The sequence below is a fragment of the Streptomyces sp. NPDC026589 genome, from assembly GCF_040638385.1.
In the GTDB taxonomy this organism is placed as follows: Bacteria; Actinomycetota; Actinomycetes; order Streptomycetales; family Streptomycetaceae; genus Streptomyces.
Map to the genome: position 1 here is coordinate 111,866 of NZ_JBEZYG010000012.1, position 114,857 is coordinate 226,722.

General features: G+C 70.4%; 98 protein-coding genes (2 of these 98 running past the window's edge). 47 read left to right on the plus strand and 51 right to left on the minus strand.

The genetic code is table 11. The features are described 5' to 3' along the window. Together AB0F29_RS21610 and AB0F29_RS21615 are read right to left on the minus strand one after the other, a co-directional pair. Positions 1-108, minus strand: the beginning of a protein-coding gene (locus AB0F29_RS21610; RefSeq protein WP_361874297.1) for a hypothetical protein. It extends 177 nt beyond the left edge of the window; the window shows 108 of its 285 coding nt (coding positions 1-108); the start codon lies at positions 106-108; its stop codon lies off the left edge, out of view. After that, complete coding sequence (locus AB0F29_RS21615; RefSeq protein ID WP_361874299.1) at positions 105-1,076, minus strand: SPFH domain-containing protein; 972 nt, start codon at positions 1,074-1,076, stop codon at positions 105-107. The genes AB0F29_RS21610 and AB0F29_RS21615 overlap by 4 nt, the downstream gene beginning before the upstream one ends. 239 nt (positions 1,077-1,315) lie before the next feature. Here AB0F29_RS21615 and AB0F29_RS21620 point away from each other — a divergent pair, with 239 nt between their 5' ends. Then, a complete protein-coding gene (locus AB0F29_RS21620) occupies positions 1,316-3,550 on the plus strand; it encodes a transglycosylase domain-containing protein (RefSeq protein WP_361874301.1) in 2,235 nt (744 codons plus the stop codon). An 88-nt stretch (positions 3,551-3,638) separates the two neighbouring features. Here the strand turns inward: AB0F29_RS21620 and AB0F29_RS21625 are convergent, their stop codons facing one another. The 3 genes from AB0F29_RS21625 to AB0F29_RS21635 form a co-directional block, all read right to left on the minus strand. Beyond that, complete coding sequence (locus AB0F29_RS21625; RefSeq protein ID WP_361874303.1) at positions 3,639-5,546, minus strand: ATP-binding SpoIIE family protein phosphatase; 1,908 nt, start codon at positions 5,544-5,546, stop codon at positions 3,639-3,641. Between the two features lie 384 nt (positions 5,547-5,930). After that, positions 5,931-6,617, minus strand: coding sequence for a DUF402 domain-containing protein (locus tag AB0F29_RS21630; RefSeq protein WP_361874305.1), 687 nt, complete (start codon positions 6,615-6,617; stop codon positions 5,931-5,933). Positions 6,618-6,761: 144 nt separating this feature from the next. Further along, complete coding sequence (locus AB0F29_RS21635; protein WP_361874307.1) at positions 6,762-8,177, minus strand: class II fumarate hydratase; 1,416 nt, start codon at positions 8,175-8,177, stop codon at positions 6,762-6,764. A gap of 105 nt (positions 8,178-8,282) precedes the next feature. Here AB0F29_RS21635 and AB0F29_RS21640 point away from each other — a divergent pair, with 105 nt between their 5' ends. Then, entirely contained in the window at positions 8,283-9,836 is a 1,554-nt protein-coding gene (locus AB0F29_RS21640) for a ricin-type beta-trefoil lectin domain protein (protein WP_361874309.1), read from the plus strand. A gap of 125 nt (positions 9,837-9,961) precedes the next feature. On the opposite strand, the gene AB0F29_RS21645 is transcribed toward AB0F29_RS21640, so the two are convergent. The 7 genes from AB0F29_RS21645 to AB0F29_RS21675 form a co-directional block, all read right to left on the minus strand. After that, positions 9,962-12,568: an amino acid adenylation domain-containing protein gene (locus tag AB0F29_RS21645; protein ID WP_361874311.1), complete on the minus strand. Its 2,607-nt coding sequence runs from the start codon at positions 12,566-12,568 to the stop codon at positions 9,962-9,964. A 57-nt stretch (positions 12,569-12,625) separates the two neighbouring features. Next, positions 12,626-13,492 (minus strand): SDR family oxidoreductase, encoded by an 867-nt coding sequence (locus tag AB0F29_RS21650; RefSeq protein WP_361874313.1) that lies wholly within the window; start codon positions 13,490-13,492, stop codon positions 12,626-12,628. Between the two features lie 119 nt (positions 13,493-13,611). After that, positions 13,612-14,355, minus strand: coding sequence for an alpha/beta fold hydrolase (locus tag AB0F29_RS21655; protein WP_361874315.1), 744 nt, complete (start codon positions 14,353-14,355; stop codon positions 13,612-13,614). Between the two features lie 82 nt (positions 14,356-14,437). Then, entirely contained in the window at positions 14,438-15,739 is a 1,302-nt protein-coding gene (locus AB0F29_RS21660; RefSeq protein WP_361874317.1) for a M18 family aminopeptidase, read from the minus strand. After that, entirely contained in the window at positions 15,736-21,654 is a 5,919-nt protein-coding gene (locus AB0F29_RS21665) for a MupA/Atu3671 family FMN-dependent luciferase-like monooxygenase (RefSeq protein WP_361874319.1), read from the minus strand. Before AB0F29_RS21665 ends, AB0F29_RS21660 begins: the two co-directional genes overlap by 4 nt. Beyond that, entirely contained in the window at positions 21,651-25,004 is a 3,354-nt protein-coding gene (locus AB0F29_RS21670) for a beta-ketoacyl synthase N-terminal-like domain-containing protein (RefSeq protein ID WP_361874321.1), read from the minus strand. The genes AB0F29_RS21665 and AB0F29_RS21670 overlap by 4 nt, the downstream gene beginning before the upstream one ends. Further along, on the minus strand, positions 24,949-26,406 hold the full coding sequence (locus AB0F29_RS21675; RefSeq protein WP_361874539.1) for an MFS transporter: 1,458 nt from the start codon (positions 26,404-26,406) through the stop codon (positions 24,949-24,951). The genes AB0F29_RS21670 and AB0F29_RS21675 overlap by 56 nt, the downstream gene beginning before the upstream one ends. Positions 26,407-26,488: 82 nt before the next feature. Here AB0F29_RS21675 and AB0F29_RS21680 point away from each other — a divergent pair, with 82 nt between their 5' ends. Beyond that, complete coding sequence (locus AB0F29_RS21680) at positions 26,489-27,493, plus strand: LuxR C-terminal-related transcriptional regulator (protein ID WP_361874323.1); 1,005 nt, start codon at positions 26,489-26,491, stop codon at positions 27,491-27,493. 58 nt (positions 27,494-27,551) lie between these two features. Here the strand turns inward: AB0F29_RS21680 and AB0F29_RS21685 are convergent, their stop codons facing one another. Continuing rightward, the gene (locus AB0F29_RS21685; protein ID WP_069755272.1) at positions 27,552-29,222 is read right to left on the minus strand and encodes a fumarate hydratase; all 1,671 of its coding nucleotides are present in this window, start codon (positions 29,220-29,222) and stop codon (positions 27,552-27,554) included. Between the two features lie 194 nt (positions 29,223-29,416). Here AB0F29_RS21685 and AB0F29_RS21690 point away from each other — a divergent pair, with 194 nt between their 5' ends. Continuing rightward, positions 29,417-30,109 carry a DUF1707 domain-containing protein gene (locus AB0F29_RS21690; RefSeq protein WP_361874325.1) on the plus strand — a complete coding sequence of 231 codons (693 nt, stop codon included), beginning with the start codon at positions 29,417-29,419 and terminating at the stop codon, positions 30,107-30,109. 184 nt (positions 30,110-30,293) lie between these two features. Beyond that, positions 30,294-30,668: a WhiB family transcriptional regulator gene (locus AB0F29_RS21695; protein ID WP_361874327.1), complete on the plus strand. Its 375-nt coding sequence runs from the start codon at positions 30,294-30,296 to the stop codon at positions 30,666-30,668. Between the two features lie 139 nt (positions 30,669-30,807). Here the strand turns inward: AB0F29_RS21695 and glpX are convergent, their stop codons facing one another. Beyond that, positions 30,808-31,839, minus strand: a complete 1,032-nt coding sequence (glpX, locus tag AB0F29_RS21700) for a class II fructose-bisphosphatase (RefSeq protein WP_361874329.1) — start codon at positions 31,837-31,839, stop codon at positions 30,808-30,810. Positions 31,840-31,997: 158 nt separating this feature from the next. Here glpX and AB0F29_RS21705 point away from each other — a divergent pair, with 158 nt between their 5' ends. After that, positions 31,998-32,546 (plus strand): DUF4245 domain-containing protein, encoded by a 549-nt coding sequence (locus tag AB0F29_RS21705; RefSeq protein WP_361874331.1) that lies wholly within the window; start codon positions 31,998-32,000, stop codon positions 32,544-32,546. Positions 32,547-32,652: 106 nt separating this feature from the next. On the opposite strand, the gene AB0F29_RS21710 is transcribed toward AB0F29_RS21705, so the two are convergent. The 4 genes from AB0F29_RS21710 to AB0F29_RS21725 all read right to left on the minus strand — a co-directional run bounded on the left by AB0F29_RS21710 (position 32,653) and on the right by AB0F29_RS21725 (position 36,783). Beyond that, positions 32,653-33,243: a malonic semialdehyde reductase gene (locus AB0F29_RS21710; RefSeq protein WP_361874333.1), complete on the minus strand. Its 591-nt coding sequence runs from the start codon at positions 33,241-33,243 to the stop codon at positions 32,653-32,655. A 242-nt stretch (positions 33,244-33,485) separates the two neighbouring features. Beyond that, positions 33,486-33,731, minus strand: a complete 246-nt coding sequence (locus AB0F29_RS21715) for an exodeoxyribonuclease VII small subunit (RefSeq protein ID WP_361874335.1) — start codon at positions 33,729-33,731, stop codon at positions 33,486-33,488. A 221-nt stretch (positions 33,732-33,952) separates the two neighbouring features. Next, entirely contained in the window at positions 33,953-35,164 is a 1,212-nt protein-coding gene (gene xseA / locus AB0F29_RS21720) for an exodeoxyribonuclease VII large subunit (RefSeq protein ID WP_018956181.1), read from the minus strand. A gap of 155 nt (positions 35,165-35,319) precedes the next feature. Next, positions 35,320-36,783: an APC family permease gene (locus AB0F29_RS21725; RefSeq protein ID WP_361874337.1), complete on the minus strand. Its 1,464-nt coding sequence runs from the start codon at positions 36,781-36,783 to the stop codon at positions 35,320-35,322. A gap of 93 nt (positions 36,784-36,876) precedes the next feature. Here AB0F29_RS21725 and AB0F29_RS21730 point away from each other — a divergent pair, with 93 nt between their 5' ends. After that, positions 36,877-37,866 carry a 4-hydroxy-3-methylbut-2-enyl diphosphate reductase gene (locus AB0F29_RS21730; RefSeq protein WP_199787771.1) on the plus strand — a complete coding sequence of 330 codons (990 nt, stop codon included), beginning with the start codon at positions 36,877-36,879 and terminating at the stop codon, positions 37,864-37,866. Between the two features lie 38 nt (positions 37,867-37,904). Beyond that, on the plus strand, positions 37,905-38,657 hold the full coding sequence (ppgK, locus tag AB0F29_RS21735) for a polyphosphate--glucose phosphotransferase (RefSeq protein ID WP_361874339.1): 753 nt from the start codon (positions 37,905-37,907) through the stop codon (positions 38,655-38,657). A gap of 73 nt (positions 38,658-38,730) precedes the next feature. Here ppgK and AB0F29_RS21740 read toward each other — a convergent pair whose 3' ends face one another. Beyond that, positions 38,731-39,291 carry a DUF6542 domain-containing protein gene (locus AB0F29_RS21740; RefSeq protein WP_361874541.1) on the minus strand — a complete coding sequence of 187 codons (561 nt, stop codon included), beginning with the start codon at positions 39,289-39,291 and terminating at the stop codon, positions 38,731-38,733. Positions 39,292-39,751: 460 nt separating this feature from the next. Here AB0F29_RS21740 and ychF point away from each other — a divergent pair, with 460 nt between their 5' ends. The 5 genes from ychF (at position 39,752) to AB0F29_RS21765 (ending at position 42,990) form a co-directional block, all read left to right on the plus strand. Then, on the plus strand, positions 39,752-40,840 hold the full coding sequence (gene ychF, locus AB0F29_RS21745) for a redox-regulated ATPase YchF (protein WP_010063336.1): 1,089 nt from the start codon (positions 39,752-39,754) through the stop codon (positions 40,838-40,840). A gap of 331 nt (positions 40,841-41,171) precedes the next feature. Continuing rightward, positions 41,172-41,363, plus strand: coding sequence for a hypothetical protein (locus AB0F29_RS21750; protein WP_361333796.1), 192 nt, complete (start codon positions 41,172-41,174; stop codon positions 41,361-41,363). Next, positions 41,347-41,889 carry a DUF6879 family protein gene (locus AB0F29_RS21755; protein ID WP_361874342.1) on the plus strand — a complete coding sequence of 181 codons (543 nt, stop codon included), beginning with the start codon at positions 41,347-41,349 and terminating at the stop codon, positions 41,887-41,889. The genes AB0F29_RS21750 and AB0F29_RS21755 overlap by 17 nt, the downstream gene beginning before the upstream one ends. After that, positions 41,886-42,716, plus strand: coding sequence for a helix-turn-helix transcriptional regulator (locus tag AB0F29_RS21760; protein WP_361874344.1), 831 nt, complete (start codon positions 41,886-41,888; stop codon positions 42,714-42,716). The genes AB0F29_RS21755 and AB0F29_RS21760 overlap by 4 nt, the downstream gene beginning before the upstream one ends. A gap of 61 nt (positions 42,717-42,777) precedes the next feature. Continuing rightward, complete coding sequence (locus AB0F29_RS21765) at positions 42,778-42,990, plus strand: hypothetical protein (protein ID WP_361874346.1); 213 nt, start codon at positions 42,778-42,780, stop codon at positions 42,988-42,990. A 627-nt stretch (positions 42,991-43,617) separates the two neighbouring features. On the opposite strand, the gene AB0F29_RS21770 is transcribed toward AB0F29_RS21765, so the two are convergent. Both AB0F29_RS21770 and AB0F29_RS21775 read right to left on the minus strand, forming a co-directional pair. Continuing rightward, positions 43,618-43,887 (minus strand): hypothetical protein, encoded by a 270-nt coding sequence (locus tag AB0F29_RS21770; protein WP_361874348.1) that lies wholly within the window; start codon positions 43,885-43,887, stop codon positions 43,618-43,620. A 242-nt stretch (positions 43,888-44,129) separates the two neighbouring features. Then, complete coding sequence (locus tag AB0F29_RS21775) at positions 44,130-44,612, minus strand: hypothetical protein (protein WP_361874350.1); 483 nt, start codon at positions 44,610-44,612, stop codon at positions 44,130-44,132. A gap of 337 nt (positions 44,613-44,949) precedes the next feature. On the opposite strand from AB0F29_RS21775, the gene AB0F29_RS21780 reads away from it, so the two are divergent. From AB0F29_RS21780 to AB0F29_RS21800, 5 genes are all read left to right on the plus strand, one after another. After that, positions 44,950-47,385 carry a type I restriction-modification system subunit M gene (locus tag AB0F29_RS21780; RefSeq protein ID WP_361874352.1) on the plus strand — a complete coding sequence of 812 codons (2,436 nt, stop codon included), beginning with the start codon at positions 44,950-44,952 and terminating at the stop codon, positions 47,383-47,385. 53 nt (positions 47,386-47,438) lie between these two features. Further along, a complete protein-coding gene (locus AB0F29_RS21785) occupies positions 47,439-48,536 on the plus strand; it encodes a restriction endonuclease subunit S (protein WP_361874354.1) in 1,098 nt (365 codons plus the stop codon). Then, entirely contained in the window at positions 48,533-51,637 is a 3,105-nt protein-coding gene (locus tag AB0F29_RS21790) for an HsdR family type I site-specific deoxyribonuclease (RefSeq protein WP_361874356.1), read from the plus strand. The genes AB0F29_RS21785 and AB0F29_RS21790 overlap by 4 nt, the downstream gene beginning before the upstream one ends. Further along, a complete protein-coding gene (locus AB0F29_RS21795; RefSeq protein WP_361874358.1) occupies positions 51,624-52,346 on the plus strand; it encodes a SprT family zinc-dependent metalloprotease in 723 nt (240 codons plus the stop codon). The genes AB0F29_RS21790 and AB0F29_RS21795 overlap by 14 nt, the downstream gene beginning before the upstream one ends. A 175-nt stretch (positions 52,347-52,521) precedes the next feature. Next, the gene (locus tag AB0F29_RS21800; protein ID WP_361874359.1) at positions 52,522-54,516 is read left to right on the plus strand and encodes an ATP-binding protein; all 1,995 of its coding nucleotides are present in this window, start codon (positions 52,522-52,524) and stop codon (positions 54,514-54,516) included. A gap of 600 nt (positions 54,517-55,116) precedes the next feature. Here AB0F29_RS21800 and AB0F29_RS21805 read toward each other — a convergent pair. Together AB0F29_RS21805 and AB0F29_RS21810 are read right to left on the minus strand one after the other, a co-directional pair. Then, complete coding sequence (locus tag AB0F29_RS21805) at positions 55,117-56,076, minus strand: AAA family ATPase (protein WP_361874361.1); 960 nt, start codon at positions 56,074-56,076, stop codon at positions 55,117-55,119. A gap of 109 nt (positions 56,077-56,185) precedes the next feature. Further along, positions 56,186-56,350 carry a helix-turn-helix domain-containing protein gene (locus AB0F29_RS21810; RefSeq protein ID WP_361874363.1) on the minus strand — a complete coding sequence of 55 codons (165 nt, stop codon included), beginning with the start codon at positions 56,348-56,350 and terminating at the stop codon, positions 56,186-56,188. Between the two features lie 187 nt (positions 56,351-56,537). On the opposite strand from AB0F29_RS21810, the gene AB0F29_RS21815 reads away from it, so the two are divergent. Together AB0F29_RS21815 and AB0F29_RS21820 are read left to right on the plus strand one after the other, a co-directional pair. After that, positions 56,538-57,056: a MarR family winged helix-turn-helix transcriptional regulator gene (locus AB0F29_RS21815; protein WP_361874365.1), complete on the plus strand. Its 519-nt coding sequence runs from the start codon at positions 56,538-56,540 to the stop codon at positions 57,054-57,056. After that, on the plus strand, positions 57,031-58,224 hold the full coding sequence (locus tag AB0F29_RS21820; protein WP_361874367.1) for a site-specific integrase: 1,194 nt from the start codon (positions 57,031-57,033) through the stop codon (positions 58,222-58,224). Before AB0F29_RS21815 ends, AB0F29_RS21820 begins: the two co-directional genes overlap by 26 nt. Positions 58,225-58,476: 252 nt before the next feature. On the opposite strand, the gene AB0F29_RS21825 is transcribed toward AB0F29_RS21820, so the two are convergent. Together AB0F29_RS21825 and AB0F29_RS21830 are read right to left on the minus strand one after the other, a co-directional pair. Then, positions 58,477-58,869: a hypothetical protein gene (locus AB0F29_RS21825; RefSeq protein ID WP_053930387.1), complete on the minus strand. Its 393-nt coding sequence runs from the start codon at positions 58,867-58,869 to the stop codon at positions 58,477-58,479. Continuing rightward, entirely contained in the window at positions 58,869-59,120 is a 252-nt protein-coding gene (locus AB0F29_RS21830; RefSeq protein ID WP_361874369.1) for a hypothetical protein, read from the minus strand. Before AB0F29_RS21830 ends, AB0F29_RS21825 begins: the two co-directional genes overlap by 1 nt. 684 nt (positions 59,121-59,804) lie before the next feature. Between AB0F29_RS21830 and AB0F29_RS21835 the strand changes: the two genes are divergently transcribed. The 3 genes from AB0F29_RS21835 (at position 59,805) to AB0F29_RS21845 (ending at position 61,481) form a co-directional block, all read left to right on the plus strand. After that, a complete protein-coding gene (locus AB0F29_RS21835; RefSeq protein ID WP_361874543.1) occupies positions 59,805-60,056 on the plus strand; it encodes a type II toxin-antitoxin system VapB family antitoxin in 252 nt (83 codons plus the stop codon). Next, entirely contained in the window at positions 60,053-60,469 is a 417-nt protein-coding gene (locus AB0F29_RS21840) for a PIN domain nuclease (protein WP_361874371.1), read from the plus strand. Before AB0F29_RS21835 ends, AB0F29_RS21840 begins: the two co-directional genes overlap by 4 nt. Positions 60,470-60,605: 136 nt before the next feature. After that, positions 60,606-61,481: a hypothetical protein gene (locus tag AB0F29_RS21845; RefSeq protein ID WP_361874373.1), complete on the plus strand. Its 876-nt coding sequence runs from the start codon at positions 60,606-60,608 to the stop codon at positions 61,479-61,481. A 261-nt stretch (positions 61,482-61,742) separates the two neighbouring features. On the opposite strand, the gene AB0F29_RS21850 is transcribed toward AB0F29_RS21845, so the two are convergent. The 5 genes from AB0F29_RS21850 to AB0F29_RS21870 form a co-directional block, all read right to left on the minus strand. Next, on the minus strand, positions 61,743-63,092 hold the full coding sequence (locus tag AB0F29_RS21850; protein ID WP_361874375.1) for a hypothetical protein: 1,350 nt from the start codon (positions 63,090-63,092) through the stop codon (positions 61,743-61,745). Continuing rightward, on the minus strand, positions 63,089-65,065 hold the full coding sequence (locus AB0F29_RS21855) for a hypothetical protein (protein ID WP_361874377.1): 1,977 nt from the start codon (positions 65,063-65,065) through the stop codon (positions 63,089-63,091). Before AB0F29_RS21855 ends, AB0F29_RS21850 begins: the two co-directional genes overlap by 4 nt. Further along, positions 65,062-65,856 carry a toll/interleukin-1 receptor domain-containing protein gene (locus AB0F29_RS21860; RefSeq protein WP_361874379.1) on the minus strand — a complete coding sequence of 265 codons (795 nt, stop codon included), beginning with the start codon at positions 65,854-65,856 and terminating at the stop codon, positions 65,062-65,064. Before AB0F29_RS21860 ends, AB0F29_RS21855 begins: the two co-directional genes overlap by 4 nt. A gap of 286 nt (positions 65,857-66,142) precedes the next feature. Then, the gene (locus tag AB0F29_RS21865; protein WP_361874380.1) at positions 66,143-67,387 is read right to left on the minus strand and encodes a helix-turn-helix transcriptional regulator; all 1,245 of its coding nucleotides are present in this window, start codon (positions 67,385-67,387) and stop codon (positions 66,143-66,145) included. A 294-nt stretch (positions 67,388-67,681) separates the two neighbouring features. Further along, the gene (locus AB0F29_RS21870) at positions 67,682-68,698 is read right to left on the minus strand and encodes a hypothetical protein (RefSeq protein ID WP_361874382.1); all 1,017 of its coding nucleotides are present in this window, start codon (positions 68,696-68,698) and stop codon (positions 67,682-67,684) included. Between the two features lie 189 nt (positions 68,699-68,887). Between AB0F29_RS21870 and AB0F29_RS21875 the strand changes: the two genes are divergently transcribed. Together AB0F29_RS21875 and AB0F29_RS21880 are read left to right on the plus strand one after the other, a co-directional pair. Next, positions 68,888-69,325, plus strand: coding sequence for an NfeD family protein (locus AB0F29_RS21875; protein ID WP_018956193.1), 438 nt, complete (start codon positions 68,888-68,890; stop codon positions 69,323-69,325). 70 nt (positions 69,326-69,395) lie between these two features. Beyond that, the gene (locus AB0F29_RS21880) at positions 69,396-70,505 is read left to right on the plus strand and encodes an SPFH domain-containing protein (protein ID WP_361874384.1); all 1,110 of its coding nucleotides are present in this window, start codon (positions 69,396-69,398) and stop codon (positions 70,503-70,505) included. Between the two features lie 67 nt (positions 70,506-70,572). Here AB0F29_RS21880 and AB0F29_RS21885 read toward each other — a convergent pair whose 3' ends face one another. The 7 genes from AB0F29_RS21885 to AB0F29_RS21915 all read right to left on the minus strand — a co-directional run bounded on the left by AB0F29_RS21885 (position 70,573) and on the right by AB0F29_RS21915 (position 78,028). Beyond that, entirely contained in the window at positions 70,573-71,016 is a 444-nt protein-coding gene (locus AB0F29_RS21885; RefSeq protein WP_361874386.1) for a hypothetical protein, read from the minus strand. Positions 71,017-71,070: 54 nt separating this feature from the next. After that, entirely contained in the window at positions 71,071-71,358 is a 288-nt protein-coding gene (locus AB0F29_RS21890; protein ID WP_361874388.1) for a hypothetical protein, read from the minus strand. A 102-nt stretch (positions 71,359-71,460) separates the two neighbouring features. Then, a complete protein-coding gene (locus AB0F29_RS21895; RefSeq protein ID WP_361874390.1) occupies positions 71,461-73,065 on the minus strand; it encodes a peptidase C14 caspase catalytic subunit p20 in 1,605 nt (534 codons plus the stop codon). Further along, a complete protein-coding gene (locus AB0F29_RS21900; RefSeq protein WP_361874392.1) occupies positions 73,043-73,444 on the minus strand; it encodes a hypothetical protein in 402 nt (133 codons plus the stop codon). The genes AB0F29_RS21895 and AB0F29_RS21900 overlap by 23 nt, the downstream gene beginning before the upstream one ends. 125 nt (positions 73,445-73,569) lie before the next feature. Next, positions 73,570-73,785: a hypothetical protein gene (locus tag AB0F29_RS21905; protein ID WP_361874394.1), complete on the minus strand. Its 216-nt coding sequence runs from the start codon at positions 73,783-73,785 to the stop codon at positions 73,570-73,572. A gap of 120 nt (positions 73,786-73,905) precedes the next feature. Continuing rightward, a complete protein-coding gene (locus AB0F29_RS21910; RefSeq protein ID WP_361874396.1) occupies positions 73,906-76,614 on the minus strand; it encodes a glycosyl hydrolase family 65 protein in 2,709 nt (902 codons plus the stop codon). Positions 76,615-76,918: 304 nt separating this feature from the next. Next, positions 76,919-78,028: a threonine synthase gene (locus AB0F29_RS21915; RefSeq protein ID WP_361874398.1), complete on the minus strand. Its 1,110-nt coding sequence runs from the start codon at positions 78,026-78,028 to the stop codon at positions 76,919-76,921. A 240-nt stretch (positions 78,029-78,268) separates the two neighbouring features. Here AB0F29_RS21915 and AB0F29_RS21920 point away from each other — a divergent pair, with 240 nt between their 5' ends. After that, positions 78,269-79,852 carry a S8 family serine peptidase gene (locus AB0F29_RS21920; RefSeq protein WP_361874399.1) on the plus strand — a complete coding sequence of 528 codons (1,584 nt, stop codon included), beginning with the start codon at positions 78,269-78,271 and terminating at the stop codon, positions 79,850-79,852. A gap of 142 nt (positions 79,853-79,994) precedes the next feature. Here the strand turns inward: AB0F29_RS21920 and AB0F29_RS21925 are convergent, their stop codons facing one another. Beyond that, the gene (locus AB0F29_RS21925; RefSeq protein ID WP_361874401.1) at positions 79,995-81,413 is read right to left on the minus strand and encodes a glycoside hydrolase family 18 protein; all 1,419 of its coding nucleotides are present in this window, start codon (positions 81,411-81,413) and stop codon (positions 79,995-79,997) included. Positions 81,414-81,803: 390 nt separating this feature from the next. On the opposite strand from AB0F29_RS21925, the gene AB0F29_RS21930 reads away from it, so the two are divergent. The 5 genes from AB0F29_RS21930 (at position 81,804) to AB0F29_RS21950 (ending at position 87,049) form a co-directional block, all read left to right on the plus strand. Next, complete coding sequence (locus AB0F29_RS21930) at positions 81,804-82,556, plus strand: GntR family transcriptional regulator (RefSeq protein WP_018956203.1); 753 nt, start codon at positions 81,804-81,806, stop codon at positions 82,554-82,556. A gap of 225 nt (positions 82,557-82,781) precedes the next feature. After that, positions 82,782-82,982, plus strand: coding sequence for an SPOR domain-containing protein (locus AB0F29_RS21935; RefSeq protein ID WP_361874403.1), 201 nt, complete (start codon positions 82,782-82,784; stop codon positions 82,980-82,982). A 271-nt stretch (positions 82,983-83,253) separates the two neighbouring features. Continuing rightward, positions 83,254-83,655 carry an NUDIX domain-containing protein gene (locus AB0F29_RS21940; protein WP_361874405.1) on the plus strand — a complete coding sequence of 134 codons (402 nt, stop codon included), beginning with the start codon at positions 83,254-83,256 and terminating at the stop codon, positions 83,653-83,655. Between the two features lie 159 nt (positions 83,656-83,814). After that, a complete protein-coding gene (locus tag AB0F29_RS21945) occupies positions 83,815-84,258 on the plus strand; it encodes an ATP-binding protein (RefSeq protein ID WP_361874407.1) in 444 nt (147 codons plus the stop codon). Between the two features lie 223 nt (positions 84,259-84,481). Continuing rightward, on the plus strand, positions 84,482-87,049 hold the full coding sequence (locus AB0F29_RS21950; protein WP_361874545.1) for a SpoIIE family protein phosphatase: 2,568 nt from the start codon (positions 84,482-84,484) through the stop codon (positions 87,047-87,049). Positions 87,050-87,105: 56 nt separating this feature from the next. Here AB0F29_RS21950 and AB0F29_RS21955 read toward each other — a convergent pair whose 3' ends face one another. Then, positions 87,106-87,819, minus strand: coding sequence for a PspA/IM30 family protein (locus AB0F29_RS21955; protein ID WP_361874409.1), 714 nt, complete (start codon positions 87,817-87,819; stop codon positions 87,106-87,108). A 100-nt stretch (positions 87,820-87,919) separates the two neighbouring features. Further along, positions 87,920-89,953 (minus strand): TPM domain-containing protein, encoded by a 2,034-nt coding sequence (locus AB0F29_RS21960; protein ID WP_361874547.1) that lies wholly within the window; start codon positions 89,951-89,953, stop codon positions 87,920-87,922. A gap of 478 nt (positions 89,954-90,431) precedes the next feature. On the opposite strand from AB0F29_RS21960, the gene AB0F29_RS21965 reads away from it, so the two are divergent. Then, positions 90,432-92,003, plus strand: coding sequence for a glycosyltransferase (locus tag AB0F29_RS21965; protein WP_361874411.1), 1,572 nt, complete (start codon positions 90,432-90,434; stop codon positions 92,001-92,003). Between the two features lie 8 nt (positions 92,004-92,011). After that, entirely contained in the window at positions 92,012-93,523 is a 1,512-nt protein-coding gene (locus AB0F29_RS21970) for a DUF6056 family protein (RefSeq protein WP_361874413.1), read from the plus strand. Positions 93,524-93,552: 29 nt separating this feature from the next. On the opposite strand, the gene AB0F29_RS21975 is transcribed toward AB0F29_RS21970, so the two are convergent. After that, entirely contained in the window at positions 93,553-94,233 is a 681-nt protein-coding gene (locus AB0F29_RS21975) for a GntR family transcriptional regulator (protein WP_361874415.1), read from the minus strand. 145 nt (positions 94,234-94,378) lie between these two features. Here AB0F29_RS21975 and AB0F29_RS21980 point away from each other — a divergent pair, with 145 nt between their 5' ends. From AB0F29_RS21980 to AB0F29_RS22015, 8 genes are all read left to right on the plus strand, one after another. Then, positions 94,379-95,395 carry a phosphoglycerate dehydrogenase gene (locus AB0F29_RS21980; protein ID WP_361874417.1) on the plus strand — a complete coding sequence of 339 codons (1,017 nt, stop codon included), beginning with the start codon at positions 94,379-94,381 and terminating at the stop codon, positions 95,393-95,395. Next, the gene (locus AB0F29_RS21985) at positions 95,395-96,222 is read left to right on the plus strand and encodes a TIM barrel protein (protein WP_361874419.1); all 828 of its coding nucleotides are present in this window, start codon (positions 95,395-95,397) and stop codon (positions 96,220-96,222) included. Before AB0F29_RS21980 ends, AB0F29_RS21985 begins: the two co-directional genes overlap by 1 nt. After that, positions 96,219-96,917, plus strand: a complete 699-nt coding sequence (locus tag AB0F29_RS21990; RefSeq protein ID WP_361874421.1) for a hypothetical protein — start codon at positions 96,219-96,221, stop codon at positions 96,915-96,917. Before AB0F29_RS21985 ends, AB0F29_RS21990 begins: the two co-directional genes overlap by 4 nt. Continuing rightward, positions 96,914-98,374 (plus strand): 3-oxo-tetronate kinase, encoded by a 1,461-nt coding sequence (gene otnK / locus AB0F29_RS21995; protein ID WP_361874423.1) that lies wholly within the window; start codon positions 96,914-96,916, stop codon positions 98,372-98,374. Before AB0F29_RS21990 ends, otnK begins: the two co-directional genes overlap by 4 nt. Further along, on the plus strand, positions 98,371-99,009 hold the full coding sequence (locus AB0F29_RS22000) for an aldolase (RefSeq protein WP_361874425.1): 639 nt from the start codon (positions 98,371-98,373) through the stop codon (positions 99,007-99,009). The genes otnK and AB0F29_RS22000 overlap by 4 nt, the downstream gene beginning before the upstream one ends. 90 nt (positions 99,010-99,099) lie before the next feature. Further along, positions 99,100-99,807 carry a substrate-binding domain-containing protein gene (locus AB0F29_RS22005; RefSeq protein WP_361874427.1) on the plus strand — a complete coding sequence of 236 codons (708 nt, stop codon included), beginning with the start codon at positions 99,100-99,102 and terminating at the stop codon, positions 99,805-99,807. A 60-nt stretch (positions 99,808-99,867) separates the two neighbouring features. Further along, entirely contained in the window at positions 99,868-101,217 is a 1,350-nt protein-coding gene (locus AB0F29_RS22010) for a TRAP transporter large permease subunit (protein WP_361874429.1), read from the plus strand. Positions 101,218-101,228: 11 nt separating this feature from the next. Beyond that, positions 101,229-101,468, plus strand: coding sequence for a hypothetical protein (locus AB0F29_RS22015; protein ID WP_361874431.1), 240 nt, complete (start codon positions 101,229-101,231; stop codon positions 101,466-101,468). Between the two features lie 174 nt (positions 101,469-101,642). Here AB0F29_RS22015 and AB0F29_RS22020 read toward each other — a convergent pair whose 3' ends face one another. Together AB0F29_RS22020 and AB0F29_RS22025 are read right to left on the minus strand one after the other, a co-directional pair. After that, entirely contained in the window at positions 101,643-102,467 is an 825-nt protein-coding gene (locus AB0F29_RS22020) for a tyrosinase family protein (protein WP_361874432.1), read from the minus strand. 16 nt (positions 102,468-102,483) lie between these two features. Beyond that, complete coding sequence (locus AB0F29_RS22025; protein ID WP_361874433.1) at positions 102,484-102,921, minus strand: tyrosinase family oxidase copper chaperone; 438 nt, start codon at positions 102,919-102,921, stop codon at positions 102,484-102,486. A gap of 719 nt (positions 102,922-103,640) precedes the next feature. Between AB0F29_RS22025 and AB0F29_RS22030 the strand changes: the two genes are divergently transcribed. Beyond that, positions 103,641-104,324, plus strand: a complete 684-nt coding sequence (locus AB0F29_RS22030; RefSeq protein ID WP_361874435.1) for a DUF4232 domain-containing protein — start codon at positions 103,641-103,643, stop codon at positions 104,322-104,324. Positions 104,325-104,417: 93 nt separating this feature from the next. Here AB0F29_RS22030 and AB0F29_RS22035 read toward each other — a convergent pair whose 3' ends face one another. Next, a complete protein-coding gene (locus AB0F29_RS22035) occupies positions 104,418-105,428 on the minus strand; it encodes a hypothetical protein (protein WP_361874437.1) in 1,011 nt (336 codons plus the stop codon). A 107-nt stretch (positions 105,429-105,535) separates the two neighbouring features. Between AB0F29_RS22035 and AB0F29_RS22040 the strand changes: the two genes are divergently transcribed. After that, complete coding sequence (locus AB0F29_RS22040) at positions 105,536-105,985, plus strand: PaaI family thioesterase (RefSeq protein ID WP_361874439.1); 450 nt, start codon at positions 105,536-105,538, stop codon at positions 105,983-105,985. A 40-nt stretch (positions 105,986-106,025) separates the two neighbouring features. On the opposite strand, the gene AB0F29_RS22045 is transcribed toward AB0F29_RS22040, so the two are convergent. Next, positions 106,026-106,541, minus strand: a complete 516-nt coding sequence (locus tag AB0F29_RS22045) for a TetR family transcriptional regulator C-terminal domain-containing protein (RefSeq protein WP_361874548.1) — start codon at positions 106,539-106,541, stop codon at positions 106,026-106,028. Positions 106,542-106,688: 147 nt separating this feature from the next. On the opposite strand from AB0F29_RS22045, the gene AB0F29_RS22050 reads away from it, so the two are divergent. Beyond that, the gene (locus AB0F29_RS22050; protein WP_361874441.1) at positions 106,689-107,552 is read left to right on the plus strand and encodes an alpha/beta hydrolase; all 864 of its coding nucleotides are present in this window, start codon (positions 106,689-106,691) and stop codon (positions 107,550-107,552) included. Positions 107,553-107,686: 134 nt separating this feature from the next. Here AB0F29_RS22050 and AB0F29_RS22055 read toward each other — a convergent pair whose 3' ends face one another. Beyond that, entirely contained in the window at positions 107,687-108,469 is a 783-nt protein-coding gene (locus AB0F29_RS22055) for a D-Ala-D-Ala carboxypeptidase family metallohydrolase (RefSeq protein ID WP_018956223.1), read from the minus strand. A 478-nt stretch (positions 108,470-108,947) separates the two neighbouring features. Between AB0F29_RS22055 and AB0F29_RS22060 the strand changes: the two genes are divergently transcribed. Beyond that, the gene (locus AB0F29_RS22060; RefSeq protein WP_361874444.1) at positions 108,948-109,463 is read left to right on the plus strand and encodes a cupin domain-containing protein; all 516 of its coding nucleotides are present in this window, start codon (positions 108,948-108,950) and stop codon (positions 109,461-109,463) included. A 48-nt stretch (positions 109,464-109,511) separates the two neighbouring features. Here the strand turns inward: AB0F29_RS22060 and fabG are convergent, their stop codons facing one another. Further along, on the minus strand, positions 109,512-110,303 hold the full coding sequence (fabG, locus tag AB0F29_RS22065; RefSeq protein WP_361874446.1) for a 3-oxoacyl-ACP reductase FabG: 792 nt from the start codon (positions 110,301-110,303) through the stop codon (positions 109,512-109,514). A gap of 294 nt (positions 110,304-110,597) precedes the next feature. On the opposite strand from fabG, the gene AB0F29_RS22070 reads away from it, so the two are divergent. Continuing rightward, on the plus strand, positions 110,598-111,506 hold the full coding sequence (locus AB0F29_RS22070; RefSeq protein ID WP_361874448.1) for a MerR family transcriptional regulator: 909 nt from the start codon (positions 110,598-110,600) through the stop codon (positions 111,504-111,506). A 411-nt stretch (positions 111,507-111,917) separates the two neighbouring features. On the opposite strand, the gene AB0F29_RS22075 is transcribed toward AB0F29_RS22070, so the two are convergent. From AB0F29_RS22075 to AB0F29_RS22090, 4 genes are all read right to left on the minus strand, one after another. Next, positions 111,918-112,451 (minus strand): GNAT family N-acetyltransferase, encoded by a 534-nt coding sequence (locus AB0F29_RS22075; RefSeq protein WP_361874449.1) that lies wholly within the window; start codon positions 112,449-112,451, stop codon positions 111,918-111,920. A gap of 305 nt (positions 112,452-112,756) precedes the next feature. Then, positions 112,757-113,497, minus strand: a complete 741-nt coding sequence (locus AB0F29_RS22080; protein WP_361874451.1) for a class I SAM-dependent methyltransferase — start codon at positions 113,495-113,497, stop codon at positions 112,757-112,759. Between the two features lie 112 nt (positions 113,498-113,609). Beyond that, a complete protein-coding gene (locus AB0F29_RS22085; RefSeq protein WP_361874453.1) occupies positions 113,610-113,825 on the minus strand; it encodes a DUF397 domain-containing protein in 216 nt (71 codons plus the stop codon). After that, on the minus strand, positions 113,822-114,661 hold the full coding sequence (locus tag AB0F29_RS22090; RefSeq protein WP_361874455.1) for a DUF5753 domain-containing protein: 840 nt from the start codon (positions 114,659-114,661) through the stop codon (positions 113,822-113,824). The genes AB0F29_RS22085 and AB0F29_RS22090 overlap by 4 nt, the downstream gene beginning before the upstream one ends. Before the next feature lie 93 nt (positions 114,662-114,754). On the opposite strand from AB0F29_RS22090, the gene AB0F29_RS22095 reads away from it, so the two are divergent. Continuing rightward, positions 114,755-114,857, plus strand: the beginning of a protein-coding gene (locus tag AB0F29_RS22095; RefSeq protein ID WP_361874550.1) for a hypothetical protein. Its footprint extends 158 nt past the window's final position; only the first 103 of its 261 coding nucleotides appear in the window; it begins with the start codon at positions 114,755-114,757; its stop codon lies off the right edge, out of view.

The window sequence follows — 114,857 nt, forward strand, 5'->3', positions numbered from 1 at the left end:
CCAGCGGGCGAGTGCGTCGTGCACCGCGGGGTCCAGCCGCAGCAGCATCTGCTTGCGCTGCCGCGACCGGGACGCCGGTGTCCGCCGGGGAGGCGTCTGGTCGGTCACTGGTAGAGGGAGCCCGTGTTGAGGACCGGCTGGGCCGCGCGGTCACCGCACAGCACCACCATCAGATTGCTGACCATGGCGGCCTTCCGCTCGGAGTCCAGCTCCACGATGTCCTGCTCGGCGATCCGGGCCAGGGCCATCTCGACCATGCCCACCGCGCCCTCGACGATCTGCTGGCGGGCCGCGACGACCGCGCCGGCCTGCTGCCGCTGGAGCATGGCGGAGGCGATCTCGGGGGCGTACGCGAGGTGGCTGAAGCGCGACTCGATGATCAGGACGCCCGCGGCCTTCACCCGGGCGGTCAGCTCGACGGCCAGCTTCTCGGTGATCTCCTCCGCGTTGCCCCGCAGCGAGAGGCCGTCCTCCTCGTGGGCGTCGTACGGGTACTCGATGGCGATGTGCCGCACCGCCGCCTCGGTCTGGGTGGCGACGAACTCCAGGAAGTCGTCGACCTCGAAGAGCGCCTGGGCGGTGTCCTCGACCTTCCACACGACGATCGCGGCCAGCTCGATCGGGTTGCCGTAGGCGTCGTTGACCTTGAGGACGGCGGTCTCGTGGTTGCGGACGCGGGTGGAGATCTTGCGGCTGGAGGTCAGCGGGTTGATCCAGCGGAGCCCGTCGGCGCGGATGGTGCCGACGTACCGGCCGAAGAGCTGGATCACCCGGGCCTCGCCCGGAGCGACCATCTTCACACCGCTCATGCAGAAGAACGAGGCGATCACCAGGAGCACCCCGAAGATGAAGAGCGGGACGCCGACCGCGTTGTTCCCGCCGGCCCCGATCACCCCGCCGACGATGGCGAGGCCGACTCCCGCGAACACCCCGACGACGGTCAGGAGCAGACCGACGCCGCCCGGGATGGAGTGTGCGGTGACCTCCCTGACCTGGGGTGCGGGCATGTCGGGGGCGTCGATCGCGAGGTCGTCGGCCGGTGCGCCCGGGTGCTGCTTGTCGTGCTGTGCCGTCATGGGATCCCCCGTCCGGCGCGGTCTCGTGCCGCGCTATCAATGTGATTACACATTAATGGTTCTCGCAACCTTGTCCACCTCTGGGGAGTCGGTTCCTAGGGAACGGGTGCTGATTCTCACGTCCGTAAAAGACCGGATCGCTTGTCTTTTGTCCCCGTCGGCGGTGTTAGCTGGCAGGTCTGAGTGAACTGAGGAAACCGAGCGAGCCGGTCGAGCAGAGAAGCGGGAGCAACACACCAATGGGTCGAGCGGATGCGCGACGAGCCCAGGCGCGGGAGTCGCGCCGGGCCCCGAAGAGCGGCGGCATACGCAGACTCTTCACGTGGAAGAAGCTGCTGGGCGCGTTCTTCGGGATCGTCCTGCTGGGCATGGGAGCCTTCGGGGCGCTCTACGTGTACGTCGACATCCCCGCGGCCAACGCCATGGCGGAGCGGCAGAGCAACGTCTACAAGTACAGCGACGGCACGGTCCTCGCCCGGACCGGCAAGGGCGTCAACCGCCAGATCGTCGACCTGGACCAGGTGCCCAAGAAGGTCCAGCACGCCTTCGTCGCCGCCGAGAACAAGACGTTCTACGACGACGAGGGCGTCGACCTCAAGGGCACCACCCGCGCCCTCCTCAACACCGTCAGCGGCAAGGGCAAGCAGGGTGGCTCGACCATCACCCAGCAGTACGTCAAGAACTTCTACCTGACGCAGGACCCCACCGTGAGCCGCAAGCTCAAGGAACTGGTGATCTCGCTCAAGATCGACCAGGAGAAGTCCAAGGACGAGATCCTCGCCGGGTACATCAACACCGCCTACTACGGACGCGGTGCCAGCGGCATCCAGGCCGCCGCCCAGGCGTACTACGGCATCGACGCCAAGGACCTGGACGCCTCCCAGGGCGCCTACCTCGCCTCCGTCCTCCAGGCCCCCAGCCAGTACGACTGGAACTCCGCCACCGACACCGGCAAGAAGCTGGTCAAGGAGCGCTGGGCCTACACCCTGCGCAACATGGTCGAGATGAAGTGGCTGACCGAGTCCGAGAGGGCCGGCCTGGAGTTCCCCGTCCCTCAGAAGCCCAAGCCCGCCCAGGGCATGGAAGGACAGGCCGGCTACCTCGTCGAGGCCGCCAACAAGGAGCTGGAGAAGCAGGGCGTCTCCGCCGCGGACCGCGACGCCGGCGGCTGGACCTTCACCCTCACCGTCGACAAGAAGCGCCAGAAGGCCCTGGAGAAGGCGGTGGACGACCAACTGGAGTCCAAGCTCGACCGCGAGGGCAACAAGGTCGACGCCACCGTCCAGGCCGGCGCCACCTCCGTCGACCCGAAGACCGGCAAGGTCGTCGCCCTGTACGGCGGCGAGGACTACATCAAGCACTACATCAGCAACGCCACCCGCCAGGACTACCAGCCCGCCTCCACCTTCAAGCCGCTGGTGCTCGCCTCCGCCCTGGAGAACGAGTCGAAGACGCAGGACGGCAGCCTGATCGGGCTCAACACGATGTACGACGGCACCAGCAAGCGGCCCGTCGTCGGCAGCGACACCCCGTTCGCCCCGCAGAACCAGGACGACCGCAGTTACGGTCCGGTCTCCGTCCAGAAGGCCTTGAACAGCTCGGTCAACTCCGTCTTCGCGCAGATGATCGTCGACGTGACGCCCGCCGCCGTGAAGGAGACCGCGCTCGCCCTCGGCGTACCGGACAAGAACTTCCCCGAGCGCCCCGCCGTCACCCTCGGCACCATGAACGCCTCCACCTGGGACATGGCCGGCGTGTACGCCACGCTCGACAACCACGGCCGGAAGGTCACCCCGCACATCCTCCAGTCCGCCGAGCACCGCGACCGCACGGTGAACGCCGAGAAGCCCAAGCGGGAGCAGGCCATCAGCCGCGCCTCGGCCGACACCGTGACCAAGGGGCTCGCCGGGGTCGTCGACGCCGGTTCCGGGGGAGCGGCCAACAGCCCCGCCTACGACGCGGCGGCCAAGACCGGCACCTCCGAGGACAACAAGTCGGCCTGGTTCGCCGGGTACACCCCGGAGCTGAGCACGGTCGTGGCCCTCTTCGGCGAGGGTGACGGCGGCCGCAAGCAGGTCTCCCTGACCGGTACGGCCAACTCCGGCCGCGCCAGCGGCAGCGGCTTCCCGGCCAGGATCTGGGCCGACTACACCCTCGGCGCCCTCGGCGGCGGGTCCGGCAAGACGTTCGACCTCCAGGACGTGGAGCGCGGCGAGGTGCCCGCCCCGCCGACGCCGTCCGACACCCCCTCCGAGGACCCCACCCCGTCCGAGGACCCGACCCCGTCGGACACGCCCTCCGAGGAGACGCCCAGCGGGACGCCCAGCGACACCCCGTCGTCGACGCCGCCGCCCCCGCCCAGCACCACGCCCAGCACCACGCCCCCCACGACCCCGGAGATCCCGCCCCAGCCCGGCGAGGACGACGGACAGCCGGGCGAACGGCCGGGCGGCAACGGACTGCTCGGAGAGTGAGCCACTGACGGTATGACGTCATGCGTGTGGGGCGGGCCTCCGGGCCCGCCCCACACGCATATCGTCGGCCGACTCGCGGCGGAGGCGGCTATGGGGCCCGGGTCGCCATCTCGAACCAGACGACCTTGCCCGTCGAGAGACGCGTCGCCCCCCACCGCCGGGCCAGCCGGTTGACCAGGAACAGCCCGCGTCCGCCCTCGTCCGTCTCCCGCGCCCGGCGCTGCCGGGGCAGCTGCGGCGAGTCGTCGCCGACCTCGCAGCGCAGGACATCGGTCCGCAGCAGCCGCAGCGTCACCGGACGCTCCGCATAGCGCACCGCGTTGGTGACGACCTCGCTGACCAGCAGCTCCACCTCGTCGGCCAGGTCGTCAAGACCCCAGCGACTCAGCGCCCGCCGGGCCAGCCTGCGGGCCCGGCCCGGAGCCGCGTCCTCCGGCTCCAGGTACCAGTACGCCACGTCGCTCGGCGCGATCCCGTCGAAGCGGGCGGCGAGCAGCGCGATGTCGTCGTCCCGGTCACCCGGGCCGAGCATGTCCAGCACATCGTCGCAGAGGGCCTCCAGCGGCGGCGAGTGGTCCGCCCCGGTGAGCTGCGCGGTCGCCGCGAGGCGCTCCCGCAGCTGCTCGATGCCCGTCCACACGTCCCGCAGCCGCGACTCCACCAGACCGTCGGTGTAGAGGAGCAGCGTAGCGCCGGCCGGGGCGTCCAGCTCGACGGCCTCGAAGTCGACGCCGCCCACCCCGATCGGGGCGCCCGGCGGCACCACCAGCACCTCGGCCCGCCCGCCCAGGTGCAGCAGCACGGGCGGCGGGTGTCCGGCGTTGGCGATGGTGATCCGGTGCGCGACCGGATCGTAGACCGCGTACAGGCAGGTCGCCATCCGGTCGCTGCCCAGGCGCTGCGCCTGCTCGTCCAGGTGGTGCAGGACCTCCTGCGGCGGCAGGTCGAGCTGCGCCAGGGTCTGCGCCGTCGTCCGGAGCTGGCCCATGATCGCCGCCGACGTCATGGAGTGGCCCATCACATCGCCGACGACCAGCGCGACCCGGCTGCCGGGCAGCGGGATCGCGTCGTACCAGTCGCCGCCGACCCGGGCCGTCTCGGCCGCCGGGAGGTAGCGCGAGGCGAGCCGGACGCCGGTGGGCTGGGGGAGCGAGTCGGGCAGCATCGTGCGCTGCAGCTCGTCGGCGATGTAGGCCTCGCGCCCGTACAGCACGGCCTTGTCGATGCCGAGCGCGGTGTGCGTCGCCAACTGCGCCGCGACCAGCAGATCGCTGGCCTCGAACGGGGTGCGCTCGGTGCCGCGCACGAACACCGCGGCCCCGATGACCCGGCGCCGGCCGCGCAGCGGGGCGAGGATCGCCCGGTGCCCGGTGGGGACGGACCGGCCGGGGCCGAGCAGCTCCGGCAGGGCGGCCCGGGCCGCCGCGGAGTCGCCGAAGACCGGCCGCACCCCGCGCAGCACCTCGGCCAGCGCACCGCCCGCCCGCACCTCGCACAGCTCGGCGGCGGGCATCAGGTCGGCCTGCGGGTCGAGGATCAGCGGTCGCAGCCGCTCGGTCTCGGAGCCGGACGTCTCGCCGCCCTCCTCACCGCTGACGCGCAGCCGGTCGCTGCGGCGCAGCCGCAGGACGAACGGGCTCACCGGGCGCTCGTCGCCCACCGGGAGCGGGTCGCGCAGATAGACGAGGATCGCGTCGGAGAACGTCGGCACGCTGGCCCGGCACAGCCCGAGGACGATCTCGTCCAGATCTATGCCCCGGGCGATCCGCCGGGTCGCCGCGCCGACGAAGCGCAGCCGGTCGCCCTCGCGGCGGGTGGCCGCCTGCGCCTCGGAGACGGCGGCCGCTCCTGGACCCGGGTTCGGCGCGGCGGCCGGAGCCGGGACCGCCGCGGCGGCGGCCGCGGCCGCGGCGTCCTGCTGCCGGGGCCGGGTGCGCTCCTGCTGCCGGGCCGCCAGAGGCTGCCGGCCTTCGTGGGAGGTGGGGTGCTCCGTCACGCGTGGGATTCCGTCCGTCCGGGCCGGTTGTATGAGGCAGTCACCTCGTGGGGCGCTACTGTGCCCCGGCAAGCGCGGGAAGAACAACGGCTGTCACCGGATGCCCCCGATGAAGGGGCCGAAACCGAGCGCCCCGGAGATGGCCGACGGGCGACCCCTCCGGCGGCGGACGCGGCGAGAGGGCAGCGGACAGCGTGCACGTCTCCACCCCCTCGTAGTGGCTCCCGCGACCGAGCGGAACGTCCGGGTCCGTGGCCCGTCCCTCCGCACGACCGGTGTGGTGACTTGTGGTCAGTTCCGGTGTGGCGCCCGCTGGTTGCGGCGATCAGCCCTCCGTGCGCCCGGACCTGCCGACCGGACCGCCCGAAGGGTCTCTCCAGGGTCTCACGACGGCATACGGGCAGGGGTGCGGTCCCAGTCATCCGGCAGCGGCGGCACCTGCCACCGCGGATCGGGCCGCCAGTGCTCCCAGCCGTCCCGGAATGGAGCCCCCCACCCGGTGATCACCTCGACCGCCGCGCGGCCCGCCTCCCGGACCCGGGCCGCGGTCTCCGGGTCCATCAGACCGACGCGCTGAGCCTGGGCGAACTCGTCCTCGTCGAGCCATTTCCAGCTCCGGTCGGGGTTCACGGAGATGTCGAGAAAGTGATCCTCGGAATCCACCCCTCCGGACCACCGGGTCCGGGGCTCCTCCAGGTTCACGTACCAGTTGCGGAACATCCAGCCCCGGTCCCAGAACAGCCACACCGACCACGGGTCCCCGGGCCTGGCCAGCTTCAGCACCCCGGAGCCGAACCAGGTCGAGCGGGCCGTGGTGCGCGGCGCGGTGTAGCGGGTGGCCAGCGGCTCGGCGTGCACCTGGGTGCCGTCGGCCAGCACCGGCCGCACGCATTCGGTGCCGGGCGCCATCCAGACGGCGAGCAGCTCGTCGGTGTCCTGGACGACGGTCACCGGACGGCAGATGTGCACGGGCGGGACGCCGGCCGCCCGGTGGGCCCGGCCGTTGTCGCGGTAGCGCCAGAGGATCTGGTCCCCCGGCGCCCAGCGTGCGCACTCTCCCGTACCTGTCATGGATAGATCTTACGGAGCGCTCCCACCGGCCCGCTGCGACTCAGATCACCCGGCCCCCGATCCGCCGGACGCCCTCGGGCCTCACGTGGCGCTCCCGGACGGCACCGGGACCCCCTCGGGTGTCACCGGGCGTCCCGCCCCCGCTCACGGACGCGTCATCCGCAGCACGTCCAGCGCCTCGTCGAGCTGCTCCATCGTCAGGTCGCCGCGCTCGACGTAGCCCGAGGCCAGGACCGTCTCGCGGATCGTCGTCCCGTCCTTCAGGGACTTCTTGGCGACCTTCGCCGCCTCCTCGTAGCCGATGTACTTGTTGAGCGGGGTCACCACGGACGGTGAGGACTCGGCATAGGCGCGGGCCCGCTCCACGTCGGCGGTGATGCCGTCGACCGTACGGTCCGCGAGCAGCCGGGAAGCGCCTGCCAGCAGCCGTACGGACTCCAGCAGGTTCTTCGCGATGACCGGGAGCATCACGTTCAGCTCGAAGTTGCCCGCCGCGCCGGCGGTGGCGACCGTCGCGTCGTTGCCCGTGACCTGGGCGGCGACCATCAGGACCGCCTCCGGGATCACCGGGTTGACCTTGCCCGGCATGATGGAGGAGCCCGGCTGGAGGTCGGGCAGCGCGATCTCGGCGAGGCCGGTGCGCGGACCCGACGCCATCCACCGCAGATCGTTGCAGATCTTGGTCAGGGACACGGCGATGGTCCGCAGCTGGCCGGAGGTCTCCACGAGCCCGTCCCGCGCGCCCTGCGCCTCGAAGTGGTCGCGGGCCTCGGTGAGCGGCAACCCCGTGGCGTCCGCGACCTCCGCGATCACGGCGGCGGAGAAGCCGGGCGGGGTGTTGATGCCGGTGCCCACCGCCGTACCGCCCAGGGGGAGTTCGGCGAGCCGGGGGAGGGAGGCGCGCAGCCGCTCCACGCCGTAGCGGATCTGGGCCGCGTAGCCGCCGAACTCCTGGCCGAGGGTGACCGGGGTGGCGTCCATCAGATGCGTACGGCCGGACTTCACGACCTCCGCGAATTCGGCCGATTTCCGCCCCAGGGATTCCGCCAGGTGGTCCAGGGCGGGGATCAGGTCGGCGGTGACGGCGGCGGTGGCGGCGATGTGGATGGAGGACGGGAAGACGTCGTTGGACGACTGGGAGGCGTTCACATGGTCGTTGGGGTGGACCCCGCGGCCGAGGCGCTCGGTGGCGAGGGTGGCGATCACCTCGTTGGTGTTCATGTTCGACGAGGTGCCCGAACCCGTCTGGAACACGTCGACCGGGAAGTGCTCGTCCCAGCGGCCCGAAGCGACCTCGGCGGCGGCCTCCTGGATCGCGGCGGCGATGTCCGGATCCAGTACCTTCAGCTCGGCGTTGACCTTGGCCGCCGCCCCCTTGATCCGGGCCAGCGCCTCGATGTGCGCCCGCTCCAGACGCTGCCCGGAGATGGGGAAGTTCTCCACCGCCCGCTGGGTCTGGGCGCGCCACTTGGCGCCCGCGGGGACCTTCACCTCACCCATCGAGTCGTGCTCGATCCGGAACCCGCTGCCCTCGGGCATGTCACCTGACGTGTCGACCATGGTGTTTAAACCTCCTGAAAAAGATGAGCACTTCTCTTGTTCCATGTATTCCCAAGTCGCCTACCGACCAGTAAATACCGGGGGTAACCACTACCGGGAGGCGCAATGAGGCGCACCAGCACCAGACTTCGAGGGCTCGGAAGCCTTCGCCGGCTCCGCTGTACGGTCGCGGCCGCCGTCGCTCTCGCGGCCGCCGTCGGCGGTATGGCCGCCGCCGGACCCGCGGGCGCGACGGAGTCGGGTACCAGCTCTATCGCATCCACTCCTCTCCCGCCCGCGCTGGAAGCCGTCCGGGCCGCCGAGGCCACCCAGCTGTACGGGAGCCCCGCCGAGCGGCCGCTCGGCGACCGCAGGACCGGGCTGATCTCGCTCGGCGACAGCGAGATCTCCGGCGAGGGTGTCGGCACCTACGACCCCGGCACCAACGGGCCGGACAACTGGTGCCACCGCTCACCGGACGCCGCCATCCACCGCACGGGCATCGCGGCGGACGTCACGTACAACGTCTCGTGTTCCGGCGCCTATACCGGAAACATCAGAATCGGCGGAAACAAGCAGTACGCCGACGAGCTCGTGCAGAGCGACAGCCTTGCGATCAAGGCCCGCAACACCCGGATCAAGATGATCGTCCTGGTCGCCGGGGCCAACGACGACCTCCAGTTCGGCCCGGTCATGACCGACTGCGTGGTCCGCTACATCAGCCTCCAGGGGCCCTGCGAGCCGAAGTACGCGGGCGGCTGGCAGGCCCGCGTCGACGCCCTGGTCCCCAAGGTCGAGCAGACCGTCCGCGACCTGCGCACCGTCATGACGGACGCCGGATACGGAGACAACGACTACAAGCTCGTCCTGATGGGCTACCCCAGCCCGATCGGCCCGGACTTCCGCGACAACCCGAAGTTCCCCGGCAAGCTCGTCTGCGGAGGACTCGGCTACGACTCCGACACCGCCTGGGGCCGCGACACCGCCGTGCCCGCCTTCCAGGTCGGCATGCGCAAGGCCGCCACCGCCACCGGAGCCACCTATCTCGACAACTCGCGGCTCTTCCACGGCCACGAGGTCTGCACCGAGAACACCTGGGCGCGCGGGCTGTTCATCGACGTGAGCAAGCCGGGACTGCCCGACGAGAACTCCGTCCGGCAGTCCTTCCACCCCAACGCGGCCGGCCACCGGGCCTTCGCCTCCTGCCTCACCCAGCTGTACGACTCCGGGCTGCGCGAGGCGAGCTGCGCCGACCCGGCGAGCACGGGGAACCCGGTCCTGACGGGAGCGGCCTTCGACGACCTGTTCGCCCCGCTGAGGAACGAGGCGACCGGGGCCTGTGTGGACGTGCCCGCCTCGGTCACCCGTAACGGCACGGCGATCGGCGGCTGGGACTGCCACGGCGGGCGCAACCAGAGCTGGTGGTACGACGCCGGCACGCAGACGGCTCGCACCGCGCTCAGCCACGACCGCTGCCTGGACGTGCCCGGCGCCAGGTACGACACCGGCGCCACGCTCGTCGTGTGGGACTGCTCGGGCGCGGCCAACCAGAAGTTCGTCCGGCAGGCGGGCACCGTCCGCCCGGCCGCCGCGACCGGTCTGTGTCTGACGCTGGCGGGGGCCAAGGACCCGCTCAAGCTCCAGACGTGCGACGGCGGCGCGAACCAGCGTTTCGTGTAGCCACTGTGCGCGAGGGGGCGACCGGCGCGGTGCGGTCGCCCCCTCGCCCTGCCTCCATCGTCGTGCCTCCCTCACCCCGCCTCCCTCGTCGTGCCCCCCAGTCATGCCCTTCGTCATGTCCCCTCTCACGCCTCCCGGGCCAGCGCTTCGGACAGCGCTCCCAGCGTCGGCGTCAGATACAGCTGCCGCAGCGGGATGCCGGGCAGCCCGCGTTCCCGGGCGAGGGTGCCGATCCGGATCGCGTACAGCGAATTGCCGCCCAGGTCCCAGAAGTCGTCGTCCGGGCCGATCTCCTCGACGCCGAGGACATCCCGCCAGATACCGGCGAGGACGCCGGCGGGGGTGGGCGCGGTCTCGCGGGGCGGTGCGGCAGGGGGCCGGCGCGCTCCGGGCGGGGGCAGCCGGGCCGGGTCCAGCTTGCCGTTCGCGGTGAGGGGGAGGGCCGGCAGCACGGTCACCGTCGTGGGCACCATGTGCGGGGGGAGGAGCCGGGCCGCCCGTTCCCGTACGGGCCCGGCGTCCTCGTCCGCTCCCGTGGCCGGGACCACGTACGCGTCGATCCGCACGGCCGCCGCGTCCCCGCCCCCGCCGCCCGTCACGGTGACCGCGGCCGCCGACACCGCCGGGTCCTCCAGCAGGACGTGCCGGATCTCGCCCGGCTCGATCCGGAAGCCCCGCACCTTCACCTGGTCGTCGATCCGGCCCAGGTGCTCCAGCGTGCCGTCGGGCAGCAGCCGCCCCAGGTCGCCGCTGCGGTAGAGCCGCCCGGCCGGGTCCAGGGGGTCCGGGACGAAGCGTTCGGCGGTCAGGGCGGGCCGGCCCAGATAGCCCAGGGCCACGCCCGCCCCGCCCACATGGATCTCGCCGGGCGCACCCGGCGGCACCGGCCGCCCGTACGCGTCCAGGACCCGGACCGTCCAGCCCGGCAGGGGCCGTCCCACCGACCGGGAACCGGCGAGCGCCTCGCGGCGGGTCACCGTGGCCGCCGTGACATGGACGGTGGTCTCGGTGATCCCGTACATGTTGACCAGCCGGCAGCGGTCCTCCGGGTGCCGGTCGAACCAGCCCAGCAGCGGGCGGGTGTCCAGCGGCTCGCCGCCCAGCACCACCAGCCGCAGGGCGGACAGGTCACCGCCCGTCCGTTCGGCAGCCGCGAGCTGGGTGAACGCCGACGGGGTCTGGCTCAGCACGCTCACCCGTTCCCGGACGAGCAGCGCGTGGAAGTCCTCCGGCGAGCGCGAGGTCCAGTGGTCCACGAGGACCAGCCGGCCGCCCGTCAGCAGCGCCCCCCAGACCTCCCACACCGAGAAGTCGAACGCCGCCGAGTGGAAGCACGTCCAGGTGTCGTCGGGGGAGAGGCCGAAGTCGTCGCGGACGGCGTCGACCAGGGCCGTGACGTTGGCGTGCGGGACGAGGACCCCCTTGGGGCGGCCGGTCGAGCCCGAGGTGTGGATGACGTAGGCGGGGGCGCCGCCCTCCCGCCGTTCCGCGGCGGGGCGGGGCGGGTGGCCGGTCAGGGCGGCCGGGTCCTCGACGGTCAGCCGGACCCCCGCGTCCTTCGCGGTGCGCTCCCGCCGGTCCGCCGGATGCTCCGGATCCAGCGGTACGTAGACCGCGTCCGCCTTCAGGACGCCGAGCATCACCGCCACCAGGTCGGCTCCGCGGGGGAGGCAGAGCCCCACGAGATCGCCCGGGCGGACACCGTGGGCGTACAGGCCGTCGGCGAACTCCTCGGCCCGGGAGTCCAGTTCGGCGTACGAGAGGGTGGCAGGCCCGGCGGTGAGCGCGGGGGCGTCCGGGCGGGCGGTCGCCTGGGCGGCGAAGGCCTCGTCGATGCGGAGGGCGGCGGGGGCCTCGTCGACGCGGAGGGCGGCGGGGGCCTCGTCGACGCGGAGGGCGGCGGGGGCCCTTCGTGGTGAGCCTGCGGTCAGTTGTGCCACCGACTCCGCCCTGCTCAGCGGATCCAGGAACCGGAGCGGGGTGTTGGGCGCACCGCTCGTCAACTGCTGCCTTACGCGCTCCACTTGACTCGCCGGTACGGAGGGTGCGTCCGGACCGGTCGGCAGCGTGGCGGGTCCGTCCCCGTCGCCCGCCACCAGCATCAGCGCGGGGGGACTGTCGCCCTCGGCCGGGGAGGCCGGCTCCGTGGCGAGCAGGTCCGCGACCGTGCGCCCCGGGGACAGGTCCGCCGTGAACACCGCGTACCCGTCGAGCGCCCCCAGCGCGTAGGGGGGCCGGTCCCGGGCCGGTGCGGGGACGGCGACGCGCACCGAGGCCGCGCCCGTGTACCGCCCGGCGGTGAGCGCGAGCGCGGCGGCGAGGCTCCGGGTCTCCCCGTCCATGCGCGGGTCCGGGGGGAGCGGCCCGTCGTGCGGCGTCACCGCGTCCAGCGGCACCTCGCCCAGCAGCACCCGCGCGACGATCCGCAACGACCGGGTGTCCAGCGCGGCTCCGTCGGCGGTCAGGACGAGGTCGGCGGGGTGCTCGCCCGCGTACCGCAGCAGCACCGCGCGCAGCCGGTGTCCGGGCGCGACCGGGCGGCGGGCCTCGGCCGCGCGCCGCCGGGCGGCGGCGTCGGAGCCGGCCGGGGCGGGCACGGTCTCCGTCCACAGCCGGGGGCGGCGCTCCCCGGGCCACCACAGTTCCGCCGCCGTGGCGAGGCCGGCGGCGAGCGCGGTGTCGGTGACGGTCGGCGGCAGGGGGACCGTCAGGGTGTGATGGGCAGGCGGCACGTGCACAACTCCTCGTCCACAGAGGGGGATACGGTGATACCGGCGGTCAGCGGACGGTCAGCGGGCGGTGAAACCGCCGTCCACGGTCACCACACTGCCGGTCACCTGCCGGGACTCGTCCGATGCCAGCCAGAGCACCGCGTTCGCCACATCGTCCGGCTCCACCAGCGCGTTCATCGGCTGGTCCCGGACGAACGCGGCCCCGTGCTCCGCGACCGGGACCTCCAGCGAGCGGGCGATCTCCGCCAGCATCCGGCCCTCCATCGCCTCGTCGTCCCGCACCGAGCCCGGACACACGGCGTTGACCCGGACCTTCCGGGGCGCGTAGTCCAGGGCCACCGCCTTCGTCAGGCCGACGAGGCCGTGCTTGGCCGCGACGTACCCCGCGAAGTGCCGGTAGCCCACCAGGCCCGCCGTCGAGGCGATGTTGACGATCGAGCCGGACCCCTGAGCGACCATCCGGCCACCGACCGCGCGGATCGCCCGCCACGCACCGCCCAGATCCACATCGATCATCAGCTGCCACTCGGCCTCGGTGATCTCGTGCGCCGGGCGGCCCGAAGGGGCGGCGATGCCCGCGTTGTTGACCAGGACGTCGATCCGCCCGAAGCGCTCCTCGGCCGCCTCCGCCGCCGACTCCAGCGCCGCCAGGTCCCGGACGTCGGCCTGCCGGGTCAGTACGGCGGACCCCGCCTCGCGGCAGAGCCGCCCGGTGTGCGCGAGCTGCGAGGCGGAACCGAGCGGATACGGCACCCCGGGCAACTCGCCCGCCACGTCCAGCAGTACCAGGTCCGCACCCTGGCGGGCGAAGGCCAGGGCACAGGCCCGGCCGAGACCGCGCGCCGCTCCCGTGATCAGCGCCGTCCGCCCGGCGAGCCGGGCCCCGCCCCCGGCCGCAGGCCCCGCACCACCGCTGCCGGTCACGCTCCCCGCACCACCGCCGTCGGCCGCACGCTCGGCACCAAAGCCGCCCGCCGCAGGCCCCGCACCACCACCACCGCCGTCGGCAACCGGCCCCGGTCGGCCGCCGTCGTCGCCGCCCGTCACCGGCCCCTCGCCGCCCGCACCTCGGCGGCCACCAGCTCCAGCAGCTCGCCCGGCCGCTCGGTGAGATACATGTGCCCGCCGGCCGGCTCGGCCACCGTGAGCTTCCCCGTCGTCACCCGGCCCCACTCGGCCGCCTCCGCCGCCCCGACCAGGGTGTCCTCCCGCCCCCGAACGGAGATGACCGGGACACCCAACGGGCTGTCCGTGGACGGCACATACGTCTCGTGGAGCCGGACGTCGGCCCGCAGCGTCGGCAGCAGCAGCTCCCGCATCTCCGGGTCGGCCAGCGCCGGGTGGTCGTACCCGGCGAACGCCCGGACCCGGGCGGCGAACTCCTCGTCCGGCAGCCCGTCAGCCCGGTCCGTGCGCGGCGTCCAGGGGCCGGGCGCACCGCTGACCACGAGCGCGGACAGGCGGATCGGCCCGCCCGACCGCTCGATCCGGTGCGCCAGTTCGTACGCGAGGACCGCGCCCATGCTGTGCCCGAACAGCACGACCGGGCCGCCGCTCCCGTCCCCTTCACTCCTTTCACCGAGGACCGCCGTCACCTGCGCGTACGCGTCGTCGACGGCCGGGGCCGCTGAGGTGTGGGCGGGCTCGGGGAACCGCTTCTCGCGCCCCGGCAGCGACACCGGGAGGATCCGCAGACCCTCCGGGGCCAGCTTCTGCCAGGGAGTGAAGAAGGAGGGACCCGCCCCGGCGAAGGGCAGGCAGATGAGGACGGTCTCGTCGTCGGCCACGGTCGTTCCTGTTCTCTTCTCTTCTGTTCTTCTCTTCTGTTCTTCCGGATACCGCGCCCGTCGGCGGGGCCGGGCGGGTCCGTCAGTCTCCGACCATGATCGTGGTGAGGATCGCGGCGAGATAGCCCGGGTCGCGCACGCCGCACAGCTCGCGCGCCGAGTGCATCGACAGGCCGGGCACCCCCACGTCCACCGTGGTGACGCCGAGGCGGGCCGCCGTGAGCGGGCCGATCGACGTACCGCAGGGCATCGCGTTGTTGGAGACGAACGGCTGCCAGGGAGCCCCGGCCCGCTCGGCCGCCGCCGTGAACACCGCGAAGCCGGTGGAGTCGGTGGCGTACCGCTGGTTGACGTTCACCTTGACCGTCGGGCCGCCGTTGGGGATCGGGCGGTGGTCGGGGTCGTGCCGCTCCGCGTAGTTGGGGTGGACCGCGTGCGCCATGTCGGCGGAGACGCAGAACGCGCCCGCCAGCGCCCGCGACCAGTCCTCGTCGCTGCCGCCGCGCGCCGACACGGACCGCGACAGGATCCGCTCCAGCAGCGGACTCTGCGCACCCGTCTCGGAACCGCTGCCGACCTCCTCGTGGTCGAAGGCGGCCAGCACCGGCACGAAGGAGGGCTGCGTGGTCCCCGTCGCCGCGTCCACCAGAGCGGTTACTCCGGCGTGCACCGAGACCTGGTTGTCCAGCCGGGACGCCACCACGAACTCCTGGTCCACGCCCAGATATCCGGGGGGCTGGACGTCGTGCAGCATCAGGTCCCAGCTCAGCACGTCCGCCGGGTCCTCCCCGGCGGACGAAGCGACAAGGCGCAGCAGCTCGCCTTCCCGCGGGTCGCCCAGCGCCCAGATCGGAGCGATGTGCCGCTGCCGGTCCAGGGCCACGCCCTCGTTCACCGAACGGTCCAGGTGAATGGCCAACTGGGGTACCCGCAGCAGGGGTTCGTCGATCTGTACGAGTCGGCTGCGCGGGGCGCCGTCGGGGCCGCGCAGGGCCAGGCGGCCGGAGATGCCCAGATCCCGGTCGAGCCAGGTGTTCAGCGGGACCCCGCCGTAGATCTCCACACCGATCTGCCGCCACCCCGAAGTCCCGGTGTCCGGTGCCGGTTTGATCCGCAGGTTCGGGGAGTCGGTGTGGGTGCCGACGATCCGGAACGGGGTGTGGGCGGGCGCGTCCTCGGGAACGTACCAGGCGATCAGCGCACCGGCGCGGCTGACGAAGCAGCCGCCGGTCGCGCCCGTCCAGTCGTCCGTGCCGCGCAGTTCGCGGAAACCGGCCTTCTCCAGACGTTGGGCCGCACTGGCCACCACGTGGTACGGGGAAGGGCTGGCGGCGATGAAGGAGAGCAGGTCGTCGGTGTGGCTGCGGTGGGGGGCCGGAGTCATACGGCGTCCGCCTTTCCGGTGTTGGGCAGTGACGGGGAGGGTGACGGTCCGCCGGGCTGGTCGGGCCCGGCGCTGGCGTCCCCGGCGGAGCCTCCGGGCACTTCGCCCGGGGGCCCCTGCGAGGGGCGCCCCCCGAGGAGTTCCCGCACCGGCCGGTCGGGCCGGGCACTGAACTCCGCGAGCAGGTCGGTGTACGACGCGAGAAGGTCGTGGGCGGTCGTGTGGTCCCACAGGTCGGTGGAGAATTCCAGGAACGTTCGATAACCCTTCGCGGGGTCCCGGCGCGGCGCAAGTCCGAAGCACAGTTCGGTGCGGGAAAGCGGCGGTGCCAGATCGGCCACCTCGACCCGGAGCCCGGGGATCTCGATGTCCGTGTCGACGGAGTTCTGGAACGCCAGGACGTGCGGAACCCGGTCCGGGACGCTGACAGCGCCAGCGTCCCGCATCGCCTGCATGATGCGCGCGGTGGGCAGCACATGCGCCATGGCACCGAGCGCGCCCGCGCCCGTACGGACCGCGAACTCCGCGCAGGTCTCGTCAAGATTGGCCGAATCCAGTCGTACGCGGACCATCACCGCGGTGGACGTCATCGCCACGAGCGACTCCGAAGCGGTGTCCTCACGGTTGGCGTACGGCACGCTCAGCAAGGTGTCCTCCTCTCCCGACAGCCGGGCCAGGAACACCCCGAGGGCCGCCGCCGCGACCGCGAACGGCGTGGTGCGCCGCTCGGCCGCCAGCTTCTCCACCGCCGCCCGCACCTCACCCGTCGCGACCCCGCGCACGGTGTCCCCGTGCCCGCTCAGCTTCTGCGGGCGCGGCCGGTCCGTCGGTACGGGGACGGCGGACGGCACCCCTTCCAGGTAACGGGCGCAGAACGCGGCCCGCTCCGCCTCGACGCCGGGATCGTGCCGCTCCCGCTGCCACCGGGCGTACCCGGGCGCCTGCATCGCCGGAGCGGGCAGGCCGTGCGGGACGCCCGCGGCGGCCGCCGTGTAGAGCGCGGCGATCTCCGCGAGCAGCACGGACAGCGACCAGCCGTCGGCGCAGACGTGGTGCAGGACGAACATCAGCTCCCAGCGGTCCTCCTCGACCCGCAGCAGCCGCGTCCGGGGCTGGAGCGACCGCCCCAGGTCGAAGGGGGCCGCCGCGTCGGCCCGGCACAGGGCGTCCGCCCGGGGCCGCCGTTCGGCGGCGGGCAGCCCGGTCAGATCCTCCACCGGCAGTGCCACCGGCTCCGCGGCCAGCACCTCCTGCCACCACGGCCCGTCCGGCGCCCCCTCCTGCGCGAACCTGATCCGCAGCCCGTCGTGCCGGGCGACCAGCTCGGTCACGGCGGACCGCAGGGCCGCCGGGTCCAGCGCCCCGGTGAACGTGATGCGCGTCGGCACGTTCCACACGGCGGGGTCGGGCATGGCGTGGTGCCCGGCGATCATCCGGGCCTGTTGGTCGCTGACGTGGGCGCGGTCGACGACGGCCACGACGTCCGTCCCGGGCCTGTTGGTGTCCGGCCCGTCCGCCCCGGGCTCGTGCGTGTCCGGCCCGTCCGGCTCTGTCCCGTCCGTGTCCGGCCCGCCCGCCTCCGGGCCGCCCGCCAACTGCTCGGTCATGGCACGCAGGGTGGCGTCGGCGAAGAAGTCCGCCAGCGGGTAGTCGACCCCGAGTGTGTCCCGGACCCGGTTCACCAGGCGGATCGCGGCGATCGAATTGCCGCCCAGGTCGAAGAAGTTGCCGTCGGCGGCGAAGCCCGCTCGGCCGAGGACGGACTCCCAGACCTCGCGGAGGAGCACGGCGGTGCCGGAGGCCGTCCGGGTGCCGTCCGGTTCCGTCGCGGCGCCCGGCGCGGACGCGTCCGCCCCGGCCGCCGTGTCCGCTGTGTTCGCTGTGTCCGATACGGCCGTGACCTCCGTGCCCTCCGTGCCCGGGGCCGTCATCGTGCCCAACCGCTCGTCCAGCTCGGCGAGATACCCCTCCGCCGTCGCCGCGTCGAACAGATCCGCGTCGTAGCGCAGCCGCAGCCGCAGGCCTCCGCCCCGAACGTGGGTGGCCATCAGGGCCAGCTCCAGGGGTGCCGACTCCGTCCCGGCCGCCACCCCCTCGGCCCGCAGCCCGGGCAGGTCGATTCCGGCCAGCACCGCCCGGTCCAGATCGACCGAAACGGTCACGAGCGGGCGCGGATTCCCCGGGTCCGGATGGACGTCCGCCAGCAGCGCGTCCAGGTCCACCCCGCTGTGCTCGTCCGCCGCGAACAGCGCCTGCCCGGTGGCCCGTACGGCCTCCGACGGCGAGGTCGCGTCGGTGGCGGACAGCGGCAACGGCAGCAGCGCCACATGGAACCCGACCGTGTCCGCCGTCGCGGGCGACCGCCGCCCGAACGTCGTGCCGAGCAGGAACGCGTCCTGCCCCGACCGCCGACGCAGCACCAGCTGCCACGCTGTGCACAGCGTGGCGAAGAGGGTCACGCCCTGCTGCCCGCTCCACTCCCGCAGCCGGTCGGCCCGCTCCCGGCCCACGGCCCGGGCCACCGCCCCACCGCGCCCCGCCACCCGGCGACCGCGCGGCCGGTCCGTGGGCAGGACCAGCACCGGCGGCCGGTCGCCCAGCAGCTCGCGCCACCAGGCCAGGTCGGCCACGTCGGCCGCAGGCTCGGGGGCTCCGACGGTCGTCCCGGCGGGACGGTCGAAGACCGGCGTCCGTCCGGCGCGGGCCGCCGTGTACAGCTCCTGGAGGTCCCCGGCGATCAGCGCCGCCGAGTGCCCGTCCGTGATGATGTGGTGCGTACCGAGCACCAGGACGTGGTCGTCCTCGGCCAGCCGGAGCAGCCGGGGCGTGAACAGCGGCCCCCCGGCCAGGTCGTAGGCCCGGCCGCTCTCCTCGGCGAGCAGCGCCCCGATCGCCCGCTCGGCGTCCTGCCCCCGGGCGTCGGTCACCGTCAACGGGATGCGCAGCCCGTTCCGCACGACCTGGACGACGCCCGTCTCCTCCTCGGCCCGGAACACCGTGCGGAGCCCCGCGTGCCGCTCGACCAGGCCGTCCACCGCCGCCTGCAGCGCCGCCACGTCCAGCGGACCGCGCAGCCGTACGGCCCCCGTCTCGTTGTACGCCGCCGGGTTCTCCATCAGCTGCGCGGCCAGCCACAGCCGCCGCTGCGCCGAGGTGGCGGGCGCGACGGTGTCCTCGGGCCGGGCGTCGCGCTCCTTCGTCCGGCGGCGCAGCACGTCCAGGTGCTCCAGCCCCGACCGCAGCCGCTCCCGGTCCATCCCGAAGTCGACCAGCGCGGCGATCTCGTCCACCCCGGCCCCGTGCAGCGCGTCGACGAACGGGGCGACGCTCGTCGGCGTGCCGATCAGGGCCCGCCGGTCGCAGTAGCGGTCGTACGCGCGGCGGAACAGATAGTCCAGGTCCTCCTCGCCCGCCGCCGCCACGTCCTCGCGACGGGACCCCGCGGCGGTGGCCGCCGAGCGCATCAGCAGCGATGACCGCAGATACCGCACCATCGGCTCCAGCGCCTCGGCCCGGGCGGTGGCGTGGTCGTCGCCGAGATACGTGTGCACCAGCACCGTCACCCGCCCGGCCGCCGGGTCGAGCCCGCACTCCGCACGCGTACGCCGGTAGTGCGCGATGTTCGCGGCCAGTTCGTCCACGGTCTGGCTCATCAGGTTGGTGACGACCCCGAGGCCGCGCCGGGCCGCCTCCTCGTACGACGCCCGCTGGCCGGAGGTTGCCAGGAAGAACGGCGGCTCCTGTTGCACCGGGCGCGGCCGGATCCGGATCTCCGCCTCCGCGCCCTCGCCCGTGCGCCGCCGCACCGCCTCCCCGCGCCACAGCCGGCGCACCTCGTCGAGGTGGTCGAAAGCGATCCGCCGCCGGTCCGTGAACCGGTCCGGGTGCAGGGCGAAGTCCCTGGCGTGCCAGCCGGTGGCGCAGCCGATGCCGACCCGGCCGCCGGAGAGGTTGTCCACCACCGACCACTCCTCGGCGACCCGCACCGGATCGTGCAGCGGCAGCACGACCGAGCCCGCGTTGATGCGGACGCTCCCGGTCTGCCGGGCCACGGCGGCGGCGAGCACGGCGGGGTTCGGGAAGATCCCGCCGAAGGAGTCGAAGTGCCGCTCGGGCAGCCAGACGGAGGAGAAGCCGTGCTCGTCGGCGAAGCGCGCGGTCTCCAGCACGGTGTCGTACGCCTCCGGGACGCCGCTCCCGCCGGCTCCGTCGCTCCCGCCGGTCTCCGGATAGTCACCGAAGAAGTAGATGCCGAACTCGGGTGCGGGACGCCGTACGTCGGCGCGCGGTACGGCGGTGGGCCGGGTGGTCCGGGTGGTCCGGGGGAAGAAGCCGCCGTCGCGCAGCTCGCGCAGCGATCCCTCCACCGCCTCCGCGACCCTGTTCACGTCCTCCTCCGTGTGGGCGGTGGAGAGGTAGAAGCTGCGCCACTCCCACACGTAGACGCCGCGCAGTTGGAGGTGGTGGTAGAGCAGCTCCAGGTCGGCGCGGTGCCGGAAGCGGAACATCGACCCGAAGTGGGCCAGCTCCAGGGGGAATTCCTCGTCGCGGAAGAACGCGTTGAGCCGGTCGGCGAGCGCCTGGGTGCGGGCGTTCAGCCCGCTCTGGAGGCCGGGCCCCCGCTCGGTGAGGTGGGTGAGCACCGCGCGGGCCGCCGCCATCGACAGCGGGTGCTGCATATACGTTCCGCCGATGAACGTCGTCTCGCGCGAGGGGCCGCCGGGCTCCCCGTACCGCCAGAACCCGCCGTCCACACCGTCGAGCAGATCCGCCCGCCCCGCCACCGCGCCGATCGGGAAGCCGGCCCCGAGCGCCTTGCCGTACGTGGCCAGGTCCGGCACCACCCCGAAGTGCTCCTGTGCGCCGCGTGGGTGGGGGCGGAGCCCCGTCAGCATCTCGTCGAAGAGCAGCACGATGCCCCGGCGGGCGGTGAGTTCGCGCAGCGAGCGGACGAACTCCACCGGCCGCAGCCCAGGGTTGCGGCACTGCACGGGCTCGACGAGGACGGCCGCGATGCCGTCCCCGAGGGCGTCGATCGTCTCCAGGGACTCCTGGGCCCCGTACTCCAGCACGATCAGCTCCGCCACCGCGCTGGCCGGGATGCCCCGGGAGACGGGCACGGCGTGCTGCCCGGGCCCGCCCGGCCGGCCGAGGACGGAGTCGATGTGCCCGTGGTACGAGCCCCGGAACATGACGACCTTGTCGCGCCCGGTCGCGGCGCGGGCCAGCCGGATCGCGGCCGAGTTCGCCTCCGTACCGGACGAGGCGAAGGCGACCCGGTCCAGGCCGGTCAACGAGGCGAGCAGGGTTGCGGCCTCCCCGGTGTCGGGGGACCGGGGGCCGAAGCGCAGCCCGTCCGAGAGGTGGCGGCGCACGGCCTCGGTGACGGGCTCCGCCTCGTGGCCGAGGAGAAGTGCCCCGAACCCCATGGTGATGTCGGTGTAGGTGTTGCCGTCCACGTCGGTGAGCCGGGAGCCGTGCGCCGAGCGGGCCGCGACCGGGTAGAGCATCTCCTTCGTGGCGTCCCGGAACCCCACGACGGCGCGGCTGTCGGCGAGCACCGAACGGTGCTGCTGGGCCAGCTCCTTGGAGGTACGGGTGCGCTCGGTGAACCGCCGGACCAGCGAGGCGGTGTGGGCCAGCTGGGCCTCGTCGGCCCCCGCCCCCGCCATCCCGCCCGCCGCGTCCACGACGAGACGGGGGCCGTGAGCGGCCTCCCCGGCGGTGGGTTCCGTGTCGTCCGCCGCCTCGACCTGGCGGCGGGCCTCCGCGAGCCGGGCGGTGAGCGCGCGGGACAGCTCCGCCGCCCGCGCCACGGCCTCGGCGGCCGAGTCGGCGGGGGTGGGGGCGGTGGCGCCGCTCCCGGCCCCGTTCCCGTTCCCGGCCTCGGCGGATTCGGGTATCCCCGTGCTCATCGGCCGTCCGTCCCCGTGGTGCGGGCGGTCAGCAGGGCGACGGCCTCGGAGAGCTGGGTGAGCATCGTGGCCTGGGTCTCGGCCAGTTGGCGCAGCTGCTCGGAGAGGGCGGCGACCTCGGCCCTGGTGGCGTACACGGACCCGTCGGCCGCAGGCACGGGCACGGAAGCAGGCACGGGCAGGGAAGCAGGCGCGGGCACGGGCGCCGGCCCCACCGCCGCCGTCGGCGGTGGAGTCCGCCGCCCGGCTATCAGCGCTGCCGTCAGCCGGGGTGTGCCCGCCTCCTCCAGGACCTCCCGCATGCTGATCTCCGTGGAGAACTCGGCCTCCAACTGCCGCACCATCCCGATGAGCTGGAGCGAGTCCGCGCCGAGGCCGACGAACGTGCGGTCGGCGGCGACCTCGTCGGGCCGGTGGCCGAGATGGCGCGCGGTCAGCTCCAGCACCCTGTCCAGTACGGCCTGTTCGGTCATGCGGTCCTCCGTGGAGCGTGGGGATGGGTGAGCGGCCCCGCCGGTCGGGGCGGTCAACTCCCTGAGCGAGGTGAGCGAGGTGGGCGAGGTGGGCGAGGTGGGCGAGGTGGGCGAGGTGGGCGAGGTGAGCGGGGGCGGAGAGGTGGGCGGGGGCGGAGAGGTGGGCGGGGGCGGCGGGCCGGGCGGTACCGGGGATGTGTACGGGGCCGGGCCCCGCCAGTGTGACCGGCGCTGGAAGGGATACGTGGGCAGCCGCACGCGCCGGCCGCCGCAGCGGTCGAGCAGCGCCGCCCAGTCCACCCCGGCCCCGCCACAGTGCAGCGCGGCCACCGCCCGCTCCCACCGCCGCGTCGGTACGCAGACCGCGTCCGGCAGCGACCGGCGGACCATCCCCGTCAGCACGGCGGACGGGCCCAGCTCCAGCAGCAGCGGGGACCCGGCCAGCCGGTCCAGGACGGCGGCGAAGTCCGCCGTGCGGCGGGCCTGCGCGACCAGGTACGCGGCGTCCGGCCGCCACCCGGCGGGGCGGACCGTGCCGTCGATGCCGTCGACGAACTCCGTGTGCGAAGGCCGGAGTTCCGCCTTGTCGGCCAGCACCCGGAGGTCCTCCAGCGCCGGGTCGAGCAGCGCCGTGTGGAAGGCCCGGTCCACCGCCAGCACCTCATACGCCTCACCCCGCGCGGCCAGCAGCGCCCGTGCCGCGTCCACCGCCTCCGGCGGGCCGCCCAGAACGTGGTGCGCGGCGCCGTTGACCACGGCGAGCTCCAGCCCGGGGACGGCGGCCAGCAGCTCCCGCACCCGGGCCCGGCGGACGAACGCGGAGACCATCGCGCCCGGGGCCGTCCGCTCCTGCATCAGCCGCCCGCGCCCGCACACCAGCCGCATCGCGTCCTCGGTCTCCAGCGCCCCGGCCACGCACAGTGCCGCGTACGCGCCGACGCTGTGCCCGGCGACCCGGGCCGGGGTGACCCCGAGCCGTTCCCACAGCCGGGCCTGGGCGAGCTGGAGGGCGAACAGGGCGGGCTGCGCGAAGGCGGTGTCCCACCGCTCGGGACCCCGTCCGCCGACGACCCGGTCCAGGAAGTCGTCCCGCCCGGCCTCCTCCGCGTACACCTGGGCGCAGGCGTCGAGCACCTCGGCCACGACCGGGAAGCGCGCGGCGAGTTCCGCGCCCATGCCCGGATGCCCGCCGCCCTGGCCGCTGAAGAGGAACACCGGCCGCCGCTCCCGTACGCCCTCGGCGACCCCGGTCGTGTACGCCTCGCCCTCCGGGGCCCCGGACAGGAACGCGTCGAGACCGGCCACCGGATCCGCACCCGTGACGACCAGCCGGTGCGGCAGATGCCGCCGCCCGAGCGCGGTGGTGGTCAGCAGATCGGCGAGGGAGGGCGGCGATCCGCCCGCCAGGCGGTCCCGCAGCGCGGCGGCGTACGCCCGCAGCGCGTCCCCGTCGGCGGCCGAGAGCGGCAGCAGCGCGGGCGCGGGCACATCGCCGGAGACCGACGCGGTGCGCGGGGTCTCCGGCCCCTGTTCCAGGATCACATGAGCGTTCGTACCGCCCATGCCGATGGAGTGCACACCGGCTCGCCGCACCCCCGGCAGCGGCCAGGCACTTTCCCGTACCGGCAGCAGGAACGGGCTGTCGTCCACCGCCAGCGCCGGGTTGGGCCGGGAGAAGTTCACCAGCGGCGGGACCACTCCGTGCCGCAGCACCTCGACGGCCTTGATCAGCCCCGCCAGCCCCGCCGCGCTGTCCAGGTGGCCGATGGCCGGTTTCGTCGAGCCGAGCGCGCAGAAGCCGGTCCGGTCGGTGTGCGCGCGGAACGCCTCGGTCAGGGCCGCGAACTCGATCGGGTCGCCCTTCAGCGTGCCCGTCCCGTGCGCCTCCACATAGCCGATCGACGCCGCGTCCACGTCCGCCGCGCGCAGCGCCCCGAGCACCGCGTCCCGCTGCCCGGCGACCCCGGGGGCGGCGAACCCCCCTCTCCCCGTACGGTCGTTGGTCGCCTTGTCCGAGCCGTCGTTGGTGACCGCCGAGCCCAGGATCACCGCGTGCACGGTGTCGCCGTCGGCCCGCGCGCGTGCCAGCGGTTTGAGGAGGACGGCGGCGGCCCCGTTCCCCCCGACCGTGCCGTCCGCGTCCGCGTCGAAGGCCCGGACCGTGCCGGTGGGAGAGAGGGTGGAGCCCTTCACCGGGACCTGGCCGGTGACCCCCGGCAGATGCAGGGCGGCGGAGCCCACCAGCATCAGCTCCGCGTCCCCGGCGCGCAGCGCCTGGCAGGCCAGATGGACCGAGACGAGAGCGCTGGAGCAGGCCGTCGAGACGGTCAGCGCGGGACCGGTCAGACCGAGCCGGAAGGCAGCCCGGGTGGCGGTGAAGTCGGGGTAGTTGCCGACCTGGACCTGCTTGGCGGTCATCCAGTCGCCCGAGCCGGCCTCCCCCGCCAGGTTCTCGGCGAGGTAGCTGTGCAGCGAGTACAGGCGGTAACCGGAGCTGCCGTACACCCCGATCCGTACGGGGCCGCCGTCGCCGCCCGCGCAACGGTCCTCGCCGCCCGCGTAACCCCCGTCCTCCAGGGCGTGGAAGCAGCACTCCAGGAAGAGGCGCTGCTGCGGATCGGTCAGCTCAGCCTCCCGCCCGCTCATCCCGAAGAACCCGGCGTCGAAGCCGTCCACGTCCGCCAGGAGCGCGCTCGCCCCGCCGAACCCCGGTCGCTCGTACTCCGCCGCCGGGACCCCCGCCGCGGCGAACTCGGCCCGGGTGAAACGGCGTACGTGGCCGACCCCCGCCCGGATGTCGCGCCAGTACGCCTCGGGGGTGTCAGCCCCCGGAAACCTCAGCGCCGTCCCGATCACCGCGATCCGGTCGTCCCTCAACGGCTTCTTCCTTTCGCAGCCCCGCACGCCCCACCCGCCGCGTTCCCGCCACCCTCAGCAGGAACACCACGGCGACGACGATGGCGGCGCCATGGGACCAGCCCACCACGGCCAGCGGGGAGAACCGGTCGAGGGCCGCCGCCACAAGGATCATGCCGACGCCGAAGCCGAGGTTCTCGAAAGTGGCCGAAAGACCGAAGGCGTGGCCGCGCAAGGTGGCCGGAAGTGTCTGGAGATGCGAGGTGTACGCGACCTCGGTGAGGCCGTCCGCGGCCCCTGCGATCAGCGCGATCACCGCGGTCACGGCCAGCGGGAACCCGGCGAACGCCGCGATGAACGCCGCCGACATCACCACCGTGCCGTAGCCGAATCCGAGCGCCCCCACGGAGCGTCCGGTGCGCTGCGCGTACCGCTGGATCACCTGCTGGGCCCCGATGTTGCCGAGTGCCCACACGCACCAGAAAGCGCTGACGAACACCGCGGGATTCGACGCGTCGAGCGAGGTGGAGTAGATCGGCAGCGCCGCGTTGTGGGACGAGGAGCCGAACGCGTCGACCCCGCGCAGGGCCACCATCAGGCCCATCCCGGGTGCGGCGGCCAGGGCGAGGAAGGCCACGGGCCGCCAGCGCCTGCCGCCCTTCGCGGACGCGGCGCCCGAGGCGTCCAGCCCGGCCCCGGAGCCCCTGGCGGCCGTGCCATCCGCTCCCTTGGCGTCCGCTCCCTTGCCGCCTGCTCCCTTGGCGGCGTCCGCTCCCTTGCCTCCGGCGATCGGCAGCAGGGCCACCGTCACCGCGCAGGCCACGAACGTCGCCATGTCGACAACGAAGGCCGCCGTGTACCCCACGAGGGACACCACCACACCCGCCGAGGCGAACCCCGCCACCATGGCCAGCGAACGGCCGGTGATCGAGAGGGAGTTCGCCCAGGCCCTGCGGTCCTCCCCGACCATCTCCGGGATCGAACTGCGCAGCGCCACCATGAACAGCGTTCCGCACGCCCCGATCACCACCGAGACGGCCATCAGCGCCCCGGTCAGCAGTCCGTCCGGCGCCAGGATGAGCACCAGCATCACGGCGCCCTGTCCGACATTCGCCCACAGCATGATGTTTTTCGCGCTGAAACGGGCGAGCAGGCCGCCCACGACCAGGCCGGCGACGAATCCGGAGGCGAGCCGCACGGCCATGAACAGCCCCATGGCCAGCGCCCGGCCCGTCGTCTCGTAGACGAAGAGATTCAGCGCCACCATATTCAGGAAAGTGCCGTAGGAAGACACCGCGTATCCGGCGACGAGGAATCGAAAACGGCGCTCGGAGACCGCGGTATCCCGATCCTCCTGGGCCTCCCGGGACTTCCGGGCACCGCCGTCCGCCTCGTCCGCCTTCGGCCCGTCCGCACTGCCCATTCCAGATGTCACCCGGACATACTCGTCGAGCACGGACGCCGGACGGGGGCCTCACGATTGCACAAAGGTAATCTGCATCCTTGTGAAGGACGATCATTCCCCCTCACCGGTATGTGATTGCCGTGAATCACCCTCGGACCGGTCGATACCGGAACAACCCTGCGAGGCGGCGCTCGCGGCCTATCGTCGTGCGCTGACGGAGGGCCGCCTCCCGGCCGGCGCCGCGCCCCCCTGCCTGCGGTCCCTGCACCTGATGGTGGCCGACCAGGAATCACCCGGCTACCTCATCCCCGTACCGCCGGAGACCGCCTCGTTCGCCGCGCTCGCCCCGATCGAGGAGGCGATCGTGGAGCAGCGCCGCACCCTGCGCTCCGCCCGCGCCACCCTCGCCGCCTTCGAGGGGCTCTACGCCGAGATGCACCGGCAGGAACGCCCCGTCCTCACCCGGCTCTCCGGCACGGCCGTCATCGGCAAGGCCCTGGACGCCGGGGTCAGCGGCTGCCGCGCCGAGGTCCGCACCGCCCACCCCGGCGGCGGGCGCCCCGCCCACGTCCTGGAGCAGTCGCTCCCGCGCGACCTGGGCAACCTGCGCCGCGGCATCCGGCAGCGCACCCTCTACCAGCACACCGTCCGCTCGGACCGCACCACGCTCGCCTACATCGAGCAGGTGACCGCCGAGGGCGCCGAGGTCAGGACCCTGGCGGAGGTCGCCGACCGGTTCATCGTCTTCGACCAGGACCTCGCCCTCATCCCGTTCTCCGACGAACCGCACACCGCCCTGCGCGTCCAGCACCCGTCGCTGGTCCGCTTCCTGGCCCGCCACTTCGACGAGGCGTGGTCCCGGGCGGTCCCGGTCCGCCCCGAACGCGCGCCGCTGCGCACCCCCGTCGTCACCTCCGACCTCCAGCGCACCATCCTCCAGGCCGTCGTCAACGGCGAGACGGACGCCGCCATCGCCCGCCGGATCGGCATGAGCCGCCGCAGCGTCGCCGAGCACATGCGCAAGGTCTCCGAGCAGCTGGGCAGCAACAGCCGCGCGCAACTGGGGTATCTGGTCGCGACATCGGGCCTGCTGGACGGCCGATAACGCGCGGGAGGGCCCGTCCGCGCGGACGGGCCCTCCCGGTGACGTCTACGGGGCGGGGTCAGCCGAGACCCGGCCCCCGCACCGGAATGCTGGTGAACGTCGGAGCCGGGGCGGGCTCGGTGAAGAAGTCGTTGCCCTTGTCGTCGACGACGACGAACGCGGGGAAGTCCTCGACCTCGATGCGCCAGACCGCCTCCATGCCGAGCTCCTCGTACTCGACGACCTCGACCTTCTTGATGCAGTCCTGGGCGAGGCGGGCCGCGGGGCCGCCGATCGAGCCGAGGTAGAAGCCGCCGTGCGCGTCGCAGGCGTCGGTGACCTGCTTGCTGCGGTTGCCCTTGGCGAGCATCACCTTCGAGCCGCCCGCCGCCTGGAACTGCTCCACGTACGAGTCCATCCGGCCGGCCGTCGTCGGGCCGAAGGAACCGGAGGCGTACCCCTCGGGCGTCTTCGCCGGGCCCGCGTAGTACACCGGGTGGTCCTTCAGGTACTGCGGCATCTCCTCGCCCGCGTCCAGCCGCTCCTTGATCTTGGCGTGCGCGATGTCGCGGGCCACGACCAGCGGCCCGGTCAGCGAGAGCCGGGTCTTGACCGGGTACTTGGTCAGCTCGGCCAGCACCTCGTCCATCGGCCGGTTGAGGTCGATCTCCACGACGTCCCCGCCCGCCCCGTCGAGGTGCTCGTCGGTGGTGTCGGGGAGGAAGCGCGCCGGGTCCTTCTCCAGCTGCTCCAGGAAGACGCCCTCGGCGGTGATCTTCGCGGTGGCCTGGCGGTCGGCGGAGCAGGACACGGCGATGGCGACGGGCAGCGAGGCCCCGTGCCGGGGCAGCCGCACCACGCGCACGTCGTGGCAGAAGTACTTGCCGCCGAACTGCGCGCCGATGCCGATCCGCTGCGTCAGCTCGAAGACCTTCTCCTCCAGCTCCTTGTCCCGGAATCCGTGCCCGGTGGGCGAGCCCTCGGCCGGCAGCTCGTCCAGGTAGTGCGCGGAGGCGTACTTGGCGGTCTTCAGCGCGAACTCCGCCGACGTGCCGCCGACCACGATCGCCAGGTGGTACGGCGGGCAGGCCGCGGTCCCCAGCGAACGGATCTTCTCCTCCAGGAACTTCATCATGGAGGCCTCGTTCAGCACGGCCTTCGTCTCCTGGTAGAGGAACGACTTGTTGGCCGAGCCGCCGCCCTTCGCCATGAAGAGGAACTTGTACGCGCCGCCGTCGGTGGCGTACAGCTCGATCTGGGCCGGCAGGTTGGAGCCGGTGTTCTTCTCGTCCCACATGGTCAGCGGGGCCATCTGCGAGTAGCGCAGGTTGAGCTTGGTGTACGCGTCGTAGATCCCGTGCGACAGGGCCTCCTCGTCACCGCCCTCGGTCAGCACGTTCTGTCCGCGCTTGCCCATGACGATCGCCGTACCGGTGTCCTGGCACATCGGCAGGACACCCGCCGCGGCGATGTTGGCGTTCTTCAGGAGGTCCAGCGCCACGAACTTGTCGTTGGAGGACGCCTCCGGGTCGTCGACGATCCGCCGCAGCTGCGCCAGGTGGGCCGGACGCAGGTAGTGCGAGATGTCGTGCATCGCCTCGGCGGCCAGGGTGCGCAGCGCCTCCGGCGCGACCTTGAGGAACGTCCGGCCGTCGGCCTCGAAGGTGGAGACGCCCTCGGCGGTCACCAGACGGTACGGCGTGGTGTCCTCCCCCAGGGGGAGCAGATCGGAGTACGCAAACTCTGCCATGACGGCCATTCCTCACTCGGCGACGGCGGCTGACCTCCCTCGGGCAGCGCATCCACCAGGGTAGAGCGCCGCCCCCGGGAGGATCCTGTGAGGTAAGGCTCACCTGGATCCCGCCCCCGGAAGGCGGGTGCGGGGCCGGGGCACGCCGGTTGGAGGGGTAGTCGCGATCTATCGCGTTTGGGTACGCTGGGGCGGTGGACCTAGAGAAGCAGCCCCAGCAGCCCCACGCGCCGGCCGCCCGGCCGCCCGCCGAAGCCCTGGACGGCGATGGCATCCGCGCCTCCGACGCCGACCGCGACCGGATCGCGGACATCCTGCGGGAGGCGATGGCCGAGGGTCGTCTGACGGCGGACGAGCACGCGGAGCGGATCGACCTGGTCTACCGGGCCAAGACCGTCGGCGAACTCCAGCCGATGGTCCGGGACCTGCCCGCCGCCTCCGGTTCCACGGCCCGCCCGGAGTCCCAGCCGTACGCCTACGGTCCCGAGGCCCCCGACGGCCCCGCGGAGAATCTCGTCGCGGTCTTCAGCAGCGCCAACCGCAAGGGCCGTTGGCGGGTCGGCGGCCGGACGAACGCCTTCGCGCTCTTCGGCAGCGTGGAGATCGATCTGACCGAAGCGCTTTTCGGCCAACGCCTCACCGTTATCAATGCGACGTCCATCTTCGGCAGCGTCGACGTCCGGGTGCCGGAGAATATTTCCCTGCGCGGCAGCGGTACGGGCGTCTTCGGCAGCTTCGAAGTGCGGACGCTCGAATCGCCGGATGCGGAAGCACCGGTCGTCGTGGTCAACGGCTATTCCGTGTTCGGAAGCGTGGAAGCCAGGCCGAAGCGGGGCAAGTTCGTCGCGGACCTCCAGCAGCGGCTGCGCAAACATCTCGGCTACTGAATACGGCGGGGCGCACGACATACGGCGGGGCGCGCGACCTCCGGTAATCGGCCATAAAGCCGCGGGGGCGCATTACGGTGCGCCGCGCGCTGGTGCCACTCAGTGCATAGGCGTACGCACAGCGGGTAGGGAGTGCTGCATCGACTCTCGCTCGCGAAGCCGTAGCCGTCGTCAGGAGTAGACCGTGCTGCAACCGCCGCATCAGCCTCTGCAGGTCGCCGCCGTTCCGGCCCAGCGGACCCCCGCCCGGGAGGACGACGCGGGCCCCTGGCATTCCGATGCGGCCTGCCGCCGCGACGAGGCCGGCCTGTTCTTCGCCCCGTCGAAGGAACCGACCGCTGCCCGGCTGGCCCGCGAGGAGGCCGCCAAGCGGGTCTGCGCCCGGTGTCCGGTCATGGTGGAGTGCCAGGAGCACGCGCTGATGCAGCCCGAGCCGTACGGGGTATGGGGCGGGCTCACCGCCGCGGAGCGCCGGGTGGCGCTGGCCCGGCGGCGACGGCGGGACATCGAGCTCACGGCCGCCGCGACGGCGTCGGAGCACATAGCGGCGGCGGGCTGAACGAGTCCCCGCCCGGAATTCGCGCACATGCGACGGGGAGGGTGCGGGGAGCGATGGTCCGCTCCCCGCACCCTCCCCGTTCCGGCAGCTGTTCGGCAGCCGTTCCGGCTGCCGACTGCTTCGCGCTGGTCGCCGCCGACTACTTCGCGCGGTCGAAGTCGATGGCGCTGTAGGCGCGCAGCTTCGACAGCCGGTGAGTCGAGGAGATCGACCGGATCGTGCCGGACTTGGAGCGCATCACGATCGACTCGGTGGTCGCCGTCTCCGCGCGGTACCGCACACCGCGCATCAGCTCACCGTCGGTGATCCCCGTCGCCACGAAGAACACGTTGTCGCCGCTGACCAGGTCGTCGGTCGACAGCACCCGGTCCAGATCGTGGCCCGCGTCCAGCGCCCGCTGCCGCTCCGCCTCGTCCTTGGGCCAGAGCTTGCCCTGGATGACGCCGCCGAGGCACTTTATGGCGCACGCCGAGATGATGCCCTCGGGCGTCCCGCCGATGCCCATCAGCAGGTCGACGCCGGTGCCCTCGCGGGCCGCCATGATCGAGCCCGCGACGTCGCCGTCGGAGATGAACTTGATCCGCGCGCCCGTCTCCCGGATCTCCTTGACGATGCCCTCGTGGCGGGGCCGGTCGAGGATGACGACCGTGACGTCCTCGGGCATGGAGTTCTTCGCCCGTGCCACACGCCGGATGTTGACCGACACGGGCGCGTTGATGTCGACGAAGTCCGCCGCCTCGGGCCCCGTCACCAACTTGTCCATGTAGAAGACCGCGGACGGGTCGAACATCGCGCCCCGGTCGGCCGCCGCCAGCACGGCGATGGCGTTCGGCATGCCCTTGGCGTTGAGCGTGGTGCCGTCGATCGGGTCGACCGCGATGTCGACCTCGGCGCCGGTGCCGTCGCCGACCCGTTCGCCGTTGAACAGCATGGGGGCTTCGTCCTTCTCGCCCTCGCCGATGACGACGACGCCGTTCATCGAGACGGTCGAGACGAGGGTCCGCATGGCCTTCACGGCGGCGCCGTCGGCGCCGATCTTGTCGCCGCGGCCCACCCAGCGCCCGGCAGCCATGGCGGCGGCCTCGGTGACCCGGACCAACTCCAGGGCCAGGTTGCGGTCGGGGGCCTCCGGGGAGACCTCCAGTTGGGACGGCAGATGATGCTCGGACATCGGAGCGCACCTTTCTGTACGGCGACGACCGGATATGAGGGTGCTGTGACTCTATCGGTAGGTCGATAAAATGAGCAGGCCGGGTCACGCATGAGCGCCTCCGGCGGCGCGACCGTGAGCGGCACCCTGCGGCCGGGCGTGTCCGGCCGCGTGCCACCATGGATCCCGTGGCAAGCAAGCGAGGCAAGCAGACAGTCCGGGACATGCTCCTGTCGACCTTGGTGATCGCCGCCTGCGCGGGCGTCATCTACCTGTTCATCCCGAAGGACGAGCACGCCGATCCGCTCAAGGCCGTCGACTTCACCGTGGAACTGGCGACCGTGCGGACCGCCGCCCCTTACCCGGTGGCCGCGCCCGAGGGTCTGTCCAAGGAGTGGAAGGCGACCTCCGTCCGGTACGACGACGTCGCGGGCGACGCCTGGCACCTGGGCTTCCTCGACGCGGACCGCAGGTACGTCGCGGTCGAGCAGTCGACCGTCGCCGCGGGTACGTACGTCCCCGAGGTCAGCCGGAAGGCCAAGGACACCGGGCGCACGGAGACGGTGGCCGGCCGGGAGTGGCAGTACTGGGAGGGCGCGAAGTACAACGCCCTCGTCCTGCCCGGCAAGGGGCACACCACGGTGGTGACCGGCTCGGCTCCGAAGGAGAGCCTGGTCGAGATGGCCGCCGCACTGAAGACGACGCCGCCCGCAGCGTCGGCTTCCTGAGGCGGGGCCCGCGCCGAACCGCGTACGCGAAGGGGCCCCGGAACACCAGCAGGTGTTCCGGGGCCCCTTCGCGTACGGGCCGCCGGGCTCGGGTGGAGCCTTGGGCTCAGACGGTCGTGACGACCTCGTCGAAGGAGAGGCGCGGGCTGCGCGGGAACCAGGCGTCCTCGCCCGGCTTGCCGATGTTGACGACCATCAGCGGGGCGTGGTCGTCGTCCAGGAACTCCTTCTGGATGCCCGCGGCGTCGTAGCCGGTCATCGGGCCGGCGGCCAGGCCGGCGGCGCGGACGCCGATGATGAAGTAGGCGGCCTGGAGCGCGGCGTTGAGGCCGGCGGCCGACTCGCGGACCGGGCGCTCGGAGAAGAACATGTCCTTGGCCTGCGGGAAGTGCGGGAGCAGCGCCGGGAGTTCCTCGTGGAACTCGTTGTCGGCGGCCAGGATCGCGACCAGCGGGGCCGTGGAGGTCTTCGGCTGGTTGCCCTCGGCCATGTGCCGGACCAGGCGCTCGCGGCCCTCGGCGGAGCGGACCAGGACGACGCGCAGCGGCGACTGGTTGAAGGCGGTCGGCCCGAACTTGACCAGGTCGTAGATCGCCTGGACCTGCTCGTCGGTCACCGGCTCGTCGGTGAAGGTGTTGGCGGTACGGGCCTCACGGAAGAGGAGGTCCTGGGCGGCGGGGTCGAGAACGAGGGACATCTGGTGCAAACCTTCCGAACGTACGCGGTGGGGAGAAGACCCGAACGTACGCCAGAGATAGGTTAACTTTCAACTAAAACCGGGCGGGAGTGATCCATTGCACAGTACATCTGTCTTGCGCGACGGCCTCCGGCCCGAGCGCGGAGACCCTCGCACCGCCCTGCGCCGCCGCCGCGCCACCGCGGACCATCACCGCGCGACCGCTGCGCCCGCGACCGCTCAGCCCGCGGGCGTTCGCTCGCTCAGTCCTGGGCGTCGTCCTCCTGCGGGCGGGCCAGGGCCGCGTCCAGCCGGGCGCGTGCGCCCTCCAGCCAGTGCCGGCAGACCTTCGCCAGCTCCTCGCCCCGCTCCCACAGGGCCAGCGACTCCTCCAGCGTCGTGCCGCCCGCTTCCAGCCGGCGTACGACCTCGATCAGCTCGTCCCGCGCCTGCTCGTAGCCGAGCGTGCCCGTGGCGGCAGCCGCCGTCGTCCCGTCGTCGTCCGTCATGTGATCCACCCTAAGCGTGAGCTGTTACGACCATGTGGGCGCCGCGGCCCCTGCGATACGGCCGCCCGGCCGTCCTGCGTTCCCGTCCCGGCTCCCCGGCCGCCCCGTTTCCCGGTCCCGGCGGGCGCGGCTCCCGGGCCGTCCCGCTCCCCGTTCCCTCGCGGGTGCGGCTGTCCGGCCTTCCGGCTCCCTCCGGCCTCACCCGTCCACTTCCCCCGGCCTCACCCGTCCACCCGCACCGTGAACTCGCCCTCCGAGACCCGCGCCCGCAGCGGCTCGCCGGGCGCCCCGGCCTCCTCGGGGGAGCGGACCACGTGCCCGTCGGGCCGCTGGAGCACCGCGTAGCCCCGCTCCAGGGTCGCGGCCGGCGACAGCGAGACGACCCGGGCGAGTGTGTGCGACAGCTCCGAATCGGCCCGGTCCAGCAGATGGCCGAGCACCCGGCGACTGCGCCCCAGGAGCGCGTCCACCTCGGCCTCGCGCTCGTCCACCAGGCGGTGGGGCCGCTCCATCGCGGGGCGGCCCAGCGCATGCGCGAGCCCCCGCTCCTCACGGTCCAGCAGCCCCCGTACGGTCCGCAGCGCCCGGTCCCGCAACTGCTGCACCCGCTCCATCTCCTCGCCCACATCGGGGACGACCTTCTTGGCCGCGTCCGTGGGCGTGGAGGCACGCAGATCGGCGACCAGGTCCAGCAGCGGCGAGTCGGGCTCGTGGCCGATCGCGGAGACCACCGGCGTACGGCAGGCGGCCACGGTCCGGATCAGCTGCTCGTCGGAGAACGGCAGCAGATCCTCGACGCTGCCGCCGCCCCGCGCCACCACGATCACGTCGACCTCCGCCAGCGCGTCCAGCTCCTCGACCGCCTGCACCACCTGGGCGACCGCGTTCACCCCCTGCACGGCGGTGTTGCGGACCTCGAAGCGCACGGCGGGCCAGCGGCGGCGGGCGTTCTCCAGGACGTCGCGCTCGGCGGCGGAGGCTCGCCCGCAGACCAGCCCGACGAGCTGCGGCAGGAACGGCAGCGGCTTCTTGCGGTCCAGGGCGAAGAGCCCCTCGGCGGCGAGCGACTTCTTCAGCTGCTCCAGCCGCACGAGCAGCTCACCGATGCCGACCGGCCGTATGTCCGTCGCCCGCAGCGACAGCTGCCCCCGGGGCGCGTACCACTCGGGCTTGGCCAGCACGACGACGCGCGCGCCCTCCGTCACGACATCGGCGATCCGGTCGAAGACCTGCCGGAAACAGGTCACGCTCACCGAGATGTCGTGGGACGGATCGCGCAGCGTCAGGAAGACGACCCCGGCGCCCGGGCGCCGCGACAGCTGGGTGATCTGCCCCTCCACCCAGATGGCGCCGAGCCGGTCGATCCAGCCGCCGATGAGCCGGGACACCTCACCGACGGGCAGCGGCGCTTCCGCGGACGTGTTGAGAGCCATACGGGCGAGCGTATCGGCAGCCACCGACAGGCCCCCCGCCCCGCGCGGGGCCCGCGTCGCCCGCACACCGCCGAAGCCGTACATAGCGCGAAGCCGTACGGGACGCGGAGCCGTACGGGACGCGGAGCCGTACAGAACGCCACGGCCTGGCAGTCCTACGGAACCGGCGCACCCTTCTCCGCTCCACCCGGGTCCTCCATACCGCCGCCCCGCCGGCCCGCCCCCTGCACCGCCAGCACCACGAGCCCCACCCCGAGCCAGCAGACGCCCACCACCTGGGAGGACGCCGTCGCCTCCACGATGACCGCGACCAGCACCCCCGCGCCGACCACCGGGATCAGGACGTGCCGCCACCACACCGGCGGGCCCTCCATCCGGCGTACGGCGAACCAGCCGACCACCGACGCGTGCAGCAGGATGAACGCCGTCAGCGCGCCGATGTCCACGACGGAGACCAGATGGTCCAGGCCGTCGTCGCGCCGGGCCGCCCACACGGCGGCCACCAGCGTCACGATCGCCGCGCACAGGATCGCCACCCGCGGCACGCCCGACGACGGGTCGACCTTCGCGAGGAAGTGCGGCAGGCGCCTCTCCCGGGCCATCGCGAAGACCAGCCGCCCGGCGGCGGCCTGCCCCGCCAGCGCGGCGAACGCGGCGCCGATCGCCTTGCTGACCGCCACCAGGTCATGCAGCCACGTTCCCACCGAGGCGTCCACCGCGTCGTAGAACGCCGACCCCTGCGCCGCCGGGTCCGCCGCCAGCTCCGCCGAGCTCACCGGCTCCAGCAACGCCGCCAGATACGACTGCGCCACGAACAGGACGCCGGCCAGCACCAGACAGAACAGCACCGCCCGCGCCACCTTCTGCGAGCCGCCCGTCACCTCCTCGGCGAACGAGGCGATGGCGTCGAAGCCCAGATAGGAGAGCACGGCGATCGACACGGCCCCCAGCACCGCCGTCATGGAGAAGCCGGAGTCCCCCGTCAGCGGAGTCAGCCAGCCGCGCTGCGCCCCGTCCCGCACGAGGACGACCACGGCCGAGACCACGAAGACCAGCAGCACCACGATCTCCATGGCCAGCACCGTGAAGCCGACCCGGGCCGCCGCCCGCACGCCCCACAGGTTGAGCAGGGTGGTCACGAGCACGGCGATCGCGGTCCACACCCACCGCGAGACCTCCGGGACCAGCGCGTTCATCGCGATCCCGGAGAAGAGGTAGGCGACGGCCGGGATCAGCAGGTAGTCGAGCATGGCCATCCACCCGGCGATGAACCCCGGCCCTTCCCCGAGCCCCTTGCGGGCATATGTGAAGACCGAACCGGCGAAAGGGGCGACCCGCACCATCTGGGCGTAACTGAAGGCGGTGAACCCCATGACCACCGTGGCCACCACATAGACGAGCGCGACCGCGCCGCCGGACTTGGCGTCCAGGGTGCCGAACACCCCGACGGGGGCCATCGGGGCGATGAAGAGGAGCCCGTAGACGACGAGATCCCGGAATCCCAGCGTCCGCCGCAGCTTGCCCGGTTCCGTACTGCTGCCCGTACCACCGCCGCCCGAACCGCTCCCTGTCCCGCTGCCCGCACCGCTCCCCGAACCGCTCTCCGGAACCGACGCCATCGCCCCTCCATCACCATCAGCCATTTCCCACGAACGCACCGTGACCAGTCTCCCGACCCGGCCGTCCTCGCGCCTGTTCGCCACGGCCTTACGATGGGACGCATGACTGCAACTCCTGCCCGTCGTGTCCTGCTCGCCGCACCCCGTGGCTACTGCGCGGGCGTGGACCGTGCCGTGATCGCCGTGGAGAAGGCCCTGGAGCAGTACGGGGCCCCGATCTACGTCCGCCACGAGATCGTGCACAACAAGTACGTCGTGCAGACCCTGGAGAAGAAGGGCGCGATCTTCGTGGACGTCACCGCGGAGGTGCCCGAGGGATCCATCGTGATGTTCTCCGCGCACGGAGTCGCGCCCACCGTCCACGCGGAGGCCGCCGAGCGAAAGCTCGCCACCATCGACGCGACCTGCCCGCTGGTCACCAAGGTCCACAAGGAAGCCGTCCGGTACGCCAAGGAGGACTACGACATCCTCCTGATCGGCCATGAGGGGCACGAGGAGGTCATCGGCACCTCCGGCGAGGCCCCCGACCACATCACGCTGGTCGACGGCCCCGAGGACGTCGCGAACGTCGAGGTCCGCGACGAGTCGAAGGTCGTCTGGCTCTCCCAGACCACCCTGTCCGTCGACGAGACGATGGAGACGGTCGACGCCATCAAGGCGAAGTTCCCCAACCTCCTCTCGCCGCCCAGCGACGACATCTGCTACGCCACGCAGAACCGCCAGATCGCGGTGAAGAAGCTCGCCGAGGACGCCGAACTGGTCATCGTGGTCGGCTCCAAGAACTCCTCGAACTCCATTCGCATGGTCGAGGTCGCCCTGGACGCCGGAGCCCCCGCCGCCCACCTGGTCGACTTCGCCGACGAGATCGACGAGGCCTGGCTGGAGGGCGTGACCACGGTCGGTCTGACGTCCGGCGCCTCCGTCCCCGACGTCCTCGTCGACGGCGTCCTGGAATGGCTCCAAGAGCGCGGTTACGCGGACGTGGAGACGGTGAAGACGGCCGACGAGTCGATCACGTTCTCCCTCCCCAAGGAGCTGCGCCGCGACCTGCGCGCCGAGGCCGCCGCCCTTTCCGCCGAGTAGCCGCGCAAGGGGCCCGGCCTGCCCGTACCGTGGGTTCCATGGAGATCTTCGGCGTGGACATCGGCGGATCCGGGATCAAGGGCGCTCCCGTGGACCTGGACCGCGGAGACCTGGCGCGGGAGCGCCACAAGGTGCTGACACCGCACCCGGCCACGCCCAAGGGCGTGGCCGACGGCGTTGCCGAGGTCGTAGGTCATTTCGACTGGACGGGCCCCGTCGGCATCACCTTCCCCGGGGTCGTCACGGACGGCATCACGCGTACCGCGGCCAATGTCGACAAGGGATGGATCGACACGGACGCGCGCACGCTGCTGGGTGAGCGGATCGGTCAGCCCGTCACCATCCTGAACGACGCGGACGCGGCCGGAGTCGCCGAGATGACCTTCGGCGCGGGCAAGGGCCGCGCGGGCACGGTCATCATGCTGACCTTCGGCACAGGCATCGGCAGCGCCGTCTTCAGCGACGGCGTGCTCGTCCCCAACACCGAGTTGGGCCACCTGGAACTGCACGGCCACGACGCGGAGAAGCACGCCTCCACGAAGGCCAAGGAGGACGAGGACCTCAGCTGGCAGCACTGGGCCCACCGGGTCCAGAAGTACCTGCTGCACGTGGAGATGCTGTTCTCGCCCGAGCTGTTCATCATCGGCGGCGGCGTGAGCCGCAAGGCGGAGAAGTTCCTGCCGCTGATCGAGAAGGTCCGGGCCGAGATGGTCCCGGCCCAGCTCCAGAACAACGCGGGCATCGTGGGAGCGGCGATGGCGGCGGCGGGCCAGGCACACACCAAGGGCTGAACGGACCGGACGGCACCACGGGCCGCACGACGTACGGGCCGGGGCCCCGGCAGCGGAGACGGGCCGAGAGCGCTCAGGGCCGCTCAGGACGCCGGTCCACCGCGCCCGCCGTCGGGGCCCCGGCCCGTACGGGCTTCGCCGCCGCGGCCCCGGCGGCGGCCCGGGGCGCCCGCTCGGGTGCGGTGCCACGTCCCTGGGCCAGCACATACCGTCGCCGGGCCCGCATCTGGCGCACCTTGCGTACGGAGGCGATGACCCCCGCGACCAGCGTCCCGCCGTACAGCCAGCCGGCGTGCACGGCGAGGGCGGTGACGAGGCCCATGGTCTGCCCGCCGAACCCCTCGGACCCCCCGGAAATCGGAAACACTCCGACGGCGAAGGCGATGGGCACGCTGATCGGCGCGGTGACCAGGTCGGCGGGCCGGACCCAGAGGGCGGTCAGAGCGCTGACGGGCAGGAAGAGCAGCCCGTAGACGAGCTCCGAACTGTCGAACAGCAGTCGGTCGACGCAGGCGAGCACGAACATGGTGAGGGCGGCGAACAGCCCGGCCCCGATCCCGGTGAGCCGGGGGTTGGGGAACCGCCGCAACGCGAGAACCACGGGCGGCACACTGCGCACCCGTACCCGGTACACGGCGGCACTCTCGCCGCCCGCCCGGCCCGGCGCGGGCGGGGCGGGCGCGGCCTGCGGGGGCTGCCTGCGCTGCGGGGGACGTGTCCTGTGCTGCTCCACCTGCACAACGTAGGTCGCGGGGGGCGGGGAATCAGGCGTTGGACACGCGCTTTGGCCGACCTTGGCGTTGCGTTCGATGTCACACGGCCGAAAGGTGCACTGTTCGGGACGGCGGAAGAGAGGCCCGGGCCATCGCACGGTTCGAACCGGGGGAGGGCCCGGGAGAGCCGGGGGCAGCTGCACGGCCCCCCACTCAGTGGGAGCCAGCGGGAGCCAGTGGCAGGAACCCGTGAAACCGCACTGTCCGGGCCCACCAGGCCGCCCCGTAAACTGGAGAATCGGTCCACTCCGGGACCCGGCCGAACAGCCGAGCCGGGCCCGGACGCCCCTGACCCCCTCCTCACTCCAGGAAGTCGCCAAAGTGTCGCTCACGATCGGAATCGTCGGTCTGCCGAATGTCGGCAAGTCGACCCTGTTCAACGCCCTGACCAAGAACGACGTGCTGGCGGCCAACTACCCGTTCGCCACGATCGAGCCGAACGTCGGCGTGGTCGGCGTCCCGGACCCGCGCCTGAACAAGCTCGCGGAGATCTTCAGCTCCCAGCGGCTCCTCCCGGCAACGGTCGACTTCGTCGACATCGCCGGCATCGTCCGGGGCGCTTCGGAGGGCGAGGGCCTGGGCAACAAGTTCCTTGCGAACATCCGCGAGTCCGACGCGATCTGCCAGGTCATCCGGGCCTTCAAGGACGAGAACGTCGTCCACGTCGACGGCAAGGTCTCGCCGAAGGACGACATCGAGACGATCAACACCGAGCTGATCCTCGCCGACCTCCAGTCCGTCGAGAAGGCCGTCCCGCGCCTGACGAAGGAATCCCGCCTCCAGAAGGAGAAGGTCGCGGTCCTCGCCGCGGTCGAGGAGGCCCAGAAGATCCTGGAGTCCGGCCAGACGCTGTTCGCCGCGGGCATCACGGCGGCCACCGAGAAGGGCCGGCTCCTCCACGAGCTGCACCTGCTCACCGTCAAGCCGTTCCTGTACGTCTTCAACGTCGACGAGGACGAACTGGTCGACGAGGACTTCAAGAACGAGCAGCGTGCCCTGGTCGCCCCCGCCGAGGCGATCTTCCTCAACGCCAAGATCGAATCCGAGCTGATCGAGCTCGACGACGACGAGGCGCTCGAACTGCTCCAGTCCATGGGCCAGGAAGAGCCCGGCCTCGCCACCCTCGGCCGCGTCGGCTTCGAGACCCTGGGCCTCCAGACCTACCTCACGGCAGGACCCAAGGAAGCCCGCGCGTGGACCATCAAGAAGGGCGCCACGGCCCCGGAGGCGGCCGGTGTGATCCACACCGACTTCCAGAAGGGCTTCATCAAGGCGGAGATCGTCTCCTTCGCCGACCTGGTGGAGACCGGCTCGGTCGCCGAGGCCCGCGCCAAGGGCAAGGCCCGCATGGAGGGCAAGGACTACGTCATGCAGGACGGGGACGTGGTGGAGTTCCGCTTCAACGTGTGATGCCTGATTCCTTGATCACCTAAAGAGGCTGCTCAGGGCAGGAAACCCCAGGTCAGGGGCCAGATCTTACGGTCTGGCCCTTTCCTGTTTTCTCCGGCTGATTCCGGGCTTTTCCTGGGAGCGTGCTGACTTGGTGCTGACCCTCTTGGCGGCTCGCGGAAGCTCTGACCTGCGACTCCAGAGGGATACGACGTGCCGCCCCGCAGGAGTGACCCGGACGTGGCGGCGAGGGAGCGGTTTCCTGTTCCGGAAACGTGAACCCCTTGTGGCACAGGCCGTCGCCTGGGAACGATGAACGGGACACCGGAGCACGGGAACGAGGGGGCACCGTATGAGGCTGACGAAGCTGGCCACGACCTGTGAGAACGGGGACTGTCCCACCCTGTACGCGACCGACAGGGGAACCCTGATCGTGCAGGGAGGCGTGCCGACCGGTCACGGCCTCGACGTGCCGGAGGGCGAAGCCCTGGTGGAAATCCCGATGGACCTCATCCGGAAGGCAATCCGTGATCAGCGCATCTAACGACCTGGCCGCCCGCTTCTCCACCTTCGAGGAGGAGGCGTTCCGGCTGGAGACCCTCGACGACTACAGCAACTCCGGGAACCCCGCCGCCTTCCGCTCCTTCCTCGCAGGGGAGCCGAAGCCCGAGGACTACAACGCGGGCTGGCTGGAGACCGTGAGCAAGGCGACGGAGAGCGGGAAGCGCATGGTGCGCGTCCACATCCTGTCCCGCCCGCTCACGCCCTACCTCCGCTACGAACTGAGCTGGGGCTACCAGACGAACATGACGGCCGGCGAGGAGTTCCACATCCTCGACATCACCGACCGGGAGAACCCCCTGCTCGGTGTGCCGGACTTCTGGCTCTTCGACAGCCGCGAACCAGTCGTCCTCAACTACGACGACAACGGCGCCTTCACCGGCCCGACGTTCTTCGCCGCCCCGAGGGAATTCCTCATCCCCGAAGAGTCTCCGTACGCCGGCTACCGGGACACGGCTCTGGCATCGTCCGTTCCGTTCACCGAGTGGTGGGCAAAGTACGGGGAGTGAACCGGACAGAACTCGGCGCAGCGCTGCGGGCCCTGCGGCAGGCATCCGGCAAGGAGGCCAAGGCCGTTGCCCGCAGCGCCGTCATGTCGACGGCCAAGCTCTCGAAGATCGAGAACGGGCGCGTAGCCGCGGCGACGGCGGACGTAGAACGCATCCTCACGGCCTTGGAGGTATCACCGGAGATCAAGGCCGAGTACCTTGCCGTAGCCCGCGCACAGGCCACCGAGGCGACCGCATGGCGCCTCTTCCGACGCATGGGTTACAGCAAGAAACAGGAACAGATCAGGGCCCTTGAGTCCTCGATGACGCTCCTGCGCCTCTTCCAGCCCTCCCTTGTCCCCGGCCTGCTTCAGACCCCGGAGTACATCCGAGCCGTGCTGGAACCGAAGGGCCTCACGGACGAACAGTTCTCCCGTACGGTCGCTGCCCGCATCGAGCGCCAACGTGTCCTGTACGACACCGGCAAGACACTGCACTTCGTCCTGACGGAACCCGTCCTGCGCTGGCGTCTCCTCCCGGCCGCGATGATGGCGGGACAACTGGACCGCATCGTCTCGGTCTCCCGGCTCCCGAACGTCGATGTCAGAGTGGTCCCCCTTGATGCCCCTCAGCGTGACGTCCCCGGCCACTCGTTCGTCATCCGCGATGACCGTGTGGTCACCATCGAGACGACGCACGCCGAGATGGTGGTGACCGACCCACGGGACGTCTCCCTGTACGTCGAGAAGTTCGACCGCTTCACCTCCGTCGCCCTTGCTGGGGACGCGATGCGCGAGCTGGTCGAGGGCATCAGGGACGCGTTCTTGCGCGAACGGGAAACGCACTAGCCGCGGCTTGTCGGGCCAGCTCACGATGACCTTCTCGACGAGATACGGGGAGGCGCACGAGATGCGCGAGACGCACGAAGCACAGACGACGATGTCCGAAACTGTGGCCCTGTCCCTGCCGCCGGCACGACCGGAGCCCGTCCCCGGCTGCCGGGACTGCCTCCGCCTCGCGGTGCAGCGGGTCAACGCAGCCTCGGTGGGGGATTACTCCAAGGTCTCCGACATGAACGTGACCCTGCGATCGCACCTGCGCGACGGACATGGGGGCGAGTAATGACCCGTGCGGTTCTGCGGTACGTGACGCACAGGATCACCCAGCACCCGGACACCGACGTGACGTTCGAGGCCGAGTGTCTCCACTGCGCGTGGAAGGCAAGTCCGTCAGTGGACGGGGCAGCCGTGGACGTCGAGTGCATGGGACACACCGGTCGCAGCGGACACAAGGGGTTCCGTCGCGTGTGCACCTCGTTCGCTCAGGTGACCAAGGCAGGAGCCGAGGAAGCGGAGGTGGGGCGTTGAGTGTCGATGACGACGCCGGCAACGGACCAGGTGACCAGCTCCCGCGTAGCGCAGGGCGAGCGGAGGGGAGAAAGCGCGCTCGTGACCTCGATGCCCTCGCAGGCTGTCCAGAAGCAGGAGACCTCGAAGGTCAGGATCAGCCTCAGACCATCCGGTACACCTTGAAAGACCACCCCAACGTCACAGTGGAGTGGACCCTGGTCGAATGGCCGGAGTGGAAGCAGAGGCGTTTCGACGAGATCATCACGAGCTGTCTGATGCGTCAGCTCAAGGAGATTCGGCGCTCGGAGGTTACCCAACGCATTGATCAGGCGAGTCGTCCCTACACACCTAAACAGGCTGGAGAAGCCTCGTAGGCGTCCGAACCTGAGCCCACACGATCTCAGGCGCGCTCGGCGCACGCCAGGAACGGGCCGGCTGCCTTGCTCCAGGACTCGCCCCGTGCGAGAGCCGTTGTCCCCTCTGTGCGCAGAGACTCGACCACGGGTGCGAGAAACGTCGTCCTCCAGTGCTGGATGGTCTCCGGCTTCATGCCGCTCGCATCCACCACAGCCCCCACTTTCGCTTCGAGGACAGCCGCGCCCTGCACCGTGTCGTCGCCGGTCCACGCATCCACGTGCTGGGCTATCAGTGCCCACGACAGTTTGATCATGCGTCGGATCGTAGAGGCGACAGGGGAGAACCGGGAGGGGCGAGGGCGGGGGTATGACCCCCTTGTCTCTGAGCTTCAGTCCGCCGCGTCTTAGCAGCTCGGATTCTGCCACGGTTCCCAGGTCGACGAGGCTCTCCAAGACGCCACATCAAACACCCTGTATCCGCAGGTCAGCGATGATCTCAGCGGCCTATGGCTCCTCCATCGTCGCTGCCAAGAATGAGCGGCAGGGAACTCCACACTCAGGCTGCGGCTTGACCGGGATCCTGGTCTTGCGAGGAGCCACCTCTGGAATGCGGTGGACGGTACTTGCATCCAGGAGGGAGGTCGTTCCCCGTGTCCGCCTTGTACTTTGCCTTGTTTTCCTCGGAAGCTTGTTCACCAGGGGAGAGCTTCACCAGGCTCCCGACTACTGGATGCAGGACAGGGGACTGGCGTGGCTGACTCTCGGCTACGGGGGCAGGGCTCGAACCGAATTCCTCGGAGACTGTATCGGGCAGCACGTCGACGCCCTCCTCAGTGCCCCGCCTATTGGCGAGCGCCTCCAGCAAGGCCATCGTCCCAGCGAAGACCGCTGCGCGGAACGCCTCTTCCTTGAGGAGGTCTTTTCCGGCTCTCATGGCGCCGGAAAGGTGCTTCCTCAGGACAGTCCTCCTGCGCCGGGCTTCATCAGGTCCGGAAGTGACCTGGTCATCAGCCTCGGGAGTCTCAGTGACGTCGTCCACCCCCCTAGAGCTACCGGATTGCGCCTCAGCTGTCAGGTGATTCCTGACATCGCCCAGTCAAGTTCGCTAGTTCAACGGTCGGCCTTCCGGTCGCCGCAGCCACCTTCGCTCTGTGGCCCGCCCGCCGGGCGGCTCTGCTTGGCGGCGACCCCGAGCATCTCTCTTCCCACACAGGTCAGCCCGGCCTCTCTCTCCACTACGCTTCCTGCTTGGACTCGGCCGCCGCTTGCGTGGAACTCGCATCGGCGGCTGGAGACGGCCGCGCGACGTGCATCACGCCGCAGGCATCAGGGTTGGCGGCGCGTGCGACCGCCATGACATACCGGGAAGAAGAGCCTTGGCCCTCAAGAAGACAGACCTCTACAGCTCGCTCTGGAAGAGCTGTGATGAGCTGCGCGGCGGGATGGATGCCGGCCAGTACAAGGACTACATCCTCACGCTGCTCTTCGTGAAGTACGTCTCCGACAAAGCCAAGGCCGACCCTGACAGTCTCATCGACGTACCGCCCGGCGGCTCCTTCGACGACATGGTTGCCGCCAAGGGCGACAAGGAGATCGGCGACCGCTTCAACAAGATCATCAGTCGGCTGGCCGAAGCAAACGACCTGCGTAACGTCATCGACCTCGCTGACTTCAACGACGAGGAGAAGCTCGGCAAGGGCAAAGAGATCCAGGACCGGCTGTCCAAGCTGGTCACGATCTTCAGCGACCTTGACTTCCGAGGCTCCCGAGCCGGGGGCGACGATCTCCTCGGCGATGCCTACGAGTACCTCATGCGCCACTTCGCCACGGAGTCCGGCAAGAGTAAGGGCCAGTTCTATACCCCCGCCGAGGTATCCCGAGTGCTGGCCAAGGTCGTCGGCATCACCAAGGACACCCGCCAGGACCAGACGGTTTACGACCCGACCTGTGGCTCCGGCTCACTCCTCCTGAAGGTCGCAGACGAGACCTCACGCGGCATCTCGATCTACGGCCAGGAGAAGGACAATGCGACCTGGGCCCTGTCCAAGATGAACATGATCCTGCACGGGTACGCAGCGGAACACGTGATCCTCAAGGGCGACACCATCACTAGCCCTCAGTTCATCAGCGGGAACTTGCTCCAGACTTTCGACTTCGCGGTGGCCAACCCGCCGTTTTCGCTCAAGTCCTGGAGCAACGGTCTGGAGCTGGAGTACGGCCGTTTTGAGTTCGGTCGGCCGCCGGAGAAGAACGGCGACTACGCCTTCCTCCTGCACATCCTCAAGTCGCTCAAGGGCACGGGCAAGGCGGCGGTCATCCTCCCGCATGGAGTGCTCTTCCGCGGTAACGCCGAAGCCGATATCCGTAAGCGCCTGCTGAAGCAGGGGTTCATCAAGGGCATCATTGGCCTCCCCGTAAACCTTTTCTACGGGACCGGAATCCCCGCCTGCATCATCGTGCTCGACAAGGAGAACGCCGTCGGCCGCACCGGCGTCTTCATGATCGATGCATCCAAGGGCTTCATCAAGAACGGCAACAAGAACCGTCTCCGCAGCCAGGACATCCACAAGATCGTCGACGTCTTTACCCGGCAGACCACGATCGACCGCTACTCGCGAATGGTCCCGCTGTCGGAGATCGCCGACCCGAAGAACGACTACAACCTCAACATCCCTCGCTACGTTGACTCCTCCGAGCCCGAGGACATCCAGGACCTCCACGCGCACTTGCATGGCGGGATTCCTGACCGTGACCTCGACGCGCTCGGCGGCTACTGGGATGCCTTCCCGCAGCTGCGAGACCATCTGTTTCAGCCGAACCGTCCCGGCTACAGCGACCTGACTATCGATGTCATCCAGGTTCAGCAGGCGATCCTTAATTCCCCCGAGTTTCAGAAGTTCACCCAAGAGGCCCGGGAGCTCACCACTGAGTGGTTCGACGCCCACCGCAAACGGCTTGAAGGGATCAACGAAACTACTCGGCCAAACGACCTCATCGCCATCCTCGGAGACGACCTTCTCACCCGCTTCAAACCAGTGCCGTTGCTGGACGAGTACGACGTCTACGAACAGCTCATGACCTACTGGCATGACGTCATGCACGATGACGTTTTCATGGTCATGAACGACGGTTGGCTCGAAGCTGCCAAGCCTCGCAAGATTGTGCTGGATAGGGATCGGAAGCTTTCCGAAACACCTGACCTTGTTGTGGGCACCGGCCGCAGCGCTGTCAAGTACAAGATGGATCTCATCCCGCCTGGCCTGATTATCGCCCGCTACTTTGAGGAGGAGCAGGCCGAGGTCTATGAGCTCGTGACGGCGACGGAAGACGCCAGCCGCGCGGTTGAGGAGTATGTCGAGGAGCACGCTGTCGAGGGCGGGCTCCTGGCGGAAGCCATGGATGAAGACAAGATCAACAAGGTACTCGCATCGGCACGCTTGAAGGCCGCTCGCCACGAAGGCACGGATCCTGACGAGGTGGCGGCTCTGGCGCACCTGATCAAGTTGTACAACGCGGAGGCGGCCGCGAAGAAGGCAGCCAAGGAAGCAGAGGCGGCGCTTCACCTTGCAACACTGAAGAGGTACGGCGACCTCACTGAGAACGACGTGCGGACACTTGTGATGGACGGCAAGTGGCGGAAAACGATCAAGGCCCGCGTGGCCGCCGAAGCCGAGGCGCTGACGCTGGCCTTGGTGAAGCGTATCCAGGAACTCGGCGGGCGCTATGTCGAACTCGCAAGCACTCTCGACACAGAGTTGAAACATCTTGAATCTAAAGTCGCCCAATATCTCGCCGACATGGGGGTCCAGTGAGTACTCGGCGTAGCTCGGCGTGGCCTTCAACCACCGTCGGAGAGCAATTCGACGTGCAACTCGGAAAGATGCTCGATGCCGCCCGGAACGCGGGTGAGCGCAAGCTGTACCTCGGCAATCGCTCGGTGCAGTGGGGGCGGATCGACCTAAGCGCTGCTGGTGTAGTCCCTATGACCCGGACTGACCTGCATCGATACCGTCTGCGCCAAGGTGATCTACTTGTGTGCGAGGGGGGGGAAGTCGGCCGCGCGGCGATCTGGCGGAATCAACTTTCCGAATGCTACTTCCAGAAGGCTCTGCATCGACTGCGACCCAAGAAGGGCTATGACGTCCGGTTGATGCTTGCACTCCTTGAGTATCGGGCGTCCACTGGAGGCTTCGCGAACTATGTGACGCAGACGAGTATCGCCCATCTTCCCCGTGACAAGTTTATTCAGATGCCTATTCCACTGCCGTCGCTGTCTGAGCAGCGGCGCTTGGGTGATCTGTTCGACGATCTCAACGGTTGTATCGGTAGCCTGCAACGTCTGGTCGTGAAAAAGCAAGCTGTCAAGCAGGGGCTCATGCAACAGCTTCTCACTGGAAGGATGCGTTTTCCTGGCTTCACCGCCTCATGGCGGACAACGAACCTCGGAGCGGTGGTGACGCTCCAGCGTGGCTTCGATTTGCCCTCCAGGCTCAGGCGCCGGGGTGCAGTTCCGATCGTTAGTTCTTCGGGAACAAGTGGGTGGCACGACCATGTGATGGTCAAAGCGCCGGGGGTGGTAACCGGGCGATATGGAACTATCGGTGAGGTGTTCTTCCAGAGCGTCGACTTCTGGCCACTGAACACCACGCTTTGGGTTTCTGACTTCCATGGCAACGACGAGCGCTTCATCTTCTACATGCTCCATCGAGTGGACTTCGCCACGCACAGCGGAAAGAGCGGGGTGCCGGGGGTTAATCGGAATGACCTGCACGCGAATCTAGTCACCCTTCCAGTATCGATCGACGAACAGCGCGCTATTGCTGACGCTCTATCGGCTATTGATCATCAGGTTGGGCACCTGGAACGCATGATCACCAAGAAAGAGTCGCTCAAGAAAGGCGTGATGCAGGAGCTCCTCACGGGGCGGTCACGTCTGCCTGTTCAGGGGGAGAGCGACGAATGAGTGACGTCGGACAGGTTGAGCGAGAGACGCAGAAGCGGGTCGTGCGGCATTTTGAGGAAAAGTTGCATTACCGCTACCTCGGCAACTGGGAGTACCGCAACTGCAACTCGAACGTCGAGGTCGAGTTGCTGGAGTCGAACCTGCGCGCCCGCGGCTACGGCAGCACCCTTGTCAGAAAAGTAATTGAGCAGCTGAAGAAGGCTGCCGCACTCGGTGGCGGACGTGACCTGTACGAGGCGAACCGCGCCGTCTATGAGTTGCTGCGCTACGGGGTCAAGGTCAAGTCGGGAGCCGGCGAGCGGTACGAGACTGTCTGGCTCATCGACTGGAGCGACCCGCAGGCCAACGACTTCGTCGTCGTCGAGGAGGTGACGATCGTCGGGCGACAGACAAAGCGGCCGGACATCGTGCTCTACGTCAACGGCCTCGCCTTGGTGACCCTTGAACTCAAACGCTCGCGGGTGGCTGCGAGCGAGGGCATCCGGCAGACCATCGGAAATCAGCGGCCCGATTTCATCCGGCCGTTCTTCTCCACGGTTCAACTCGTGCTCGCCGGAAATGACGTCGAAGGGCTGCGCTACGGAGTCATCGACACCCCTGAGAAGTACTGGCTGGGGTGGAAGGAAGAAGAAGAGGAGAAGGCTGCCGCCGAGGGTCCGCTTGACCGCTCCCTGATTCAACTCTGCGGCAAGGAGCGACTCTTGGAGTTGATCCACGACTTCACCGTGTTCGACTCTGGCGTCCGCAAGGCGTGCCGTCACAACCAGTACTTTGGCGTGAAGAAGGCGCAGGAACGCATCAGCCGTCGCGAGGGCGGCATCGTCTGGCACACCCAGGGGTCGGGCAAGTCGCTCACGATGGTGTGGCTGGCGAAGTGGATCCGTGAGAACCAGAAAGACCCGCGCGTCCTCCTCATCACCGACCGCGAAGAGTTGGATGAGCAGATCGAGAAGGTGTTCAACGGCGTCAATGAGAAGATCTATCGCACCAAGACCGGCGCGGATCTCCTAGACACCCTGAACAAGTCCACCGAGTGGCTCATCTGCTCCCTTGTGCATAAGTTCCGCAACTCTGCGGGCAGGGGGGACGACGAGAAGGCGCAGGACGAGTTCATCGAGGAGCTCAGGGCTAACGTCCCGAAGGACTTCAAGGCCAAGGGCAACTTGTTCGTCTTCATCGACGAGGCCCACCGCACCCAGTCCGGCAAGATGCATGCCGCGATGAAGAGCCTGCTGCCCGGTGCGATGTTCATTGGCTTCACGGGAACGCCCCTGCTCAAGGTGGACAAGGCCACGAGCATTGAGACCTTCGGTACTTTCATCCACGAGTACAGGTTTGACGAGGCCATCAAGGACGGCGTCGTACTTGATCTCAGCTATGAGGCACGCGCGATCGACCAGCGGCTCACCTCTGCCGCGCACGTCGACAAGTGGTTCGCGGCCAAGACCAAGGGAATGACGGACCTCTCCAAAGCGGAGCTGAAGAAGCGCTGGGGGACGATGCAGAAGGTCGTCTCCTCTGAGCCTCGGGCAATGCAGATCGTCCAGGACATCTTGATGGACATGGAGACCAAGGACCGTCTGAAAGACGGCCGTGGAAACGCCATGCTGGTCGGTGACAGCGTCTACCAGGCATGTAAGTTCTACGAGCTGTTCTCCAAGGCGGGATTCGACGGCAAGTGCGCCATTGTCACCAGCTACAAGCCGAGTCCTGGAGACATCTCTAAGGAGGACTCCGGTGCCGGCCACACGGAAAACCTCCGGAAGTACGAGATCTACCGGAAAATGTTGGCCGCCCACTTCAACGAACCTGAAGACGTGGCGATGACGAAGGTCAAGGAGTTCGAGAAGGAGGTGAAGCGGCAGTTCGTAGAGGAGCCCGGCCGCATGCGCCTCCTCATCGTCGTCGACAAACTCCTGACCGGCTTCGACGCGCCGAGCGCCACGTACCTCTACATCGACAAAAAGATGCGGGACCACGGGTTGTTCCAGGCCATCTGCCGCGTCAACCGACTCGACGGTGACGACAAGCAGTACGGCTACATCGTCGACTACCGCGACCTGTTCAACTCCCTCCAGGGTGCCATCACCGACTACACATCCGGGATGTTCGACGGTTACGAGCGGCAGGACATCGAGGGGCTGCTGAGCAACCGCATCGACAAGGGGCGAAAGGACCTGGACGAGGCGCTGGAACAAATCCGCGCGCTGTGCGAGCCGGTCGCGCCACCCCGGAACACGCTCCAGTACCAGCAGTACTTCTGCGCCGCTGAGCAGGGCAACGCCGCACAGCTCAAGGCCAATGAACCCAAGCGTGTCAAGCTGTACAAGGCCGTCGCAGCGGTGACGCGAGCCTTCGCCAACCTGGCGAACGACATGAAGGACGCCGAGTACTCGGCGGAGGAGATCGAGGATATCCGCAAGGAGGTCCGCCACTACGTCGACGTCCGGGCCGAAGTGAAGCTTGGCGCAGGCGAGGACGTTGACTTCAAGCAGTACGAGGCAGGTATGCGCTTCCTCCTGGACACCTACATCCAGGCAGACGCGTCCAGGACCGTGTCCGACTTCGAGGACACCGGACTCATCCAGCTCATCGTTGAGCTGGGCGCCGGCGCCGTCGACAAACTACCGCCCGGCGTCAAGAGCAACCGCGATGCCGTTGCCGCGACCATCACCAACAACATGCGCAAGGTGATCGTCGAGGAGCATGCGACGAACCCGAAGTACTTCGACGAGATGTCTCAGCTGCTCGACGCCATAATCGAGGAGCGCCGCAATGGAGCCATCGAGTACGAGGAGTACCTCGCCAAGCTGTTGGAGGCGGCGGCGGAACTCGGCGGGAAGAACGCGGGCGATGCCGAGCGGTACCCGAAGTGGGCGGACAACGGTGCACGCAGAGCGCTGTGTGACTTCTTCCCCGACGATGAGCAGCTTGCTGTTCAGGTCGACCTCACCGTGCTGCACAACAAGCCGCATGACTGGGCGGGGAGCCCGCTGAAGGAACGAAAGCTGCGCATCGCGGTCAAGCGCGTGCTGCCCCACGGCTTCGACCGGCTCGATGAGCTCTTCGAACTGGTGAAAGCAAGGCATGAGTATCACTAGCACGCGGATCACCGTCCTCGGCATCGATGTCCAGGTGGACTTCAAGGACATCAAAAACCTGCACATCGGTGTCTATCCGCCGGTGGGCCGTGTCCGGGTGGCGGCACCCCAGCGGATGGATGACGACCAGGTCAGGCTGGCCGTCATCCAGCGGCTGCCGTGGATCAGACGACAGCAGGACGAGCTGCGATCGGCTCGACGGCAGTCCGTGCGAGAAATGGTCGGTGGAGAGTCCCACTACAGCTGGGGTGTGAGGCGACGCCTGAAGGTTGTTGAACGCCCCGGACGTCCGCACGTGGAGATCGACGGAGATCGACTAGTCCTGTACGCGCTTCCGGGTACTGACGACCAGGGACGCCGAGACCTGCTCGACCAGTGGTACCGGGAGCAGCTCCGACGCGCCGTCCCTCCGCTTATCGAGCGATGGGAGGCGAAGCTCGGCGTCTCGGTGCCCTGGTGGGGCATCCGCCGGATGAAAACCAAGTGGGGCTCGTGCAACCAGGAGACCGGCCGCCTGTGGTTCAACTCCGAGTTGGCCAAGAAGCACCCGGCGTCCCTTGAGTACGTCATCGTCCACGAGATGACGCACCTCCTCGAACGCGGGCATGGCCCACGCTTCGCCCGGCTGATGGACAGCTGCCTGCCGGACTGGCGCAGTCGCCGCGACGATTTGGACGCGGAGCCGCTCGCCGACGAGCTGTGGACGTGACGTGACGTGCCAGGCCGCGCAGGCGAAGGAGCGGATCGTGGACGCACGTCCGGCGCTCGAAAACAGTGAGTGACGTTCATCAGGTATCCGAGTTAATGACAATGACGTGGGAAGCGTTCTGCCTCCCTCCCCGCAGGCCCTAAGAGATGACACTGACCTGAAAGGTGCTGACCCCATGGCGAAGCTTCGGTTGACCGTAGGGCGCGGACACGTCGAGGAGCTTGCCCGGCTTCGTCATCCTGTGGGAGCCATCGAGGAGCTGATCTGGAACTCTCTCGACGCGGAAGCCGAGAACGTCACCGTCGTACTTGAGCGCAACGACTTCGACGGAGTCGACCGAGTAGCCGTGCTCGACGACGGTACTGGTATCGCGGCGGAGAAGTGCAGCGACTACTTCGAGCAGATCGGTACGTCCTGGAAGAAGCGCACGCAGGTCAGTGAGGTAAAGAAGCGCGTGCTGCACGGGAAGAACGGGCGGGGCCGAGTCCGGGCCTTCGCGCTCGGCAGTGAGGTGCGCTGGACCAGCGTCAGCGGTGCGCGGGGGATCCGCCGGCGTGTGGTCATCGAGTCTGATCGCAGCTCCATGGACGAGTTTGACGTCAGCGATCCCGAGCCGACGGCCGACGCAACGGGGACGGCCTTCGAGGCGTTCGGCGGGGAGGAGCTCCAGAAGCTGACCGAGGAAGCCGCGCGTACCGCGCTCACTGCCGCCTTCGCGCTTCACCTGGAGGCGTACCCAGACATCTGCATCACCTACGACGGGACGCGGCTGGACCCGGCGTCGGAGCAGGTTCACGTCGATACGTATGAGGTGGCGGCCCCGCCGGGCAGTTCTCATTCGCCGGCCCAGTTGAAGATCATCGAATGGTCGCGTCCGTACTCCCGGGCTCTGTTCCTCTGCGACGGCCGAGGTATGTCCTTGGCGCAGCTGAAGCCGGAGATCCAGGCTCCGGGTTTCCACTTCACGGCGTACCTGTCCTGGTCGGGGTTCGAGGACGATTCGGTCGGCGACCTCGCCTTCGCCGATTGGACACCGGAGGGGCCCGCTGCCGAGGTACTGGCCGAAGCCCGGGAGCGAATGCGTGAGCATTTCCGTTCCCGTGCCGACGAGCGCCGTCGTGAGCTTGTCGACTCGTGGCGTGCGGAAGGCTTCTACCCGTATACAGGAGAGCCCGCCAACGATCAGGAGCGCGCGGAGCGCGAGACGTTCGACGCCGTGGCGACCGCGGTCGTCCGGCACCTGCCGGCGAGCAAGAGGGCCCAGAGGGTGTCTTTCGCGCTTCTGCGCTCCGTCTTGACCCACGAGCCGGGCGAAGTGCTGCGTATCGCCGAGGAGCTCTTCGCGCTCTCTAAGCAGGAGCAGACAGAACTCAGTCGGCTGCTGGACCGTACGCCGCTGTCCGCTCTGATCAAAGCGTCGACGGCGACGACTGGGCGACTCGACTTCCTGTCAGCTCTGGAGCACCTCGTCTTCGAACCCGTGGCCAAGGGACGGGTCAAGGAGCGTACGGAGCTGCACCGGATCCTGGAGAACGAGTGCTGGATCTTCGGTGAGGAGTACGGGCTGCACGTAAGCGACCGCAGTCTGAACGAAGTCCTGAGGCAGCACTGCCGTCTGCTCGGCCGGGACGCGCCAGCACCGGGCGCTGTCCTGAGAGAGGACGGGAGCCGGGGGATCGTAGACTTGATGCTGTCTCGCGCTGCCCGGCAGCGGAAGGGGGAGCGACACCATCTCGTGGTGGAGCTCAAGCGGTCGAGTGTCGTGCTCGGTATGACAGAATTTTCGCAGATCAATGGCTATGCACAAGCGGTCATGAGTGACGACAGATTCCGGGATCCGAAGGTGACCTGGGACTTCTGGCTCGTCGGTAACGCCATGGATGACAGCCTCCGGCAACTCGCCCATCAGTCAGGCCGGCCGCCCGGATGTGCTGTTGAGCAGCCGACGTTCCGGCTCTGGGTGCGCACCTGGGGCGAGATCATCGAGGACGCTCAGGAACGGCTCCGCTTCTACAGCGAGCAACTTGAGTACCAGTCGTCGACCGAGCACGCCATGGACTACCTGATCAGGGAACACGGCGACAGAGTCGTGGACTTGGTGAGCGACGGCACGGTTCCTACGGCAAGGTCGGGGGACAGTGGTTCTGTCGGGGCAGTCAACAAACCGTGACCCGCGCGTCACTACGGACTGACATGGAAGGGTCGCCGAAGCGGTCTCAACGAAGCGAGATCTTGCTCGGTGCTCCTCAATAGCCGTGAGCGGCTCTTCCCATCCGGACACCCTGAAGTGACAGACGTCTTACGCGACGGCGGCGAAGAGCGATGTCGGAAGGGCACGCTCGAAGCGCGGCGGCGGAAGGGCAAGAACACCTACCTGGACGGTCCCTGACGAGCGGGCCGCCCCGGTGGCCCCGAGGAAGGCAGCGGCGAAGAGGTCACTCGCCAATGGAAAGTTGAGATTTGTAAGCCGTCTCCCTGAAGAACGGCCGACAGGCCGCTTCCGCTCTACCTGTCTGAACTTCTCATTTGCTATACGTGCTTGCTGCCTCAGCGGCCCCTTCGGGGGGCCGCTGCCTTGGTATGGCCGACTTCGGGGCTTCGGGCTTTCGCAGTGTTCCAGAGGGCTGCGTACTGGTCGGCCGGAGGCCGCCAGAGTTCAGAGACACTGACGTACTTACGTAAGTAGAAGGAGGAGCGAGGCTTGCCGAGCGGAGCGAGGTAGTTGGTGGTGAGCTTTTCTCTAAGGGGGCAGCATCACCACCACCACGGTTTACGCGGCCGTTGCAGGCTTGCGGACCCAGATGCCGTCAATGTGCGCCAGAGCGGCGCTGAGCTTGGGGCGTACGGTCTCCGGTCGCTTGTCCACTGCTGGGGCGTACTTGCCGGCCAGGGCCTTGATGGTTGTCTCGCGCGGTTGTTCTTCGAGGATGCGGGCGATGAGTGCTTCATCCCACGGGGTCGGCTTCGGCAGACTGACGGTCTTCAGGCCGGGCGTGTCGCGCTCCCAGACAGGGATCTCACCGTCTGTGGCGGCGCAGCTCACGGTGACCGGCACGTTCAGATCCTCCGTACCGCGGTTGATGGCGGTCTGTACGCGGCGTCCCTGTTTCCCGGAGTTGCGAAGGGTGATCACGGCTCGGGAGCCAGCCGCGATGGCGCGGCCTCCGATCGGAGACGAGGCGGTGCTCATGCCCTCGGCATTGCCCTTGGGGGTATGAGTCACGAGCAGCGTGGGGATACCGGCTTCGCTGATCGGCTTCAGACTGCGCATGATGCGCTGCGCGGTGACGGGGGAGGAGATGTCTTCGCCAGGAGCGAGTGCGCCGAGGATGTTGTCTAGGACGAACAGGCCGGGCTTCATATCGATGAGGTCATCTCGGATTCCCGGCCAATAGCCTGAGTGCCCGGGGTCCTCCACGGGGAAGATCGTCACCGAGTCGCCTGGCACGGCGCCGTGCATGCGCTCTCTTAGCTCCTCAGGGGCGCCGTCGTCGGTCAGGCCGAACACGATGTGGTCGAGCTTCCGGCGCACTGGCTGCCCGATGAATTCCTTCTCTCCGTTGATCAGCGCAATGCCCATTCCCGCGGCGAACAGCGTCTTGCCGGCCTTCGGTTCGCCGGACAGCGTCGTAATGCGGGTGGAGAGGAGATCGCCGATGAGGAAGGCGTCTTCGTACGGGACGTGCTCAATCTGGTGGAGCTGACGCCCCTTGTCCTTGATGGCTCCCATGCTGGGTAACCGTCCTTCCGTTTGCGGCGCGCAGGCGCGCCGGTGACTTCCCGTCGAGTGGCGGTGTCATGTGACCTCCTTTTCGTGTGAGGGGAATGGGGAGGTGACGTCAGGCCGACACGGGGCACTCCCGATCGATCCAGCGGTCGACCTCTGACAGGCGGAAGCGCAGGCTTCCGCCGACCTTCCGGGACGGGATGCCGAGCGTCCGGTGGTTGTTGTAGATCCATGCGGGCTTCTTGCCCAGGTACTTGGCCAGCTCGTCAACGGTCATGAGGCGGTTGTGGTGCAAGGGCGGATTCCTGTCGCTGGAGGAGTGGACCTGCACATCTTGAGTGGAGCGGTCCGGTCTGGTCAAGTCCGGATCTATCCGCTCCGGACTTGACGGTGCCGTAGTGCCTGCTTACGGTGCTGATATGAACTCGACACCTCAGCCACCAGGAGCCGAACCGCGAGATGGCGTGACCGTCATCAAGCGCATGGGTGCGTGGATGGTGACCATGTACTGGCCGGGGGGTACCGGTGGATCGGTGGGGCCGCGTGAAGTCCATGTGGTTCCGGCGGACGACGCTGATCCGCAGGAGGTCGCGCGTGGCATCTCCACCACCGTTCTCCGTCGTATCAACACGGCGCCGAGCCAGGGCTTCGCTGCGATGAGGTCCCTTGAGAAGGCCGCCGACATGGACAGCCATCAGCTCGGCGAGCGGCTGGCGGCTCTCCCGGCCGGTCTCACTGACGAGCGGCTGGCCGTGCTGTCAGCCCTTTACGTGCACTTCGTGGATGCGGGGGAGCGAGCGCCGGCGCAACGCCTGGCCGTTGCGTTCGATCTGAACCCGGCCACTGTGAAGGGCCACCTGCGCGCCGCGCGCCAGCGGGGATTCCTGACCAAGGTCGAGGGCAAGGCGGGCGGTCGGCTGACCGACAAGTCGAACGCGATACTCAGGGGGATGAAGCATGGCGCAGGTACTGAAGAAGTGTGACTGCCGGAACAAGGCGCGCTGCGCGCACCGGTGGACCGTCCGGTACCGGGAGCCCGGAGGGAGAAGCGCACGGCAGCGCGAGCGATCGTTCCCGACGAAGAAGGAGGCCGAGAGCTTCGGCGTCAAGGCCGAGAACGACAAGCGCCAGGGTGTCTACACCGATCCCCAGCTCGGTCAGATCTCCATGAGGAAGTGGGCCGAGGAGTGGTTGGCGCAGCACCAGGTGAACGAGTCCACCCGGCGTAACTACCAGGGCTTCCTCTCCAACCACCTGATCCCCGAGCTGGGCTCCCGCACTCTCGCCGGCCTGACCGTGGCCGACGTGAAGAAGCTCCAGGCCGCCATGACGGCGCGTGGACTGGCGGCTGCGACGGTCAACGACCGCATGAACATCCTGCGCAGCATGATGACGGCGGCCGTGAAGGAGCGCCGGATAGCGGACAGCCCGTGTGAAGATGTGCCGCCGCTCAAGACGGCAGGGGCCGCGGTCGACCCGGACGAGATCCCGACGCTGGCCGAGGTGTATGCCATCGCGGCGGCTATGTCCGACCAGTACCGCCTCACGGTGTGGCTTCAGGCGGGCGCAGGGCTGCGCATCAGCGAGACCCTGGGCTTCTCGGTCGACTGTCAGCGGGACGGCTTCCTCCGGCTGCGCCGGCAGATCAGCGCCAAGGCGAACCAGGGTGACTGCGTCACGCGCTTCGTCCCGCTGAAGCACCGAACGGCGGAGGCGTTCAGAGACGTACCCACGCCGCTCTTCCTCGACCAGGAGATCGGGTTGCACCTGAAGAAGTGGGGGACGGTCGAGCTCGACGGCCTGGAGGCGCTGTTCGCGCCGCGTGAGCGCGGTAAGGGCAAGATGCCTACAGCCTCGACGTACGGCTACCACTGGCGCAAGGCGCTGACAGCGGCCGGGGCGGTGAAACCTGATGGGAAGCCGAAGTACACGCCGCACTCGCTGCGCCACTTCTTCGCCTCGACGGCCCTCGCGCACGGCGTACCGATCCACGAGGTGAGCCGTTGGCTCGGTCACCGGAACATCAAGACGACAGTCGATACGTACGGGCACCTGGTGCCAGAGGCGTGGGACCGCTGCCGGGACGTGATGCAGGAGGCGATACGTCCGTCGGTTCCCCGTCAGGCTCCGGACGCGGCGCTTGCGGCGTGACGTGCTGAGGTGCCGACACGGTGCTGACTCGGTGCTGACCCGGCACCCCTTCGCAGGGCTGAAACCCTTGGGGATACTGGGGAGTGAGGGACTCTTTGAACGTTCCGCTTCAACGTCTGACGAGCAGTCAAGAAATGTGCCCGGCCCGCTTGTTGGTGGGTCGGGTGCAGGTGTACGTCCGCGTGGAGTCCTTGTGCCGCGAAGCGCTGAGGTGTTGGTGACGGGTCTGGTTGGTGCGACTGTGGTCGGCGTTCAGACTTTGACGACCTCTACGGCGGGGCCGCACAGGAGCGTCAGGTCCTCGGGATCGGAGGTCAGGACGGTGACTGGCTGGGGTGCGGTGCGGGCGATGACGGCGAAGGCTGCGTCGATGGCGTACTTGTGGCCGTGGAGGCGGTGGCTGCGCAGGAGGGCTGCGGCCTGATCGGTGATCTCCTTGGTGACGTCGTGAACGTCGACGCGGGAGAGGACCCACTTGATCCGGGCGGGGTGAATGCGCTCGTAGTCGGCCTCGAGGGTGGTCATGGCGCTTGTGGCCACGCGGATGCCTTCCTCCGATGCCGCTTGGATCAGGGCCATGACGGTGCGGTCCTTGCGGTAGAGCTTGGAGAGGCCTTCGCTGTCGAGCAGTAGGGTGCCGGGCATCAGGCTGCGGCCCCGCCGACCTGCCGGTGGTCATGGCGCAGCAGCGTGCGGGCGGCTTCGATCTCCTCGCGGCTGAGCTCGTCATTGTCGGTCGCGAAGTCGGCGACGATCTCCCGGAGCTTGTCCATGGCGACCCGTTGTTCGAGGGCTTCGGCGACGTAGGAGGAGAAACCGCCGGGCCCGACATGGGCGCGTGCGGCTTCGGCGAGGGCCTCGGGCAGGCTGATCGAGTACTTCTTGCTACTACTCATGGTGCCCATGCTACCGGCGGTCGTAAGCCCCTGCGTGTAAATGGTCGTGGCCGCGCGGACTGTACGGACGGGTATCCGTCCGGTCCGCAGAGAGTCCGCAGGACACCCGTAAGCGCCCGTCGCAGGCCAACGCGAGCCAACGGAGAAATGGCTGGTCAGGGCCCTGGATGGGGGTCCTTCGCAGGTCAGGATCAGACCTCAGACATTCCGCTTCAACGTGTAGCGGGTGACAGAACATCACGTCACTGATCTGACAAACACGCAGGTCAGACAGGGTCCGACTCTTCGGGGTCGGGCCCTTAGCCTTTTCCCGTGCTGGGATGGTGCTGGGACGTGGAGTGGTCGCAGGTGCCAGGTTCCACTCTGACGAGTCCTCCCGAGACTACGAGCCAGTAGTCGTGGGGAGCGCGGTCTGCCGCACCAGGTTCGTTCTTGCTGGTTTCCCATGTCTTGCGGAGTGGCCGCTCCGGCAACATCGCGCCGATTCGTTCGCCGGGACCCGGCTCGAGGAGTTCGTGCAGGGTCTCGTCCAGCGGCTGCTCGCCGATCCGAAGCTGATCAACCAGTCCAGGTCGTGCTCCCGACTCTGATCGAGGCACTCTCAACGTGCTCCAGCATTTCGATGCCATTCCTGAAGCCCAATTGATATCGTTGTTGGGGTGTCGAGCTGTGGAGGGACAACTGATGGCCAGGACTGTGATCGATCTGGATGAGGAGATCGTCGAGCAGGCGATGCGGGTGTACGGGGCCAAGACGAAGGCCGCCGCAGTGCGGGCGGCCATGGAGGAGGGAGTGAGGCTGCGGCTGCGCCGGGAACTGTTCGATGCCATTGACGATGGTGAGTTCGATGACGCGTTCGCGGAGATTCGGTCGCAGACGGGGCCGCGAAATCCGGATGGCTCGCTCAAGCGCGAAGACGGGGCTTCGGCGGCGTGAAAGGGCGCTACCTCATCGACAAGTCCGCGCTGGCCCGCCGGGGTAAACCGACAGTGCGGGCGCGGCTGGATGCGCTGGACCGCGATGGTCTCCTAGCAGTGTGCGCCCCGACAGAGTACGAGGTTCTGTACTCGGCGCGTGGAAAGCCAGAGGCGCTACGCCTGCGTACCCTCCTCCGTGGTTTCGACTACTTGCCCTGCAACGACGAGGTGTTCGACCAGGCGCTCGCGATCCAGGCACTGGCGCTGAACGCTGGCTTTCACCGGGCGCTGTCGCTTGCCGACATCCTCATCGCGGCAACCGCAGAACGGCACGGGGCCACACTCCTGCACTACGACGGGGACTTCGACATGATTGCCTCGGTGAGCGGGTTGCAAGCCGAGTGGGTCGTGGAGCCCGGCACCGCCGACTGACTGGGAACGCCGGATGCCGTGTCAGCGAGTGCCTCGAAGAGGTTGGGCCGGTGCACCGTTGACCGGTTCGTCGCCTCTGAGGGCCCACTTCGATGAATTGTCGCAAGCGGATCTCGAAGACCTCAACTGTGATCGGGTGGACGTCACGTTTCGGCAGCTCGCTAAGCTCGCTCGCCTCCACCGAGACAAGGGATCGCGCGGAGATGGGTTTGAGTGGGCCGTTCACGAGGCGATTGTCGGGGGTGAGCCACGCGTTATCGATCTGGTCAGCGAAGCACTCAGGAAGGTTAGTCCCAGATCATTCGCCGACTTGGACAGGCCAACGTCCCTGATGTTCGGGCGCGAGCGTGCACGCCATCTCGGCTTCACTGATGCTGTTGTCAACAACGCGAGTGACGACGCGGTGTTGCTGCCTGACGGCTCAGGTCGTCCATTTGCATGTGGATCCTGGGTGCCGATCGCTGCTCGTGGCGTCGCCGCCGAGACTCAGCTCCGGGAACGAATCAAGAAGGTGTGGAAGACTGATCTGTTCTTGAGTAGTGCTGAGAAGGCGCGGTTTGCGGCCGCTGCCATCAAGAGTAATTGGCATCAACTCGAAGAGGGTAACGGGCTCCGAGTGGCGATTGTCCCCCAGGCGATAGACCTTCCAGCGGGTTATCAGAGATGGCAGAGCCTCCGCCTGATCGCGCTACCAGACCCGGACGGTTTTATGGGTTTGTTCAACGATGCATACGAGGCGGTTGCCGAAGCAGTTCTGACAGTTGGTAGGCGCGATCGCGCACCCTATTACTACAAGCCGAGTGCTAAGGCGCAGAGGATTCAAGTGCAACTGGAGAAGTATGGGAAGGTGAAGGTGGTCGATATTCTTGACTCCCTCAACGAAGCGGCGCAACAGAACCTAATTTCCATCGACCGAAAGCTCATGTCAGTGGAAGCGCCTACGTGGCTCAATATCAACGAAAAGCGCACGCCCATCATCGCGCCGAGACCGTCGTTCGAGAAGCTCGATTGATTTCGCAGAGACAGCGCCAGCCCTTTGTCTGCGGGAGGCTGGACCTCTCGTGGTGCGTTTGGCCACCGGGACATTCGTGAGCGGTGGATCCCTGAGCGTCAAGAGGCGGGCAGGCCCTTCTTGCGGTCCATCGAGGGGCACTTGCTGCCCAGCGCGTGGGCCGTTGCAGATGCACCACGCCATGCGGCCACCCCCCGCCGGCCACACCGCGGATAGCCTGAGGGGTCTGGCTCCTTGGAGTCAGACCCCCCGCCCAGAAGATCAGGTCCCGTTCTCGTCCTCGTCCTGTGCGCGAGGTGAGGTGGGTCGGTGCGAGCTGTCCCAGTAGTGCGGCGGCGCCATCCCGTCCTTGCTCGTCCGCCACCAGCTGTGGTTCTGTTCGCCCGCGCCGCTCTCCGCCGCCTCCGGTGTAGCCCTCCCCGTGCCACTCTCGGTAGCCGGCTCCCCGTCCGCGTCGGCGAACGATGAGTCGTCGGGGGCTGGGGGGCCCTGCGGTCGGGGTCCTCCCGTGGTTGCTTCCCCGGTCGAATATTCTTCGTCCGGCCACTCGGCCCCGGCCTCGTCGGGCGTCGGGAGCACGGTCCGGCGGATGTCCTCCGCGGCCTCGTGCAGCCCGGTCATTTCCAGGCTCAGGATCACACGGTGCACGAGCACCGTGTACTCGTCCGTGTCCGGCTTCAGGCCCATTGCCTCCAGCAACAGGAGCAGCCGATCCGGTACGCCCACTTCCCCCTCGCGGTCGAACATTCCTCCTCCCTGGCCGTCTCCATCCCACAGCGGGCCCCCGACGGTCGCTCCGCTTCGCGCGTCCACGGGCGGAACGAGCAGATGGCGGAAGAGCTCGGGCACCTCGGCGTCGTTGGCCGCCGCCGAGATCTGGGCGAGCGGGCCGATCATCTCGACTGCCTTCTCGATCTCGTTCTCGTGTCGGGCCAACCACCACACCACCGCGCTGCCCGCGCTCTTGAGTACGTCGTCGCCGATATAGCGCCGCTTGCTGCGTTCGTGCTCACGCTCGTACTCCCAGACCTCTCCGTCCTTGCGGAGGTCGCTCAACTTCCGCAGGCGCTCGTGGTCGGCGGGAGAGAGAGCCAGCGTCACATCGGCCGCCATGGCCTGCACCCGACCGCTCCGGTCCTGGAGCGGGACACATAGCTCCCCCTCCAGGAGGTACCGCGCGTAGCTTGCCCGGCCGGGTTCCTCGTGGCGGACGACCTCCAGGGCCCGGCTGACGACCGAGGACTCGGCGATCGCTGGGGAGGCCCCGTCGGACAGCACCACGTGGTCGGGGACCGGCCTCCACCACACAGTCGCGGAGAAGAGGAAGTCGTAACCGTCCGCCGCGCTCGGCAGCGCCGCGTCGACCACCTGGGTCTCCTGGTACGGCTGCTCCATCGGCACCGTCGGCGGCTCCGGTTCCCCGGGCTCGTACCGTTCGGCCGGCGCACGGTCACCGAGGGGGGCAGTCATCACGAGCAGCAGGGAGCCCGATGCCGTCACCGCGGACAGAAAGCCCCACAGCAAGGCCGACCAGTGCAGAAGACTTCCGAGCACGGCCGGTGCGAGACTGCAGACGGCAACGAACAGCAGGCTGGAAACGCGGTGTCTCATCGGGTCTCTTCCGTGGTCAATGGTCCGGTACCCGCATGCTCCGTGCGGGCGTACTGCGCGCTGTCGATGCGCTGCCAGAAGAGAGCGGCGACGGCTGCGCGGGACGGATGGCGTGATACGCCCGCCCAACCGCAGGAGATGGCGTAGAGGCGGTGGAGGGCGGCCGCGCGGCCACGTGTCGCCCCGACGATCACCTCCAGCGCGATGTCCCGCGTACTGTCGCCCGTCACGGCGTTCAGCCAACTACGCACCAGCGGGTTCCAGGGCTCCGTCGGCGGCTGCGAGAAGACGGTCTCCCAGCCCAGGAACAGGTCCGGCCAGGGCGGCGGATCCGGGGCACGTTCGCTCCACAACAGCTCGGTGAGCAGCGAGAGATGGGGCTCCGACCTGTGAGGCTCCTGGCGCGTCCGGTCCCGCAGGCGGTCGATCAGCAGCCGGTAGAGCCGACGGTCGCGGCCGACGAGGTCGAGAAGCGCCTCCCGGGCTTCGCGGGCAGCCTCCCCCTTCCGCACAGCGAGGTAGTGGAGACGCACCACCGCCTGATCCGGGTGTGTCGTGCCCAGACTCCGGAGGCAGGCGGTGGTCAGGACGCGCGCAAGGCCGTCCGACAGCGGCCCGGACCTCGCGCATGCGTAGATCCGCCTGCGGAACCATCCACCGAACTCGGCGTGACTGAGACCGAGTTCGAGGCCCGCCGCAGCTCGTGGGTCACAAGACGTCCCGGTCGCGGTATCCGCCCAGCGCATCACGAGCTCGAAGAGGTGGGCGGGCTGCCCGATAGCCAGGGACCGTTCGCCGTAGCGGACGACGACGTTCACTCGGTCGTCCGTGGTCAGGCCATGGAGGCCGGCGGCCCGGTCGATCCAGTCCCTGAGGTCGTTGCGCACTCCGGGGAAGTTCGCCCAGAAGTACGCCCGTACCGCGTCGGCGTAGGCCAGCCGCTCGAAGCGGAGCCGTCCGTCCGCGCCCCGCTCGACGCCGAGTGCCGCCAGCCGCTCACCGAAATCCGTCCGCGCGAGCTCGGTCGTCGTCTCTTCCTCGTGCCTCACCGTCCTCAGCAGGCCGTGCCATGCCTCGTAGACGGTGTCGGCGTGGGCCTCCTCGAACATCGCCGTCGCGAGCAGCAGGGCCCGCTCGGGCGTGGTGCGGATCTCGGCCACCTGTCGGCCCACCTCACCGGCACGGTCGGTCACCGCGTGCATCGCCTGGTCGAGCCATCCCGCGAAGTCCGCGCCGAACCGGCCGCTGTCACGAGCGGCCCTCACGAGCCCCGCGAGCCGCGCCAGTTCCCGCATGGGGGAGCGGTCGCACAGGCGTTGCAGGTCGGCGTTCCTGAGATCCGCGGAGTGGAAGACCATCCGGTCCATGCGGAGGTGCCGGGTGACGACGGCGACGCCCCGGGGGCGCCCCAGCGTCACCGTGTACGCTTCGAGGTCCGGCGGGTGGGCGTGCTCCAGGCCCGAGGGCAGGACGACGACCAGGTGAGCCCCGGCCTCCGTGACCTGTGACCGGCGCACGACCAGGAGACGCTGGGCCTTGGCGTACGCCTCTTCGTCGGCGATCCCGGAGAGATCGAGAAGGAAACGGTCGCCTGCGGCGGGTGCAAGGCGGGGCTCGTCCTTTTCCGAGGCGGGAAGCTCCTCGAAGCGGGCCCCTTCCTCCTCGGCACCGCCGTTCTCACCGAGCTTGTGCAGCAGCATGATCGCCGCGGCGCGGCGGCCGCTGCCGGGCGGAGCGTCCAGCACCACCACCGACCCGGGCTTCTCCAAGCGGTCCGCAGCGATGCGGAATCCCACGGGACGGGCGAACCGGAGGGAGAGACGTACCCGGTCCTCGCGGACGATCCGGAGGGGCTCGACCCCCTTGCGGATCATCCAGTCCGAGCCGGCGCCGTAGAAGACGTACTGGTGCCCCTCGCCGTTGTTCACCGGGCCGCGGGGATCGTTGACAGTTACGCGGTCCTGCTCGGTCATCGTTCGTCGTCCGAGCGTCGGCGCTCGCGCTCGAAGCGCTGGTGGACCGTACCGCTGTTGTCACCGGCCGTGAACTGGAGCCCGGTGTTGTCCCCTTCGAAGTGGGGAGCGTTGTACTGGTGCCCCTCACCGGTGTTCACGGGCCCCAGCGGCTCGTTGACGAAGGTGCCGGACAGGTCTCCGTTGAGGTTTCCGATACCGCCGCGCACGCGCTGCTCGACGTCGCGCGTCCGCATCCTGGTGTGCCCGGGGTCCTGAGCCGGTGTCTTGCGGGACTTCGTCTCCGCCCCCTCCCGCGACGCCCGGGCGTCGCGGTCCACCGCGCCCAATTCGGGCAGCAGCCTGGCGAGGGAGTCGCCGAGCGCCGTCAGGTCCGCGTCGGCGTTGCGGTGGTCGAACCGCCTGTACTGGCAGTCCGCCAGCTCCCGCAGATCGTCCGGAAGGACGGCTGGATCGATCCGGGTGGCCTTTCCGACGAGCACGGGGATCACGAGGATGCCGCGGTCGAGCGCCGTCTCGATCTCACGGCGGGTCCAGTCCTGCTCCGATTCGATGGCGGGGCGGCCGTCGGCACCCCGAACCTCGGTCCAGCGCGGGCCGATAACAGCGAGAAGAGCCTCGCATTCCTCCACCGCCCTGACCAGTTCCGCCGGGAAGCGGTGTCCGAGCTTGATCGAGTTGCTGTCGAGAAAGATCCGATCCTTGCCGAACCGCCGGATGAGCTCTCGAGCGATCATGGCTGCAGAGGATTCCTCATCGCCAGTTCGGTAGTTGACGAAGATTTCGGGCATGAAGGTTCCCTTCGTGAGAGAAGACTGGGAGCGGGCACGTCCTCGGGCGCTGCGGAGAGGCGACCGAGGCTTGGTGGAACCCGGCCGTAATGTCTCGGCCGTATGACGGCAGGTGTCCGTGGGGATGGAGGCGCGTCAGTGGGCGCGTCACCGGTCGTGGGCAGCCCGAATATCCTGGACGCCGTGCTCTGAGTCGGGCGTGATCAGACGGGCCCGCCAGAGGTGGTGGGATCCGGGGAGCAGACGGGGCCGGGAAGCCCGGCAAGCTGGTTGGTTCGAGCCGGCGTCAATCCTGGGCAGGGGCGAGTACTCGTGCCAGCGCCGGCTGTAGATCGCTTACGGCCCGGCTGCTCCGGGACCGTGAGAGTTCTCGTGCCAGACGTCGGATGTCGCTGTTCACCGTGGCCGAGGGCACGGCCGGCATCATCCCCAGGAGCTCCCCGGCGATCGCGCATGCGTGCTCGACCTCTCCGGATGCGGCGTGGGCCAAGGACCTGCGAAAGCCGTACCGGGTGCGATTGCGCAACGCGTGCGGCGGGATGCGGCGGCACTCCCGGTCGAGGACCTCGGCGGCAGCCTTGGGGCGACCGAGGTCGTGGAGGCACCAGCCGGTGGCCATGGCCACCGGGTCGCTCACATGGGTGGTGCCGATCACAGGCTCTGCGCTGCTGCGGACGTCCTTGCTGTCGAGCAGCTCCCGCGCTCTGTCGAGGCTGCGGCGGCAGGCACGTTCATCCCCGACGAGCGCGTGTCCCTGTGCCTCCTGCTGGGCCGCGAGTCCTCGGATGCGTGGCGGGATCTCGTCGCTCTGAGCCCGGCGGGCGAGCGTGACGGTGCCTGCGGCGTCTCCGCCGTAGAAGGTGACCAGGGCACGTCGTACGAGCGCGTAGGAACCGAGGTACGGATCGCCTCCGGCGCGTGCCAGTTCTGCGGCCTCACCGGTCCAGCCGAGGGCGGCGTCATTGTTACCCGCCTCCTGGGCCATCCAGCCGGTGAACTCCGCGAATCGCGACGCGAGCAGGAGCGCGGGGGCCCGAGTGGCGGACGGGGTGTCGGCGGCCAGCCCCGCGAGCGTGCGCGTCTGAGTCTCGAGCAGGGGAAGCAGGGCCCTTGGCGAGGTGGACTGACCGAGCTCGCGCAACTGGTCGAACTGCGTGCGGAAGGAAGTGAGGAGAGGGTCCGCAACGGAGGACGCCTGACTGCCCAGTTTCAGGCCCAGGTCGATCAGTGACCCCGTACCCGCCGCGAGGACCGCCCTGCGCCCGACGGCCCAGAGGCTCGGAGCGGCGGGGGATTCAGCAGTGCCCGGGTCGCTCTCGGGGCGGACGACCAGGCTCTGCAGTTCGCCGTTGGCGCCGAGGAAGGCGTCGCACCGCCGTGCGAGGTCGGGGGAGGCGGAACGCTCCCCCCGCTCGACCTTGCTGAGGTGCCCCTTGTCGTACGTGAGCGCCACGGAGAACTCGGTCAGGCTGAGCCCCGCCTCCAACCGTAATCGGCGCAGTTCCGGACCAAAACGTAAATGCACACTCACCGTTGACTCCCTTGGGCGGCGACTGTGAGAGCTGTGTGCCCTCACGGGGGACTCTCGTCCGATCTTCCGTTGGATGGCGCGGCGACCGACGGCGAACACCCGTTGTGACGGAGTCGTTTCGCTTCGCATCCGAGATCGAGTCTGGCACGGGGTGTGCCTCAGGAAGCGAGGTTCGGCGGCGTTGCCTGTTGCCTCTTCCGCTGGTTCTCATCGGCTCTGACCTGTCGGCCGTCCGTGGGAGGGAAGCGCGTGGGGCGGGTGAGCCGACTTCGGTGCACGTCACGGTGTGCTCCGTCAGTCCACCGGGCACCCGTGCCGTGTACGCGAAGCGTTGGCGAAGGCTGTCAGCAGGCGTTGCCTGTCGTCGGGCCGGACAGTGCTCCGTACGCCCTTCTCGGAGTCCGGCATCGGCAGTTCCTCGAACTTGAAGTACGCCGGCCCCAGCGCGCCCTCGCACGGATGCGACCGCATGGCCGCGCCCTTCACGCTGCCGGGGTAGCGCTTGTCCAGGTACGTCTCCTGCAAGGCGGACGGCCCGTAGTACGCGGTCAGGCGGACGCGCTTGCCCTTGGCCGGCAGCTTCAGCGAGCACTCCTCGGTGAGCGCGCGGCCGGCCGGCATCTCCGAAGCCGTCGTGAGGCGTAGCCGGTCCGCGTCCCGCGAGGGGACGACGCCCTGGCAGGTTCCCGTTGCCCGGGCGACGGGGAGGGTCCGCCATGCGGTGCGGTCCACGGTCGAGGGGCGCTGCCCGAGGGTCCCTTCGCAACCGAAGCGCTCCGCCGCGCGGCGCGCCGACTCGGTGGTGAAGCGGGCCACTTGAAGCACCTGCTCGGCGGAGAGTTCTCTGATGTCCTCGCGCGCCGAGGTCAGGACGAGGAGACCCTTGCCGGGCAGCGGCGCGCAGTCGACGAGCACCGCTGCCTCGGGCCGGCGCCCGGCGCTGAACGAGCCGTTCCAGCCGTGTCCGATCGGTGCCGCCCCGGGATTCTCCGCCGCTCCGGCGGCGCGATGGGCCGCCGCCGGACGGAGGGTCAGTTCGAGCCGTACGCCTCCGGATCCCTCGCCCCGGGCCCACGCCGAGCAGAATTCGGTCGCGTGGCCCACCCACTCCCCGGTGTGGCCGCGGAATGCCAGCTCGGCGCCGCCGAAGAACGTCCCGGCCTCCTCGACCGCCAGCGCTCCCCGGCAGTTCTCGGCGGGGTCCTTGCCCGAGTCGTCGTCCCGGAGGCCGAAACCCCAGATCAGTCCGCCGGCCGTGAGCGCCAGGACGATCGCTGCCGCTGCTGCCTTGGTCCGTCGTCGTCCGGTCATGGCTGCTTCCTTCTCGGAGGCGGACGGGCCTCCTGGCGCGCCCCGGGCGCCCGCGTCTCACAGGGCTTCCGCCGGAGCTTCCTTGCCGCCGCCCACGGGCTTCGATCGTAGATCGGCCGCGCCGGACGGTTCCGCCCGGGGTCGAAAGGGGTAAGTAGCTGAATAGGTCCCCTTGGGGAGGCTGATTCGATGCCGTGGTTCGCTTGGCTGCTCGCCGCCGCGGCGCTCGGCGCTGCGGAGTTCTTCACCCTCACGCTCGTTTTCGGACTGCTGGCCGGCGCGGCGTTGGTCGCCGCCGTCGTGGCCGGAGTGGGTATCGGCCTCCTCGGCCAGCTCGTGGCGCTGGGACTGGCGGCGGTGGCCGGCCTCGCCCTCGTCCGCCCCGTCGCGCTGCGGCACATGGCGCAGGGCCCCCTGACCCACGAGGGCAGCGACGCGCTGATCGGCAAGCGGGCCGAGGTCATGCAGGAGGTGACCGCCACCCACGGCCTGATCAAGATCTCCGGCGAGGAATGGTCCGCCCGCGCTCTCGACGAAAGTCTGGTGATCCCGGTGGGCGCTCTGGTGGACGTCATGGAGATCGAAGGCGCTACAGCCGTCGTGTATCCCCGCGAGCTCCTTCCGTGAACGGCTGAACACGCAGCGCGGGAGTACACGGGAGTACACAGGAGGACCGTAGGGGGACGTAGGAGGAAGTATGGATCCGGTAGTCATCCCGATTCTCGTGGCGGCGATCGTCGTCGTCTTTCTCGTGGCCGCCACCGTACGCATCGTTCCGCAGGCGCGCCGCTACAACATCGAGCGGTTCGGCCGGTACCGCCGGACGCTGCAGCCCGGCCTGAACTTCGTCCTGCCGGTGGCGGACCGGGTCAACACCAAGCTCGACGTGCGCGAGCAGGTGTATTCGTCCGACCCCAAGCCGGTGATCACCGAGGACAACCTCGTGGTCAACATCGACACCGTGCTCTATTACCAGATCACCGACCCGCGGGCGGCGGCCTACGAGGTCGCCGACTATCTGCACGCCATCGATCAGCTCACCGTGACCACCCTGCGGAACGTCATCGGCAGCATGGACCTGGAAGGCACGCTCACCTCGCGTGAGGAGATCAACGCCCGGCTCCGTGCCGTCCTCGACGACGCGACCGGGAAGTGGGGCATCCGGGTCAACCGCGTCGAGATCAAGGCCATCGATCCGCCGAACACCATCAAAGAGGCGATGGAGAAGCAGATGCGGGCCGAGCGTGACAAGCGCGCGGCCATCCTGCACGCCGAGGGCGAGCGGCAGGCCAAGATCCTCACCGCGGAGGGCACGAAGCAGAAGGACATCCTGGAGGCGCAGGGTACGCAGCAGGCCATGATCCTCCGGGCGGACGGCGAGTCGAAGGCGGTGGAGCTCGTCTTCCAGGCCGTCCACCGCAACAACGCCGACGCGAAGGTCCTGGCCTACAAGTACCTGGAGACGCTCCCGCATCTGGCGCAGAGCGACAACAACACCTTCTGGGTGATCCCGGGCGAGCTGACCGAGGCGATCCGCACCGTCACCAGCGCGTTCGGCGACCAGGCGTCGAGCACCGGGCCCCCGCCGGGGGCGCGGCGCGAGGACGCGACCGAGGCCGACGCCTCGGACAAGGACCATGTCGGGGCCCCGGAGGTCGAGGCGAACTCCACGCTCGCGCTGGACGCCGTCGCGGCCGCCGACGAGGCCGCGAAGCAGGCCGCCGTCGCCGTGAGCGACGCGAAGGCGGAGGCGGAGGCCGCGGGAGAGACGCGGCTGCCGGGGCGGGGGCCCGCCTCCGGCGGCTGAGCGGCGGGATCGCCTCCCCGCGGTCCCGGCCGCTGTGGGGAGCCGGCCCGGCGGCCGGCGTACGGCGTCAGGCCCCGTTACGGCGGTGGTGCAGGTCCACCGCCGTGTCGAGGGTGCGGTCGATGCCGGCGGCGACGGTCGTGTCGGTGTTGTTCATGTGCCGCACGATCGCCGCGCCCGCCGATGAGACCGCCGGGGGAGGGGCCGGGAACGTACGGAAGAGCGGCGGCACCCCGTAGATCTCGCGGAGGACCTCCTCCACGACGAACTCGTTGACCGGTCGCCGCTCGGCGCGGAGGGCGGCCGCGACCTCGTCGCTGAACGCCGCCAGGTCCTCGATGCCGCACCGGTCGCCCAGTCGCGGCGAGACCATCACGGCGATCACCGAGACGAGGAATCCGTTGAAGGCGATCCGGTCGCTCGGCGACAGCGCCTCGTCGAGCGCCTTCGCCCTGCGGTCCTTGAGGACGAGGCACCTGATCTGGTCGCGGAATCGTGGCTCTACGCGCACGTCCCCACCTCCTGCTCGATAGCTGGGCTGCTCGGCCGCCGCACGACGCTGCGGCTACTCGACGTGGGTGAAAGACATGAGCACGGCCAGCACGGCGTCCTCGAACGACTCGTACCGGCCGACCTCGTCCGCACGGAAGACACCATGGGGCCGCACGACGGCGAAGGCGCTCCACAGCCCCAGGTAGTGGTCCAGATGGCCGGCGTGCAGCGTCTCCTCGCCGTGGTCCAGGACGAGGTGGACGGTCTCCTCGCCGGGGTCCGTGGCGGGCTGCGCCTGGAGCACGAACCGGTGGCGTCGAAGGGACTGCCCGAGCGCCTCGCTGATTTCGGGGATCGACATGTCGCACTCCCTGTCCTGTGCCGTGCGTTCCATGGGCCGGCCCGGCCGGTTCAGGTCGGCTCGGGCCGCTCCGAAGGTCCGGGTGGGGTTCTCGGGGTTCGGTCAGTTCCGGCGGCGGTGGAGTCCGGCCGCGTAGCCGCGGAGGTTTCCCGGGCCGACGGTCCGGTAGTAGCGGCGTGCCGTGCTCGCCAGCTCCGACCTGAGCGGCCGCAGTCCCATGAAGTCGGAGAGGACGCGGGCCTGTTCCGCCTCGTCGAGGGTCGACCACTCCCCGTAGTTCCCGCCGCAGGCATCGACCAGGACGTCGAGGCACTGCGCCAGAGCCAGTGACTCCGAGCCGTCCCATTCGGCCGCCCAGCGTTCGCGCGGTACACCGGTCGCGAGCGCGGCCACAGCGGCGAGGACGGCGAGGGTGGGCGCCGGGTCCCCCGGCTCCGGACGGGCCGGCTCCGCGCGCTCCTCCCCGGGCAGCCGGGGCGGCCCGATTCCCAGGCGGATGCGCTGTTCCAGGCCGGTCAGCCGCTCCTGGGCCGCGGTGTTGCCCCGGCGCGCGGCGAGGGCGTACCAGTACAACGCCCGGTCCTGGTTCCCGTACTGCTCCTCGTAGAGCTGCCCGAGGTGGAGCGGGGCGACCGGATCGCCCGCCTCGGAGGACCGCACGTACCACTGCGTCGCCTCCTGGAGGGCCTTCCCGCGGACCGGCCCCGGCTCGATCCCCTGCATCCTCGCCCGGACCCGGCCCTCGGCGATCTGCCCGAGCCGGTTCATCGACGGCGTGTGTCCGGCCGCGGCAGGACCCTCGTACATGGCCGCGATCGCGGGGAGCCGCTCGACGCCCTCCTTGGTCTCCCGTCGGTACGCCTCGCGGTAGACGGCCTCCGGATCGGCGCCCGGCTCGGGCGGGGCCTCGGGGGCGTTGTTGCGGGCGAACACCCAGCGGGCGGCGTGATTCTCGATGCGGCGGCCCGGTTCGGGTCGTCCGTTCGCCACGAGGTGGTCGGAGACCGCGCCGAAGATGTGGTCGAACGTGAGGCCGGCCGGTGCGCCGCTCAGGCCCTCGTACACGGTGTCCACGAGGGCCTTCGTGAAGTACGTCTGCGCGTCGGCGACCGTCTCCAGCTCGTGCCAGGAGGTCTCGAACGCGCCGCTGCTCATCATCAGGTACGCGCCGGGCCCGGGGGGCAGGCGGTCGACGGAGAGGCGGCCGTACTCCTCCGTGGCGAGCCCGGCGTAGCAGCAGTCGAGCACCGCGATCCTGACCCGGGCGTCGCTGGCGCGGAACGCGTCCCGCACGGCGTCGAACGGGAGCCCCGTGGCGGCCGTGAAGTGCGCGTCCTGCCGGGTGTCGCCCACGGTGAGGCACAGCCGCTCGCGATGGTCGTAGATCCCGTGTCCGACGTAGTAGAAGAACGCGACGTCCTCGGCCTCCATGAGCGTCGAGATGAGTTCGCGGTGGATCGTGCCGAGCGTGTCGCGGTTCCGGAAGGGCACGATGGACTTGTCGGGCCAGGGCCCGCACACCGGGTCGCGGAGCAGATCGTTCATCCGGTCGAAGCTGCGCCTTGCCGCGGGCACGTTGGTGAATTCCTCGTCCGCGTAATCCCAGGTGCCCATGAGGACCGCACGCGACCTGGAGTAGTCCCGGTTCAGGGATTCGCCCAACGCGGGTTCGCCCAACGCGGGTTCACTCACCACGGGTTCGCTCATCGCGGGTTCGCTCATCGTCGAGCAGGCGCTCGACGAGCTCGAAGACCTTCTGCGGGTCGTCGAGATTCCCGCCGGAGAGCGTGACCGTCCGGTCCCCCCGGGTCAGCTCCACCGTCACGGACGACCTCCGGGACTTGATGAACGCCGGCAGGGTCCGGATCGCGACGGCGAGCACCGCCGAGGAGGGTACGAGCAGCTGGATCACCTCGGCGGCGCCGAGTTCGCCCGCGCCGGGGCGGGACCGCTTCCGGGTGACGACGGCGCCCGGGACGGCGCCGAGACGTCGGGAGAGGGGGCCGACACCGGCCGGCTCGGAGAGGGTCAGAACGACTTCGTACCCGGCGTCCGGGGATCCCTTGTCTTCGGACTCCGCAGCCATGGATCCCGCGTCTGCATCGGGCTCGTGGGGAGAGGTCGGTGAGGTCGGTACGGACATCGGTCCTCCAAGTCAACAGTCCGTTCGTTCCGGGACCGCCTGCGGCGGCTGTGCGGCCGTCTCAGACCTCAGACCTCCACGCGTCGAACCCGGTTGTAGTAGATCCCGACGTCCTCGGGCGCGTGCAGGCGCACGGTCTCGCCGTCGTCGCTCACCATGCAGACCCAGCCGGGCGGTGCGGAATCGGGCTTGACGAGGGTGAAGGGGCCTTCCCCGTTGATCGACCACACCGTGCTGCCGAGGCCCACGGTGTGACCGTCCTTCGTGCGAAAGTTTGCGGCCATGCAGCAGTCGTAGCACCCCTCATTTCGCCCAGGGGCCTCTCTTCACGGAACTTCGACAACCTGAAGCCGGGCTACCGGTCACCGGTGCGACAGGCACGCGGCGACCGGGCCCGGCGCGCCCTACCGGCCGTCCGCCTCCACCCGCAGTTCCGCCAGTCCCGCCGGCTTCTCCGGGTCCTCCGAGCGGACCGTCACGCGGACCTTGCGTGCTGTGTCGCCCGGCAGGTAGGGACGCCAGAAGCGGCCGTCGAGGGAGGTCTCCACGGTGTGCGAGGCGGGGGCGGTGTCGGTCCAGGCCGGAGTCACGGAGGTGAGCCGGAGGGGACTCGTGCCCAGCTCCACCGTCAGGGATCCCTCCACGCCTTCGGGGGACCAGGACGTGGCCGGGGCCCCGTCCACCGCCGCCTCCGCGTACAGGCCGGGGGCCTCGGACGTCGCCGTCACCGGGCGGCAGCGCGCCGCGTCGGCCGTCGGGGTCAGGTCGGGGCGCCGGGTGGACAGCTCCAGCGTCGAGGAGAGACGGCGCGGGCCCTTCGCCGTGTGGACCGTGAACGGGGTGCCCGAGGTCAGGCGGACCGTGGTCGTCCGGGGGCCGATCGCGACCTCGTACGTCGCGTCCCGGTACCGCAGGCCCCTCAGCGTGATGCCCTCGTGCAGCTGGGGCGGCAGCGTCGGATCCAGGCGCACGCCGTCCTCGCGGAGCCTGAGCCCCGTCAGGCCGTGCGTGAACACCTGGAGGAGCCCGCCCTTCCCGGTCAGGAAGTCGTCGGCGGGGAAGCCGGACAGCGGGTCCTCGGCGCCCGCCTTGTCGCCGCGCGCCTCGGAGAACAGCTCGTACGGGCCCCGCATGAACGGGCGCACCGCACGCTGGAGATAGGTGTACGCCGAGCAGCCCGGTTCCCCGATCGCCGCCGCGTCGATCGCGTGGACCGAGTCCGTCATCGCCGGTCCGTCCGGGTCGGTGCGGGCCGCGTAGTAGTTCAGGGTGGCCGCCGCGGCGCCCGGCTCCATCGGCCATTCCAGCGGGTAGGTCAGCAGGACGGTGTCCGCCTGCTTGATCGTGGAGCCGTTGTAGCCCGCGTACTGGAGGAAGACCTTCTTCTCCGCGTCGTACGGGATGCGCAGGCCGTCCGCCACCTTGTTCCAGGCGACGGGCGGGCTCTGGCCGAGGAGATGGGCGGCGCGGGTCGCGTTGCGCAGCGCGGTGGAGGCGACCGCGTTGGTGAAGACGCCGTCGTCGACGCCGTTGCTGTACTCGTCGGGGCCCGCCACGTTGTTGATCGAGTAGCTGCCGTCCGCGTTCGCCGTGGCGCGCGACTCCCAGAACTCGGCGATGCCCCGGAGCAGGGGCCAGCCCCTCGACGCCAGCCAGTCACGGTCGCCGGTGGCCAGGTAGTACTGCCAGACGGCCAGCGAGACGTCTCCCTGGAGGTGGTTCTGGGTCAGGCAGTGCGGCGGGTCCCAGCTCTGGCACTCGGAGTCCATACGGCCCCGGCTCGCGCTGGTCCACGGGTAGAACAGGCCCCGGTGGCCGTACTGCTCGGCGTTCGCGCGGGCCGCATCCCGGGTGCGGTAGCGGTACTCGACGACCGAGCGCGCCAGCTCCGGGCGGGTTGCGAGCAGCCCCGGGAACATCCACGTCTCGGCGTCCCAGAACACCATGCCCGCGTAGTTGTCACTGGTCAGACCGGCCGGGGCGATGCTGTCGGAGGAGCCGCGCCGGGTGCTCGCCAGCAGCCCGTACTGGGCCGAGCGCAACCAGCCCTGGAGCCGGCGGTCCCCCGGGACCAGCACATCGGCGGACCAGGCCTCGCGCCAGGCGGCCTCGTTCGCCGCGAAGACCCGGTCCCAGCCGCGCCGCGCCGCCCGGTGCGCCGCCTCGCGGGCGTCCTCGGCCGGGGCGCGGGAGGTCAGGGCGGTGTCGACGCCGACGTACTTCTCGAACGCGTACGTCCGGCCCGCGCGGACCGGGGTCGCCGCCGACGGTGTACGGGCCCCCGGCCGCAGGGTCTCCACGACGCCCGAGCCGCGCCGCATCGTCTGGGCGACGGCCCCCTCGATCCCGGTGCCCCGTGTCCGGAACGTGCCGTCCTCGTGCAGCGTGATCCGGCGCGCGCCCCGGTCGTCGAGCCGGCCGGTGACGGTCGCGGTGCCGCTCCAGCGCGGCGTCATCCGCAGGCGTACGGCTCCCGTGTGGACGTCGGACCGGTCGGCCAGCACCTCGTACACGAGGTCGGTGGCCCGGCCGTCGGCCGTCGTCCACCGCAGTGAGGTGCGCACGAGGCCGCAGGAGAGGAAGACCGTCTGCCGGTAGTGCGAGATCCGGCCCGCCGGGGTGCCCGGGCCGAGGGTCTCCTTGCCCACGCCCACATCGATGTTCGTCCAGCTCGGGAGCGCGGCGATCACCTCGCGGCCCTCGGAGACGGCCTTGTCCCGGGCGTAGAGCCCGGAGACGAACGCGCCGTCGTAGCGGGGGGTGTAGAGCGGCCAGCCGGTCTTCTCGCCGGTGGCCGCGTAACCGGCTCCGGCCGGGGGGACCCGGTGGCCGAGGTAGCCGTTGCCGATGTACGGGTCGTAGCCGGCGGCCTCCCCGAAGCGGGTGGACGTCGGCGCCCAGGCGGTCCCGGGACCGCCCTGCCCGCCCGTCGTGCCGCAGGCGGGCACGGACGGGTGCGGGTACGGGGGCGGTGCGGGGGAGCCGGACGGGTGGGCCGGGCCCGGCAGCGGTACGGGGCCGGGGGTCTCGGTGGCGTCGGCGAGGGGCGGCAGCGGTGCGATCAGGGCGGCCGCGACGAGGGGCGCGAGGACGGAGATGCGCGAGAGGCTCACAGGACGAAGGTAAGGACGCGCGGGTGCGGTCGGCCGTCACGGCACGCACGGCGCCGGCACCGGGTGTCCGTCCGACCGCCGGATGGAGCAGGTCCCGCGCGCGCCCTCGTGCCGTTGTGCCCGGGCTCGGGTGGGGCGAGGGGGTGTGGTCTGCTTGTGCCGTTGTGCCGTTGTGCCGTCGTGCGGTCGTGCCGTCGTGTCGTCGTGCGGTCGTGCGGTCGTGCCTGTGCTTGGGTCGGGCGGGGGGCCTGGCTATCCCGCGCCGTCGTGCCCGTGCTCGGGTGGGGCGGGGGGTGTGGCTTCCTCACCCCGCCATGCCCGTCTTCAGCCCCGCCCCGCACAGCGGCACCACCACACTGCCCCGCGTGGCAGCGCTCCCTTCCCGCACCGCCGCCCAGCAGGCCACGCCCGTCGTCTCGACGTAGAAGCCGCGCGCGGCCAGATCCCGCTGGGCCTCGCGGACGCGGTCCTCCGACACTGTCAGGAACGTGCCGCCCGACTCCCGTACCGCCGCCAGGATCTGCCGGGCGCGCGGCGGGCGGGGGATGGCGATCCCCTCCGCGAGGGTGGGGGAGACCACGGCGGCCGGGCCGGCCGGAGGAAGGTCGCCCGCGCCCGCGTGGAAGGCGGCGGCCAGCGGGGAGACCGCCTCGGCCTGGACGGCGATCAGCCGGGGGCGGGTCTCGATCAGGCCGAGCGCGTGCAGTTCTTCGGTGGCGAGGGCCGCGCCCAGCAGCAGGGTGCCGTTGCCGACCGGGACGGCCAGCGCGTCCGGCAGCCGGCCGCCGAGGTCCTCCCACAGCTCGTACACGTACGTCTTCGTGCCGTGCAGGAAGTACGGGTTGAAGACGTGCGAGGCGTAGAAGACACCCGGTCCGTCCGCCGCCGCGCGGGCGGCCAGCGCGGTCGCCTCCCGGCCGCCCGGGACCGTGACCAGCTGCGCGCCGTGGGCCCGGATCTGCTCGGTCTTCTTCGGGGACGTGCCCTCGGGGACGTACACCGTGCAGGGGAGTCCCGCCCGCGCGCAGTACGCGGCGATCGACGTGCCCGCGTTGCCGGTGCTGTCCGCGACGACCCCGTCCGGGCCCAGCCGGCGGGCCAGCTCCGCGAGCATCACCGCGCCCCGGTCCTTGAAGGAGAGCGTCGGCATGAGGTAGTCCAGCTTCGCCGAGACGGTGTCCGTGAGCGGGACGAGCGGGGTGCGGCCCTCGCCCAGGGAGATCGGCGGGGCGGCGAGCGGCAGGAATTCCTCGTAACGCCACAATGAATTGGCCCGCCCGGAAAGCGCGTTCGGCGCCACGCCCCGCGCGGGGGTGAAGTCGAGGTCCCAGGGGCCACGGCAGACCGGGCAGCACCAGGTCAGCGCGGTGATCTCGGATCGGGTCCCGTCGTCCGGGCAGTGATAGGCCGTCATGCCCGCCAGCATGTCAGGCGTAGGGCAGGTGAATGACAGACGTATGGCACAAGCCAAGGCACCCTTGTGAGTTCGCCATGGATCGGTCAATCTTTCGCTGGCAGCAGGGCACGCGGCTCACCGGACGGCGCAGAAAACGGGGCGCTCGGCCGGCTGATTTGTCATGCCCCTGCCGGGAGTCGTCGTTTGGCTCCGGCACCACCCCCCACCAGAGCACCGCCTATGAGGAGGACCCCTCAGATGTCAGTGACGCGTCACACCCCCCAGGCCCGTCGAAGACTCGCCGCGGCGACCGTCATAGCCACCGCAGCCGCCGTCGCCCTGGCCACGGCCGCCCTCCCGGCGACCGCGGCCGAGCGTGCGCCCGAAGGCGTGATCCTGAACGCGGACGCGCCCGGCACCATCAGCGACAGCTACATCGTCACGCTGAAGGACTCGGCCGCGAAGTCCGACTCCGCCCAGGGCAGGGCCCTCGCGAAGAAGTACGGTGCGGGCATCGAACGCACCTACCGCTCGGCCCTCAACGGCTACGCGGTCGAGGCGTCGGCCGCCGAGGCGAAGAGGTTCGCCGCCGACCCGGCCGTCGCGTCCGTCTCGCAGAACCGCACCTTCACGGCTTCCGCCACCCAGAACAACCCGCCCTCCTGGGGCCTCGACCGGATCGACCAGCGGAACCTGCCGCTGGACCAGCGCTACACCTACCCGGACAAGGCCGGCGAGGGCGTCACCGCCTACATCATCGACACCGGGGTGCGCATCAGCCACAGCGACTTCGGCGGCCGGGCCTTCAACGGCTTCGACGCCGTGGACAACGACAACGTGTCGCAGGACGGCAACGGCCACGGCACGCACGTGGCGGGCACCGTGGCGGGTACCGCGCACGGCGTGGCCAAGAAGGCCAAGATCGTCGGCGTGCGGGTGCTCAACAACGCCGGCTCCGGCACCACCGCGGGTGTCGTCGCGGGCATCGACTGGGTGACGGCCAACGCCGTAAAGCCGGCCGTCGCCAACATGAGCCTCGGCGGCGGTGCGGACTCGGTGCTCGACGCCGCCGTGCGCCGGTCCGTGGCCTCCGGCGTCACCTACGCCGTCGCGGCGGGCAACGAGTCGACCGACGCCTCCACCAAGTCGCCGGCGCGTGTCGCCGAGGCGATCACGGTGGGATCGACGACCAACACCGACGCCCGCTCCAGCTTCTCCAACTACGGCTCGATCGTGGACATCTTCGCCCCCGGTTCCTCGATCACCTCGTCGTGGCACACCAGCGACAGCGCCACGAACACCATCTCCGGCACGTCGATGGCCAGTCCGCACGTCGCCGGCGCGGCAGCCCTCTACCTTGCCGACAACCCGGGCTCGACCCCCGCACAGATCTCCGCCGGCCTCGTCGCGGCCTCCACACCCGGGGTCGTCACCAACCCGGGCAGCGGCTCGCCCAACCGGCTGCTGTACGTGGGCGCGGGTGGCACCACGCCGCCCGGCAAGAAGTTCGAGAACACCACCGGCTACGCGATCAACGACAACGCCACCGTCGAGGCGCCGGTCACCGTCACCGGAGTCACCGGTAACGCCCCGGCCGCGCTGAGCGTCCCGGTCAACATCTCGCACACCTACGTCGGCGACCTGAAGATCGACCTGGTCGCCCCCGACGGTTCGGTCTACAACCTGAAGGCGTACGGCTCCGGCGGCAGCAGCGACAACGTGGTCACCACGTACACCGTCAACGCCTCCTCCGAGGTCGCCAACGGCACCTGGAAGCTCCGGGTCGGCGACAACGCGAACGCCGACACCGGCCGGATCAACAGCTGGGCGCTCCAGTTCTGAACACGCTCCGGCGTGCTGGTTCCGAACCCGCTCCGGCGCGCTGAGCCGAGCCCCTGAACCACTGAACCGCTGAGTCCCGGAAGTCGGGCCGGGGCGGCCGCGTCACGCGGCCGCCCCGGCCCCTTCGGTGTCAGCGCCGGCGTCAGCGGCGGTTGAGCCCGCGGTCGACCGCGGTGATCAGCTCACCGTTCTCGGTGTCCCCGTCCAGCGACCAGAACATCGCCCCGCCGAGACCCTTGTCCCGGATGTACGAGGCCTTGGCGCGCAGCACCTGAGGGTCGTCGTACGTCCACAGCGTCGTGCCGTCGAACAGCCACGCGTGGCCGTTCTTCACATCCCGGTGGACCTTGTACGTCCCCGACGCGGCCAGCTGCTTCAGGACCTTGTAGTCCTCGTAGCCCGCCCCCCAGGTGGCCGGTGCCGGGGCCGTGGCCGGCTGGCCCATGCCCGTGCCGCCGCCGCTCACTCCGGTCCAGCCCTGGCCGTAGGTCGGCATGCCCATCACGAGCTTGTGCCTGGGCGCGCCGCGGCGTACCCAGTCGCGCACGGTCTGATCGACGCTGAAGTCGTTCTTCGCGTACAGGGCCGACTGCTGGGCCGTCTTCTTCTCGCCGGAGACGTGGTAGTCGTAGCCCTGGATGTTGACGAAGTCGAAGTCCTTCATGAGGCGCTTGACGTCGAAGCCCGCGTCGATCGCCTTCGGGTTGGCCGCTACGTAGGCCGACAGGTCGTAGTGGACCGGCTTCGGTTTCCCGTGCCCGTGCCCGTGCCCGCCCTGGCCCTTGGCCGCCTTCTCCTTGGCCTTCGCCCGGCTCTTCGCGTAGGCGTCGAGCTGGGTGCGGAACTCGTGGATCAGGGCGGTGAAGTTCTTCTTGTCCTCCGGGCGGAAGACGGTGCCCTCGTTGCCCGCCGAGCCGGGCCACTCCCAGTCGACGTCGATGCCGTCGAAGAGGCCGGCCGCGGCGCCCTGGCCGCCGCGGGCCCCGTCCACCGGGAGGTTGCCCTTGATGTACAGGTCGAGGCAGGAGGCGACGAGGGCCTTGCGGGAGGCCGCGGTGCGGGCCGCGTCGGAGAAGTGGGTGGAGTAGCTCCAGCCGCCCAGCGAGATCATGACCTTGAGGCCGGGGTGCTTGGCCTTCAGCTCGCGCAGCTGGTTGAAGTTGCCCGCGAGCGGCTGGGTGTCGGTGTCGGCGACGCCGTCGACCGATCCCGCCGCGTCGAGCGGACGGGCGTAATCCGCCCAGGCGTCGGCCTGGCCGGGGATGTTGCCGGTGAAGCACTTGCCCTCGGCGTTGACGTTGCCGAAGGCGTAGTTGATGTGGGTCAGCTTGGACGCGGCTCCGCTGGTGTCCAGGTCCTTGACCTGGAAGTCCCGTCCGTAGACGCCCCATTGGGTGAAGTAGCCGATGCTCTTGTACGCGGGGCGGTGGTGGCCCTTGTCACGGTCGCCGCCGTTGCTCCGGTCGTGCTCGGCGCTGGCCGTGGCTGCGGGTGCGATGCCCCCCAGCAGGGCCAGGGCGATGCCGGCGGTGGTCATTCGGGACAGGTTTCTTCGGCGCATGAGGCTCGTTCCTGTGCGTGATCCGGTGCGGAAGGAAGGCGGAAGGCAAGCGGAAGGAAGGCAGAAGGAAAGCGGAAGGAAGTGCGGGAGCCGTGCTGTGCACTGGAATGTATTGGTCTGGACCAGAAATGTTCAAGAGTCCGGGAGTTGCGGGACTTCGGCGGTGGGGTCGGCGCGCTGATGCCGGGATGTCGGTGCGGCCGTGTCGGCCGGTGCGGCGCTGGGCAGAGTGGAGTCGGAGGATGTCCGGGACTGATCTGGTGTCCGCGTCCGGTGTATGCGTGGACCGTCACAAGATCATCACATTGGGTGAAACTCTGGCCTATGCTTGCGGTGCACAATCAACGGTTGTCAGGCTGTCGCAGACTGTCAACCTGTTGGGAGTGGCCTGTGACTTTCGGTGAGCAGCCCGCCTATCTGCGCGTGGCGAGCGATCTCAGGGAGAAGATCGTCAACGGCGCGCTGCCGCCTCATACCCGCCTGCCGTCGCAGGCTCGCATCCGGGAGGAGTACGGGGTCTCGGACACCGTCGCCCTGGAGGCGCGCAAGGTCCTGATGGCGGAGGGGCTGGTCGAGGGGCGCTCCGGCTCCGGCACCTATGTGCGCGAGCGCCCCGTGCCCCGCATGATCGCCCGCTCCGGCAACCGGCCGGGCAAGGGGGCCAGCCCGTTCCGGCAGGAGCAGACGGCGGAGGGGGCGCGCGGGACCTGGGAGTCCCGCAGTGAGCAGGAGGGGGCGGGCCCCGAGATCGCCGAGCGGCTGGGTATCGAGCCGGGCGACCGTGTCATGCGTACGCACTACGTCTTCCGGGAGGCGGGGGAGCCGGTCATGCTCTCCACCTCCTGGGAGCCGCTCGCCGTCACCGGCCGGACGCCCGTGATGCTGCCGGAGGAGGGCCCGTTGGGCGGCTGCGGGGTGGTCGACCGGATGGCCGCGATCGACGTCGTCGTGGACAACGTCGCCGAGGAGGTCGGCGCGCGCCCGGGGCTGGCGGAGGAGCTCCTGGCGCTGGGCGGCGTGCCCGGCCATGTGGTCATCGTCATCGGGCGTACGTACTACGCCTCGGGCCGGGCCGTGGAGACGGCCGACGTGGTGGTGCCGGCGGACCGGTACCGGGTCGCGTACCACCTGCCGGTGAGATGAGGTGAGGTGACGTCCCGTCGGGTCGGACGAGGCGCGCCGACCGGGGGCGTTGGGTCATGAGGGGGCGCATTCTGCGGGTGCGCCCCTTTCGTGATGGCCGGATGTGTATCTCTTTGTGCAAACCCGCCTGCACTGAGTGAAGGTCAGGCGTACGCTCGGGCATATGCGTACTGCGGTTTCCTGGGGATCCTTAGAGACGTGCACGCCGGTGGGAAGAGGGGCGATATGCGGGGGAGTGACACGATGAGCGACAGCGGCGCCGTGCTCCCTTGGCAGGTGATACGGCAGGACGACGGCGGAAATCGCTATCGCGTGGGCAGGTATGCCACGCAGGCCGAGGCGCAGAAGGTCGCCGACGGCCTCGACGACCGCCATCGCCACCAGGTCTACCGGGTGGAGCGCGTGGGGCAGGGCACCGGGACCTGACGCGGTGGACGACCCCGTGGGGCGTCTGGAGACCGTTCCGTGCCTCCAGGCGCCCCACGGGCTTCCCTGGCGCCTTCGCACCCCCTTTGTCCTCCCCTGCCCCCCTCTGTTCTCGCCTGTCCTCCCCTGCCCTCCCTTGCCCTCCTCTGCCTCCGTCCCGCCTCCGTCCCGCCACCGTCCCCGCGGTCCGTGCGCCCGCGGTCCGGGCGGTAGGGTCCCGCCCGGGCCGGGGGCACGAAAGCCGCCGGGGGTGCGGCGAGCGGGCGGAGCGGTGACGGTGCTGATCGACACGGTGGCGTGGGTACGGATCGAGGGCGGCAGGATCCTCTGCGCGCGGCCCCGGGGCAAGGACGTCTTCTACATCCCGGGCGGCAAGCGGGAGGGGGCGGAGACCGATCTGCAGACCCTGCTGCGGGAGGTCGAGGAGGAGCTGACGGTCGGCCTGATCCGGGAGACCGTCGTCCACGCCGGGACGTACGAGGCCCCCGTGGACGACCGGCCCGACGCCGCCGTCGTGCGGATGAGCTGCTACTACGGCGACTACCGCGGCACGCTCGCCGCGAGCAGCGAGATCGAGGAGATGGCGTGGTTCTCCTTCGCCGACCGGGCCCTCGTGCCGCCCGTGGACCAGTTGCTCTTCGACGACCTCAGGGCGGCGGGGGCGCTGAGCTGATCCCCGGCCGTGGCGCGCGTGAGCACGGTCCGGCCTCCGCACCCGTCTGCACCCGTCTGCACCAAACGGCAGGTTGCGCGGTAGCGGGCAACAAATGGTGGGTATGGGCTGTTTAGTCCCCATTTGCATAAGGGGTGAGCCCGTGGTCGTCCCTGGGAAGTGATCGGCGTGATCGATACCGAAGGCGACTGCGCCGAGTGGGCCTTCCCCGCCGAACCCGGCTCCGTGCGGAGCGCACGGCACGCCGTCCGGGGCGCGCTGGGTTCCTGGGGCCTCGACGCGGCGGTGGGTGACCTGGCGGTCCTGCTCGTCAGCGAGCTGGTGACCAACTCCCTCCGGTACGCCTCCGGACCCATCGGCGTACGCCTGGTGCAGTCGCCCGCGGACGGGGACGCTCCGCCCGTCGACGTCGCTCCCCCGGCCCCGGTACTGCTGGTGGAAGTCTCCGATCCGCTTCCGGATCCACCCACCGAACGCAGTGCGGGACCCGACGACGAAGGCGGCCGGGGACTCCAGCTCGTGGCCTGTTCCGCGCGCCGCTGGGGGACCCGTCGTGGAAAGAGTGGCAAGACGGTGTGGTTCGAGCTGGCTCTCCCTGGTTAGGAGAGTGGAGGGACGCACAGCGATCACCAGAGGTCGGGCAGAACCTGGCTGAAAGGGACTGAGACCTTGCTGTGATCGTGAACGCCGTGTCGGTCGGGGCCGTAGTGCTGAATACTGCGGGCAGGACCGGTCCGGTGTGTGAGCTGGAGGGGACGGTCGCGTGAGCGAAATACCTGGGACAACGGGTGATGTCGGCGATGTCGTCGGGACCACGGGTGACGTCGTGTGGCAGAGCAGCCCGCCCGGCTCGATCTATGACTACATCAGGGTCGCCTCTTTCTCGATCGGCCCCGACGGTCTGATCGAGCAGTGGAGCAGCCGGGCCGCCGGTCTGTTCGGCATGTCCTCGACCGAGGCGATCGGCCGCGACCCGGTGGAGGCCTTCATGCCCGCCGAGCTGCGCTCGGACGGTCAACGGAGGGTCGGCGAGATCCTCGACGGCAAGGAGTGGACGGGCCTCGTCCCCTTCCGGATGCCGGGCGAGGGCGGGGCGCACGGCGTCGCCGAGGTCTATGTGATGCCGAGTCTGACGGGCCGGGGCGAGCGGGCCGCGCTCTGTATCGTCGTGGACGTCCGGGCCCTGCGGCGCATCGAGACCGACCTCGCCGCCTCTCAGGCCATATTCGGCCAATCTCCTTTCGGCTTCGTGCTGTTCGGCACGGACTTCGCCGTCGTCCGGGCCAACCAGCGTTTCGCCACGGTCTTCGGCGGCGCGGCCGACGACCACCGGGGCCGCACGGTGGAGGACTATCTGCCGCGGCCCGAGGCCGACCGGCTGTCCGCCACGCTGAAACGGGTCCTGGAGACCGGGGAGTCGGTCACCGACCTCCAGCTCGTCGGCCCTGCCCCCGGCGGCACCGAGCGCCGCCACTGGTCCATGAACCTCTACCGGGTGCACAGCGGGGCCGGCCGTCCCGTCGGCGTCGCCGGACTCGCCACCGACGTCACCCGCCGGCACATCGCCGCCCGCGAGGCGGCCAGTGCCCGCCGCAACCTCGCCCTCCTCAACGAGGCCAGCGCCCGCATCGGCAATTCCCTGGACCTGGAGACCACCGCCCGCGAGCTCCTCGACGTGGCCGTCCCCGGCTTCTGCGACCTCGCCGCCGTCGACCTCTACCAGGGGCTGCTCACCGGCGAGGAGGCCGCTCCCGGCAGCTGGGCGCCCGCCCACCGCGAATCCGCCGGAGGCTCGGCGGAGCTGCGCCGGGTGGCCCACGCCAGTGCTGTCGCCGACGCCCTGCCGACCGCCGTGGCCGGCAGCGGGCCCCCGGGCCCGGACGATCTGCCGCCCGCGCTCGGCTCCGTCCACCGCTTCCCGTTCGGCTCCCCGTGCGCCATGGCGCTGCGCTCCGGCCGGGTCGAGGACGTCCCCGGCGACGAGATGGGCTTCGTGCAGTCGACGCTCGCCGTGCCGATGGTCGCGCACGACACCGTCGTCGGCCTCGTCCAGTTCTCCCGGACGAAGGGCAGCGAGCCGTTCGGGGAGCGCGACCGCGCCCTGGCCACCGAACTGGCCGCCCGCGCCGCCGTCTGCATCGACAACGCCCGCCTCTACCGCCGCGAGCACGAGCGCGCCCTGATCCTCCAGCGCAGCCTCCTGCCCCCCGGCGACCCGGAGGCCGCCGGCCTCGACATCGCCTGCCGCTATCTGCCGGGCAACACCGCCACCGAGGTCGGCGGCGACTGGTTCGACGTGATCGAGCTGCCCGGCCACCGCACCGCTCTCGTCGTCGGCGACGTCATGGGCCGCGGCCTGCGCGCCGCCGTCGCCATGGGCGAACTGCGCACCGCCGTGCGGACCCTGGCCCTCCTCGACCTGGAGCCCGCCGAAGTGCTCTCCGCCCTCGACGAGGTCGCCCGCGGCCTCGGCTCCCCGGGCGCCGGCGAGCGCAGCGCGGGACTCGGCGGCAGCGGGGGAGCGCAGTGGCCCTCCCGCGCCGCGCAGAAGTCCCGCGAGGCGGACCTCTCCGAGGTGTATCTCGCGACCTGCGTGTACGCGGTCTACGACCCGGTCACCCGGCGATGTACGTTCGCCAACGCCGGGCACCTCCCCCCGGCCGTCGTCGAGCCCGGCCGGCCCGCCCGGCTCATCGACGTACCGCCGGGCATGCCGCTGGGCGTCGGCGGCGAGCCGTTCGAGGAGGTCGAGGTCGAGCTGGCGGAGAACGCCCTGCTCACCCTCTACACCGACGGCCTCGTGGAGTCCCGCGACCAGCCGCTGGACGAGGGCCTGGACGCCCTGCGGGCCGTCCTCACCGGTCCGCAGATGGAGCTGGAGGACGCCTGCGACCACGTCCTCAGCACCCTCGACACCCGGCACGGCGAGGACGACATCGCCCTGCTCATGGCCCGCATCCAGGGGCTCCCCGAGGAGTCGGTCGGGGACTGGACCCTGCCGCGCGAACCCCGCTCCGTGGGGCGCGCCCGTGAGCTGGCCCGCACCCAGCTGATCGCCTGGAATCTCGACGATCTGGTCGACACCACCGAACTCCTCGTCAGCGAACTGGTCACCAACGCCCTGCGCTACGGCGAGGGCGAGATCCGGCTCCGGCTGCTGCGCGACCGCACCCTGGTCTGCGAGGTGTGGGACGCCGGTCTCGTCCAGCCGCGCCGCCGCCGGGCCCGCGACACCGACGAAGGCGGACGCGGCCTCCAACTGGTCGGCCTGCTCAGCGCCGCCTGGGGCTCGCGCCGCACCCCGCGCGGCAAGACCGTCTGGTTCGAACTGGCCCTGCCGGACGGGGCCCCGGCCGCCGAACTCTCTGTGGAGCAGCTCCTGAGCATGTACTGACCTCCACCCGGCCAGGTCCTGGGGAGGGCACCTGGACCCACCCGGTGCGCCCCGCCTCACGCACCCGTCTTCAGGGCCGCCAGCCGGGCCTCGACCTCCGCGCTGTCACCCAGGCTGTCCAACTCCTCGAACTGGGCGTCCAGCGAGGAGGCCGCCAGCTCCTGCTTGCCCAGCGCCTTCGCCTCCTCGCGCCGCACCTTGTCCTCGAAGCGGCTCAGCTCGCTCGTCGGGTCCAGGACGTCGATGTTCTTCACGGCGTCCATCATCTGGTTCTGCGCCTGCGCCGACTTCGAACGCGCCACCAACTCGTCGCGCTTGGCCTTCAGCTGGGAGAGCTTGGCCTTCATCTGGCCGAGCCCCGATTTCAGCTTGTCCACCACCTCGCTCTGCGAGGCGATCGTGGGCCCGGCCGTCTTCGCCTCCTGCTCGGACTGGAGCTGGCGGCCCAGCGCGACCTTCGCCAGGTTGTCGAACTTGTCCGCCTCCGCGACCGACCCCGCACCGCGCAGCTCGTCGGCCTTCCGGCTGGCGGCCAGCGCCTTGCCGCCCCACTCGGCCGCCGCCTCGACGTCCTCCTTGTGGTCCTGCTCCATCAGCCGGAGGTTGCCGATGGTGGTCGCGACCGCCTGCTCGGCCTCCGCGATGTTGTTCGTGTAGTCACGGATCAGCTGGTCCAGCATCTTCTGCGGGTCCTCGGCCTGATCGATGAGGGCGTTGATGTTGGCCTTCGCGAGCTGGGTGACGCGGCCGAGGATGGTCTGCTTGGACATGGGATGGCTCCTTGGAGATCGAGACGGGTCATGTGCTGGGGTCCTGCCTGCCTGCCTGCCTGCCGGTCGGTCGGTCGTTCGGACCTGCGCTGCGGGTCGTTCAGAAGCGGCCGCCGCCGCCCCGGCGGCCCCGTGTTCCGCCCCCTCCGAAGCTGCCCGGCCCGCCCCCGAAACCGCCGGACCGGCCGCCGCCGAAGCCGCCGCCCAGGCCCCCGCCCCGTCCGCCGCCCCCGAACAGCCCGCCGAGGATGATGCCGCCGAGCACCGCCCCGCCCATGCCGCCGCCCTGCATGGGGCCGGGACCCTGTAGGCCGCCGAAGCCCCGGACGTCCTGCTCGGCCAGGCTCATCGCCTGCCCCGCCAGCGCGTCCGCCTGCCGCGCCTCGGCCAGCGCCCCCTGCGCGTCCGCGGCCGACAGCTCCCGGGCTTGCTCCCACCGACGCTGCGCCTCCGCGAGCCGGGTACGGGCCTGACTGCCGACCGCACCCCGGTGGGTCGTGATGTAGTCGGCCGCCGACCCGATCGCGGACCGGGCGGTGAGCATCGCCTGATCGAGGAGGGAGCGGGCCTTCGCCTCGCCCCGCTCCTGGTCCCGGGCCCCCGCCAGCGCCTCGTCCAGGGCCGCGTCCGCCTCCTCCACCCGGCGCAGCGCGTCGATCGGGTCGTACGGGCCCGCGGCCGTCGCGGCCCGGACATCGCCGAGCACGGCCTCGGCGCGGGCGATCCGGCCGCGCAGACCGGCGGTCGAAGCGCCCTCGGCGGTGCCTTCGAGCAGCCCGCCCGCGTCCGCGAGGTCGGTCTCCGTCTCGGTCAGCGCGGCGGGCAGTCTCCGCGCGGCCTCGCCCAGCTCCGCCGCCCGCCGGTCCACCGAGTCCAGCAGCGTGCCCGCCTGGCCCACCGCGCCCTCGGCTCCCCGGATGTACACCGCGGCCCGGGAGCTGTCGCCGCCCTCGACCGCCGTACGGGCCTGCTCCACGGCCGAGGCCGCGAAGACGAGCCGGTCCTTCGCCTGCTCGACGTCGGCCGCCACGGGCGCGGCGGCGCCCTCCCCGTACCGCTCGCGCAGCCCGGCGGCGCCCGACTCGGCCGCCGCGACCCGCCCGGCGAGGTCGCGGTGCGTGGCGTCCACGGTGGCCAGGGCCTCCGGAGCGGTACGTTCCAGGGCCCGCAGCCGGTCGAAGTCCTCGGCGACCGTGTCCAGGCCCTCGTTCGCGGTCGCGCACCGCCGCAGGATCTCCTCCAGCATCCGGCGGCGGGTCGCGTCGTCCTCGGGGAAGGCGTCGTCGAGCTGCTGGCGCAACCGGAACGACTGTGTCAGCTCGTCCTTCGCCCGCGCGACCGCCTCGGTGAAGGGCTTCGCCGCGTCCTCGCCGAACTGGGCGGTGGCGAAGCCGAGTTCCTCCTCGCTGGTGCGCACCGCGTCGTCGGTGTCCACCAGCACCTCCTTGGCCTGCCCGTCCAGCTCCGGCAGCGGCGTCGGCGGCTCCGGCGTACCGCCCGCTCCCGCGCCCCGGCCCCAGCCGGTGGCCGCCGGGGTGGTACGGGTCGTTGTGCGCCGTCTGCGCCGGGCGTACGCGTAGGCGCCGACCGCTCCCACGCCCACCACGACGGCCACCGGCAGGACGAAGTCGCGGGCGCCGGTGGAGTCGGAACCGCCCTTTCCGGGGTCGGCGGGCCCCGGGGTGATGGCGGGGGCGGTCACCGGGCGTCCGGCCAGTGCGGAGCCGTAGCCGTCGGCCGCGCCGATCGCTGCCCCCGCCCAGTCGTTCTCCCGCAGCGCGGGTTCGATCGCGGTGCCCGCCACGTCCCGCAGCTGTTCGTCGGTGAGCGGGGAGCCGGCGTCGACCGAGTAGGCGTACTGCCGGTCGTGGGTGGCGACGGAGAGCAGCACGTCGTCCTGGCCCAGGCCGTTGCGGTTGGCGGTCTCGTCGCTCCAGGTCTGTCCGGACCGGCCGGAGAAATCACGTACGTACACCACGAAGAGCTGGACGCGCTCGTCGGCGTACAACCGGTCGAGTGCGTCCTCCACCTGCCCGGTCCGGTCGCCCAGCGCCCCCACCCGGTCGGTGATCTGCCCGTCCCGGGACAGCTCGACGGGGTCGTCGGCGCGGGCGGTCGCGGCGGCGGGGAGCACCAGCCAGCACACGGCGGACAGCACGGCGAGGAGACCCGTGAGAGGCCCGGCCGGCAGGCCGGTGCGGGGTGGTCCGGAGGGGGCCCCGGCGAGAGGTCCGGAGGGAGCGCCGGAGGGAGCGCCGGAGGGAGCCCCGGCGAGAGATCCGGTGGACCGGCCGGGGAGCCGGGCCCGGCCCGGAAGCCGGGCGCTGCCGGGGGCGGTGCTCCGGAGCCGTGGCAGTCGAGGAAATGTCACCTTTGCGAGGCTATGTGCGCTTTTTCGCCCCCGCGACCCGGCGTTCTGCCGACCTGCGTCGGCTGTTCGCATGAAAGGGCGCGGGAAAGAGGCGCCCCCGCGCGTGTACGGAGAGACGGAGGCCGCCGCCCGTCGTCAGATGGGCGGACGTGGCGCGTTCCGGGGCCCGGTGCCGGAGGCCGACGGTGCCGCGCCGGGGAGGCCCGGCACCCACGAGGGGCCCGAAGTCCGGAGGTGGCGTGTGACTGGCCTTCAGCTGTCGGTCGTCGTGCCGTGTTTCGACGAGGCCGAGGTGATCGAGGCCTTCCACGCCGCCCTGATGGGCGTCCTGGAACCTCTCGGGGACAGCTTCGAGATCTGTTACGTGGACGACGGCAGCCGGGACAGCACCCGCCTCCTGCTCAGCGCCCTCGCCGCGCGCGACCCACGGGTCCACTACACCGCCTTCAGCCGCAACTTCGGCAAGGAGGCCGCCATGCTCGCCGGCCTCCGCATGGCGCGGGGAGCGGCTGTCGTGATCATGGACGCCGACCTCCAGCACCCGCCCGAGCTGATCCCCCGCATGCTGGAACTGCACCGGCACGGCTACGACCAGGTCATTCCGCGCCGCGACCGCGCGGGCGAGGGCATGCTCCGCACCACCCTCAGCCACACCTACTACGCACTCGTCCGCCGCTGCATGGACGTGGAGCTCATCGACGGCTCGGGGGACTTCCGGCTGCTGTCCCGGCGGGCGGTGGAGAGCGTCCTGTCCCTTCCCGAGAGCAACCGCTTCTCCAAGGGGATCTTCTCCTGGATCGGCTTCGACACGGTCACCTTCCGCTACCGCAACAGCGAGCGGGTGGCGGGCCGGTCGAAATGGGGCAGCAGGCGGCTGCTGAACTACGGCATCGACGGACTGCTCTCCTTCAACAACCGTCCACTCCGCCTCGCGATCTACACCGGCTTCTGGGTCTTCGTCTCGGCCCTGGTCTACGCCCTGTGGACGGTCGTGGGCGTCGTCCTGCACGGCGCGGACACCCCCGGTTACGCCACTCTTCTCACCGCCGTCGTCGCACTCAGCGGCATCCAGCTGGTGACGCTCGGGGTCATCGGCGAGTACGTGGGCCGCATCTACCACGAGGCGAAGCACCGCCCGCCCTACGTCGTGCGGGAGACCGACGCGACCCGGCAGGCACTGCCGGCCGGCCCGCCGCCGCGCCCGCGACTCACCGGAGGCCCGGGCGAACCCGCCGCCGCCCCCGCTCCGGCCGCCGGGACCGGCGCCCCCGGCCGGGCCGCCGCGACCGGCACCCCTGCCGCCGTGGCCGAAGCCCCCGTTCCGGCCGCCGGGACCGGCACCCCCGACCGGTCCCGTACCGTCCGCCAGTTCGGCAGCTTCCTCCTCATCGGCTGCGTGAACACCGCCGTCTACCTCGGGATCTACGCCTCGCTGAACCGCTGGATCCCCTATCTGACCGCCCATGTCATCGGCTTCGCGGTCAGCATCGTGTGCTCTTTCCTGCTCAACTCCTACGTCACCTGCCGGACGAGGCCAACCTGGCACGCGTTCGTCCGCTATCCCCTCTCCAGCCTGGTCAACCTGGTGGCGTCCGGAGCGCTGCTCTACGGGGCGGTCAGCGGCCTCGGGATGGACAAGAACCTCGCCGCGCTGGCAGCGGGCGTCCTCGTCACCCCGGTCTCGTTCCTGCTGGCCCGATGGGCGATCACCTCGGGCCGGTCCAAGGCCGCCACGGCGGTGCCGCGGGCCGAACCGCTGCCCGGCCGCCCGGCGCCCGAACCGCTGCCCACCCGCTCGTCCCAGGAGGGGTGACGTCCGCGATGCCCGACGACGTCCCCGTGACCGCCGCCCCGGAGAGACCCCGGAGGGGCGAGGAGACGCCGGACCCGGCCGGGCGCCCCTCGGACCGCCCCTGGACCGCCCTCTGGGTGAGCGCCCTCGCACTCCCGCCCCTCGCCCTGCTCGCCGCAGCCTCGTGGATCGGACGGTGGGTGAGGCCCGGCGCGGACGACTGGTGCTTCCTGCCCGCCGTACGGGACGACGGCGTCACCGGCCTCGTGGGGAAGTTCTACTTCGACGACAACGGGCGGGTCGCCAACGCCCTCCTGGTCGGCGCGTACGCGAAGTTCCAGGTCGCGGGGCACCAGTGGTTCCCCCTGATCAGCGGGGTCCTGGTGCTCGCGGTCCTCTGGGCGGTGGCCGTCCTGGCCCTGCGCCGGGCCCGGCTGCGCACCCCGCGCGGGCTGCCGCTCCTGCTCGCGGCCCTGGCCGCCGCGCTCTTCCTTTTCGTCACGCCGAACACGTACAAGACGTATTTCTGGCCCGCGGCGTCCGTCTCGCACACGCTGCCGCCCGTCCTGGCCTGCGCCGCCCTGATCCCGTTCCTGCTCGCCCGCTCCCGCCGGGGGCGGGCCCTCGCGCTCGCCGTCGCCGCGCTCATGGGCGCCTTCCTCGCCACGCTGTCCGAGGAGACGGCGATCGTCGTCGTGACGGTGCTCCTGACCGCGCTCCTGCTGTCCGGCCGCGTCGTTCCCGCCCCCGACCGGGGGTTCGTCCGGCACTGGTGCGCGGCGGGAATCGCCGGGACGGCGGCCGGGGCCGGCGTCCTCATCACCTCACCCGGCTCCACACACCGCAGGGACCGGTTCGGCGCGGAGACCACCTCCCTGCTCGCCCCCGACTCCCTCACCGCGTCGCTGCGCGCGTTCGCCGAGATCGCCGTCACCGTGGCCACGACCTGGCAGTACGTCGGCGCGGTCGCGGCAGGCGTACTGCTGGGGCTGCTGTGCCGGCGGGCAGACGGGACACCGCCCCGCCTGCCCGCCCACCTGCCCCTGCTCACCGCCGCCGGGCTGCTCGCGCTCCTCGTCTCCGGCTACCTCTGCACGGTCATCGCCTACCCGGTGTTCGGCGACCGGGTCAGCGACCCGAGCGCCAACCGGCTGTGGAACGACTACCTCCTCCTGTACGTGATCCTGCTCGTCGGCGCGGGCGCCCTGCTGGGCCTGGCCCTCCGGCGGCACACCCGCCGCACCGCCCCGGCGAAGGCGGTGTGCGCCGCGCTCTGCGTCCTCGTCTGCGTCGGCCCGGCCGTGGCGCTCACCCATCTGGACACCGCGATGCGGGCCCGGGCCGAGAAGTGGGACGCCCAGGACCGCCGGCTCCGCGAGGGGGCGGAGGCCGGGAAGCGGGTCCTGCCGTACGAGCGCCTGGTGATCAGCAACATGCTGGAGCCGTTCAGCCAGGGCGGGCGTTCGTACTGGCCCGGCGGGTGTGTCGCCGACTTCTACGGGCTCGACCGGGTCACGGACGGGCCCAGGGGACGGCGCTGAGCCGTGAGGTGGGGCCGTACGGGCCCGGGTCAGTCGTTCGCCACGGCCTGACGGTCCTTCAGCGCACGCGCCTTCGCGTTCTCGATGTGCTCCCGCATCCGGTCGGCGGCTCCCTCGGCATCGCCCGCGACCAGGGCATCGTGGACGGCCGCGTGATCGCGGGCAGGCGACTCCGCGTCGGACGAACCCAGCTCGGTGAAGAGCCGGAAGCGCTGGACGTGGCCGCTCAGCGAACGGTACGCCGACTCCAGGAAGGGATTGGCCGACTGCCGGGCGATCAGGAAGTGGAAGCGCTCGTCCGCCGACAGATAGGCGCGCAGCGACGTCGAGCCGTCCCCTGTCGCGCAGCGCCGCAACTCCTCGATGCTGTCGGCTACGTCCTGGAGGAATTCGGGGGTGGTCCGGCGGCCTGCCTCGTAGGTGAGGGTCGGCTCCAGCACCAGCCTGGCGTCCATCAGTTTGATCAGCTCGGTCTCGCTGAACAGTGGCGCCACCCGGTAGCCCTTGAGTGCCTCGCGGCGCACCAGACCGGTGTGCTCCAGCCGGGCGAGCGCCTCACGCAGAGGCGTCTGGCTGACGTTCAGATCGCGGGACAGGGCGCCGATATTGAGTGGCCGGCCCGGTGACCACTGTCCGTCCATGAACTGTCCGAGCAGCACTTCGTACATCTGATCGGCCAGGGGTTGCCGCTCGGACGGGCGCGTAGGCATGCGGGGTCTCCTTCGTCGCCCGATGGTAGCGCGACCCCTCCTTCTCGATCACCTGTCCAAGTGAATGCTATAGCGTTACTTGAAATCGTATACTATAGTCGCGATCTCATTGGTTGTGCGCCACCGCAGAACGCAGAGGATCCCCATGACGCAGCCCTTCGAAGAACGTGCGCTCCGTGTACTCGTGACAACGCCTTACCTGGAGCCCGGCGGCCCGGTCGACCTCATCCTCCGGGACGCCGGCCTGGAGACGGTCTTCGCCCGGCGCGCCGACCGGGAGACCACCGGGAGCACGTTGGCGGAATGCGTCGCCGACGTGGCGGGCGTCGTCGCCGGTACCGACCCCTTCTCCGCGGAGGTCATCGAAGCGGCACCCGGGCTGAGGATTCTGAGCCGCTGCGGTGTCGGTCACGACAACATCGACGTCGCGGCGGCGACCCGGCGCGGCGTCGCGGTCACCATCACCCCGGGGACCAACCGCGTATCCGTCGCCGAACACGTTCTCGCGCTGATGCTGAACTGCGCCCGGCGCATCCCGCAGAACCTCACCGGGGTGCGCGAGGGCGGCTGGACGCAGGAGAGCGGCCGGGAACTGCACGGCACCACGCTCGGGATCGTCGGCCTCGGCTCCATCGGCCGGACCGTCGCCCGCGCGGCACTCGCCCTCGGCATGCGGGTGGTCGCCCATGACCCCTGGCTGGACGAGGACTTCCTGAAGGAGACCGGGGTCGAGGCGCGATCCCTCGACGACGTGCTGACCGAGGCGGACTTCCTCACCCTGCACCTCTCCCTGGACGCGACCACCCGGCACCTGATCGACGCGGATGCCCTGCGCCGGATGAAGCCCGACGCGTATCTGATCAACACCTCCAGGGGCGGAGTCGTGGACGAGGACGCGCTCGCCGACGCGGTCCGGGCGGGCCGGCTGGCGGGCGCCGCGCTGGACGTGACCGAGCACGAACCGCTGCCCGCCGACAGCAGGCTGCGCGGGCTCGACAGCGTCATCGTGACCGCGCACATCGCCGCCGCCACGGTCGAGGCACGTGCCAGGTCCGGCGCGATGGCCGCCCGGCAGGTGATCGAGCTGCTCGCCGGGCGCACCCCGGACCACCTGGTCAACCCCGACAGCGTGAGCGTCGCCGCCGGCACGGTGGCACGCTGATGCGGGCGCCGAACGGGCTGCGCTTCGACGCCAACCTCAAGTGGCTGTTCACCGAAGTCCCTTTCGAGGAACGGTTCGACGCCGCCGCCGCGGCCGGCTTCACCGGCGTCGAGTACGCCGACCCCTACCCGTACCCGGCAGCCCGTCTGCGCCGACGCCTCGACGACGCGGGACTCCACCAGGTACTGATCAACGCGCCGATGGGCGAGCCCGGTTCGCCCGAGCGGGCGGGCGTGGCGTGTCTTCCCGGACGGGCCGGCGAGTTCCGCGGGGACCTGGAGCGCGGCCTCGACTACGCGGCCGAGCTGGGCAGCGACTTCCTGCATGTGCTGGGCGGCATCCGGCCGCCCGACGTCAGCCACGACCGGGCCTTCACCACGTTCGTCACCAACCTTGCCTGGGCCGTCGAACGGGCCCGGGGCACGGGGGTGTCCCTGGTCCTGGAAGCCCAGAACGGCCGTGACGTGCCCGGGTTCCTGCTGGACACCCAGGCACGTGCCGCCGCCGTCGTGGAAGCTCTCGGCGGGGACGGGATCGGGCTGCTCCTGGACATCTACCACGTACAGGTCCAGGAGGGCGACCTCGTCGCGACCCTGCGCGAGCACCTGCCCAGGGTCCGGCACCTGCAGATCGCCGATCCGCCGGACCGGACGGAGCCGGGCAGCGGCGAGATCTCCTGGCAGCGAGTCTTCGGCACCCTCCTGGACGCCTCGTACCAGGGCTGGATCGGGTGCGAGTACCGCCCGGCGGACGGCACCGTGAACGGTCTCGCCTGGGTCGGCCGGCACTGCGGAGCAGCGGCATCACCGGCGGAGGCGCGCCGATGAGCGGGGTAGCGGCGGGCCGTGCCCGCGCACCGAGGATCGCGCTGATCAGTGCCACACCCACCGCCATCGCCCCGGCGGTCGCGGGACTGGCCGAGGAGTTCCCGGCGGCCGAGCCCTGGAACCTGCTGGACGACCGGCTGCTCGGCGACGCGCCGGAGGACGGCCCTCTGCCGTCGGCCCTCGTGGACCGGATGGCCCGGCTGATCGGCCACGCCCTGGCCGGCGGGGCCGACGGAGTGCTGCTGACCTGTTCGCTCTACGGCTCGGTCACCGAGGCGGTGGAGACGCCGGTCCCGCTCCTGGCCCCCGATGCCGATGCCTTCGAGCAGGCGCTGACGCTCTCCGCCGGACGGGGCCGGGTGCTCGTGCTCGCCTCGTTCGAGGCCGCGATGCGGGACTCGCTGACGCGCTTCTCCGCTGCCGCCGCGGCGGCCGGACCGGCGACGGAACCGGTCGGGGTGGTCGCACCCGAAGCATTCGCCGCGGCCCGCGACGGCGACCTCTCCACGCTCCACGACGCGCTGCGGGACGCGTGCCTGCCGCACGTCACCGACGCGGACACGGTCCTGCTCGCCCAGTTCTCCCTGGCGCCCGCCGCCCGGTCCCTCTCCACCGCGCTGGGGGTGCCCGTCGTCTCCGGTCCGCACGCAGCGGCCGCCGCCCTGCGTACTGCCCTCACCGGGAGGCCGCTGTGACCCTCAGCCGAAACACACATCGCCCGACGGACCGCACCCGCGGTACCGCACCGCTCGGGGTCATCGCCGACGACTTCACCGGCGCGACGGACGTCGCCGTGGCGCTGCGCCGCGCGGGACTGCGGACGCTGCTGTTCTTCGGTGTGCCTGACCGTACGGGGCAGGAGACACAGGAGACACACGAGCCCGACACGAGTCACCTGCCCGGACACGAGGCCCTGGTCGTCGCGTTGAAGAGCCGGATGGCGCCCCCGGCCGACGCGGTCGCCTCGTCCCTGGGCGCGCTGGACTGGCTGGGCGGGCAGGGCGCGGGGCAGATCTACTTCAAGTTCTGCTCGACCTTCGACTCGACCCCGAGCGGCAACATCGGCCCGGTCCTGGACCGGCTGGCCGAGGCGACGGGCGCCGGCACCGTGCCGCTGACGCCGAGTTCGCCCGAGCACCTGCGGACCCAGTACCAGGGCTGTCTCTTCGTGGACGACAAGCTGCTCGGGGAGTCGCACATGCGCGACCACCCGGTCACCCCCATGACGGACTCGTATCTGCCCAGGCTGCTACGGGCCCAGACCCGCGAGAAGGTGGCACTGATCGGGCTCGGGACAGTCCGGGAGGGCGGGGCGGCGGTGCGCGAAGCGCTGGCTGCCGCCGGCGCGCGGGGCGCGCGCTACGTCCTGGCCGACGGCATCGACGAGAGCGATCTCCGCACGCTGGGGCGGGCGGCCCTCGGCTCACCTCTCGTCGCGGGCGCCGCGGGACTGGCCGCCGGACTGGCGCACGCGTACGCGGAGGAGGTGACCGGCCGCACGCCCGGTGCCGGGCGGGAAACGGCCGACGACGAGCGGGAGGCCGCCGACGCCTCGGACCCGCCGGGCGGACCGGCCGCCGTGCTGAGCGGCAGCTGTTCCCACCGCACCCTGGAACAGCTCGCGGTGCTCGCCGACGCGGGCCGGCCCGGCTACCGCCTCGACCCGGTGGTGACACCGGACGCCGTGGCGCTCGCCGACGCGGCTCTCGCCTGGTACGACACCCTGCCCGCGAACAGCGACGCACCCGTCATCTACTCCTCGGCAGCGCCGGAAAAGCTGCGCGAGACGCAGCGTGCGCTGGGTGTGGAACGGTCCGCGGCCCTGCTGGAGGAGGCGACGGGGCTCATCGCGACAGGACTGGTCGAGCGGGGCGTGCGCAGACTGGTCGCGGCCGGGGGAGAGACCTCCGGCGCCGTCGTCGCCGCTCTCGGCGTCACCGGCGCGCACGTCGGCGCGGAAGCCGCGCGCGGGGTGCCGTGGATCCACCCGCTGGGCGAGCGCCCCTTGGCGTTGCTGCTCAAGTCGGGCAACTTCGGTGACCCCGGCCTTCTCCTCGACGCCTCCGCGTCCTCCGCGTCCTCCGCGTCCTCCGCGTCCTCCGCGTCCTCCGCGTCCTCCGCGTCCTCCGTGGAACCGGTGGACCGCACATGAGCGGGCGGGACGACGAAGCCGACCGGAGCCGCCTCGTCGCCACCGCGCGCGCCGTCGCCGCCCGTTCGCTGACGCACGGGAGCACGGGCAACGTCTCCGTGCGTGCCGGCGAGCACATTTTGGTGACGCCCACCGGTTCGAGCCTGGCCACCGTGCGTGCCGAGGAGCTGTCCGTCATCGACGCCGCCGGAGCCCATGTGTCCGGCGCCCCACCGTCCAAGGAGACGTTCCTGCACGCCGCGATGTACCGGGCCCGACCGGGCGCCGGCGCGGTGGTACACACCCACTCCACGCACGCGGCTGCCGTCTCGTGCCTGGCCCTGGTCGATCGGCGGGACGTCCTGCCGCCGCTGACGGCCTACTACGCGATGCGCGTCGGCAGCCTCGCGCTGCTGCCGTACTTCGCCCCCGGCGACAGCCGGGCGGCCGACGCCGTCGAAGCGTCGGCCCGCGAGCACGCCGCACTCCTGCTGAGCAACCACGGCCCGGTCGCCGCCGCCCCGGACCTCCGGCGCGCGCTGGAGATGGCCGAGGAGATAGAGGAGACGGCGAAGCTCTTCCTGCTGCTGCGCGGTGTCCCCACGCGTCCGCTGACCACGGCCCAGCGTGCCGCGCTGCGCCCCGCCTCCCACTGACCCCCCCGAAACATCCCGGGGAAACCGCTCGGACGCGACGGGACATTCTCCCGACGGCAGCCGGCGCCCCACCCTTGTGAAAGGACGAAGATGTCCACGGACATACCGCACACCGTGTCGCTCTTCAGTGCCCTGGCGGTGAAGAAGGCCCTCGACGACGACGTTCTCGCGGCGTTCACCGCGAAGACCGCGACGGCCGTCGACACCGTCTACGACCCGACGAACGTGCTGTTGCGGCGGATCGGGGAGGGCGCCAGGCCGGAGGTCATGGTCGGAGTGACCGGGGCGTTCCCGGCCCTGTGCGAGGCAGGGGTGATCGACCCGTCCTCGGTGCGCGACATCGCCCGGGTCGGGATCGGCCTGGCCATGCCGCCCGGCGCCGAGCCGCCCGCCATCGACACCGTCGACGCACTGATCGCCACACTCCGCTCGGCCCGTTCGGTCGCCTACTCCCGCACCGGGGCCAGCGGGGTCCACTTCGCCGGGCTGCTGGAGCGCCTCGGGATCGCGGACGAGGTGAACGCCCGCGCCACCGTCGTGGAGAAGGGCTTCACCGCGCTGGCGGTGGTCGACGGCCGCGCCGATCTGGCCGTACAGCAGATGAGCGAGCTGCTGTTCGTGCCCGAGGCCCAAGTGGTGGGACCGCTGCCGGACGGGGCCCAGCACTTCACCGAACTCTCGGCGGCCCTGGGCACCGCGGCCGGCGAACGGGCCGGTGCGCTGCACGCCTTCCTCACCGGGAAGGAGGCGGGAGATGCCTACCGGAGAGCCGGACTGGAAGCGCCGCGACGGGACTGAGCGGTACGCGGCCGAAGACCGGCCGACCGTTCCCCGCCCCGCCTGCCCGGGGGGTTGTCGATGAACGCGATACTCGCACTGGTCGCCTTCATCGGGGCCATCATCGTGTGGAACGTGGCGGTCAAACGCAATATCGGCGAAGCCATGGTCATCGGCTTCCTGGTCAGTGCCGCGTTCGCAGGCACCGAAGCGCCGCGCGTCGCGTGGGAGAGCCTCGTGGAGGGGCTGACGTCGGAGATCACCTTCGCCGCCCTGGCCTTCGTCTTCGTCAGCGAACTGCTGACGAGAACGGGGCTCGTGCAGCGCATGATCGACATCCTCAGTTCGATGTTCGGCCGTCGAGAGGGCGGCTCCGCCTACGCGGCGACGGTCTCGGCCGGTCTCTTCGGCGCCGTGGCGCACAACGGCGCGGCGATCGTGGCCACCATCGGGTCCATCACCATTCCCTGGATGAAGCGCTCCAAGGCGAGCGGCGAGACCGCCGCACTGGTCCTCGCCGGCAACGCGGGCGTCGGCGCCACCTTCCCGTTCAGCGGCGCCTTCTTCATCCTGCTCGCGGCACCGACCGTCCTGCCGGTCCTGCGGGCGGAGGACGTGGTCGGCACGATCTTCGTCGTGGGCGCCTGGATGGTCGCGATGCGGCTGGTCATCGCCTACGTCATCGTCAAACGACGGGGCGTGGGCGCGATGGCGGCGGAGGACATCCACCCGCTCCGCCAGTCCTTCGCGGCCGGCTGGACCTCGCTGATCGTTCTGGCGGCCATCGCGGTGCCCATCGTGCTGACGGCGTCGCCGACCAGCGACCTCATCGGCGACCGGCTGGGGGGACTGGACGTCTCCGACGCCGTGCCCCTGCTGGTCTGGCTCCCGGTGGTCATGCTGCTCGCCGGACTGGTCGTCGAGCGGCGAGCGCTGCCGCGCGGCGCCGGGGCGTGGTGGACGCTGCTGTCGGAGATCAGCCCGAAACTCGGGTTGATCGGCGTCACGATGATCTCGGCGTTCGCCGCCTCCAACGTGCTCAACACCCTGGGCATCGGCGAACAGCTCGCGCCCTACCTGGAGAGCCTGGAGGGCGTACCGCAGATCGTCGCGGCGCTCGTCGTCGGGCTGATCGTGGTGGTCGTCGCGGGCCCGCTCAACACGACGTCCACCCTCGCGGCCGTCGGGCCGGTCGCCTTCGCGGCGCTGACGGCGGCCGACGTCCCGCCGTACATCGCCTTCGCCGCCATCATCGTGTGGGCCTCGTCCGAGGGCTGCTCGCCTCCGGGCGCGGCTCCGCTGTACGTGGCCGCGGGTATCGCGTCGATCAACCCGGTGCGGATCTTCGTTCCGGTGACGCTCTACTACCTGCTGCCCTCCTACGCCATGGGCGTGCTGATGGTGCTCGGCGCCGTATGGATTCCCGGATGAGGAGTACGAGGATGTACAGGATCTGTCTGAACGCCTCCCGCGTTCTCGTCGCGCTGTTCCTGATCGGCGGAATCGTGGTGGTCCTGGGTCAGACGGTGGCCATCGCCGTCGGTTCCGCCGGGTTGATGACGGGCTTCGGTACGGACGTCGCCGAGGTCGTCTGCGTCCTGGCCGGCCTGGCGGGCGTCTTCGCCTTCCTGCTGCTCTACACGGAGGAGGGGAAGGAGCAGGCGAGCGAGTGGGCCGAATGAGGTGACGGGGGCAGCACGGCCGTGCTGCCCCCGCCGGTCGTTCCCGGCCTCGGTACCCGCAGGTCACCTGTGGGCGCGGCCTTCGGCAGGAACCGCCCGCTCGGCCGGGGCACGGGCGGGGCCGGAACCGTCTCGTGACGCGGACTCAGGCGTACGTGCAGAACTGCGGCGGACTCAGGCGTACGTATAGAACTGCGTGTGGTCCAGCATGCTCTGCGGGGTCGTGTTCGGCCAGGGCGGCATGGTGTCGTTCAGATCGATCACATCGACCGTCCCGCCGGCGGGGAGGTACTCGGCGCTCGTCGGATGCAGCGCGTGCCAGTCGGCCCAGAGCTTGTCGACGAACGCGTGATGCAGCCAGAACACCGGATCGTTCGGGGAGACGCTCGTCTCCATATGGCCCCAGACCCAGGTGTGCACCCGATTGTGCATGCTCATGTATCCCGCGGAGCCCTCCAGAGTGGAGCGGAAGCCCGCCGAGCCGTCACGGAAGGGCGGGGAGTCGTACGTGGGCATGGCGAGGGCCGCGTCGACGTCCGACCGGGGCGGGAGCGAGGGAACGCGGTAGGCGAGCTGGCGGGCGAGGAAGGCGCGGCTGTCGACCGAGACGTTGATCGTCCAGTCTCCGCCGGAATGCGCGAAGGGCCCGTCCATCACCTGGTCGTCCAGGGGGCGTCCGGTGCCGCCGAGGAAGTCCGGGGCCCAGAGCGAGGAGCCGACGGTGTTGTCAACGGTCCAGTCCCAGTAGGGGATCGAGACCGACGCGTCGATCTTCTGGAGTTCGTTCTCGAAATCGATGAGGAACTTGCGGTGCCAGGGCAGGAACGACGGCCCGAAGTGACCCACGTACACGCCGGAGTTCATGTCTATCGAGAACCGTGTGCGATGGGCGAGCACGAACTCGTCGTACACCCCTAGGCGCTTGACCTCCAGTACCGCGTCGACGAAGGCCTTCTTCTCGGGGGCCGTGAGGTTCGCCTGGTTCTTCCGTACGGTCATGGTTGCTGCTCCCGGCTCAGGCGGTGGGATCGAACGGAACGACGACGGCGCCCTTGAGCGAGATGACCGCGGTGCGAGCGGCCTCCAGCGGGGTCGCGAACCTCTCGTAGTGGTTGATCGTGCTGCTCCAGCCGCTCTTTCCGTGCCGCATCACGGGAAGCTCGCGGCCGTCGATCAGCACGCGGTAGCCGGCGCCGTGCCCGGCGTGCCCGGCGTGCGCGTGGGAGTCGGCGTTGGCGTTGGCGCTGGCCTCGGCGGGCGTGCCCTGGATGCGGCGGCCCTTGAAGACCTCGTCGAAGGAGCCGGGTGCTCCGGTCCCGCCGGGTGCGGTGCCGGAGCTTCTGGCCTCGGCCGCCACGGTGTCCGTGGACGCGGCGGCCACACCGACGAGCGCTCCGCTCGCGGCGACGCCGATGACGGCCCCGAGGGCCTGACGACGGGTGGGTCTGAGCATGGCGGATGTACCCCCAGAACATGGCGGAGGCGGCCCCCCCCTGGTCGTTGTCCGGGGCCGCCGTGACCATGTCTACACGGGGGCGACCGTCCGCATAAGCAGAGAAAAAGGGGTTGGGCCTCATATGGACACGTCTTCACGGACATAGGGCGAACTCAGGGAGGACACAGAGGTGTCACCGGCGTCCCGTGCGGCTCCGCGTCGGTGCCCGAGGCCTCGGAGGGCGCAGGTCTTGCCGCGTAGGTGCCCTACGGGTGAAGGATCTTCGGTATCCGTCGTGTTGCCGCCCAGCGGAACGATCATCTGCGCATGGCTGGAAGTAGGAGTGTGCGCTCGCTCCGTGACGGGTGTTCTCGCCCGCCTACCAGGGCAGTTCTCCGGTCTCGTCCTGAAGGGTTCCGGTCGGGCCGTCCGCGCCCGGGAACGGTTACGGCGAGCCGTCGACGATCAAGACCCGCTTTCGGCGGGCCGCCTCGGTGACGGCGGTGGCCGTGGGTCCGGACGACCGGACTCGTTCCGTCCGGTGGGTGATGGTTCTGTGCGGGCCGAGCGACTGCTCGATGACCATGTCCTGGGTCTGTGACAGCGCTGTCCTGGAACGGCACACCGGGGCCCCTGCGGCCCTCGGCCCCGCATAGTGATCAAGGAACGCCCGGGCGGTCGAACTCGCTTCGGTGCCTCGACCACAACCACGCTCACGACCACCAAGGGGATCTCTCATGTTCGGCAACCGTCGCAAGTCCTTCCTCGTCTCCGCTGCCCTCGTGGGCGGCGCCCTGTTGATGACGGCGTGCCAGGACACGGAGGACGGCGCCGCGGCGGGTCCCTCCGCCACCAACGTGCCCGCCGCGGACGTGTCCGGGGCCGACGCGGCCGGGACCGACGCCTCGAAGGGCGCCGACAAGGGTGCGGAGCAGGGCGCCGAAGCAGGGTCCGACGCGAAGGACGGCGGCAGCGCGGAGGGGTCCGGCGCCGACGCCGGCGACGGCACGAAGGTGCCGGTCCAGCAGACCTGCGGCGCCAACGACATCTCCTGGAGCACCCGGTCCGAGAGCCAGGCCGGCGGCTACATCCTGGTCATGGCGAAGGCAAAGCAGGGGATCACCTGCATCCTGCCGGCCGCGCTCCCGACGGTGGCGTTCGGCTCCGACGGCACCCAGGCGGGCCCTGCCGAGCAGGCGGTCGGCGACGCGGTCACGCTGAGCGGCGCCACCACCGCCTACGCCGGGGTGAACCCGAAGACCACCAACACGGACGGCGGCAAGGAGCTGGACTCCATCATCGTCGGCGTCGGCAACGAGGACCCCGACCCGGTCTCCCTGAAGGTCGGCACCATCACGGTCGACAAGCCGGTCGTCACCAACTGGCACACCGCCCCGGCCGACGCCGTTCCCTCCGCCTGAGAGAACTGACGCCGGGGGCGGTGCGTTGATCGGGAGACGTCGATCCGCTCCGCTTCTACTCGGCGGGCTGGTGGACGCGGGGGTCCTCCGGTCCTACTCGGCGGGCTGGTGGACGCGGCGGAGTCCCAGGTCCGGCAGGTCGAGGTGGAAGCGGCGCCCACGACCGGTCATGGTCCCGTCGTAGGAGAGGTCGGCCAGGCCGATGCCCAGGTGCCGTAGTTCCTCGACGAGCATGCGGGCCCCCGTCGCGGCGTGCGCGGGTTCGTCCATGGCGTCGGGGAAGCGTCGTTGCCAGACCGAGCGGGAGGCGTCCCAGCCGTTCCGCGCGAGCCGGTCGGGGTCGGCCGCGTCCGGCTGGTGCAGATAGCCGGTGGCTTCGATGACGAGACCCAGATCCTGGCTCCAGCACTGGACGAAGCGCTGCGGATCGACGGCGGATCCCAGGTGCAGGATGAATCTGCCGGGGAAGAACGGGGTGTCGTGGTCGAGGGAGCGCAGGGTTTCCGCCAGGCGCTTCTCCACGTCCGCCCATGTGGTGCCGGAAGCGGGCGGCACGGCAGGCAGGTCTGCCTGCTCGGCGGCGCGCCAGCGGCCCCGGGAGTAGCCGCCTCCGGCGGCGTCGGCGTCCGCGTCCGGAGGCAGGAGCTCCAGGCTCACCTCACCCTCGTCGTGCGTGTGCACGAGGAGGCAGGCGCCGGGGAGCCGCCACAGCATCCACGGGCCGGAGTCTCCTCCCCACATCGCGGGCGGGCCCAGCTCCTCCTCCATGACCCACCAGGCGGCGCGGACGAGGCCGGCGGCGGAGCGTATGTCCTCGGCGGGCATGTCGACGACGCGGACGTTCAGTTTGCGCACCTGCCCGGGTGCCGAGGCGTCGGCGATCACCGTGCCGTAGCCGCACCGGGGCCCCTTCCGGGGAGCGAACCTGCGCCGGACCTGGCCCACGACCTCCTTGGGCTCCCGGAGTTCCCAGCCCAGCTCCGAGGTGGCGTGCTCGAATTCCGACAGGCTCCACGAGCCGAAGCGGAGCGGAGTGACCTCGCGCACCAGCTTGCGGAAGATGTCGTCGTCGAGCCAGCTGCCCCGGGGGATCATGTTCTCCATCCGGCAGACAGTAGTGGTCCGGTGGTGGTGGGGTTGCGTGGGGCGGATGTCGACGGATCGGCTCCCGGGAGACGACGCTCACCGTAACCAGGGATGAGAGGTGGAGCATGGAGGCACGCGCCTCACAACTCGCGTTCGGGCAGCAGGTTCTGGACGCCCAGCCCTTCAGTGTCCTGCTGGGCGCGCGGCTGACGGCCTTCGGTGACGGGGTGGCGGTCCTGGAGCTGGACGTACGGGACGAGCTGCGCCAGCAGAACGGCTTCGTCCACGGCGGCGTTCTGAGCTACGCGGCCGACAACGCCCTCACCTTCGCGGCGGGCGCGGCCGTCGGCCCGTCCGTCCTGACCGCCGGCTTCACCATCGACTATCTGCGCCCCGCCCGGGGCGAGGTGCTGCGCGCGCGGGCCCAGGTGGTCCGCCCCGGCCGTACCCGGGTCGTCTGCCGCTGCGATCTGCTCATGGTGGATGCCGAAGGGGTGGAAACCCTCTGCGCGGTGGCCCAGGGCACGATCGCCGTCGCGGCCGAGAGGCCGCCGGAGCCGGCGGCGGCCGGGTGACTCCGGTGTACCTCTTTCCGTTCGGATCGCCGCGACGAGATCAAGCGGTGGCGGGGCCGAACAGCTCGTCCAAGTGATGGCGCAGGACGTCCAGAGCCGCTTTGCCGGTGCGCTGGCCGCCCAGCACGCTGGAGCCGAGGCCGTTGACCATGGCCATCAGTCCGGCCGCCACCATGGAGGGATCCTTCTCGGGGCCGACAGCGCCGGCTTCCTGCGCCTGGCGGAGCTGTTCGGCGAGGAAGCCTTCCAGCAGGGCGGGTTGGGGGGTGGCGTGCTCTTCCAGCGAGCTGTCACCGAGGACGAGCACGTAGTACGCGGCGTAGATCCGGGTGATCCGATGGCTCTCCTCGTCGGTCGGCAGGACGCTGGAGAGGATGGCGGTGACCGTGGAGCGTGGTCGCGGCGGAGAGCCCGCCTCGCGGATCCACCGGTCCATACGGGCCTGGAGCTGGGCGCCCAGCCGGGCGAGGGCGTCCAACACCAGGACTTGCTTGGTCGTGAAGTAGTACTGCACCAGCCGCAGGGAGACGCCCGCCTCGGCGGCGACCGCCCGCATGCTCACCGACTGGAGCCCCTCGGTGGCGGCGATACGCAGCAGAGCCTCCGCGATCTGTTTCCTGCGTTCCTCGTGATCGACGCGCGCGGCGATGGTCCGGCCTCCCGGTAGTGGTACACGTGTACCACGTCGTGATACGTCTGTACCATGAGCATAGGCGAGTTCAGGAACGACAAGACCCGCGAGCGTTTCCACGCCGTCTACGGACGCCTCCTCGGCCGGCTCTGGCCGGACCCCGGGGACGCCTTCGACCTGCCGACATCCTTCGGTACCACCCGCGTCCACCGCGCCGGGCCACCCTGCTCCGACCCGGTCGTCCTGCTGTCGGGCGCCAACGGCAACTCCCTGATGTGGCACCGGTACATCGAGCCGATCGCCCGCCATCACACGGTGATCGCCGTTGACACGGTCGGTGAGCCGGGCGCCAGCATCCAGAGCGCGCCCCTGACCGGCGCCGAGGACGGGGCCCGCTGGCTGGAGGAGGTGCTCGCCGGGCTGGAGGCCACCGCCGCCCATCTCGTCGGCTGCTCCTACGGCGGCTGGCTGGCGCTCGGCCACCAGATGCACCACCCGGACCGCACGGCCGCCCTCACCCTGGTGGAACCCGCCGGATTCGCCGACTCCGGCCGCCGTTTCTACGCCTGGCTCATCGCCGGCGCCCTGGCCGGCATGGCGCCCCGCACGCTGAGGCCCCGGCTCTCCCGCTGGGTCGGCAACAGCGCCATCCTGGAGACCGAGCTGATGGAACTGGGACGCGCCTCCGTCGGGTTCCGGCGCGCCCTTCCACCGGCTCGGGTCTTCTCCGACGAGGAGTTGCGCCGGGTGCGGGTCCCCTCGCTCTTCCTGCTGGGGGAGCAGAGCTCGCTGCATGACGCACGCCAGGTCGCGGAGCGGGTGGGAGCCCTCATGCCCACAGCCGAGGTGGAGGTCGTGCCCGGTGCGAGCCACGCCCTGCCGACCGACGATCCGGAGCTGGTGGCCGCCCGTATCCTGCGGCGCGCGGCGGAATGACGGCGTTTCCCCCGCGGCGGCGGAACGGGACCTGACCGAGCGCTACTGGTAGCCCAGGCAGGAGTACGGGCGTGAGCCCGGGGGCCTCCGGTCCGCTGACCGGAGGCCCCCGGGCTTCATGGGACCGCCGGGCCTCAGATCCCGCAGCTGGGCGCGGACCAGAAGCGGCCGCTGCCCCCGGCGACGTGGGTGTGGTCGTTGTGGCCGGGGTAGCCCGGGCCGAGGATCTCGGTGAAGCCGTGGTTGCGCGCCGCCTGGGCGAGGGCACAGAAGCCCTGGGCGCCCGCGCCGAGGTCCGCCGCGTGCCCGTACATGTGGCGGCTGTTGGCGGCCCCGCCGACCGAGCTGTTGCAGGACACGCTGCGGAAGCCGCCGTTGACGGTGATCGGCCGGTCCCCCATCGCGTGCCGCATGGCCTGGAGCTTCCACATGGTCACCAGGGCGTTGGCGCGTGCCGTGCCGGCGCTGACCTTCCCGCCGGACCAGTCGGAGTTGCAGCGGTTCAGCTCGGCGTAGGTGAAGTTGACCGGGGTGCAGTCGTCGTCCTGCAACGCGTAGATCTTGCTGAACGTCTGGGCGCCGGCGATGCCGTCGGCGGCCAGCCCGTACGCGGCCTGGAAGCGCTGCACGGCCGCCTTCGTGGCCGGGCCGAAGGCTCCGTCGATGGCGATCTGGTTCCCGGTGCCCGGATAGCCGGCGACCCGGATCTGGAGCTGACGTACGGCTTCGCCGCTGGAGCCTTCCCGGAGCGTGCCGCTCCAGGTGTAACAGGCGTCGGCGGTACCGACGTCACCGGCCGACGCGGAACCGGGGGCCGGGGTCGTGGACGGGGTCGCGGAGGCGGTCGCGGTGCCGCCGAACGCGAGCGCCGCGCCCGCGAGGGCCGAGAGGAGGAATCCGATGGGGCGTGATCGCATGGGGGCTACACCTCATTGTCGTCAAGCTGTCCACGGGGGATTCCGAGCCTCGGGCGCAGCGCGGAGACTGTCAAGGTCATGTCAACATGCTGCCAAGGGTCAGGCCTCGTGACGGGGTGACAGGATGGGAGTATGGCGATAAATCGACCGTGAACGGGGCTTCACGGTGACCTGTGGGCAGCGAAGTCCTCGGTGTACGACCCGGCCGGCTTCGCCTGCTCCCGGCCGGTGCCCGAACCGGAGAGCGCCGACTGTGCGGCTCACCGTCTCACGCTCGACGGGCGGGCGGTCGCCTTTCACGCGGCCAGGACCACCCCGACCAAGGCCATGTGCTGATCGGTGGCAGGAGCCCCGCGGTCTTCCGGCGCGGCCGACGCCTCCTTTTCCCCGGGTGTGCGTTCCCCACGCACCGGGAACCCGCCCGCTTGCCCCGCCAACTCCGCGACCCCGCAGGGCCGCGTCACCCTAGGAGGACCGTGTGCTCACAGCACAGCAATGGATCGACGCTCTGGGGCTCGAACCGCATGTGGAGGGCGGGTACTTCTGGCGTACCTTCCAGGCGGATCACCGGCCGCCGGTGCGGACCCCGCGAGGCGAACGCCCCCTGCTCACCTCCATCCACTACCTGCTCACCGAGGAGTCACCGATCGGGTACTGGCATCTCAACCGGTCGGACATCCTCCACTTCCACCACTCCGGTGCTCCCCTCACCTACCACCTGATCCACCCCGACGGCCGCGCGGAGTCGGTGCTCCTCGGCCAGGATCCGCACCAGGGGCAGGCGCTGACTCTCGCCGTTCCCGGCGGCGTGTGGAAGGCCACCTCTCTCGACGGCGGCGACCACGCCCTGATCAGCGAGGCAGTGGCCCCCGGCTTCGACTACGCGGACATGACGCTCGGGGACCCCGACGACCTGACCGCCCGCTTCCCCCGGCACACGGCGCTGATCCAGCGCTACTGCCGCCCGGACTCCGCGCGGGGGGCCGGCGGATGAAGCCGGAGGCGAAGCGGCGATGAGCGTCGCACTGCCGGGCCGCCGGCGTCAGGTGAACGGGACGAATGAGTCCAGCGATTCGGGCAGGGTCTGGCCGCCGTCGACGGTGAGCGTCTGACCGGTGACGAACGAGGCTTCGTCGGACGCGAGGAAGAGCACGGCGTGAGCGATGTCGGAGGTCTCGCCGAGCCGGCCGGCCGGGATCGCGGCGGCCATGCGCCGCAGGTAGTCCTCGCCCAGATCGCCCAGCCCCTCGGTGCGGACGTTTCCGGGCAGGACGGCGTTGACGGTGATGCCCGCCGGGGCCAGTTCCAGCGCGGCGCTCCGGAGGAACCCCAACTGGCCCGCTTTGCTGGCCCCGTAGTGGGACCACCCGCTGTAACCCGTGGTCGGCCCGGTGATCGAGGAGGTGAGCACCACGCGTCCGTGCCCCGAGCGTTCCATGGCCGGCAGGAACGCCTTCGTCGTCAGGATCGTGCCCCGCAGGTTGACGGCGAGGACATCGTCCACATCCGCGGCCGTCATCTCCCTCAGGGACCGCTCGGGGAAGACCCCGGCGTTCGCGCACACCACGTCCACATGCCCGTGGCGCGCCTCGGCCTCGTCGGCCATCGCCTCGATCGCGCTCGGGTCCCGGAGATCCACGCCCAGACCGGCGACCCGGGATCCGGTGGCGCGCGCGAGCTCGTCCGCCACCGCGCGGGCGGCCTCCTCGTCGCGCCCCGTGACGATGACAGCGGCACCACGACGGGCGAACAGTTCCGCGATGCCCCGCCCGATGCCCCGCGTCGCGCCCGTCACGACCACGGACCGCCGTCGCCAGTCGGTCTCCGTCACCATCAAGCTCCTCCGTACACCGCGCCCGTACGCCGTGACCCCACGTAGCCACTCCGGCGATGATCGACACGCTAAGTCACTGATGGTGGATTGGTCCCGGATCGGTGAACTCCGGCCGAATACCGCCTCGGTTCCGGCCGAGAACAGAGGAACGGGGAGAGAGGGGGGACAGGCAGCGGAACCGGGAGGCAGAGGCAGACCGGAGGCTGCGGTTGTGCGGTTGCACCTTCCGTAGCGGCATGTGGTCCGGTGGGTCTACGTCCCGGCCCCGGTTCCTTGAGAAGAAGGTCCCCGCTCATGCATTCGTCCTTTGTGCCACCCCGCCGGATCAAGATCGGTGACGCGGCGGCCTTCGCCGGCAGCACTCCGCGGGCGATTCGCCACTACCACGAGATCGGCCTGCTCCCGGAGCCGGAGCGGGGCGGCGACGGCCGCCGCCGGTACGGCTACGAGGACATGATCCGCCTGCTGTGGATTCGCAGGACGGCCGACGCGGGGATCGCCCTGGACGACATCCGTGACGCCTTCACCACCGGAACGACCTCCGCCGGTGCGGACAGCGGAGAAGGCATCGCGGGCATCCTGGAGCGGTTGGAGGAAACCCTCGCCGAGCAGGAGGCGGAGCTGCGGCGGCAGCGGGCCGCCGTGCGGCGGATGCGCACCGAAGGCAGCCGGATGGGCCTGCTCTCCGACCTGGTCACCGGCCGCCTCAAGAGCCTGCCCGAGGGCTCCCTGCGCCCGGCGGACCTGGACACCCTGCTGGTCACCGAGCGGATCTTCGGCCCGCTCGGCGCGGCTGTCCAGGCCACCCGCTTCATCGTCCTGGCCGCGCATCCCACCCTGCGGGAGGAATCCGACCGCGTCGACGAAGCGGAGGAGGCACTGGACGACAGCGTCGCCGTCGATGACCCACGGGTGGCTCAAGTGGCCGCCGAGCGGCACGCCTTCGAAAGCGCCCTGCATGCCATCATCGAGGAGTCCGGTCTGGACAAGGACGACGATGCCCTCTTCGACGCCTGGGAAACGGCGCACCCGGCTACCGCCGAGGACGGCGATGACGGCGAGGACGAGGCCGGCCTCGGCTCCGGCAGGCGGGAGACCGACTCCATGAGCGTGTTGGAAGCCATCGGCAAGATGCCCTACGACTTCTCCCCGGCCCGCCTGCGCTGTATGGAACTGGCCGTAGAACTCTCCGATCACGACTGACGCGACGGTCATCGAGTCCATCGGCCGGCACTCGGCCGACCGCGAGTTCCGTCTCCAAACGCGGCTACCGGGACCTGCTCGACCGGGTGCGTTCCCGCGGCATGCCGACCGCGGTGGGCGTGGAGAGCACGGGTGCCTATGGGGCCGAGCTCGCCCGGGTGCTGACCGCGGCCGACAGTAAGCCTTTCCCAACCTCACGCTGTGGCGTGGTGAAGGGCGAGGGCCAGCCCGGCGTGCGCAATCAGGTTCGTATCAGCGAACGCAGCGGAGACCGCCGCAGGGGTGGGAGAGTCGCATCTCGCGGGTGTTCTCGTGCTCTGTGGATGTGGAATCGCAGGAATCCCATCGTCCCTGTTCAGAGGGGCATCCGCGTCTTGGCATCCAAGCCTGGACATGCTGCTGACCGACGGATCAGTCCAGGAAGAGGCTCATGTACAGCGCCGTCTCCCCCTCGGACTTGGTACGGCTGTAGAGAGAAGTGTCGAGGCCGCAGAAGATGAAACCCATCCGCTGGTAGACGCGGATGGCCGGAGCGTTGATGTTCGTCACTTCCAGCCAGACGTGCCCGGCACCGCGTTCCCGGGCCCAGCCGATGGCGTGGCTCATCAGCATGCGTCCGATTCCCCGGCCCTGATACGGCCTGGCCACCTCGATATCGGCAATGGTCAGACGACGGTTCCAGGGCTCGTACTCCGTGTCGACATAGCCGCACACGCGATCACGATCCAGCGCGACAAACCGGCAATCGCCCTCCGACGCCTCATCGAGCTCGGGCTCGTCGTCGGGGAAGACCTTGTGAACCGGCGGGTCCAGCCTGACGGGCCGAAAGGTGAATCCGCTCTCGGAGCCGATCACTTCGAAGACGGTGTCCGAGACGAACTCACCCTTGATGACGGCGGATCTGTCCCTCTCGCTCTCCGCCACGCGATAGGTGATTTCGTCCACAGCCTCAAAGCTCCCCTGATGTGGTGCCAGATAGCGTCGCGCCCACAGGCTATCGGTTCGGTGCATCACGCGGTCGGGCGCGACAGCGGGACGCCCCAGGGCTCCGGGACAGTTCCGCCTCAGCGGTCAGATCTGCTTCGCCGAGCCGGGAATTGAGCGCCGGAGTGGCACGAGATGCCTTCCGCCACGAGAAGCCTCGACGATCATGCGTGAAGAGATCTTCGACAAGCCTGTCATCACAGGTCACGAGGCATTCATACGCTCCCGCAGCGCATCTACCAGCTATCACACCGGTGGATCGAGGCTCAGCCCTCGTCCACTGCCCGGAAAACGACCCGGCCGCCCGAGCGGCCGACAGCCCTCCCGGAACGGGCCGATCCGTAGGAGGCGCACTGATGCCAGACCAAGGTGTACCGCCAGAACAGCCGCCGGCGCAGCCGCGCGCCGGGCAGCACGCGGCGGGCGTCGCGAACGATGTCCGGGAAGCCCGTGGTCGCCGGTCGGGTGGGTGCGGTCATGGCGACGGGGCGCGGCGCTGCTCTGCGGCCCTTGTTCTTGATCCAGGCCATGGCGATGTTCGACGGTACGGCGACCGCGTCGATCAGGTGGTCGCTCCAGGACTGCGGGCGGTAGAGGCCGACGACGATCAGAGTGCCCCCGGGAGCCAGGTGCTCGCGGAAGCGGGTGAGTGCGTCGGTCAACGGCATGTGGTGGATGGCGGCGACACAGGTGATGACGTCGTAGAGGCCGACCGGTACGTCCTCCAGCGCGTCCCCGACGGAGAAGGTCACCGGAGCCCCGGTAGCGGTGCGCTCCCGCGCGCGTTCGACGATGGCGGGGTCGGCGTCGATGCCGTGCACCGCTTCGGCCCGGGAGGCCAGCAGCCTGGCGAGGTCACCACTGCCTGATCCGACGTCCAGGGCGCCGGCGAAACGTCCGGGGAGCCGGCGCAGGATCCACCGGTGGTAATGGGCGTTGTGATCCCACGGGCGGGCGGCGTGGAACCGGTCGAGTGCGCGCAGGAGGCGGGGGAGTACGGCTGTCATGAGGCGAGTCCATCAGAGCCGCCGTCGCCCCGTGGCGGGGAGAAGCGTCAGCCGCCCGGCCCGGGAGCCCGGCCGAGCGGCTGACGGGACTGCCGAGGTGTCGGCAGGCGGGTCAGACGGTGTCGAAGTCCCCGGCCTTGACGCCTGCGACGAAGGCGGCGAAGGCGGTGGCGGGGACGCCGAGGGCGGGGCCGCTCGGGTTCTTCGAGTCGCGTACGGGGACGGTGCCGGTGGTGGACGCGGTGCGCGGGGCCCACTCGACGCACGAACCGCCGTTGTTGCTGTAGGAGGACTTGACCCACTGCTGGGTCGTGGATTCGGTCGTCACGGGGTGCCCTTTCGATGCTGGTGGATCATGCCCACCGTATCTGTCTGCGACAGAGACACGGCCTGCAACTGATGGTAGGACCTCACCGCCGGGATGACAGAGCTGAGTTCACGGTCCAGATGCCCCTGCGTCTCGGACTCGACGTAGGAGACCACGGACCGATCCTGGAGCGTCAGCAGATTCACCAGCCGATCGAAGGGCCGCCGTTCACCGATGCTGAACGGGGCGATCTGCAGCATGGTGTGGGACTGCGTGGCGAAGTCGACCAGATGCTGTAACTGGGCGTCCATCACGGCGGGGCCGCCGATCGGTCGGCGGATGCAGCTCTCGTCCAGCACCGCGATCAGCATCGGTGGCACGGCGCGTAACAGCGCGCCCTGGCGCTCCATGAGTAACGAGACGCGCTGATCAGCCTGTTCGGGGGTGATGATGCCTCGATCGACAGCCGCGTTGGCCAGCGCCTGCGCGTACGCCCGGGTCTGCAACAGCCCCGGCACGAGCCCCACCTCGAACAGCCGGATCTCCGCCGCCCGTCCCTCCAATGCCACGTACTCCGGGAAGCCCTGCAACAGCACCCCGTGTTTGATCTTGCGCCACTCGCGCTCGAACGAATCAGCGGTCCCCGTAAAACTCATCGCCACGTCAACAGCGATCGAGAACTTGCGGGTTGGGGACTTGTGGCACAATTCCACCCCGGAAACGTGCCGCCCCGTGTAGCCGATGCGCGCGCCGAGGTCGTCCTGTTTCCAGCCCCGTGCTTCGCGCTCCCTACGTAGACGTGCTCCGTAGGCCGCCTCCGGGCCCCCGTCAGGGTTGACTTCCTTGCGGTTGACCAACGTATCCCCCAGGTTCGAAACGTTGAAGACGTCTCCACGCTAGGCCACGCTGACTCTCCCCGGTAGTCGTTCGGCTACAGAGAGGAGCGAATGGTGTACGGCGAGAACGCCAGCTCGAATACGGAGCCATCCCCACACGTCCCGGCCCCCGGGACTCTCCTCGCGGACACCAGTCGCGGTGACCGCGTGGGGGAGT

What these genes read in the sequence shown, in the direction of transcription:
- AB0F29_RS21970 (WP_361874413.1), top strand. Translation starts at nt 92,012, where the DNA reads ATGCCCGACGACGTCCCCGTGACCGCCGCCCCGGAGAGACCCCGGAGG.
- AB0F29_RS21900 (WP_361874392.1), bottom strand. Translation starts at nt 73,444, where the DNA reads ATGGCTGCGGAGTCCGAAGACAAGGGATCCCCGGACGCCGGGTACGAA.
- AB0F29_RS22015 (WP_361874431.1), top strand. Translation starts at nt 101,229, where the DNA reads ATGTACAGGATCTGTCTGAACGCCTCCCGCGTTCTCGTCGCGCTGTTC.
- AB0F29_RS21990 (WP_361874421.1), top strand. Translation starts at nt 96,219, where the DNA reads ATGAGCGGGGTAGCGGCGGGCCGTGCCCGCGCACCGAGGATCGCGCTG.
- AB0F29_RS21975 (WP_361874415.1), bottom strand. Translation starts at nt 94,233, where the DNA reads ATGCCTACGCGCCCGTCCGAGCGGCAACCCCTGGCCGATCAGATGTAC.
- AB0F29_RS21850 (WP_361874375.1), bottom strand. Translation starts at nt 63,092, where the DNA reads ATGAGACACCGCGTTTCCAGCCTGCTGTTCGTTGCCGTCTGCAGTCTC.
- AB0F29_RS21875 (WP_018956193.1), top strand. Translation starts at nt 68,888, where the DNA reads ATGCCGTGGTTCGCTTGGCTGCTCGCCGCCGCGGCGCTCGGCGCTGCG.
- AB0F29_RS21675 (WP_361874539.1), bottom strand. Translation starts at nt 26,406, where the DNA reads ATGGGCAGTGCGGACGGGCCGAAGGCGGACGAGGCGGACGGCGGTGCC.
- AB0F29_RS22025 (WP_361874433.1), bottom strand. Translation starts at nt 102,921, where the DNA reads ATGCTCAGACCCACCCGTCGTCAGGCCCTCGGGGCCGTCATCGGCGTC.
- AB0F29_RS22080 (WP_361874451.1), bottom strand. Translation starts at nt 113,497, where the DNA reads ATGACAGCCGTACTCCCCCGCCTCCTGCGCGCACTCGACCGGTTCCAC.
- AB0F29_RS21705 (WP_361874331.1), top strand. Translation starts at nt 31,998, where the DNA reads ATGGATCCCGTGGCAAGCAAGCGAGGCAAGCAGACAGTCCGGGACATG.
- AB0F29_RS21860 (WP_361874379.1), bottom strand. Translation starts at nt 65,856, where the DNA reads ATGCCCGAAATCTTCGTCAACTACCGAACTGGCGATGAGGAATCCTCT.
- AB0F29_RS21765 (WP_361874346.1), top strand. Translation starts at nt 42,778, where the DNA reads ATGCGCGAGACGCACGAAGCACAGACGACGATGTCCGAAACTGTGGCC.
- AB0F29_RS22005 (WP_361874427.1), top strand. Translation starts at nt 99,100, where the DNA reads ATGTCCACGGACATACCGCACACCGTGTCGCTCTTCAGTGCCCTGGCG.
- AB0F29_RS21935 (WP_361874403.1), top strand. Translation starts at nt 82,782, where the DNA reads ATGCGGGGGAGTGACACGATGAGCGACAGCGGCGCCGTGCTCCCTTGG.
- xseA (WP_018956181.1), bottom strand. Translation starts at nt 35,164, where the DNA reads ATGGCTCTCAACACGTCCGCGGAAGCGCCGCTGCCCGTCGGTGAGGTG.
- AB0F29_RS22030 (WP_361874435.1), top strand. Translation starts at nt 103,641, where the DNA reads ATGTTCGGCAACCGTCGCAAGTCCTTCCTCGTCTCCGCTGCCCTCGTG.
- AB0F29_RS21730 (WP_199787771.1), top strand. Translation starts at nt 36,877, where the DNA reads ATGGGACGCATGACTGCAACTCCTGCCCGTCGTGTCCTGCTCGCCGCA.
- AB0F29_RS22050 (WP_361874441.1), top strand. Translation starts at nt 106,689, where the DNA reads ATGAGCATAGGCGAGTTCAGGAACGACAAGACCCGCGAGCGTTTCCAC.
- AB0F29_RS21805 (WP_361874361.1), bottom strand. Translation starts at nt 56,076, where the DNA reads ATGGGAGCCATCAAGGACAAGGGGCGTCAGCTCCACCAGATTGAGCAC.
- AB0F29_RS21665 (WP_361874319.1), bottom strand. Translation starts at nt 21,654, where the DNA reads ATGAGCACGGGGATACCCGAATCCGCCGAGGCCGGGAACGGGAACGGG.
- AB0F29_RS21715 (WP_361874335.1), bottom strand. Translation starts at nt 33,731, where the DNA reads ATGACGGACGACGACGGGACGACGGCGGCTGCCGCCACGGGCACGCTC.
- AB0F29_RS21620 (WP_361874301.1), top strand. Translation starts at nt 1,316, where the DNA reads ATGGGTCGAGCGGATGCGCGACGAGCCCAGGCGCGGGAGTCGCGCCGG.
- AB0F29_RS21660 (WP_361874317.1), bottom strand. Translation starts at nt 15,739, where the DNA reads ATGACTCCGGCCCCCCACCGCAGCCACACCGACGACCTGCTCTCCTTC.
- AB0F29_RS22010 (WP_361874429.1), top strand. Translation starts at nt 99,868, where the DNA reads ATGAACGCGATACTCGCACTGGTCGCCTTCATCGGGGCCATCATCGTG.
- AB0F29_RS22035 (WP_361874437.1), bottom strand. Translation starts at nt 105,428, where the DNA reads ATGGAGAACATGATCCCCCGGGGCAGCTGGCTCGACGACGACATCTTC.
- AB0F29_RS21890 (WP_361874388.1), bottom strand. Translation starts at nt 71,358, where the DNA reads ATGTCGATCCCCGAAATCAGCGAGGCGCTCGGGCAGTCCCTTCGACGC.
- AB0F29_RS21980 (WP_361874417.1), top strand. Translation starts at nt 94,379, where the DNA reads ATGACGCAGCCCTTCGAAGAACGTGCGCTCCGTGTACTCGTGACAACG.
- AB0F29_RS22020 (WP_361874432.1), bottom strand. Translation starts at nt 102,467, where the DNA reads ATGACCGTACGGAAGAACCAGGCGAACCTCACGGCCCCCGAGAAGAAG.
- AB0F29_RS22000 (WP_361874425.1), top strand. Translation starts at nt 98,371, where the DNA reads ATGAGCGGGCGGGACGACGAAGCCGACCGGAGCCGCCTCGTCGCCACC.
- AB0F29_RS21825 (WP_053930387.1), bottom strand. Translation starts at nt 58,869, where the DNA reads ATGCCCGGCACCCTACTGCTCGACAGCGAAGGCCTCTCCAAGCTCTAC.
- AB0F29_RS21905 (WP_361874394.1), bottom strand. Translation starts at nt 73,785, where the DNA reads ATGGCCGCAAACTTTCGCACGAAGGACGGTCACACCGTGGGCCTCGGC.
- AB0F29_RS21920 (WP_361874399.1), top strand. Translation starts at nt 78,269, where the DNA reads ATGTCAGTGACGCGTCACACCCCCCAGGCCCGTCGAAGACTCGCCGCG.
- AB0F29_RS21835 (WP_361874543.1), top strand. Translation starts at nt 59,805, where the DNA reads ATGGCCAGGACTGTGATCGATCTGGATGAGGAGATCGTCGAGCAGGCG.
- fabG (WP_361874446.1), bottom strand. Translation starts at nt 110,303, where the DNA reads ATGGTGACGGAGACCGACTGGCGACGGCGGTCCGTGGTCGTGACGGGC.
- AB0F29_RS21790 (WP_361874356.1), top strand. Translation starts at nt 48,533, where the DNA reads ATGAGTGACGTCGGACAGGTTGAGCGAGAGACGCAGAAGCGGGTCGTG.
- AB0F29_RS21710 (WP_361874333.1), bottom strand. Translation starts at nt 33,243, where the DNA reads ATGTCCCTCGTTCTCGACCCCGCCGCCCAGGACCTCCTCTTCCGTGAG.
- AB0F29_RS21820 (WP_361874367.1), top strand. Translation starts at nt 57,031, where the DNA reads ATGGCGCAGGTACTGAAGAAGTGTGACTGCCGGAACAAGGCGCGCTGC.
- AB0F29_RS21855 (WP_361874377.1), bottom strand. Translation starts at nt 65,065, where the DNA reads ATGACCGAGCAGGACCGCGTAACTGTCAACGATCCCCGCGGCCCGGTG.
- AB0F29_RS21795 (WP_361874358.1), top strand. Translation starts at nt 51,624, where the DNA reads ATGAGTATCACTAGCACGCGGATCACCGTCCTCGGCATCGATGTCCAG.
- AB0F29_RS21985 (WP_361874419.1), top strand. Translation starts at nt 95,395, where the DNA reads ATGCGGGCGCCGAACGGGCTGCGCTTCGACGCCAACCTCAAGTGGCTG.
- AB0F29_RS21615 (WP_361874299.1), bottom strand. Translation starts at nt 1,076, where the DNA reads ATGACGGCACAGCACGACAAGCAGCACCCGGGCGCACCGGCCGACGAC.
- AB0F29_RS21915 (WP_361874398.1), bottom strand. Translation starts at nt 78,028, where the DNA reads ATGACGGCCTATCACTGCCCGGACGACGGGACCCGATCCGAGATCACC.
- AB0F29_RS22040 (WP_361874439.1), top strand. Translation starts at nt 105,536, where the DNA reads ATGGAGGCACGCGCCTCACAACTCGCGTTCGGGCAGCAGGTTCTGGAC.
- AB0F29_RS21635 (WP_361874307.1), bottom strand. Translation starts at nt 8,177, where the DNA reads ATGGTCGACACGTCAGGTGACATGCCCGAGGGCAGCGGGTTCCGGATC.
- AB0F29_RS21870 (WP_361874382.1), bottom strand. Translation starts at nt 68,698, where the DNA reads ATGACCGGACGACGACGGACCAAGGCAGCAGCGGCAGCGATCGTCCTG.
- AB0F29_RS21925 (WP_361874401.1), bottom strand. Translation starts at nt 81,413, where the DNA reads ATGCGCCGAAGAAACCTGTCCCGAATGACCACCGCCGGCATCGCCCTG.
- AB0F29_RS22055 (WP_018956223.1), bottom strand. Translation starts at nt 108,469, where the DNA reads ATGCGATCACGCCCCATCGGATTCCTCCTCTCGGCCCTCGCGGGCGCG.
- AB0F29_RS21630 (WP_361874305.1), bottom strand. Translation starts at nt 6,617, where the DNA reads ATGACAGGTACGGGAGAGTGCGCACGCTGGGCGCCGGGGGACCAGATC.
- AB0F29_RS21725 (WP_361874337.1), bottom strand. Translation starts at nt 36,783, where the DNA reads ATGGCGTCGGTTCCGGAGAGCGGTTCGGGGAGCGGTGCGGGCAGCGGG.
- AB0F29_RS22045 (WP_361874548.1), bottom strand. Translation starts at nt 106,541, where the DNA reads ATGCGGGCGGTCGCCGCCGAGGCGGGCGTCTCCCTGCGGCTGGTGCAG.
- AB0F29_RS21830 (WP_361874369.1), bottom strand. Translation starts at nt 59,120, where the DNA reads ATGAGTAGTAGCAAGAAGTACTCGATCAGCCTGCCCGAGGCCCTCGCC.
- ppgK (WP_361874339.1), top strand. Translation starts at nt 37,905, where the DNA reads ATGGAGATCTTCGGCGTGGACATCGGCGGATCCGGGATCAAGGGCGCT.
- AB0F29_RS21880 (WP_361874384.1), top strand. Translation starts at nt 69,396, where the DNA reads ATGGATCCGGTAGTCATCCCGATTCTCGTGGCGGCGATCGTCGTCGTC.
- AB0F29_RS21800 (WP_361874359.1), top strand. Translation starts at nt 52,522, where the DNA reads ATGGCGAAGCTTCGGTTGACCGTAGGGCGCGGACACGTCGAGGAGCTT.
- AB0F29_RS21810 (WP_361874363.1), bottom strand. Translation starts at nt 56,350, where the DNA reads ATGACCGTTGACGAGCTGGCCAAGTACCTGGGCAAGAAGCCCGCATGG.
- AB0F29_RS21750 (WP_361333796.1), top strand. Translation starts at nt 41,172, where the DNA reads ATGAGGCTGACGAAGCTGGCCACGACCTGTGAGAACGGGGACTGTCCC.
- AB0F29_RS21895 (WP_361874390.1), bottom strand. Translation starts at nt 73,065, where the DNA reads ATGAGCGAACCCGTGGTGAGTGAACCCGCGTTGGGCGAACCCGCGTTG.
- glpX (WP_361874329.1), bottom strand. Translation starts at nt 31,839, where the DNA reads ATGTCCGAGCATCATCTGCCGTCCCAACTGGAGGTCTCCCCGGAGGCC.
- AB0F29_RS21955 (WP_361874409.1), bottom strand. Translation starts at nt 87,819, where the DNA reads ATGTCCAAGCAGACCATCCTCGGCCGCGTCACCCAGCTCGCGAAGGCC.
- AB0F29_RS21640 (WP_361874309.1), top strand. Translation starts at nt 8,283, where the DNA reads ATGAGGCGCACCAGCACCAGACTTCGAGGGCTCGGAAGCCTTCGCCGG.
- AB0F29_RS21770 (WP_361874348.1), bottom strand. Translation starts at nt 43,887, where the DNA reads ATGATCAAACTGTCGTGGGCACTGATAGCCCAGCACGTGGATGCGTGG.
- AB0F29_RS22070 (WP_361874448.1), top strand. Translation starts at nt 110,598, where the DNA reads ATGCATTCGTCCTTTGTGCCACCCCGCCGGATCAAGATCGGTGACGCG.
- AB0F29_RS21685 (WP_069755272.1), bottom strand. Translation starts at nt 29,222, where the DNA reads ATGGCAGAGTTTGCGTACTCCGATCTGCTCCCCCTGGGGGAGGACACC.